Annotated in this window: 98 protein-coding genes, 6 tRNA genes and 1 pseudogene (2 of these 105 cut by a window edge); 35 read left to right on the plus strand and 70 right to left on the minus strand. The window is 73.4% G+C overall.

The annotated features are described in order from the left end of the window. A protein-coding gene (locus ACTFAP_RS01885) for an AbeC-like domain-containing protein (RefSeq protein WP_495683231.1) crosses the window boundary here: on the plus strand, positions 1-1,343 show its 3' portion. It extends 334 nt beyond the left edge of the window; 1,343 of the gene's 1,677 nt are visible here — the last part of the coding sequence; the start codon falls outside the window, past its left edge; its stop codon occupies positions 1,341-1,343. Between the two features lie 28 nt (positions 1,344-1,371). Here the strand turns inward: ACTFAP_RS01885 and ACTFAP_RS01890 are convergent, their stop codons facing one another. The 3 genes from ACTFAP_RS01890 to ACTFAP_RS01900 form a co-directional block, all read right to left on the minus strand. Next, the gene (locus ACTFAP_RS01890) at positions 1,372-1,920 is read right to left on the minus strand and encodes an HIT family protein (protein WP_453853942.1); all 549 of its coding nucleotides are present in this window, start codon (positions 1,918-1,920) and stop codon (positions 1,372-1,374) included. A 335-nt stretch (positions 1,921-2,255) separates the two neighbouring features. Continuing rightward, a complete protein-coding gene (gene thrS, locus ACTFAP_RS01895; protein ID WP_390125154.1) occupies positions 2,256-4,235 on the minus strand; it encodes a threonine--tRNA ligase in 1,980 nt (659 codons plus the stop codon). Between the two features lie 167 nt (positions 4,236-4,402). Next, a tRNA-Val gene (locus ACTFAP_RS01900) sits at positions 4,403-4,474 on the minus strand. A 335-nt stretch (positions 4,475-4,809) separates the two neighbouring features. Between ACTFAP_RS01900 and ACTFAP_RS01905 the strand changes: the two genes are divergently transcribed. Together ACTFAP_RS01905 and ACTFAP_RS01910 are read left to right on the plus strand one after the other, a co-directional pair. Next, positions 4,810-5,223: an SsgA family sporulation/cell division regulator gene (locus tag ACTFAP_RS01905; RefSeq protein ID WP_003959770.1), complete on the plus strand. Its 414-nt coding sequence runs from the start codon at positions 4,810-4,812 to the stop codon at positions 5,221-5,223. A 182-nt stretch (positions 5,224-5,405) separates the two neighbouring features. Further along, positions 5,406-5,981, plus strand: a complete 576-nt coding sequence (locus tag ACTFAP_RS01910) for a CGNR zinc finger domain-containing protein (RefSeq protein WP_390125157.1) — start codon at positions 5,406-5,408, stop codon at positions 5,979-5,981. 48 nt (positions 5,982-6,029) lie between these two features. Here the strand turns inward: ACTFAP_RS01910 and ACTFAP_RS01915 are convergent, their stop codons facing one another. Then, a complete protein-coding gene (locus tag ACTFAP_RS01915; protein WP_495685047.1) occupies positions 6,030-6,230 on the minus strand; it encodes a hypothetical protein in 201 nt (66 codons plus the stop codon). Between the two features lie 85 nt (positions 6,231-6,315). Continuing rightward, positions 6,316-6,717, minus strand: a complete 402-nt coding sequence (locus tag ACTFAP_RS01920; RefSeq protein ID WP_436981846.1) for a hypothetical protein — start codon at positions 6,715-6,717, stop codon at positions 6,316-6,318. Between the two features lie 109 nt (positions 6,718-6,826). Between ACTFAP_RS01920 and ACTFAP_RS01925 the strand changes: the two genes are divergently transcribed. Then, positions 6,827-7,336, plus strand: a complete 510-nt coding sequence (locus ACTFAP_RS01925) for a DsbA family protein (protein WP_390125163.1) — start codon at positions 6,827-6,829, stop codon at positions 7,334-7,336. A gap of 112 nt (positions 7,337-7,448) precedes the next feature. Here the strand turns inward: ACTFAP_RS01925 and ACTFAP_RS01930 are convergent, their stop codons facing one another. From ACTFAP_RS01930 to ACTFAP_RS01940, 3 genes are read right to left on the minus strand one after another with little or no spacing between them, the layout of a single operon-like run. Continuing rightward, complete coding sequence (locus ACTFAP_RS01930; protein ID WP_500468043.1) at positions 7,449-8,294, minus strand: GNAT family N-acetyltransferase; 846 nt, start codon at positions 8,292-8,294, stop codon at positions 7,449-7,451. Positions 8,295-8,302: 8 nt separating this feature from the next. Then, positions 8,303-9,130 (minus strand): aminotransferase class IV, encoded by an 828-nt coding sequence (locus ACTFAP_RS01935; RefSeq protein ID WP_500468044.1) that lies wholly within the window; start codon positions 9,128-9,130, stop codon positions 8,303-8,305. After that, positions 9,105-10,181: a chorismate-binding protein gene (locus tag ACTFAP_RS01940; protein ID WP_500468045.1), complete on the minus strand. Its 1,077-nt coding sequence runs from the start codon at positions 10,179-10,181 to the stop codon at positions 9,105-9,107. The genes ACTFAP_RS01935 and ACTFAP_RS01940 overlap by 26 nt, the downstream gene beginning before the upstream one ends. A gap of 114 nt (positions 10,182-10,295) precedes the next feature. Between ACTFAP_RS01940 and ACTFAP_RS01945 the strand changes: the two genes are divergently transcribed. The 5 genes from ACTFAP_RS01945 to ACTFAP_RS01965 all read left to right on the plus strand — a co-directional run bounded on the left by ACTFAP_RS01945 (position 10,296) and on the right by ACTFAP_RS01965 (position 10,723). Beyond that, a tRNA-Gly gene (locus tag ACTFAP_RS01945) sits at positions 10,296-10,368 on the plus strand. Positions 10,369-10,390: 22 nt separating this feature from the next. Next, positions 10,391-10,461 (plus strand) — tRNA-Cys (locus tag ACTFAP_RS01950). A gap of 1 nt (position 10,462) precedes the next feature. Continuing rightward, positions 10,463-10,534 (plus strand) — tRNA-Val (locus tag ACTFAP_RS01955). A 23-nt stretch (positions 10,535-10,557) separates the two neighbouring features. Next, a tRNA-Val gene (locus tag ACTFAP_RS01960) sits at positions 10,558-10,629 on the plus strand. 19 nt (positions 10,630-10,648) lie between these two features. Further along, positions 10,649-10,723 (plus strand) — tRNA-Val (locus ACTFAP_RS01965). 188 nt (positions 10,724-10,911) lie between these two features. Here the strand turns inward: ACTFAP_RS01965 and ACTFAP_RS01970 are convergent. Continuing rightward, positions 10,912-11,073 carry a hypothetical protein gene (locus tag ACTFAP_RS01970; protein ID WP_390125171.1) on the minus strand — a complete coding sequence of 54 codons (162 nt, stop codon included), beginning with the start codon at positions 11,071-11,073 and terminating at the stop codon, positions 10,912-10,914. 316 nt (positions 11,074-11,389) lie between these two features. Between ACTFAP_RS01970 and ACTFAP_RS01975 the strand changes: the two genes are divergently transcribed. Further along, entirely contained in the window at positions 11,390-12,487 is a 1,098-nt protein-coding gene (locus ACTFAP_RS01975; protein ID WP_390125173.1) for a serine/threonine-protein kinase, read from the plus strand. On the opposite strand, the gene ACTFAP_RS01980 is transcribed toward ACTFAP_RS01975, so the two are convergent. From ACTFAP_RS01980 to ACTFAP_RS02015, 8 genes are all read right to left on the minus strand, one after another. Continuing rightward, entirely contained in the window at positions 12,472-13,308 is an 837-nt protein-coding gene (locus ACTFAP_RS01980; RefSeq protein ID WP_495683237.1) for a TrmH family RNA methyltransferase, read from the minus strand. The two genes, ACTFAP_RS01975 and ACTFAP_RS01980, sit on opposite strands and share 16 nt — an antisense overlap. After that, the gene (cobA, locus tag ACTFAP_RS01985) at positions 13,305-14,543 is read right to left on the minus strand and encodes a uroporphyrinogen-III C-methyltransferase (protein ID WP_495683238.1); all 1,239 of its coding nucleotides are present in this window, start codon (positions 14,541-14,543) and stop codon (positions 13,305-13,307) included. The genes ACTFAP_RS01980 and cobA overlap by 4 nt, the downstream gene beginning before the upstream one ends. Before the next feature lie 117 nt (positions 14,544-14,660). After that, positions 14,661-18,032: a nicotinate-nucleotide--dimethylbenzimidazole phosphoribosyltransferase gene (cobT, locus tag ACTFAP_RS01990; RefSeq protein WP_500468046.1), complete on the minus strand. Its 3,372-nt coding sequence runs from the start codon at positions 18,030-18,032 to the stop codon at positions 14,661-14,663. 651 nt (positions 18,033-18,683) lie between these two features. After that, positions 18,684-19,889, minus strand: coding sequence for a precorrin-6y C5,15-methyltransferase (decarboxylating) subunit CbiE (cbiE, locus tag ACTFAP_RS01995; protein WP_495683240.1), 1,206 nt, complete (start codon positions 19,887-19,889; stop codon positions 18,684-18,686). Between the two features lie 68 nt (positions 19,890-19,957). Further along, positions 19,958-20,545, minus strand: coding sequence for a GNAT family N-acetyltransferase (locus tag ACTFAP_RS02000; protein ID WP_495683241.1), 588 nt, complete (start codon positions 20,543-20,545; stop codon positions 19,958-19,960). Positions 20,546-20,666: 121 nt separating this feature from the next. Next, a complete protein-coding gene (locus ACTFAP_RS02005; RefSeq protein WP_495683242.1) occupies positions 20,667-21,530 on the minus strand; it encodes a MetQ/NlpA family ABC transporter substrate-binding protein in 864 nt (287 codons plus the stop codon). A gap of 97 nt (positions 21,531-21,627) precedes the next feature. Beyond that, the gene (locus tag ACTFAP_RS02010) at positions 21,628-22,296 is read right to left on the minus strand and encodes a methionine ABC transporter permease (protein ID WP_390125515.1); all 669 of its coding nucleotides are present in this window, start codon (positions 22,294-22,296) and stop codon (positions 21,628-21,630) included. Next, the gene (locus tag ACTFAP_RS02015) at positions 22,296-23,336 is read right to left on the minus strand and encodes a methionine ABC transporter ATP-binding protein (protein WP_390125513.1); all 1,041 of its coding nucleotides are present in this window, start codon (positions 23,334-23,336) and stop codon (positions 22,296-22,298) included. Before ACTFAP_RS02015 ends, ACTFAP_RS02010 begins: the two co-directional genes overlap by 1 nt. 550 nt (positions 23,337-23,886) lie before the next feature. On the opposite strand from ACTFAP_RS02015, the gene ACTFAP_RS02020 reads away from it, so the two are divergent. Together ACTFAP_RS02020 and ACTFAP_RS02025 are read left to right on the plus strand one after the other, a co-directional pair. Beyond that, entirely contained in the window at positions 23,887-24,264 is a 378-nt protein-coding gene (locus ACTFAP_RS02020; RefSeq protein ID WP_390125511.1) for a hypothetical protein, read from the plus strand. Positions 24,265-24,358: 94 nt separating this feature from the next. Next, positions 24,359-24,745, plus strand: a complete 387-nt coding sequence (locus ACTFAP_RS02025; protein ID WP_500469376.1) for a hypothetical protein — start codon at positions 24,359-24,361, stop codon at positions 24,743-24,745. Between the two features lie 22 nt (positions 24,746-24,767). On the opposite strand, the gene ACTFAP_RS02030 is transcribed toward ACTFAP_RS02025, so the two are convergent. Together ACTFAP_RS02030 and ACTFAP_RS02035 are read right to left on the minus strand one after the other, a co-directional pair. Beyond that, the gene (locus tag ACTFAP_RS02030) at positions 24,768-25,283 is read right to left on the minus strand and encodes a GNAT family N-acetyltransferase (protein ID WP_495683243.1); all 516 of its coding nucleotides are present in this window, start codon (positions 25,281-25,283) and stop codon (positions 24,768-24,770) included. A 234-nt stretch (positions 25,284-25,517) separates the two neighbouring features. Next, positions 25,518-26,678, minus strand: coding sequence for a glycerophosphodiester phosphodiesterase family protein (locus tag ACTFAP_RS02035; protein WP_500468047.1), 1,161 nt, complete (start codon positions 26,676-26,678; stop codon positions 25,518-25,520). 203 nt (positions 26,679-26,881) lie between these two features. On the opposite strand from ACTFAP_RS02035, the gene ACTFAP_RS02040 reads away from it, so the two are divergent. Next, on the plus strand, positions 26,882-27,562 hold the full coding sequence (locus ACTFAP_RS02040) for a lysophospholipid acyltransferase family protein (RefSeq protein ID WP_500468048.1): 681 nt from the start codon (positions 26,882-26,884) through the stop codon (positions 27,560-27,562). Positions 27,563-27,574: 12 nt separating this feature from the next. Here the strand turns inward: ACTFAP_RS02040 and ACTFAP_RS02045 are convergent, their stop codons facing one another. The 6 genes from ACTFAP_RS02045 to ACTFAP_RS02070 all read right to left on the minus strand — a co-directional run bounded on the left by ACTFAP_RS02045 (position 27,575) and on the right by ACTFAP_RS02070 (position 41,455). Then, positions 27,575-28,546, minus strand: a complete 972-nt coding sequence (locus ACTFAP_RS02045) for an aldo/keto reductase (protein ID WP_500468049.1) — start codon at positions 28,544-28,546, stop codon at positions 27,575-27,577. Between the two features lie 5 nt (positions 28,547-28,551). Continuing rightward, positions 28,552-30,378 carry a hypothetical protein gene (locus tag ACTFAP_RS02050; RefSeq protein ID WP_500468050.1) on the minus strand — a complete coding sequence of 609 codons (1,827 nt, stop codon included), beginning with the start codon at positions 30,376-30,378 and terminating at the stop codon, positions 28,552-28,554. Positions 30,379-30,463: 85 nt separating this feature from the next. Beyond that, the gene (locus ACTFAP_RS02055) at positions 30,464-34,381 is read right to left on the minus strand and encodes a DUF5682 family protein (protein ID WP_500468051.1); all 3,918 of its coding nucleotides are present in this window, start codon (positions 34,379-34,381) and stop codon (positions 30,464-30,466) included. Positions 34,382-34,383: 2 nt separating this feature from the next. After that, positions 34,384-35,586 carry an ATP-binding protein gene (locus ACTFAP_RS02060; RefSeq protein ID WP_500468052.1) on the minus strand — a complete coding sequence of 401 codons (1,203 nt, stop codon included), beginning with the start codon at positions 35,584-35,586 and terminating at the stop codon, positions 34,384-34,386. Next, on the minus strand, positions 35,583-40,607 hold the full coding sequence (locus ACTFAP_RS02065) for a hypothetical protein (RefSeq protein ID WP_500468054.1): 5,025 nt from the start codon (positions 40,605-40,607) through the stop codon (positions 35,583-35,585). Before ACTFAP_RS02065 ends, ACTFAP_RS02060 begins: the two co-directional genes overlap by 4 nt. Beyond that, positions 40,604-41,455, minus strand: coding sequence for a DUF4132 domain-containing protein (locus ACTFAP_RS02070; RefSeq protein ID WP_500468055.1), 852 nt, complete (start codon positions 41,453-41,455; stop codon positions 40,604-40,606). Before ACTFAP_RS02070 ends, ACTFAP_RS02065 begins: the two co-directional genes overlap by 4 nt. 156 nt (positions 41,456-41,611) lie before the next feature. Between ACTFAP_RS02070 and ACTFAP_RS02075 the strand changes: the two genes are divergently transcribed. Continuing rightward, positions 41,612-42,613 (plus strand): Gfo/Idh/MocA family protein, encoded by a 1,002-nt coding sequence (locus ACTFAP_RS02075; protein WP_500468056.1) that lies wholly within the window; start codon positions 41,612-41,614, stop codon positions 42,611-42,613. Between the two features lie 62 nt (positions 42,614-42,675). Here the strand turns inward: ACTFAP_RS02075 and argH are convergent, their stop codons facing one another. Next, a complete protein-coding gene (argH, locus tag ACTFAP_RS02080) occupies positions 42,676-44,109 on the minus strand; it encodes an argininosuccinate lyase (protein ID WP_500468058.1) in 1,434 nt (477 codons plus the stop codon). After that, positions 44,106-44,267: pseudogene (locus ACTFAP_RS02085) on the minus strand (argininosuccinate synthase); the annotation flags it as partial. The pseudogene ACTFAP_RS02085 and the gene argH, both read right to left, overlap by 4 nt. 120 nt (positions 44,268-44,387) lie before the next feature. Here ACTFAP_RS02085 and ACTFAP_RS02090 point away from each other — a divergent pair. From ACTFAP_RS02090 to ACTFAP_RS02100, 3 genes are all read left to right on the plus strand, one after another. Next, a complete protein-coding gene (locus ACTFAP_RS02090; RefSeq protein WP_495683250.1) occupies positions 44,388-44,996 on the plus strand; it encodes a pyridoxamine 5'-phosphate oxidase family protein in 609 nt (202 codons plus the stop codon). Positions 44,997-45,351: 355 nt separating this feature from the next. After that, positions 45,352-46,395, plus strand: coding sequence for a polyprenyl synthetase family protein (locus tag ACTFAP_RS02095; protein ID WP_500468059.1), 1,044 nt, complete (start codon positions 45,352-45,354; stop codon positions 46,393-46,395). A 236-nt stretch (positions 46,396-46,631) separates the two neighbouring features. Continuing rightward, a complete protein-coding gene (locus tag ACTFAP_RS02100) occupies positions 46,632-47,615 on the plus strand; it encodes an aldo/keto reductase (protein WP_500469378.1) in 984 nt (327 codons plus the stop codon). A 70-nt stretch (positions 47,616-47,685) separates the two neighbouring features. Here the strand turns inward: ACTFAP_RS02100 and ACTFAP_RS02105 are convergent, their stop codons facing one another. The 6 genes from ACTFAP_RS02105 to ACTFAP_RS02130 all read right to left on the minus strand — a co-directional run bounded on the left by ACTFAP_RS02105 (position 47,686) and on the right by ACTFAP_RS02130 (position 53,605). Beyond that, entirely contained in the window at positions 47,686-48,219 is a 534-nt protein-coding gene (locus ACTFAP_RS02105) for an arginine repressor (RefSeq protein WP_200368357.1), read from the minus strand. A 29-nt stretch (positions 48,220-48,248) separates the two neighbouring features. Further along, a complete protein-coding gene (locus ACTFAP_RS02110; RefSeq protein ID WP_500468060.1) occupies positions 48,249-49,454 on the minus strand; it encodes an acetylornithine transaminase in 1,206 nt (401 codons plus the stop codon). Then, on the minus strand, positions 49,451-50,377 hold the full coding sequence (gene argB, locus ACTFAP_RS02115) for an acetylglutamate kinase (protein WP_453853969.1): 927 nt from the start codon (positions 50,375-50,377) through the stop codon (positions 49,451-49,453). Before argB ends, ACTFAP_RS02110 begins: the two co-directional genes overlap by 4 nt. Then, complete coding sequence (argJ, locus tag ACTFAP_RS02120) at positions 50,374-51,531, minus strand: bifunctional glutamate N-acetyltransferase/amino-acid acetyltransferase ArgJ (RefSeq protein ID WP_500468061.1); 1,158 nt, start codon at positions 51,529-51,531, stop codon at positions 50,374-50,376. The genes argB and argJ overlap by 4 nt, the downstream gene beginning before the upstream one ends. Next, positions 51,528-52,556 (minus strand): N-acetyl-gamma-glutamyl-phosphate reductase, encoded by a 1,029-nt coding sequence (gene argC / locus ACTFAP_RS02125; RefSeq protein ID WP_500469379.1) that lies wholly within the window; start codon positions 52,554-52,556, stop codon positions 51,528-51,530. The genes argJ and argC overlap by 4 nt, the downstream gene beginning before the upstream one ends. 104 nt (positions 52,557-52,660) lie before the next feature. Continuing rightward, complete coding sequence (locus tag ACTFAP_RS02130; RefSeq protein WP_500468062.1) at positions 52,661-53,605, minus strand: SDR family oxidoreductase; 945 nt, start codon at positions 53,603-53,605, stop codon at positions 52,661-52,663. A 272-nt stretch (positions 53,606-53,877) separates the two neighbouring features. Between ACTFAP_RS02130 and ACTFAP_RS02135 the strand changes: the two genes are divergently transcribed. Beyond that, positions 53,878-54,720 carry a helix-turn-helix transcriptional regulator gene (locus tag ACTFAP_RS02135; protein WP_500468063.1) on the plus strand — a complete coding sequence of 281 codons (843 nt, stop codon included), beginning with the start codon at positions 53,878-53,880 and terminating at the stop codon, positions 54,718-54,720. Positions 54,721-54,835: 115 nt separating this feature from the next. On the opposite strand, the gene ACTFAP_RS02140 is transcribed toward ACTFAP_RS02135, so the two are convergent. Next, positions 54,836-55,396, minus strand: a complete 561-nt coding sequence (locus tag ACTFAP_RS02140; RefSeq protein ID WP_390125471.1) for a histidine phosphatase family protein — start codon at positions 55,394-55,396, stop codon at positions 54,836-54,838. A gap of 62 nt (positions 55,397-55,458) precedes the next feature. Next, complete coding sequence (locus tag ACTFAP_RS02145; protein WP_500468064.1) at positions 55,459-56,898, minus strand: aminotransferase-like domain-containing protein; 1,440 nt, start codon at positions 56,896-56,898, stop codon at positions 55,459-55,461. On the opposite strand from ACTFAP_RS02145, the gene ACTFAP_RS02150 reads away from it, so the two are divergent. Both ACTFAP_RS02150 and ACTFAP_RS02155 read left to right on the plus strand, forming a co-directional pair. Then, a complete protein-coding gene (locus ACTFAP_RS02150) occupies positions 56,897-57,859 on the plus strand; it encodes a DMT family transporter (protein WP_500468065.1) in 963 nt (320 codons plus the stop codon). The genes ACTFAP_RS02145 and ACTFAP_RS02150 overlap by 2 nt on opposite strands. A 74-nt stretch (positions 57,860-57,933) precedes the next feature. Continuing rightward, positions 57,934-58,179 carry a DUF1918 domain-containing protein gene (locus ACTFAP_RS02155; protein ID WP_495683257.1) on the plus strand — a complete coding sequence of 82 codons (246 nt, stop codon included), beginning with the start codon at positions 57,934-57,936 and terminating at the stop codon, positions 58,177-58,179. A gap of 24 nt (positions 58,180-58,203) precedes the next feature. Here the strand turns inward: ACTFAP_RS02155 and ACTFAP_RS02160 are convergent, their stop codons facing one another. Next, positions 58,204-59,460, minus strand: a complete 1,257-nt coding sequence (locus tag ACTFAP_RS02160; RefSeq protein WP_500468066.1) for a glycoside hydrolase family 10-like protein — start codon at positions 59,458-59,460, stop codon at positions 58,204-58,206. Positions 59,461-59,730: 270 nt separating this feature from the next. Between ACTFAP_RS02160 and ACTFAP_RS02165 the strand changes: the two genes are divergently transcribed. Both ACTFAP_RS02165 and ACTFAP_RS02170 read left to right on the plus strand, forming a co-directional pair. After that, positions 59,731-61,974 carry a WD40/YVTN/BNR-like repeat-containing protein gene (locus ACTFAP_RS02165; protein ID WP_500469381.1) on the plus strand — a complete coding sequence of 748 codons (2,244 nt, stop codon included), beginning with the start codon at positions 59,731-59,733 and terminating at the stop codon, positions 61,972-61,974. A 155-nt stretch (positions 61,975-62,129) separates the two neighbouring features. Then, a complete protein-coding gene (locus ACTFAP_RS02170) occupies positions 62,130-62,990 on the plus strand; it encodes a 3-hydroxybutyryl-CoA dehydrogenase (protein WP_390125461.1) in 861 nt (286 codons plus the stop codon). A 21-nt stretch (positions 62,991-63,011) separates the two neighbouring features. Here the strand turns inward: ACTFAP_RS02170 and ku are convergent, their stop codons facing one another. Further along, positions 63,012-63,983, minus strand: coding sequence for a non-homologous end joining protein Ku (gene ku / locus ACTFAP_RS02175; RefSeq protein ID WP_495683259.1), 972 nt, complete (start codon positions 63,981-63,983; stop codon positions 63,012-63,014). Positions 63,984-64,023: 40 nt separating this feature from the next. Between ku and ligD the strand changes: the two genes are divergently transcribed. The 3 genes from ligD to ACTFAP_RS02190 all read left to right on the plus strand — a co-directional run bounded on the left by ligD (position 64,024) and on the right by ACTFAP_RS02190 (position 66,381). Then, the gene (ligD, locus tag ACTFAP_RS02180; RefSeq protein WP_500468067.1) at positions 64,024-64,902 is read left to right on the plus strand and encodes a non-homologous end-joining DNA ligase; all 879 of its coding nucleotides are present in this window, start codon (positions 64,024-64,026) and stop codon (positions 64,900-64,902) included. 26 nt (positions 64,903-64,928) lie between these two features. Then, entirely contained in the window at positions 64,929-65,813 is an 885-nt protein-coding gene (locus ACTFAP_RS02185; protein ID WP_495683261.1) for an ABC transporter substrate-binding protein, read from the plus strand. 88 nt (positions 65,814-65,901) lie between these two features. Then, entirely contained in the window at positions 65,902-66,381 is a 480-nt protein-coding gene (locus ACTFAP_RS02190) for a nitroreductase family deazaflavin-dependent oxidoreductase (RefSeq protein WP_390125452.1), read from the plus strand. 71 nt (positions 66,382-66,452) lie between these two features. Here ACTFAP_RS02190 and pheT read toward each other — a convergent pair whose 3' ends face one another. From pheT to infC, 7 genes are all read right to left on the minus strand, one after another. Beyond that, positions 66,453-68,984 carry a phenylalanine--tRNA ligase subunit beta gene (gene pheT, locus ACTFAP_RS02195; RefSeq protein WP_400013462.1) on the minus strand — a complete coding sequence of 844 codons (2,532 nt, stop codon included), beginning with the start codon at positions 68,982-68,984 and terminating at the stop codon, positions 66,453-66,455. Further along, positions 68,984-70,120 carry a phenylalanine--tRNA ligase subunit alpha gene (pheS, locus tag ACTFAP_RS02200; RefSeq protein WP_030727342.1) on the minus strand — a complete coding sequence of 379 codons (1,137 nt, stop codon included), beginning with the start codon at positions 70,118-70,120 and terminating at the stop codon, positions 68,984-68,986. The genes pheT and pheS overlap by 1 nt, the downstream gene beginning before the upstream one ends. Positions 70,121-70,312: 192 nt before the next feature. Then, positions 70,313-71,392: a sensor histidine kinase gene (locus ACTFAP_RS02205; RefSeq protein WP_390125448.1), complete on the minus strand. Its 1,080-nt coding sequence runs from the start codon at positions 71,390-71,392 to the stop codon at positions 70,313-70,315. A gap of 122 nt (positions 71,393-71,514) precedes the next feature. Continuing rightward, positions 71,515-72,363 (minus strand): TrmH family RNA methyltransferase, encoded by an 849-nt coding sequence (locus ACTFAP_RS02210; protein ID WP_495683263.1) that lies wholly within the window; start codon positions 72,361-72,363, stop codon positions 71,515-71,517. Positions 72,364-72,579: 216 nt separating this feature from the next. Further along, the gene (gene rplT, locus ACTFAP_RS02215) at positions 72,580-72,963 is read right to left on the minus strand and encodes a 50S ribosomal protein L20 (protein ID WP_019435019.1); all 384 of its coding nucleotides are present in this window, start codon (positions 72,961-72,963) and stop codon (positions 72,580-72,582) included. Between the two features lie 111 nt (positions 72,964-73,074). Further along, a complete protein-coding gene (gene rpmI / locus ACTFAP_RS02220; RefSeq protein ID WP_019435018.1) occupies positions 73,075-73,269 on the minus strand; it encodes a 50S ribosomal protein L35 in 195 nt (64 codons plus the stop codon). Between the two features lie 114 nt (positions 73,270-73,383). Then, positions 73,384-74,022, minus strand: a complete 639-nt coding sequence (gene infC / locus ACTFAP_RS02225; protein ID WP_078635206.1) for a translation initiation factor IF-3 — start codon at positions 74,020-74,022, stop codon at positions 73,384-73,386. Positions 74,023-74,308: 286 nt separating this feature from the next. On the opposite strand from infC, the gene ACTFAP_RS02230 reads away from it, so the two are divergent. After that, the gene (locus tag ACTFAP_RS02230; RefSeq protein WP_030727351.1) at positions 74,309-74,683 is read left to right on the plus strand and encodes a DUF1844 domain-containing protein; all 375 of its coding nucleotides are present in this window, start codon (positions 74,309-74,311) and stop codon (positions 74,681-74,683) included. Between the two features lie 159 nt (positions 74,684-74,842). On the opposite strand, the gene ACTFAP_RS02235 is transcribed toward ACTFAP_RS02230, so the two are convergent. Then, positions 74,843-75,694: an MIP/aquaporin family protein gene (locus tag ACTFAP_RS02235; protein WP_500468068.1), complete on the minus strand. Its 852-nt coding sequence runs from the start codon at positions 75,692-75,694 to the stop codon at positions 74,843-74,845. 84 nt (positions 75,695-75,778) lie between these two features. Then, complete coding sequence (locus tag ACTFAP_RS02240) at positions 75,779-76,519, minus strand: SseB family protein (RefSeq protein WP_500468069.1); 741 nt, start codon at positions 76,517-76,519, stop codon at positions 75,779-75,781. Positions 76,520-76,818: 299 nt separating this feature from the next. Between ACTFAP_RS02240 and ACTFAP_RS02245 the strand changes: the two genes are divergently transcribed. Beyond that, the gene (locus ACTFAP_RS02245) at positions 76,819-77,685 is read left to right on the plus strand and encodes a serine hydrolase (RefSeq protein WP_500468070.1); all 867 of its coding nucleotides are present in this window, start codon (positions 76,819-76,821) and stop codon (positions 77,683-77,685) included. Here the strand turns inward: ACTFAP_RS02245 and mycP are convergent. The 6 genes from mycP to ACTFAP_RS02275 all read right to left on the minus strand — a co-directional run bounded on the left by mycP (position 77,654) and on the right by ACTFAP_RS02275 (position 86,107). Continuing rightward, positions 77,654-78,832, minus strand: a complete 1,179-nt coding sequence (gene mycP / locus ACTFAP_RS02250; protein WP_500468071.1) for a type VII secretion-associated serine protease mycosin — start codon at positions 78,830-78,832, stop codon at positions 77,654-77,656. The two genes, ACTFAP_RS02245 and mycP, sit on opposite strands and share 32 nt — an antisense overlap. Continuing rightward, on the minus strand, positions 78,829-79,626 hold the full coding sequence (locus ACTFAP_RS02255) for a hypothetical protein (protein WP_500468072.1): 798 nt from the start codon (positions 79,624-79,626) through the stop codon (positions 78,829-78,831). The genes mycP and ACTFAP_RS02255 overlap by 4 nt, the downstream gene beginning before the upstream one ends. Positions 79,627-81,586: 1,960 nt before the next feature. Then, positions 81,587-82,513, minus strand: a complete 927-nt coding sequence (locus ACTFAP_RS02260) for a DUF2510 domain-containing protein (RefSeq protein ID WP_495683268.1) — start codon at positions 82,511-82,513, stop codon at positions 81,587-81,589. A 47-nt stretch (positions 82,514-82,560) separates the two neighbouring features. Then, complete coding sequence (locus tag ACTFAP_RS02265; RefSeq protein WP_390125428.1) at positions 82,561-83,346, minus strand: 3-oxoacyl-ACP reductase; 786 nt, start codon at positions 83,344-83,346, stop codon at positions 82,561-82,563. Between the two features lie 2 nt (positions 83,347-83,348). Continuing rightward, entirely contained in the window at positions 83,349-84,719 is a 1,371-nt protein-coding gene (locus ACTFAP_RS02270; protein ID WP_500468073.1) for an aldehyde dehydrogenase family protein, read from the minus strand. A 20-nt stretch (positions 84,720-84,739) separates the two neighbouring features. After that, on the minus strand, positions 84,740-86,107 hold the full coding sequence (locus ACTFAP_RS02275; protein ID WP_500468074.1) for a glutamine synthetase family protein: 1,368 nt from the start codon (positions 86,105-86,107) through the stop codon (positions 84,740-84,742). Positions 86,108-86,179: 72 nt separating this feature from the next. Here ACTFAP_RS02275 and ACTFAP_RS02280 point away from each other — a divergent pair, with 72 nt between their 5' ends. The 4 genes from ACTFAP_RS02280 to ACTFAP_RS02295 all read left to right on the plus strand — a co-directional run bounded on the left by ACTFAP_RS02280 (position 86,180) and on the right by ACTFAP_RS02295 (position 90,305). Continuing rightward, positions 86,180-86,935 carry a FadR/GntR family transcriptional regulator gene (locus ACTFAP_RS02280; protein ID WP_500468075.1) on the plus strand — a complete coding sequence of 252 codons (756 nt, stop codon included), beginning with the start codon at positions 86,180-86,182 and terminating at the stop codon, positions 86,933-86,935. 167 nt (positions 86,936-87,102) lie between these two features. Then, on the plus strand, positions 87,103-88,584 hold the full coding sequence (gene eat / locus ACTFAP_RS02285) for an ethanolamine permease (protein WP_432747606.1): 1,482 nt from the start codon (positions 87,103-87,105) through the stop codon (positions 88,582-88,584). A 31-nt stretch (positions 88,585-88,615) separates the two neighbouring features. Further along, positions 88,616-89,311, plus strand: a complete 696-nt coding sequence (locus ACTFAP_RS02290; RefSeq protein ID WP_500468076.1) for a gamma-glutamyl-gamma-aminobutyrate hydrolase family protein — start codon at positions 88,616-88,618, stop codon at positions 89,309-89,311. Positions 89,312-89,372: 61 nt separating this feature from the next. After that, on the plus strand, positions 89,373-90,305 hold the full coding sequence (locus ACTFAP_RS02295) for a 5'-3' exonuclease (RefSeq protein WP_500468077.1): 933 nt from the start codon (positions 89,373-89,375) through the stop codon (positions 90,303-90,305). A 249-nt stretch (positions 90,306-90,554) separates the two neighbouring features. On the opposite strand, the gene ACTFAP_RS02300 is transcribed toward ACTFAP_RS02295, so the two are convergent. The 10 genes from ACTFAP_RS02300 to ACTFAP_RS02345 form a co-directional block, all read right to left on the minus strand. Continuing rightward, on the minus strand, positions 90,555-93,365 hold the full coding sequence (locus ACTFAP_RS02300) for a DEAD/DEAH box helicase (RefSeq protein WP_495683276.1): 2,811 nt from the start codon (positions 93,363-93,365) through the stop codon (positions 90,555-90,557). A 118-nt stretch (positions 93,366-93,483) separates the two neighbouring features. Continuing rightward, the gene (gene tatC, locus ACTFAP_RS02305) at positions 93,484-94,383 is read right to left on the minus strand and encodes a twin-arginine translocase subunit TatC (RefSeq protein ID WP_390125405.1); all 900 of its coding nucleotides are present in this window, start codon (positions 94,381-94,383) and stop codon (positions 93,484-93,486) included. A 74-nt stretch (positions 94,384-94,457) separates the two neighbouring features. Beyond that, positions 94,458-94,763: a Sec-independent protein translocase subunit TatA gene (tatA, locus tag ACTFAP_RS02310; RefSeq protein ID WP_495683277.1), complete on the minus strand. Its 306-nt coding sequence runs from the start codon at positions 94,761-94,763 to the stop codon at positions 94,458-94,460. Between the two features lie 137 nt (positions 94,764-94,900). Continuing rightward, positions 94,901-95,095, minus strand: a complete 195-nt coding sequence (locus ACTFAP_RS02315; RefSeq protein WP_030727402.1) for a hypothetical protein — start codon at positions 95,093-95,095, stop codon at positions 94,901-94,903. A gap of 79 nt (positions 95,096-95,174) precedes the next feature. Further along, entirely contained in the window at positions 95,175-96,143 is a 969-nt protein-coding gene (locus ACTFAP_RS02320; protein ID WP_390125397.1) for a helix-turn-helix transcriptional regulator, read from the minus strand. 14 nt (positions 96,144-96,157) lie between these two features. After that, positions 96,158-97,111 carry a helix-turn-helix transcriptional regulator gene (locus tag ACTFAP_RS02325; protein WP_390125394.1) on the minus strand — a complete coding sequence of 318 codons (954 nt, stop codon included), beginning with the start codon at positions 97,109-97,111 and terminating at the stop codon, positions 96,158-96,160. Positions 97,112-97,202: 91 nt separating this feature from the next. Next, the gene (locus ACTFAP_RS02330) at positions 97,203-97,577 is read right to left on the minus strand and encodes an FKBP-type peptidyl-prolyl cis-trans isomerase (RefSeq protein ID WP_030727411.1); all 375 of its coding nucleotides are present in this window, start codon (positions 97,575-97,577) and stop codon (positions 97,203-97,205) included. Positions 97,578-97,630: 53 nt separating this feature from the next. Beyond that, entirely contained in the window at positions 97,631-98,584 is a 954-nt protein-coding gene (locus tag ACTFAP_RS02335) for an FKBP-type peptidyl-prolyl cis-trans isomerase (protein ID WP_500468079.1), read from the minus strand. Positions 98,585-98,694: 110 nt separating this feature from the next. Further along, positions 98,695-100,056, minus strand: a complete 1,362-nt coding sequence (gene pafA / locus ACTFAP_RS02340; protein ID WP_030727417.1) for a Pup--protein ligase — start codon at positions 100,054-100,056, stop codon at positions 98,695-98,697. A gap of 9 nt (positions 100,057-100,065) precedes the next feature. Further along, positions 100,066-101,331, minus strand: a complete 1,266-nt coding sequence (locus tag ACTFAP_RS02345) for an MFS transporter (protein WP_400013477.1) — start codon at positions 101,329-101,331, stop codon at positions 100,066-100,068. Between the two features lie 63 nt (positions 101,332-101,394). Between ACTFAP_RS02345 and ACTFAP_RS02350 the strand changes: the two genes are divergently transcribed. Then, complete coding sequence (locus ACTFAP_RS02350) at positions 101,395-102,429, plus strand: LacI family DNA-binding transcriptional regulator (RefSeq protein ID WP_500468080.1); 1,035 nt, start codon at positions 101,395-101,397, stop codon at positions 102,427-102,429. A 144-nt stretch (positions 102,430-102,573) separates the two neighbouring features. On the opposite strand, the gene prcA is transcribed toward ACTFAP_RS02350, so the two are convergent. The 5 genes from prcA to arc form a co-directional block, all read right to left on the minus strand. Further along, a complete protein-coding gene (prcA, locus tag ACTFAP_RS02355) occupies positions 102,574-103,326 on the minus strand; it encodes a proteasome subunit alpha (RefSeq protein ID WP_500468081.1) in 753 nt (250 codons plus the stop codon). Positions 103,327-103,359: 33 nt separating this feature from the next. Next, positions 103,360-104,205 (minus strand): proteasome subunit beta, encoded by an 846-nt coding sequence (gene prcB, locus ACTFAP_RS02360; protein ID WP_030727428.1) that lies wholly within the window; start codon positions 104,203-104,205, stop codon positions 103,360-103,362. Between the two features lie 145 nt (positions 104,206-104,350). Continuing rightward, positions 104,351-104,563: a ubiquitin-like protein Pup gene (locus ACTFAP_RS02365; RefSeq protein WP_019434989.1), complete on the minus strand. Its 213-nt coding sequence runs from the start codon at positions 104,561-104,563 to the stop codon at positions 104,351-104,353. Between the two features lie 123 nt (positions 104,564-104,686). Next, the gene (dop, locus tag ACTFAP_RS02370) at positions 104,687-106,198 is read right to left on the minus strand and encodes a depupylase/deamidase Dop (protein ID WP_495683282.1); all 1,512 of its coding nucleotides are present in this window, start codon (positions 106,196-106,198) and stop codon (positions 104,687-104,689) included. A gap of 72 nt (positions 106,199-106,270) precedes the next feature. Continuing rightward, positions 106,271-108,043, minus strand: coding sequence for a proteasome ATPase (gene arc, locus ACTFAP_RS02375; RefSeq protein ID WP_495683283.1), 1,773 nt, complete (start codon positions 108,041-108,043; stop codon positions 106,271-106,273). Positions 108,044-108,285: 242 nt separating this feature from the next. Here arc and ACTFAP_RS02380 point away from each other — a divergent pair, with 242 nt between their 5' ends. Further along, a complete protein-coding gene (locus tag ACTFAP_RS02380; RefSeq protein ID WP_390119734.1) occupies positions 108,286-108,615 on the plus strand; it encodes a ferredoxin in 330 nt (109 codons plus the stop codon). 73 nt (positions 108,616-108,688) lie between these two features. Here ACTFAP_RS02380 and ACTFAP_RS02385 read toward each other — a convergent pair whose 3' ends face one another. The 3 genes from ACTFAP_RS02385 to ACTFAP_RS02395 form a co-directional block, all read right to left on the minus strand. Beyond that, the gene (locus ACTFAP_RS02385) at positions 108,689-109,198 is read right to left on the minus strand and encodes a hypothetical protein (RefSeq protein WP_495683284.1); all 510 of its coding nucleotides are present in this window, start codon (positions 109,196-109,198) and stop codon (positions 108,689-108,691) included. A 158-nt stretch (positions 109,199-109,356) separates the two neighbouring features. After that, positions 109,357-110,313: a tRNA (adenine-N1)-methyltransferase gene (locus ACTFAP_RS02390; protein ID WP_386540764.1), complete on the minus strand. Its 957-nt coding sequence runs from the start codon at positions 110,311-110,313 to the stop codon at positions 109,357-109,359. Positions 110,314-110,373: 60 nt separating this feature from the next. Beyond that, complete coding sequence (locus tag ACTFAP_RS02395) at positions 110,374-111,618, minus strand: site-2 protease family protein (RefSeq protein WP_500468082.1); 1,245 nt, start codon at positions 111,616-111,618, stop codon at positions 110,374-110,376. A gap of 100 nt (positions 111,619-111,718) precedes the next feature. On the opposite strand from ACTFAP_RS02395, the gene ACTFAP_RS02400 reads away from it, so the two are divergent. Next, positions 111,719-112,633 carry a RecB family exonuclease gene (locus tag ACTFAP_RS02400; protein ID WP_390119744.1) on the plus strand — a complete coding sequence of 305 codons (915 nt, stop codon included), beginning with the start codon at positions 111,719-111,721 and terminating at the stop codon, positions 112,631-112,633. 57 nt (positions 112,634-112,690) lie between these two features. After that, positions 112,691-112,868: the 5' portion of a response regulator gene (locus ACTFAP_RS02405; RefSeq protein WP_390119746.1), read on the plus strand. It continues 491 nt past the right edge of the window; only the first 178 of its 669 coding nucleotides appear in the window; its start codon is at positions 112,691-112,693; the stop codon falls past the right edge of the window.

The raw sequence follows: 112,868 nt of genomic DNA on the forward strand, positions 1-112,868 counted from the left end.
AGCGGATCCGCAAGCAGCGGGACCGCCGGCTGACCCTCATCATGGGCATCTTCGGGGTGCTGTTCCTGCCGGGCGTGCTGATATGGCTCGGGCTGTTCCAGCTGCGCCGCACGTTCGCCGGCTCCCAGGGCCGGCAGGCGGGCTTCCTGGGCACCCTCACCCTGGTGGCGATCGCCGCGCTGATCGCGCTGCTGGTGATCAGGGTGCCGCTGGGCGGGCCGATCCGGCTGTACGTGTGGAGCATGCTGCCGGCGCCCATCATCGGCTGGTACTGGGCGAAGCAGATCTCCGAGCGCACCGCGCAGAATCTGCGCGCGCACTGGGCGGACCTGGCGGGCGGCGGCGGCTCGGGCGCGATGATCCCCGAGGCCGTTCCGCAGAACCCCAACGACAAGGAGGCGGAGCGGCTGCGGGTGGGCCTGGCCAAGCTGGCCGCCGAGCAGAACAGCAACATCGTCCACTACGCGGGCCCGCAGGGCATTCTGGGCATGGGGGTGCGCTGGGGCAGCTGGCAGCTGGCCGAGGAGCTGGTGCCCAAGGACCCGGGGCGCGAGATCGACCCGTTCCGGGCCTGGGACGTCGCCCGTGCCATCCACGACCAGTTGCGGATGCTGGAGCGCGGCCCGCTGCACACCGGTGGCTTCCCCACCCCGTCGATCAAGCACTGGGTGGTCCGTCACATAGGGGAGGGCGCCGGCGCGATCAGCCGGCCCATGGGGGACACCGCCGACTCGTTCGGCATCGACAACATCGAGGTCCAGCGGATCTGCAACGAGCAGCAGTTCGACAGCGGGGACCGGCACTATCTGGGTGTGCAGTTCGTGCTGTGGGACGGCGAGCTGGTGCTCACCATGATGATCACCGTCACGGTGCTGCACCACACCCTGCGGATCGAGGTCACCGGGCACGCGCTGGGGCCGATCCACGGGTTCTTCCGCAAGGGCCCGGACGGCAAGTCCAAGGAGATCCGCGACCCGGTCAAGTTCTGGAAGAAGAAGAAGGTGCCGCTGCCGCTGGTGGACGCCAAGGAAGTGGTCCGGCTGGCCGCCCGCGCCCCGCTGACCTGGTTCCCGGCCAAGCTGGACGCCTACGGCGGCACCATCTCGCTGCCGGAGCCGTTCGGGCTGCGGCACACCTGGGCGGGCAAGCCGTGGCGGCACCGCTTCATGGCGGACGACGCGCTGCGCGCGGCCACCCCGGTGCTGCGGGTGGCTCACGCGGCGGCCTTCCGGGTGCTGGAGGAGAACGGCGTGGACATCAGCCGCTTCGAGGGCCGTTCGCAGGCGCTGGGCGGCGCGGTGCAGGCCGCCGAGCCCCGTAAGGCCGACGAGTACAACATGTGAGGCGCGGCCCGTGGCGGGCCGCGCCGGGTCAGCCGGCGGGCCAGGCGGCGGCGAGCAGCCGCCTGGTGTCGGCGAGCAGTTGAGGCAGCACCTTGGTGTGCCCGACCACCGGCATGAAGTTGGCGTCGCCGCCCCAGCGGGGTACGACGTGCTGGTGCAGATGCGGGGCGATGCCGGCGCCGGCCGCGCTGCCCTGGTTCATCCCGATGTTGAAGCCGTGCGCGCCGGAGGCGGTACGGATCGCGGTCATCGCGCGCTTGGTCAGCAGCGCGAGTTCGGCGGTCTCGTCCTCGGTCAGCTCGGTGTAGTCGGCGACGTGCCGGTAGGGCACCACCAGCAGATGACCGCCGTTGTACGGATAGAGGTTGAGCACGGCGTACACCTGCTCGCCGCGGGCGATGACGAGCCCGTCCTCGTCGCTCTTGGTAGGGATGACGCAGAAGGGGCAGCCGTCACCGGCGCCGTCCCCGTGCGGCTTGCCCTCGCCCTGGATGTAGGCCATCCGGTGGGGGGTCCACAGTCGCTGGAACGCGTCCGGCGTCCCCACCCCGATCTGCTGCTCCGGCTCGCTGTTCATCTGAGTTCCTTCGTGGGCTCCCCCGCTTTCGGGCGAGAGAAGAAGCGGACACGCGGCTTGTATACTCAAAGAGCTTGGCCGACCACGAAGCGTGTCAGCCGAGCTTACCGCCGGGCTGGTGGGAAGTCAGGTCTGTGGAGCTTGTGTAAGACCGTGGGCGGTACACCGTCCCTTCGCTGGTAACCCCAGGCGGCAACGGGCTGTGAAGCAGAAAGGTCCGGTCCGCGAGGGCTGGGATTCCCTTCGTTCTTTCACGAGGGGGAGGAGGTCAAGGCGGTCAGCATAGGCTCCGCCGGGCGGTCCGGGGTAATCCCGGACCGCCGGCCGGCGGGCGATCAGACCTGCACGCGGGCCTCGACGGCCTCGGCGATCTCGCGCAGTGCCTCGTCGCGCGGGATGCCGTTCTTCTGGGAGCCGTCGCGGTAGCGGAAGCTGACCGCGCCGTTGGCCACGTCGTCGTCACCGGCGATCACCATGAAGGGGATCTTGGCCTTCTGGGCGTTGCGGATCTTCTTCTGCATCCGGTCCGAGGAGGAGTCGACCTCGAACCGGAGCCCGGCGGCCTTGGCCTCGGCGGCGAACTCCTCCAGGTAGGGCACGTGGGAGTCGCCGACCGGGATGCCGACCGCCTGGACGGGGGCCAGCCACGGCGGGAAGACGCCCGCGTAGTGCTCCAGCAGGACCGCGAAGAACCGCTCGATGGAGCCGAACAGGGCCCGGTGGATCATGACGGGCCGCTGCCGGGAGCCGTCGGCGGCGGTGTATTCGAGGTTGAAGCGCTTGGGCTGCTGGAAGTCGACCTGGATGGTGGACATCTGCCAGGTACGGCCGATGGCGTCCTTGGCCTGGACGGAGATCTTCGGGCCGTAGTAGGCGGCGCCGCCCGGGTCCATGACGAGTTCCAGGCCCTGCTTGCCGGCGGCCTGGCGCAGCGTCTCGGTGGCCTCCTCCCACTCCTCGGGCTCTCCGATGAACTTGTCGGAGTCGTCCCGGGTGGAGAGTTCGAGGTAGAAGTCGTTGAGGCCGTAGTCGCGCAGCAGATTCAGGACGAAGGTCAGCAGGCTGTCGAGTTCGTCCGGCATCTGCTCGGTGGTGCAGTAGATGTGGGAATCGTCCTGGGTGAATCCCCGGGCCCGGGTGAGGCCGTGGACGACTCCGGACTTCTCGAAGCGGTAGACGGTGCCGAACTCGAACAGCCGCATCGGCAATTCCCGGTAGGACCGCCCGCGCGCCCGGAAGATGAGATTGTGCATCGGGCAGTTCATGGCCTTGAGGAAATAGTCCTGCCCCTCGAACTCCATGGGCGGGAACATCGACTCGGCGTAGTTCGGCAGATGCCCGGAGGTCTCGAACAGCTTGGCCTTGGAGATATGGGGGGTATTGACGAATTCGTACCCCGACTCCTCGTGCCTGCGGCGCGAGTAGTCCTCCATCACCTTGCGGATGACTCCGCCCTTGGGGTGGAAGACCGCGAGGCCGGAGCCGAGCTCCTCGGGGATGGAGAAGAGGTCGAGTTCGGAGCCGAGCCGGCGGTGGTCGCGCTTCTCGGCCTCGGCCAGGAACTCCAGGTGCGCCTTGAGTTCGTCCTTGGTGGGCCAGGCGGTGCCGTAGATGCGCTGGAGCTGCGGGTTGCGCTCGCTGCCGCGCCAGTAGGCGGCGGCGGACCGCATGAGCTTGAAGGCCGGGATCAGCCGGGTGCTGGGCAGGTGCGGACCGCGGCACAGGTCCTTCCAGCACAGTTCGCCGGTCTTGGCGTCGACGTTGTCGTAGATGGTGAGTTCGCCCGCGCCGACCTCGGCGGAGGCGCCCTCGGCCGCGTCGGCGGCGGAGCCCTTGAGGCCGATCAGCTCGATCTTGTAGGGCTCGGCGGCGAGTTCGGCGCGCGCCTCGTCGTCGGTGACCACCCGGCGGGCGAAGCGCTGACCCTGCTTCTGGATCTGCTGCATGCGCTTCTCGATACGGCCCAGGTCCTCGGGGTGGAAGGGCTGCTCGACGTCGAAGTCGTAGTAGAAGCCGTCCTTGATGGGCGGGCCGATGCCCAGCTTGGCCTCGGGGAAGAGGTCCTGCACGGCCTGGGCCAGCACGTGGGCGGTGGAGTGCCGCAGGATGTTCAGGCCGTCGTTCGAGCTCAGCTCGACCGGCTCGACCTCGTCGCCGTCGGCGAGCGGGTGGGTGAGGTCGCGCAGCTCGCCGCCGACGCGGGCGGCGACGACGGAGCGCTGCCCCTCGAAGAGGGCGGCGGCCGTGGTGCCCGTGGTCACCACGCGCTCTTCCCGCTCGGAATCGCGTTGGATGATCACACGGACGTCTGACACCGGTCTCTCCTGACGTTGGCGGCTGCTCGATGCGCAGCGCTCGCTGCGGTTTCGCATGGTACCGAGCGGGCTGGCCCGGCCGCGAAACGGTTGCGGGGGCCGGAGCGCGAAGTCCGGCCAACCAACGCAAGAAGGCCGGTCCTTGACGGACCGGCCTTCCCAGGGCGTGGGCGATACTGGGATCGAACCAGTGACCTCTTCGGTGTGAACGAAGCGCTCTCCCGCTGAGCTAATCGCCCTGGGCTGGTGCTTTCGGGCTGTTCCCCTCGGCACGAGAAGAACCATACACAGCTCAGCGCCCCAGAACCAAATGAACTCCCGGCGGGCGACCGGGCCCTCGCCGCCGGCCGGGGCGCGGGGCGGAGCGCGGCGGGCGTCACCGGATGGCGCATCACTCGTTGACAAGGGCGGTGCTCTCTGTAGCCGACTGGGCACAAAATGGCACTCGCCCATTCGAATGATGTCAAGCATCGCAAATAGGACAGAGGGGTTTACAACCGGCGCGTACGTGGCATGTCGAATTCGCCGACGTGCGAATCCCCGAGCGCACACTGAGCGAAAGGCCCTGGCGCTTATGAACACCACGGTCAGCTGCGAGCTGCACCTGCGCCTCGTTGTATCGAGCGAGTCTTCACTGCCTGTACCCGCGGGGCTGCGGTATGACACGGCGGACCCCTACGCCGTACACGCCACATTTCACACCGGAGCCGAAGAAACCGTCGAGTGGGTTTTCGCCCGCGACCTCCTGGCCGAGGGGCTGCACCGGCCCACCGGGACAGGAGACGTCAGGGTGTGGCCCTCCCGCAGTCATGGCCAGGGGGTCGTGTGCATCGCACTCAGCTCCCCGGAGGGCGAAGCACTGCTTGAGGCCCCCGCCCGGGCCCTGGAATCCTTCCTCAAGCGCACCGACGCCGCCGTCCCGCCGGGCACCGAGCACCGGCACTTCGACCTCGACACCGAGCTCTCGCACATTCTCGCGGAGAGCTAGAGACCCGCCGGTTCTCCGCGCCGTCCGACTCGGGGCGACGGCGCGGGGCCGGCGTCGCACACAGCGCACAGCGCCGTCGCGGACCACGCGGCGGCGCTGTCGTGTCACCGAGCGGCTAAAGTCCGGGGGCAGGAACGCCAGGGAGGGCGGATCCCCGCCCCTGACCCCACCGGGAGACGGCCTTGCTGATCAACCACGACACCCGGTGTGCGCTCACCCATACCGTGGATCTGCTGAACACCGCCCTCGGCGACGGCTCGCCGGACGCGCTGAGCACCGTGGAGCAGCTGCGCTCCTACGTCGAGTCCCACGATCTGAGCGGCGTCCAGGTGGGTGCCCTGAGCGAGGCGGACCTGGCGGGGGTGCGCCGGGTGCGGGAGCTGTTCGCGGCGGTGTTCGCGGCGGGAACGGACCGGGAGGCCGCCGAGCTGATCAACGCGATGGTCGCGAAGGCCGGCACCACCCCCCAGCTCACCGACCACGACGACCACGACTGGCACGTGCACTACTTCGCGCCGGGTGCCTCGGTCGCCGACCATCTCTCCGCGGACTGCGGGATGGCGCTGGGGTTCTTCCTGGTCGCCGGGGAACGGGAGCGGCTGCGGCGCTGTGACGCGCCGGACTGCCGCCGGGCCTTCGTGGACCTGTCCCGCAACCGTTCGCGCCGTTACTGCGACAGCAGGACCTGCGGGAACCGGCTGCACGTGGCCGCCTACCGGGCCCGGCAGCGGCGCTCGGCCTCGCACAGCGGCGGCTGACCCTCCCCCGGCCGGAGGGCGGGCCGCCGCGCGGCCGGCGCCCCGTCGTCACAACCAGAACCGGTCATGGACCCCCGAGATGAGCAGCAGCACACCGATGACCGTGAGGAAGAGGATCAGCGGCGGCTGCGAGAGCGCGAACAGGCAGCCCCTGGCCTCCGGATCACCGGGGTCAGGGGCGGGACGGTCGGCCGTGTCGGGCCGGATCGGGGGATCGGGAGCGTGCTGCTCCCCGGTGAAGTGCGCCATGTCGCGGTGATCATGACGCAGCGGCCGGCCCCTCCGCGATCAACACACCTCATATGAGCGGGGATTCGCTCTTTCGAGGGTCTGGTCATATGCCGTGCTTCTTCAGGATGGCCTCGATGTCCGAGAAGTCGTCGGCGGGCGCCGCCGCGGGGGCGGCGGCACGGCCACGCTTGGCGGGCAGCGCGGGGGCCTGCGCGGCCGGCTCGGCCGCGGCCTGGCCCGTACCACCGGCCCCGCGGCGGTCCGCGAACCCGGCCACGAAGAAGATCAGCACGGCGAGACCGATGACCCCCAGGCCCGCCCAGGCGACCGGGTTGAAGGTCATGTTGAGCACGAACCGCACCACACCCGTCATGGCGAGCCCCACGGGCAGCAGCGAGAAGGCCGCCACCCGCAGCGCGGTGGCGTAGCGGCGGCGCTTGGCCACCAGAAAGGCCACACCGAGGCCGGCGGCGGTCAGCAGGGTGCAGAATGTTCCGATCAGCATCCTTCCATCCTGCCTGGCGCCGCTCCCGGAGGCCATGGCCGCAGCGGGGGGATCAGGGACAATTCGGGGTAGCGGCGGGCCGCCGCGGTCCGGCTGGAAGACTGGGGGCATGAGCGAAGCAACCGGCCGCACCGTCGTTCTCGACGTGTGGTGCGACCTCCAGTGCCCCGACTGCCACCGCGCCGAGAGCGATCTGCGGGCCCTGCGCGAGCGGTTCGGCGACCGGCTGGAGATCAGGCGGCGGCACTTCCCGCTGCCGGGCCACCGGCACGCGCAGGCCGCCGCCCAGGCCGCCGAGGAGGCATACGCGCAGGGCCGGGGCGACGCGTACTGGACGGCGCTGCTGGAGCGCACGGCGGAGCTGGGCGAGCGCGGGGAGCCGGTGCTGAGCGAGGTGGCGCGGGCCACCGGGGTGGACGCCGAGGAGATCGAGACGGCGCTGATCGACGGCCGTCATCTGCTGGCCGTGGACGCCGACCAGGCCGAGGGCCAGGCGCTGGGGGTGCGTGGCACCCCCAGCTACGTGATCGCCGGGCAGCGGCTGGACGGTGGCGCGAGCCAGGACGGTCTGCTGGAGCGGATCGGCGAGATCGCCCAGGAGGAACTCGACCGGGCCTGAGCGGCCGGGACGGCCCCGCCTGGCTCGGAGCCGGGCGGAGCGACCGGGAAGGCCCGGCGCGGCCCCGACCGCGCTCTCGCGTCCGGGGCGGGGCGTGCGGTGCCCGAGCCGGTCAGAGCAGCGGCTTGTGCAGCCGCAGGGCCACCGGGCGGTAGCCGAGGGAGTCGTAGAGCCGGCGGGCGGGGGTGTTGGCGGTGAGGACGCTCAGGCCCAGCAGTTCGCCGCCGGCGGCGGCGGTGAGCCGCTCGGCCTCCCGCAGCAGCGCACGGCCGTGTCCCTGCCCCCGGTGCGCCTCGGCGACCTCCACCGCGTACACGTAGCCGTCCGCCCCGTACGGCAGCGGCCCCGGGCCCGTCGACAGCCACAGGGTGCCCACGTCGGTGCCGTGCCGGCTGAGCACGCGCAGCACGGTGCCCTCGGTGCGGTGGCCCTGAGGCAGTTGTGCCGCGAGCAGGGTGTCGGCGTGCGCGTCGGCGTCCTCGGGCCCGGCGCCCTGCGCGCGCCGCGCGGCGGCGAGCCGCTCCCGTTCCGCCGCGTGCCAGGCCGCGTACTCCCGCTCCCCCATCGGCCGGATCTCGCCGCCCGCCGGGAGCGGCGGCGGCTGCCCGGCCGGGCTCTTGACCAGCCAGCGGTTGCGCTCGGTGTAGCCCAGCGCCGTGAACAGCCCGATCGCCGGGGCGGCTTCGGCCGGGATGTCCACCTCGGCCCGTACGCATCCCCAGCCGCGCAGGATCTCCTCCGCGGCCAGGGCGGCCACCGTGGCCCGCCCCCGGCGGCGGTCCTGCGGCGCCGCGATGCCCAGCTCCTCGATACGGCCCGCGGCCGGCCCGTACCCGGGGACACGGGTCAGCCGCAGGCCGCCCACCGGGCGGGAGTTGACGCGTATGTCGTAGCCACGGGTCCGGCCGCCGTGGGCGGAGCGCTCCTCGGGCCCGTTGGGCCGCACGGTGGTGGTCATCTCGCCTTTCAGGGGTCGATGTCGGCCGCGGAGCGGGCCTGGAAGACGCGCAGCGCCTCGGCGGTCACGGGGCCCGGGGCGCCGGGCAGTTCGCGGTCGTCGACGCGGCGCACGGCCTGCACGTCGCGGGTGGAGGAGGTGAGGAAGATCTCGTCGGCCCGCTGGAGCACGTCCATCGGCAGCTCGGTCTCCTTGGCGCCGGCCCATTCGACCACCAGGGCCCGGGTGATGCCGGCCAGGCAGCCGGAGGCCAGCGGCGGGGTGTGCAGTTCGCCGTCGAGGACGACGAAGACATTGGTGCCGGTTCCCTCGCACAGGGCGCCGGTGGTGTTGGCGAACAGCGCCTCGGAGGCGGCCTGCTGGTGGGCGCGGGCCAGGGCGATGACGTTCTCGGCGTAGGAGGTGGACTTGAGCCCGGCCAGCGCGCCGCGCTCGTTGCGGGTCCAGGGCACGGTGATGACGGCGGTGGTGGCGGGCCGGCGGGCCGTCTCGGCGTGCGCGATCAGCAGGGTGGGCGGTGCGTCGCCGCGGTCGGAGCCCAGCGGGGAGGTGCCACCGGTGTAGGTGATGCGCAGCCGGCCGAAGGGCACCGGCTCGCTGTTGTCCAGCACCGCCTGGCAGGCGCGGCGTACCTCGTCGCGGTCGGGCTCGGGCAGGCCGAGTCCGGCGGCGGAGGCCGCGAGCCGGTCGAGGTGGCGGCTCATCGCGAAAGGGCGGCCGTGCTCGGTCTTCAGCGTCTCGAAGACTCCGTCGCCGACCGTGAGTCCGTGGTCGAAGACGGAGACCTTCGCTACGGCGGCGTCCCGCAGCTCACCGTCCAGCCAGATCAGCGCCATGGTGTCGTTCTCCTGTCTCGTGCGTGGTGCCCGACGCTACCGTGAGCAGCCGTTCGGCCTTGAGTTCGGTCTCCGCCCATTCCCGCTCGGGGTCCGACCCCCAGGTGATACCCGCGCCGGTGCCGAAGCGCAGCACCGGAGGGCCGCCGGTGCGGTCGGTCCAGAAGGTGCGGATGCCCACCGCCAGCTCGCCCGTGCCGCGATCGGCGTCGACCCAGCCGATGCCGCCGCAGTACGGGCCGCGGGGAGCACGTTCCAGTGTCTCGATGATCTTCAGGGCGCTGGGCTTGGGCGCGCCGGTGACCGAACCGGGCGGGAAGGTGGCGGCGAGCAGGTGCGCCCAGCCGGTGCCGGGGGCGAGTTCGCCACGGACGGTGGAGACGAGGTGGACGAGCCCGGGATGGGGCTCGGTGACACACAGTTCGGGAACGGTGACGCTGCCGGTGGCGCAGACCCGGCCCAGGTCGTTGCGGACGAGGTCCACGATCATGACGTTCTCGGCGTGGTCCTTGGGCAGCAGGTCGGCGGCCGTGCGGCCGGTGCCCTTGATGGGGCCGGATTCCACGGTGTGGCCGCGGCGGCGCAGATACAGCTCCGGGGAGGCGGTGGCGATCTCCACGCCGTGCCCTGGCAGCCGTACGGTGCCGGCGTACGGGGCGGGGTTGCCGCGGGCCAGCAGCGCGGTGAGGGCGTCGATGTCGGCGGCGGACGGGTCGGGCAGCGGGGCGGTCAGGACCCGGCAGAGATTGGCCTGATAGACCTCGCCGGCCGCGATGTGCTCGCGGATGCGGCGGACGGCGGCGGTGTAGGCGGCGCGGTCCAGGGAGCTGTGCCAGCTCGTGGGGTCCGGGCCGCGCCAGCGGCCGGTCCTGACCGGGAGGGCGGGGGCGCGGCGCACCTGTCCGAAACGGGCGCACAGCGGGCCGCCCTCGTAGTCGGCCACCACCGCCCACCAGCCGGTGGAGTCCAGCGCGGCGGGGTCGCGGGTGACGTCCCGCAGGTCGGTGGCCAGATACCCGCCGAGGCGGGCAAGCGGAGCAAAGTCGTGCACATGTGCGAGTCTAGGCCGCGGATACGGGCCCTACCGAGTTTGAGCTGGCCCGCGGATCCGCTAGAGTTCATGACGTCACCAGGGAGCGCAAGCCTCCCGGGGGGCATACACACTGCGGACGTAGCTCAGTTGGTAGAGCACCACCTTGCCAAGGTGGATGTCGCGAGTTCGAGTCTCGTCGTCCGCTCGAAGGGGGCCTGGCCCCCTCCGGTGGAGTGGCCGAGAGGCGAGGCAACGGCCTGCAAAGCCGTCTACACGGGTTCAAATCCCGTCTCCACCTCGGACGATTAGCTCAGCGGGAGAGCGCTTCCCTGACACGGAAGAGGTCACTGGTTCAATCCCAGTATCGTCCACTGGGTCCTTCACGGACCTTCCCGCGCGATTAGCTCAGCGGGAGAGCGCTTCCCTGACACGGAAGAGGTCACTGGTTCAATCCCAGTATCGCGCACGCGAGATCAGCGTCACACGGACGATTAGCTCAGCGGGAGAGCGCTTCCCTGACACGGAAGAGGTCACTGGTTCAATCCCAGTATCGTCCACCACCGGCAAGGGCCGGGAGGCCACACGGCTTCCCGGCCCTTCCCCTTTGCCCCATGGGCTGTGTACGTACGCGGTGCCCGGGCAGCTCCCCAGCTGCCCGGGCACACATGCCGTCCGCCTGACCCCCGTCCCCACGGGGTGTTGGCCGGTGTCCCCGACCCGGGCCGCTCTCCCGGGTCCGGAGCGCTCTTCAGCGCCCCAGAAGTCCGGCCACGGACGACGCCTGTGTCACGACGGCTTCGACGCCGCCGATCACGACCGCGAGTGTGATGGCGAGCGGCAGCACCATGGCCACCGCGACCAGCGGATGACGCCGGGCCGCCCTGGGCGAGCCGCCGGTCAGCTGCGTCATCTGTCCACTCCCGTCGAGTTGTTGGCAAGCGGCGGGCGGGTGACCTCGGGGGACGAGTGCTGCGCCCGCCGCTTGACCTCAACATTAGGCGGCGGCCCCCGTCCCGGCGTCAGCCCGGCGTATTGAACCCGGGGCCTCCCAGGGGATGACGCGGGGCCCCGGGGGCTACTCCCCAGGGTGGACGAGAGGTGGGATTCACCAGGGGTTTCCCCCAGGGGACCCGCGCGCCGCACGCCCTTCTCGGCGTTGTGGCCGCCCAGTCCGTAAGCTGTGCGACGGCTGTTGAACAGCACAAGGACCGGGCTGCGAGGTAGAGATGGCGATGATGCGGCTCCGGCGCGAGGACCCGCGGGTCATGGGGGCGTTCCGGCTCCACCGCCGGCTGGGCGCCGGGGGCATGGGGGTGGTGTACCTCGGCTCGGACCGGCGCGGGCAGCGGGTGGCGCTCAAGGTGATCCGGCCCGATCTCGCCGAGGACCACGAGTTCCGGGCCCGGTTCGCCCGCGAGGTGTCGGCGGTGCGCCGCATCAGAGGGGGGTGTACGGCCCGTCTGGTGGCCGCCGATCTGGACGCCTCGCGTCCCTGGTTCGCGACCCAGTACGTGCCGGGGCCCTCGTTGCACGACAAGGTCGCCGAACAGGGCCCGCTGTCGGCCGCCGAGACGGCCGCGATCGGTGCCTCGCTCGCCGAGGGTCTGGTCGCCGTGCACGAGGCGGGGGTGGTGCACCGGGACCTGAAGCCGTCCAACATCCTGCTGTCGCCCAAGGGTCCGCGCATCATCGACTTCGGCATCGCCTGGGCCACCGGCGCCTCCACCCTCACCCATGTGGGCACCGCCGTGGGCTCGCCGGGTTTCCTGGCGCCCGAGCAGGTACGCGGGGCGGCCGTCACCCCGGGGACCGACGTGTTCTCGCTGGGCGCCACCCTGGCGTACGCCACGCTGGGCGACTCGCCGTTCGGGCAGGGCAGTTCGGAGGTGATGCTCTACCGGGTGGTGCACGAGGAGCCGATCCTGCGCGGCACCCCCTCGGCGCTGGCCCCGCTGCTGCGCGCGTGCCTGGCCAAGGCCCCGCAGGAACGGCCCAGCACGCTCCAGCTCGCGAGCCGGCTGAAGGAGATCGCCGCCCGCGAGGCTCGCGGCACGGCCCTGGCCCCGCGCCCCAGGCCCCGCCCCACGGTGCCCGCGCCCGCCGCGGCGCCGCAGCAGGCCCGTACCGCCCGTCCGGAGCCCGCCGCCCCGGGGCCGCGCCCCTCCCCCGCCCCGAGGCCCGCCGCCCGGCGGCCCGCACCGGGACCGGTACGGCGCGGGGTGGACCGCGGGCTGCTGCGGCAGCGGCTGATCGTGTTCGTGGTGGTGACGCTGCTGGTGGCGCTGGGCATCGCGGCGGCCCAGGGGTGTCAGGGCCCGGTCTGAGGAGGCCGCGCGGTGGCGACGGCGTAGAAGGCCACGGCGGCGGCAGCGGCCACGTTCAGCGAGTCCACGCCGTGCGCCATCGGGATGCGGACCCAGGTGTCGGCCGCGGCCAGGGCGCGCGGGGTGAGCCCGTCGCCCTCCGCGCCGAGCAGGAGCGCGATCCGCTCCGCCGTCCCGTCCCCGCCCAGGGCGTCGGCCAGGTCCACCGCGCGCGCGTCGGGGGTGAGCGCCAGCAGCCGGAACCCGGCCTCGCGCACCCCGGTCAGGCTGTGCGGCCACTGGGCGAGCCGCGCGTACGGCAGGGAGAACACCGCACCCATCGACACCTTGACCGAACGCCGGTAGAGCGGGTCGGCGCTGTCCGGTGACAGCAGGACGGCGTCCATGCCCAGGGCCGCCGCGCCCCGGAAGATCGCGCCGATGTTGGTGTGATCGTTGACGGCCTCCACCACCGCGACCCGGCGGGAGCGGGCCAGCAGGTCCGCCGGGTCCGGCAGCGGCAGCCGGTGCATGGAGGCCAGGGCGCCGCGGTGGACGTGGTAGCCGGTGACCTGCTCGGCCAGTTCGGGCGTGACGACGTACACGGGGGCGCCGCAGGAGGTGATGACATCGCCGAGCGCCTCGGCCCACTTGTCGGTGAGCAGCATCGAGCGCATCGGGTAGCCGGCCGCCAGGGCGCGGCGGATGACCTTCTCGCCCTCCGCCATGAACAGCCCCTCGGCGGGCTCCCGGCGGCGGCGCAGGGCGACGTCGGTCAGTGCCGTGTAGTCGGTGAGCCGGGGGTCGGCGGGGTCGGTGACGGGGATCAGCGGCACGGTCACGGGGTCTCCTCCGGGTGGTCCGCGACGGTCACCACAGCGCCGACGACGATCACGGCGGGCGGCCGGACGCCGGTGGCGGCGATGCGCTCGGCTGCCGTCTCCAGAGTGGCGTCGACGCGCCGCTGGGCGGTGGTGGTGCCGTCCTGGATCACCGCCACCGGCGTACGCGGGTCCCGGCCGTGCCCGATCAGGGTGGCGGCGATCGCGGGCATCCGTTCGACCGCCATCAGCAGCACGAGGGTGCCGCGCAGCCGGGCGAGACCCGCCCAGTCCACCAGCGACGTGGGGTGGTCCGGCGCCACGTGGCCACTGACCACCGTGAACTCGTGTGCGACACCGCGGTGGGTGACGGGGATGCCGGCCGCGCCGGGCACGCTGATGGCGCTGGTGACCCCGGGGACGACGGTGACCGGGATGCCGGCCTCCGCCAGTGCCTTGGCCTCCTCCATGCCCCGGCCGAAGACGTACGGGTCTCCGCCCTTGAGCCGCACCACGGACTTCCCGGCCCTGGCGTGCTCGATGAGCGTCCCGTTGATGGCGTCCTGGGCCATGGCCCGGCCGTAGGGGATCTTGGCGGCGTCGATGACCTCGACGTGGGCGGGCAGTTCGTCCAGCAGGTCGCGCGGCCCGAGCCGGTCGGCGACCACCACATCGGCCTCGGCCAGCAGTCGGCGGCCCCGCACGGTGATCAGGTCGGGGTCTCCCGGGCCGCCGCCGACCAGTGCCACCCCGGGCGTGCGGGTCCGGTGCCTGGGCGCGGCCAGGGTGCCCTCGCGCAGCCCTTCGACGACGGCGTCCCGTACGGCGGCGGAGCGCCGCGGGTCACGGCCGGTGAGCACGGCGACGGTGACCCCCTCACTGCGGCCGGTGGCCGGGGTCCAGGCGGTGGCGGCGCCGGCGTCGTCGCTGCGGACGCACCACACGCGGGAGCGCTCGGCCTCGGCGGAGGCGGCGGCGTTCACCTCGGGGTCGTCGGTGGCGACCAGCGCGTACCAGGCGTCGGCCAGGTCACCGGGCCGGTATCCGCGCCGTTCCCAGCGCAGTTCGCCGGCCTCGGCCATGGCCTGGACGGAGGGGGTGACGGCGGGGGCGACCAGCAGGATGTCGGCTCCGGCGGCCAGCAGGGCGGGCAGGCGGCGCTGGGCGACGGTGCCGCCGCCGAGCACCAGGACCCGGCGACCGGTCAGCCGCAGTCCGACGGGGTACGCGGGGTGGTCGGGGTGTGGCTGTGGCATGGGTGACGCGGCTCCTGGTGAGCGAGCGGGATCGCCGCTGCGACGCTGGAGCGGCTGTGATGAGCTGGGTGGCGGCCGGGGCGCAACGCCCCGGCCGCCACCCACACAGTACGGTCCTCAGTTCTTGTCGCTGACGCCTGCCGCGTCGAAGGTGGCGACCTCCCGCATGGCGCGGGCCGCGCTCTGCACCACCGGCAGCGCCAGCAGCGCCCCGGTGCCCTCGCCCAGCCGCAGGTCGAGATCGACCAGCGGGCGCAGTCCGAGCGCGGTGAGCGCGGCCATGTGGCCGGGCTCGGCGCTGCGGTGCCCGGCCACGCACACGGACACCGCCTCGGGGGCGATGGCGCGGGCGGTGAGCGCGGCGGCCCCGGCGCTGACCCCGTCCAGGATCACCGGGACGCGCAGCGAGGCGCCGCCGAGGATGAACCCGGTGAGGGCGGCGTGTTCGAGGCCGCCGACCGCCGCGAGCACGCCGATGGGGTCGGCGGCGTCGGGCCGGTGCAGGTGCAGGGCGCGGCGCACGACGTCGATCTTGCGGGCGTGGGTCTCGTCGTCGACGCCGGTGCCCCGGCCGGTGACCTCGGAGGGCTCGCTGCCGGTGAACACGGCGATCAGCGCGGCGGCGACGGTGGTGTTGGCGATGCCCATCTCACCGGTGAGCAGCGCGCGGTTGCCGGCCGCCACCAGATCGCGGGCCGTTTCGATCCCGACCTCGATGGCGCGCTGCGCCTCTTCGCGGCTCATGGCGGGGCCCGCGGTGATGTCGGCGGTGCCCGGCCGTACCTTGCGGGGCATCAGCCCCGGCTGGCCCGGCAGTTCGCCCCGCACGCCGACGTCGATCACGCACACCTCGGCGCCGACCTGCTGGGCGAAGGCGTTGCACACCGCTCCCCCGCCGAGGAAGTTGGCGACCATCTGGCCGGTGACCTCCTGCGGCCAGGGCGTGACGCCCTGGGCGTGCACCCCGTGGTCGCCGGCGAAGATCGCGACGGCGGCCGGCTCGGGCAGCGGCGGCGGGCAGCGGCGGGACAGGCCGCACAGCTGGGCGGAGATGACCTCCAGGGCGCCGAGCGCGCCGGAGGGCTTGGTCATCCGCTTCTGCCGCTCCCACGCCTCGGCCAGGGCCTGGGCGTCCAGGGGGCGGATGTCCTCCAGCGTCTCGCTGAGCAGATCGTGCGGCTCGGCCCCGGGCAGCGCGCGGCGGCCGTAGGACTCGTCGTGCACGACCCAGGACAGCGGGCGCTGCCGGGCGGGCCCGGTGGGCGCGGTCTCGGTCTCGTCGGCGAACGCGTCGACGTAGCCGATGCAGAGGTAGGCCACGATCTCCAGGTGCTCGGGGAGTTCGAGGGTACGCACCAGCTCGCGGTCGTCGTAGAAGCTGACCCATCCGACGCCGAGGCCCTCGGCGCGGGCGGCGAGCCAGAGGTTCTCGACGGCGAGCGCGGAGGAGTACGGGGCGAGCTGGGGCTGCTGGTGCGGCAGCGGGGTGTGCCGGCCGCCCCGGGTGGGGTCGGCGGTCACCACGATGTTGACGGGGGTCTGGACGATCGCGTCGGTCTTGAGCTCTTTGAACTGCTTGGCGCGGCCCTTGGGGAGTGACTTGGCGTACGCCTCGTGCTGGCGGACGGCCAGTTCGTGCACCTGGGTGCGGGTCTCGGCGGACCGGATGATGACGAAGTCCCAGGGCTGGGCGTGCCCGGAGGTGGGCGCGGTGTGCGCGGACTCCAGGACGCGCAGCAGGACTTCGTGCGGGATGGGGTCGGGCAGGAAGCCGTGCCGGACGTCGCGCGGCTCGCGCATGAGCCGGTGCAGGGCGGCGGGGTCCGCCGCCGGGGGGGCGGCGGAGGTGGCCGGGCGACCGGACGGCGCGGCGACGTGTTGCGTTATGGAGACGGCGCCGGGGGCCGCGGCGGGGGTGGCGGGCGGAGCGCCGGCCGGGGGTGCGGCCGGGCCGTTGGCCGGGGCGGCCGGGGCGGTGGCTTCCGGCGCGGGGGCGGCCGGGGGGCCGGCCGGTACGGGAGCCTCCGGCGTCCCGTCGGGGAGAACGGGCCCGGCCTCGGTGGGTCCGCCCGGCTCGGGCGCCACGGCATCGGCGGCGGGAGGTGCTCCGGCGGCGTCGGCCGCCGGCGCGGGCGCGGCGACGGTGCCCGTGGCCGGTGTTCCGCCGGGGGCGACGGGGTCCGCCGCAGCGGGAGCCGGGAGGGCTCCCCCGGCTTGGGCCGCCGTGGTGGCCGGTGCGGGCACGGTGACGGCACCGGGCGGGGCCTCGGCAGCGGCGGCCGGCGGCGGCGTAACCGCAGCGGCGGCCGAGGGCTCGGCCGGGGATTCGGTCGGAGTGGCGGGCATGGGGTGCGCCGCGCCCTGGGCCTCGGCCGATGTGCCGGGGGCGGACGCCTCCGGCTCGGCAGGCGACGCGCCCTGCGGGGCCACCACGGCCTCGGCGGGGGCGGCTGCGGCGGCCGGGGGTTCCGCGACGGCGTCGCTACCCGCCGGGTCGGCGGCGGGCGCGGGAGCCTCGGTTCCGTCAGGCGCGCCCGGAGTAGCGGCTTCGGGTGCCGACCCTTCGGTCACAGGGCCGTCGTGGGTGCCGGGGACGGCGGGCGCCGGGGCGTTGCCGTCGGCCGGGGGCGCGGGCACCCCCGCAGCTCCTGCGGCGGGGGCCTGGGGCGCACCCGGCGCGGCGGCGGTCATCGTTGCCGGGCCGGCCCCGGGCGTGGCAGCCGGGGTGCTGCCGTCCGCCGGAGGGCCGACCGGCTCCGCCGGGACGGCGGCGGGCGCCGGGGCGGCGTCGGTCTCACCCGGGACGGGCGCGCCGGGGGCCCCTCCTGCGGCGACCGGGCTGCCCGCAGCGGCGGCGACGGCACCGTCCGGGGAAGGCACCGCCGAACCGGCGGCGGGGGACGGCGCGGGAGCAGTCGGAGCCCCGGCGGGGACGGGTGCCGGCCCGTCCGGGGCGGCAGCCGCCCCGGACGGTGCGGCGGGAGAGCCTTCGGGGGCCGTCACGGTTCCGTCCGTCGTTTCGGGAGTGGTGGCGACCACCTCGCCGGGCTCACCGGTCGCGGCCGGCTTCTCAGCGGGTGGCTTCTCCTGGCCGACCGCGTCGGCTGCGGCTTCGGGCGTGCCGGGAGCGGTGGGCGCTTCACCGGGCACGGCCGGTCCGGCGGCGGCATCGGCCGGCGGGGGCGCTTGCCCGCTGCCGGTAACGGGAGGTGCGACGGCCCCGGGGGCGCCATCGGCCGGTGTCGCGGTCTGCGGGGCACCCGGAACGGCCGCCCCGCCGGAGGCGGAGGCCTCGGCCTCGGGCCCGGCGGACACGGCGCCGTCACCGACCACGGGTGCGGCGTCGGCTGCCGGGCCGGGAACGTGCGCGCCCTGTCCGGGAACGGCGGCGGGCGCCGCGTCGGGGACCGGAGCCCCCGGAGCCGCGCCGCTGTCATCGGCCGCGGGGGCCGTCGCGCCGGCCTCGGCCGGGTCCGCCACGGGGGCCACCGGGCCGCCGCCTGTGTCGGCGCCGGGGGCCGGAACGGGGCCGGCGGCGGGCGTCGCCGGGGCAACACCCGGCGTCGGCGCGCCGGATGCCACCGCCGTGGCCACGCCGCCGCCAACAGAGGCGGCCCCGGCCGGAGGTGTGTCCGGACGCGGGTTCGGGTTCGGTTGCGCGGCAGCGGTCACGGGCGCCTGCGCGGCGCCCGGTGCCGGCACCGGCGCCGCCGGCTGCGGCCACGCAGCCGGCGCACCCCCGGGACGGGGGGCGGGGAACAGCGGAGCCAGTTGGGCCGGTCTCGGGGCCGCCGGAGTGATCGGCTGCGGGGTGGGCGCCGCGTCGCCCCAGGCGACATGCGCCCCCGGCATCAGCAGATCTTCCTCTTCGCCCTCGACGACATCGTCCGCCTGGACCGGGAAAGGAAAGCCCTGTTCCGGCTCTCCCCCCTCCGGGATCCGGCCGGTGTCCGTCATGCGTACCCCTCGCCCATCGGTAGTGCTCTGCCGGGTTGCGCCGGGCTCATCCGGACATTGGCGGATGAATCATCAAGTCCGGCCGTCGGCACAACGATCCACCAGCCTACCGCTGCCCGTACCCGCCCGGGGTCGTGGGTCGTACGAGTGGCCCGGGATGCTCCCGGTTTGTCTTCGCGCTGGTCACAGACGGCTTCCGGCCAACAGGAACACCACGGAACGGCCCCGTTCGGACCACTCCTGGGTCTCCAGTTCCACCGATTGCAGGAGCGTGCAGCGCACGGTGTAGCCGGCGCCGCTGAGCACCCGCCCCGCCGCCTCCGCCTGATCACGGGTCATGGCGTGGGTGACGATCCGCTGCGGCCTGCGGTCCGCGCAGGCGACGAGGGTGCGGTGACCGCCACCCCCGACGCGTACCACGTCGGGCTCCGGCAGCGACTGGAGCACCTGGGGGGCGACCCCGTGCACCACGTGCAGTTGCACGCCGAACCGCCGGGCGGTGGCGCCGGCCAGGGCGCAGGCGTCGGCGTCCCGGTCGACGGCGATGACGGCGGCGCCGAGCCGCGCGGCCTCCAGGGCGGCCAGGCCGCTGCCGGCGCCGATGTCCCACACCAGGTCGCCCGTGCGCGGGCCGAGCACGGCCAGTTCCAGCGCCCGCAGTTGCGGGGTGCGGCCGGGGGCGGGCAGGGCGGTCTGCTGATAGTCGGCCGGTTCGAGGCCCCAGCCGCGCGGTTCGACGACCGCGGCCGGGTCCTGGCCGGCCAGCCAGCTCTCCCCCGTGCCGCTGGTCCCGCCGACGACGATGACCAGGTTGGGGTCGGTCCAGCGGTGCCGCGCGACCTTGTCGGAGGTGAGCACGGACACCCGTTCCCGGTCGGTGCCCAGCGACTCGCAGATGACGAAGGTACGGTGCACGTCACCCAGCAGCAGGGCGATCTCGGCGGGCCCGGCGCCGGGTGAGGTGAGGACGGCGACCTTCGGGTGGGCCCGGCACACGTTGACGGCGCGGCGCAGGGTGCGCTGCTGCGCCGTGACGACGCGGGCGTCGTCCCAGGGCATGCCGACGCGGGCGAACCCCGCCGCGACCGCCGAGACGGCCGGCATCACCTCGACCTCCAGGCCGTGTTCGAGGTCACGCAGGGTGCGGACGACGCCGAAGAAGCCGGGGTCACCGTCGGCGAGGACGACCGCCGTGCCGCGGTGCGCGGCGATCCGGCCGGCGGCCAGGCTGAGGCTGCCGAGCTGGACGCGTTCGGCCCGGGCGGGAACCTCGGGCAGCACCAGGTGCCGGGGGGCGCCCGCGACCAGCGTGGCGGCGCTCAGGGCGGCCTGTGCGCCCGGGGTGAGCGGGCTGCCGTCCCATCCGATCACGGTGACGCGGTCGGCCATGTACGGGGAGCTCCTGGACTCGTCACGGGTGGGATGTCCCGCTGAGCCTACCCCGCGTGATCAGGGGCTCAGCGGTCCTCGAGGTCCTCGGGGAGCAGGCTCCACACGATGGTGTCGGTGCGGATGTCGGTCCAGCCGCCGTCCTCGGTGCGCGAGCGTACTATCCGGGCGTTGCGCAGGACGCCCTCGCTGACGCAGCCGGCCTTCTGGGCGACCCGCTGGGCGGCGGTGTTGCCGGCGGCGGTGCGCAGTTCGAGGCGTTCGAAGTGCTGGTCGTGAAAGAGCCACTGGGCGACGGCGAGCACGGTCTCCACGGCGTACCCCTCGCCGCGGCCCCAGGGACCGATGACGTAGCCGATCTCGGTTCTGCGGTTGCGCCAGTCGGTGTTCATCAGGTGGGCGCTGCCGACCAGCCGCTGGGTGAGGTGGTCAGTGACGGCGAAGACGATGCCGCGCCCGGAACGGCGTTCGGCCGGGGCGCGTCTGACGACCCACTCGTGGGCGTCGCGACGGGTGTACGGGGTGGGGGCGCTGGTCCAGGCGGCGGTCAGCTCGTCGTTCATCATGTCGGCGAGCGGAGGGATGTCGGCTTCCTCGAAGGGGCGCAGCACCAGGCGTTCGGTGCTGATGGAGATGTCGGGGAAGAGGGAAGTCATGCGCCGCTCCATACCTGGGGTCCGAGGGGACAGCATGCAGTATCCAGCCCTTTTGCGCAGCGCCGGGCCCCGGCAGGGGTGCCGGGGCCCGGTGCTGGAGGGGCTGGTGACCGCGTGCCGGTCAGGAGCCGGGGGTGCCGAACGCCGGGATGACGGAGCCCGGGTAGGTGTCCTCGATGAACTGCGCGACCTCGTCGGAGTTCAGCAGCTCGGCGAGGGTCTGGACGGCGGGGTCGTTCTCGTGGCCGGCCTTGACGGCGAGGAAGTTGACGTAGGGGTTGCCCTCGGCCTCTTCCAGCGCGATGGCGTCGTCGGCCGGGGAGAGGTCGACCTCCAGGGCGTAGTTGCCGTTGACGATGGCGGCGTCGAAGTCGTCTAGGGCGCGCGGGAGGCTGGCGGCCTCCAGCTCGGTGAACGTGATGCCCTTGTCGTCGGTGACGTCGCCGAGGACGGCGTTGGCGCCGACGCCGTCCTTGAGTTCGATGACGCCGTTCTGGGCGAGCAGCTGGAGGGCGCGGCCGCCGTTGCTGGCGTCGTCCGGGATGGCGATGGTGGAGCCCTCGGTGAGGCCCTCGACGCTGTCCAGGGACTTGGAGTACAGGCCGAGCGGCTCCAGGTGCACGTTGACGACCGGGACGATGTCGGTGCCGTGGTTGGCGTTGAAGTCGTCCAGGTAGGGCTGGTGCTGGAAGTAGTTGGCGTCCGCCTCGCCGCTGTCGACGGCGGTGTTGGGCAGCACGTAGTCGCTGAACTCCTGGACGGTCAGGTCGAGTCCGGCGTCCTCGGCGAGGTTGTCCCGGACGAAGTCGAGGATCTGCGCGTGCGGGTTGGGGCTGGCGGCGACGGTGATCTTCTGGGTGTCCCCGGCGGAGGACCCGGCGTCGTCGTTCGACGAGGGGTCGGAGTCGGTGCCGCAGGCGGCGAGGCCCAGGGTGAGAGCGGCTGCGGAGGCCACGACGGCGGCGGTACGGAGGTGAGTACGCACGAAAAGTGCCTTTCGGTTACGCGGGTGCGGTGTTTCCTGTGGTCCCGGGGGTGCCGGGGGTCTGTGGGGTGCGGGGCGGCCGGGGCCGCTCAGCCGGTCATCCGGTGCGCCCGCGGCGGGTGAGGAGGCGTACGACCCCGTCGCCCAGGAGCTGCACGATGGTCACGATGACGACGATGACCGCGAGGATGACGTACATGAAGTCGGTCTCGAAGCGCTGGTGGCCGTAGGTGAGGGCCAGGGTGCCCAGGCCGCCGCCGCCGACGGCGCCCGCCATCGCGGAGTAGCCGATGAGGGCGATCACGGTGGTGGTGAGTCCGGCGACCAGGGAGGCCAGGGACTGCGGCAGCAGCACCTTGAGGACGACGGTCCAGGTGCCGCCGCCCATCGCCTGGGCGGCCTCGACCAGTCCGTGGTCGACCTCGCGCACGGAGGTCTCCACCAGCCGGGCGAAGAACGGGATGGCGCCGATGGCCAGCGGCACGATGGCGGCGGTGGGGCCGAAGGCGGTGCCGACCACCCAGCGGGTGAAGGGGATCAGGGCGACCATCATGATGATGAACGGCAGCGAGCGGCCGACGTTGACGATGGCGCCGAGGACCTTGTTGACCACGGTGTTGGCGAGCATGCCGCCGCGGTCGGTGAGCACCAGCAGGACGCCGATGGGCAGTCCGCCGAGGGCGGCGATCAGGGTGGACCAGCCGACCATGTAGAGGGTGTCGATGGTGCCCTGCTCCAGCAGGGGCCGCATCTGATCCCAGCCCATCAGGCACCTTCCTTGCTGAGCGCGACGGCGGCCGGGGCGGCCGTGCCGGGTATCTCGACGGTCAGGCCCTGGGCGCGCAGGAAGGCCAGGGCACGGTCGTTGTCGCCGGGGCCGCCGGGCAGCTCGATGCGCATCCGGCCGACCTGGGCGTCGCCGACGGTGTCCATGGCGGCGCCGAGGATCGACACGTCGATGGCGTGGTCGCGGGCGAGCTGGGAGATGACGGGCCGCCCGGCGCTGCCGCCGTGGAAGGTGATGTCGACCAGGGTGCGGCCCTCGCCCGCCGCGCCGGTGAGCGGGAACAGCTCGTGGGCGAGGGTGGAGCCGGGGGTGGCCAGCAGGTCGGAGACGACGCCGGACTCCACGACGCGGCCGTCCCGCATCAGGGCGGCGGAGTCGCAGACGGCCTTGACGACGTCCATCTCGTGGGTGATGAGCAGGACGGTGAGGCCGAGCTGCTGGTTGAGGTCGCGCAGCAGCTGGAGTACGGAGCGGGTGGTCTCGGGGTCGAGCGCGGAGGTCGCCTCGTCCGAGAGCAGCACCTTGGGGTCGCCGGCCAGCGCGCGGGCGATGCCGACACGCTGCTTCTGGCCGCCGGAGAGCTGGGTGGGGTAGGCGCGGGCCTTGTCGGCGAGGCCGACGAGGTCGAGCAGGTCCAGGGCCTTGCGGGCGCGTTCGCGGCGGGTGAGGCCGAGAATCTCCAGCGGCAGCTCGATGTTGCCCTGCACGGTGCGGGCCGAGAGCAGGTTGAAGTGCTGGAAGATCATGCCGATGCGGGTGCGGGCCTCGCGCAGCGGGCGGCCGGCGCGCTTGCCGCGGCCGGCCAGGGCGGTGAGGTCGACGCCGTCGACGGTGACCGTGCCGGAGGTGGGGCGCTCCAGCAGGTTGACGCAGCGGATCAGGGTGGATTTCCCGGCGCCGCTCTGTCCGATGACGCCGAAGACCTCTCCGGGCCGGACGTGGAGGTTCACGCCGTCCAGCGCGGTGACCTCCCGGCCGCGTGAGTGGTAGACCTTCGTGAGGTCCGTGGTGGTGATCACTGGGTTCCCGTCACAGTCGAGATGTCCGGGCGCGCGGCTCGGCGCGCCGGGCACGGGGCATGTCCGCGCGCGGGGTCCGCGGGGACAACGAGAGAGGATGAGCGCGGGGCCGGAGGGCCGGGCAGGTGGTGCCGGCCGGCGGCTGTCAGGTGTCGCTTCGGGGCGCGAGACGGCTCGTGCGGGGGCCCTCAGCGGTCACACATTCGGCCCCGACAACGAGCACCGGGCAGGGGGGCTGCCTCGGTCGTCACGGCACGCATGCTCGTCGCGGTCATGCCGACCAGTAAAACAGAACGGCTGTGGCGCGTTCCTTTCCCCGGACAGCCCTGTCCGCATGCTGGACAGGACGTCCGGCTGGCGGGCACCCTTCCCGAGGGCGCCCGAACCCCACTTGACCTGCGCGAATACCGAGCCCGGCCGGGTACGTACCGGGTGCGGGGCGGGACGTGCGCAAGGGACCACTGTGGCCAACGCCACGGCGTGCGGACCCGGGCCCGGGAGGGTCAGGGGTGGGTCGGGGCGGGTCGGGACCGCGCAGTAGAGTCGGCCCATGCTCACCCCCCTGACGGTCGCGGTCGCCGTGGCCGCGCTGCTGCTGGCCGCCTGGTGCGGGTACGCCGCGCTGCGGGACCAGCCCGTCAAGGACTGGCACTACCTGGGCATGGGCGTCGTGCTGCTGCTCACGATCGTGCAACTGGCGATAGGGGTCGTCCAGCTCTCCGGCGGCGAACGCCCCTCGGGCGACAGCACCGTGGTCTTCGCCTCGTACCTGGTCGCGGTGCCCCTGTGCCTGCCGGTGGTGGCCATGGTCTCGCTGGGCGAACGGACCCGGTGGGGCTCGGCGACGGTGGCGGCGGGCGCCCTGGTGCTGGCCGTGCTCCAGCTGCGCCTGGACGACGTGTGGGCGGGCGGTGTGAGCGTTGGCTGAGCGCGAGATCCCCACCGCCCCCGTACCGCCGCGGGCCCCGGAGCCGGACGGGCCGCAGGACGCCGGAGCGGCACCGGAGGCCGCCCCGCGCGGTCTGCGGCACGGGCCGGGCCGGCTGCTGGTCACGCTGTACGGGATCTTCACCGTGGGCGCGGCCTCGCGCTCCGTCTACCAGCTCTCCACCCGCTTCGACGAGGCCCCGCTGGCGTACACACTGTCCGCCGTCGCCGCGCTCGTCTACGCCTTCATCACGGTGGCGCTGGTGCGCGGCGGGGAAGGGGCCCGGCGCCTCGCCCTGGTGTGCTGCGCCGCCGAGCTGGCCGGGGTCCTCGTGGTGGGCACCTGGACGCTGGTGGACCCCTCCGCCTTCCCGGACGCGACCGTGTGGTCGGACTACGGCCGGGGCTATCTCTTCCTGCCGCTCGTGCTGCCGGTGACCGGGCTGCTGTGGCTGCGCCGGTCCCGGCAGCACGAGCGCTGACGGCCACTGAGGGCCGCCGGGATCAGGCGCTGGCGGCCAGGGTCTGCGGCAGCGGCTGCTGCGCCCGGATCTTCTCCAGGGTGATCACGTTCAGCTGCCGGGAGACGTGCTCGGTGGCCACCGGCGCGTAGCCGAGCCGGCGGTACAGGCGCAGGTTGCCCTCGCCGCGCTGGCCCGAGTGCAGCCGGTAGCGGGCGGCGTCGGCCTCGGCGGCCAGCCGGTGTTCGATCCGGTCGAGCAGCCGGCCGCCGAGCCCGTGGCGCTGCATCCGGGGGTGCACGATCAGCCGGCCGATGGAGGCGGTGCCGTCCGCGTCGACGGTGCCGCGTACCGAGCCGACGACCTCGGTGCCCAGCCGGGCCACCAGGACCAGGCCGGCCCGCATCTCGGCGCGCAGTTCGCCCGCCGTCTGGGTCAGCGCGTCGATCTGGTAGTCCCCGGCCAGCTCGGCTTCCGCCTGATAGCACAGGTACTGGAGTTTGAGGATCTGTTCGGCGTCCTGCTCGGCCGCCTTGTCGATCGTGACGCTCATGCCCATGTGCTCACGTCTCCCCAACGAGGTGATGGGCCGGGGCACGTGAAGGAGGGTGTGCGCCGCCGGCCGGTGAATGCCCTGACGGCACCCGCCGGTTGACCGGACCGGGCGCCCCCTGCATTGTGCGGGCAACCGGCGCGCCTGGGGAGGGTGCACGCGACAACCGACTTGTGAGATGTACGACTGGACCCCGGCGCATGAGCCGGCGCCCGGGAGGAGAAGGGGACGCGCCGGGGGTCAGCGCCGGTCGGCGGCGACCAGCAGCATGGTGTCGGGGTGGTCGGTGTGGATGCCGTCGATGCCCTGGTCGAGGTAGGCGCGGGTAGCGCCGAAGACATCGCCGTAGCGGTTCTCGCGCTCCCCGGTGCGGAATTCGGCGGGCAGGAAGACGTTCTCGTTGCGCAGGGTGTAGCCGTGCACGCTCAGGCCCCGGTCGTGGGCGTCGCCGATCAGGGTGCTGGGGGCGCCCAGGGTGTCGTCGTCACGGCGCGGGATGACCAGGTCGAGGGTGGGGCCGATGACCTGGGCGTAGCCGGCGATCTCCCGCAGCCCGTCCGGGGTGATCAGGTCGGCGACGGTGCGCGGGTCGCCGGCCCGCCGGAGGTCGTAGGGGCGCTGGTTGGGTCCGGCGAGCAGCAGGGTGCGGCGGGTCTCGGTCCGTTCGGCCATCCGGCGCAGGCTGTCGGCCTCGAAGCTCTGGAGCAGGACGGGTGATCCGGCGTGGTGCAGTCCGTGGCGGTGCAGCAGCCGGGTGAGCGGCTCCTCGAGGTCGAGACCGAGGGAGCGGAAGTGGGTGGGGTGTTTCAGCTCCAGGCACAGCCAGACGGGCCGGCCGCGCTCCCGGCCCCGTTCCGCGGCCCACTCCAGGACCTCCTGGAGGGTGGGGACGCTCCAGCGGCCGTTGTAGAGGGTGTTGTTCGGGCGGCGGGCGGGGAGCCGTTCGACCGCGCCGAGGGTGGCGAGTTCGGCGGCGGTGAAGTCCTCGGTGAACCAGCCCGTCAACGGTTCGCCGTCCACCGTTCTCGTGGTTCTCCGGTCGGCGAATTCGGGCCGGTCCGCGACGTCGGTGGTGCCGGAGATCTCGTTCTCGTGACGGCACACCAGCTGGTGGTCGCGGGTGGGCACCAGATCGATCTCGATGGCGTCGGCGCCGAGGTCGAGGGCCAGCTGGTAGGAGCCGAGGGTGTGTTCCGGCCGGTAGCCGCTGGCGCCGCGGTGGGCGATGACGGTGGGTGTGGGCGGGTCGCCGCCACCCGCCGCGGGCGACCGGGCGGCGCGGGCGCCGACGGCGCCCAGCAGGGCGGTGGCGCCCGCACCGGCCACCGTGGCGCCCAGCAGGGTGCGCCGGGTCAGCCGCCTGCCGTCGTGCCCGGGCCCGGCTTCCTGGTCTGCCGCCATGCTGCCTCCGTGATCCACGCGTCGCGGCGATGGTAGGGAGCGGGAAGCACCCGGACGGGGATCTTCGGGTGCAGACATGACAAAGGCACATCAAAAATGCGTGTCCGCTGCGTGAACCCCGTGCGCCGCGAGCCCGCACACGCGAGTATCGTCCTTGAGCTGTGTGCTTCCCGCGCGCTGGCAACCACCGACCGGAGGGAACCTTGTCCCGTTTCACTCTGCTGAGGGCGCTGTTCGGCCCCCTGCTGAAGCTCTTCTTCCGACCCAGGGTCGAGGGCCTGGAGAACATCCCCGGCGAGGGCCCGGTCGTGCTCGCGGGCAATCATCTGACCTTCATCGACTCGGTGATCCTGCCGCTCATCTCCAAGCGGCAGGTGCACTTCATCGGCAAGGACGAGTACGTCACCGGCCGTTCCCTCAAGGGGCGGATCATGGCCTGGTTCTTCACCGGGGTCGGCATGATCCCGGTGGCCAGGGACGGCGGCCACGGCGGGGTCGCGGCCCTGATGACCGGCCTGCGGGTGCTGGAGCAGGGCAAGGTCTTCGGGATCTACCCCGAGGGCACCCGCTCCCCCGACGGCCGGCTGTACCGGGGGCGCACCGGCATCGCCCGGCTGACGCTGATGTCCGGCGCGCCGGTGGTGCCGTTCGCGATGATCGGCACCGACCGGGTGCAGCCGGGCGGCAAGGGGCTGCCGCGCGTCGGGCGCGGACGCCGGATCACCGTACGGTTCGGTGAGGCGCTGGACTTCTCGCGGTACGAGGGCATGGACCGCGACCGTTACGTGCTGCGGGCCGTCACCGACGAGGTGATGACCGAGGTCATGCGGCTGTCCGGGCAGGAGTACGTGGACATGTACGCCACCAAGGCGCGGGCCGCCTGACCTCCGGCGCCGTCAGCTCCAGGGCAGCGCCGAGCGCTTCGCCCAGTACCGCGCGGCGGGCTCGGCCAGTTCCGTGAGCCGGGCCAGCTCCCGCGGGTCCAGCCGCAGCCGCGCGGCGGCCAGATTCCCCGTCAGCTGGGGCACGGTGGCCGCCCCGGAGAGCACGATCCCCACCCACGGCCGGTGCAGTACGGCGGCGATCGCCACCGCGTCCGGCCCGGTGCCGTGCTCCCGGGCGATCTCCCGCAGCGCGGGCGGAGCCGCCTCACCGGCGAGCCGGCCGTTGGCCATGGCTTCCTTGACGATGACGGTCAGCCCGGCCGCGTGCGCCTCGGCCAGCGCCTCGCCCGCCGAGGGCTCCAGCACATTGAACGTGGACTGCACCGTGCGGAACAGCGGCCCGTCCTCGTACCGCAGTTCCAGCGCCGCGCGGATCGCCTCCGCCTGGGCCGGGCCGCTGGTGGACAGGCCGACATCGGTCCCGGCGGCGCGCAGTGCGGCCAGCCGCTCCAGGACGGCCGGGTCGCGCAGCGCCGGGCTGTCCGGGGTCACGGAGTGGATCTGGTACAGGTCCAGCCGGTCGCCGAGCAGCGCCGTGCTCTCCGCGTACTGCCGGTCGAAGGTGGCGGCGCTGTGGTCCTTCACCTCGTGGGTGGCGGCGTCGGCGCGCCATTCGGCCGTATACGTGTAGCCCCATTTGCTGCCCACGACGACATCGCGCACGCCGGGGCGGTCGGCCAGCCAGCCGGCGAGGAACTCCTCGGCCCGGCCGTAGGAGCGTGCCGCGTCCAGGTAACGCACCCCGGCGGCGTGGGCGGCGTCGAGCAGCTGATGGCTGCGCTCGCGCAGCGCGCCGACGGTGCGTTCGGCGGGCAGATCACCGGCCCGCCCCAGGTTGATGTAGCCGGGGCGGCCGACGGCGGCCAGGCCCAGGCCGATCCGGGCGGCCGGGGTCGCGTCGGGGCTGAAACGGGAGAACGCCATGGGTCTCACGCTACCGGTGCGGCCCGCGGGGCGGCCCAGGCGGCGGCGCACAGCGCGTGCGCGGCGCGGTCCCCGTAGTGGGCGGCGGCCAGCCAGGCGAGGGCGAACCGTTCGGCGTCGGCGGGCCGCAGCCGGCCGAAAACGTCACGGGTACGGTCGGCGGCCGCCCGGTGCAGTGCGGCCAGGAGATCGGCGGCGGTGGACAGGCCCGCGTGCCGCAGCCGCTGACGGTCCGTCTCGGTGCTGCCGGGCAGGGCGACGGCGGGCCGGCCGGCGGCGAGCGCGGCCTGGACGCGCCGGTGCAGCAGATGCAGGGGCGCGGGAGCCGCCTCCCCCAGGTCGGCGGGCGGGGCGGGGGTGGCGCCCGCGCCGGGCAGGTCGGCGCGGCGCAGCCGGTCGTAGCCGAGATCGACCGGTTGGCGCGGGCCCCCGCCCGCGGTGGCCCCGGGGACGGGGCCGGCCGCCAGCAGCCGCAGCCTGGGGTGGTCGGCGGGCACCAGCCGGGCGATGACGCGCAGGCGCAGCCCGGGGGCGGCCGCCAGCAGCCGCAGGTTGTCCCGGTGGGCGAGTCCGGGGTGTTCGTCCCCGGGGGCGATGCGAACGGTCAGCCCGGCGCAGTCGGCCGCCAGGACGTCGGGGGCACCCGTTTCGCGCACCGGGCCGAGCACGGTGAGGTCGGTGAAGACCAGACCGGCGGCGGAGGTGGGGTCGGGGTCATCGAGGGCGCGGGCGATCTGGTCGGGGAGCGGCACCTCCCACAGGGCGGCGACCGGTTCCGCGTGCCAGGGCGCGCCCTCGGCCCGTACGGCGCGTACGCCCCGGCCGGCGCCCAGTCTGCCGTCCGGGGAGACGGTGGCACCGGAGACGACGAGTCCGCCCCGGGCCAGCTCGCGGTGGGTGCAGGAGGCGTCACCGAGCCGCACGGTGTAGCCGGCCGCGTCCGCCGCGCGGCCGGCGCCGCCGGGCGCCACGTCGGTGAGGGCGAACAACTGCCCGTCCGTTCCCAGGACCCAGGTGACCACCCCGGCGTGGCCGCTGCGGGCGAGCACCGGCTCGCAGCACAGGCCGTACAGCCGCAGGGAACCGCCGGGCGTGTAGGGGCGGCGGGTGGTGCCGCGCAGGGCGGCGAGGGAAGGGCCGGAGGGCGCGGCGGGGCGGCGCAGGGCATGACAGACCATCAGCAGCTCGCGGACGGTGGCGGTCAGCTCGGCGAGCCGGTGGCCGGGGTCGGCGGAGCGGGCGGCGCGCAGGCCGTTCACGGTGGCGATCGCGAGGGTGGCGGGACGGTGCAGGCCGGTGAGGCGGGCGGTGTGCGCGGCGTGCAGCAGTTCGGCCTGGACGAGCGCCCCGGCTCCCTCGATGCCGGCCTCCAGTACGGCGGCCCCGGCCCGCCACAGGGCGGTGGCGGCGGCGCGCTGGTCCGGGTCGGGGGCGGCCGGCTCCCCGTCACCGGGGAGCGGACCGGCCGGGACGGGCTGGGCGGCGGTGGCGTCCGGCGTGTCCGCGGCGTCTCCCGGCGGGGCCGGCTCGGCCACCGGAGCGGCGGCGGCGACGGCGGCCCGGTGCACACAGTCGGGGGCCAGCAGACAGCCGCAGCGGATGGCGTCGGTGGCGTCGACCGAGCCGGTGGGGGCGTGGAGTTCGAGCGTGGTGTCGTCGTCGACGGCGATGCGCACGGTGTCCCCCTCCCGTGTTCTGGGGCGGGCGGCGAGCTTCGCGGCGGCGGCGTCGAGCCGCTTGCGCAACCGTGGGCTGAGGGTGCGCGCCAGCTGGGCGGTGACCTCGGGGGCGACGGGCGGCAGCGCGATGTCGTCGGGGGCGGGATCGGTCATCACGTGTCTCCGGCGAGGACGGGAAGGGAGCGGGGGAAGAGGGCGGTGGCGGGGTGGCCGGGGGCCGGGCGGGCGGTGGTGCGGGTCACCGGATCTTCTCCCCCACCCAGCGGGCGAGTTCCAGCGGACTGACGGCGGCGATGGGCATCCCGGCCGCCACCAGCTGCCCCGCGGTGCCCGTGCTGTAGCGGGGGCGCCCGGTGTCGTCCAGGCTGGCGCAGCCCAGCAGATGACAGCCGGAGTCCACCAGCGCGCGCACCTCGGCGAGCAGCCCGCCCAGGGGGTAGCCCTCCTCGAAGTCGCTGACCACCACGACCAGGGTGCGGGAGGGCACGGTGACCAGACTCCTGGCGTGCCGCAGTCCCGCGGCGATGTGGGTGCCGCCGCCGATCTGTACTTCGAGGAGCAGGCCGAGCGGGTCGTGCACCTGGTCGGTGAAGTCGATGACCTCGGTGGAGAACGCCAGGAAGTGGGTGCTCAGCGCGGGCACCCCGGCCAGGATGGACGCGGTGAGCGCGGACCAGACGGTGGACGCCTCCATGGAGCCGGAGACATCGGTGACCAGGATCAGCCGCCAGTCGGCGGAGCGCCGGGCGCGGCTGCGGAAGACCGGGCGCTCCGGCACGAGCTGGACCCGGCCGCCGGGGCCGCGGTGCGCGGTGCCGAGGTTGGCGCGTACGGTCCTGGCCAGGTCGAGCCCGCCGCCGGGGCGCCGGCTCGGCCGGGGCAGGGCGGTTCCGGTGAGGGCCGGGCGCAGCCGGGTGGCGAGCTGCCGGGTCAGCTCGTCGACCAGCTTCCGGACCAGGGGCCGCAGGGCGGCCAGCCGGGCCTCGGGGAGGCCGCCCGCGTGCCGCAGGACGGTGCGCAGCAGGTCCACGGAGGGCCGGGCCCGGTCGGGGTCGAGCGCGAACACGGCGTCCGTACGCCCGGCCGCGACGGCGGCGGCCAGGACCTCTTCGCGGACGCCGGGGCCGAACAGGGCGGCGAGTTCACCGGCCCACTCGCGCACTCCCGGGTAGGCGGCCTCGCGCCCGCCGCCGTTGCCGTGACCGCCGACCAGATCGCCGCCCGCGCCTTCGCCGCGGCCCGCCCCGTACAGCTCGTCCAGTGCGGTGGCCGCCGCCCGCGCCCGCGCGGGCAGTCGTTCGGCGCCCCGCCCGAGCACGAGGCGCCAGCGGTCGTGCGGAAGGATCGTCGGCTCGCCCGCAGGGCTGCCGGCGCCCCTCGTGCCGGGGGCAGCCGGTGTCCGGTCCGTGTCCGCGCCGGGTTCGGATGCTCCGCTTCCGGCGGCGACCGCCGTCCGGACCCCACCGGAGCCAGGGGCGTCACGGGGGGCCGGGTCGCCGTTCCCCGTGCGCGGGGACGGTCCTGTGGACGCCTCGGGGTGGTCGCCCGTGGTGGTCGCGGAGCCGGCCACGGCCCGGCCCCCGTCGCGCCCGAGGGGCCCGCCCGGCGCACCGGCTTCCGCGCCGGCCGGCGGCGCGACGGTCGCGCCGTGGCCGCCGGGGCGATCCGTGCCGGTGCCCCGCTGCCCCGCTCCCGCCGGCGAACCGGTGCCGGTCATGGTCGCCGTCGCCGTGCCGCCCTGGGCACCGGCCGTGGCGGCCCGCTGCCCGGCCGCTCGCGGGGCGGGGACCGCGGTCGGCGTGGCGCCGCTCGCGGGGGGCAGCAGGTCCAGGGCGGCCAGCGCCGCACGGGCGGCCAGGTCGGCGGCCGTCCAGCGGGCCAGGGTGCGGGGGTCGGTGTCGGGCAGCGTGGCGAGCGGGGCACCGAGTTCGTCCTCCACGGCCGCCAGCAGGCGGTCCCGGGCGGCCGGGCTGAGGGTGTCGAAGCCGCCGCGCAGGGCCGGGAGACGCTCCAGGAAGGGCTGGTCGGGCAGTTCGACCACTCGCTCCAGCAGCGGCGCGAGCGCCTGCGGCGCGGTCTCCAGCAGCGGGCCCGCCGCCGTGAGCAGGCCCGTCAGCCGTGCGGTGAGGGCCGCCCGGCCCTCCGGGGTCGTGGCGGTGTCCACCCAGGACGCCACCCGCTCCCCCAGCTCACCCGGCCGCTGCTGCCCCAGCAGCACCCGTACCGCGTGCGCCGCCCCGGACATCAGCGGTGAGCCGTCCCGGGCCAGCCGGGCGAGCGCGTCGGTGAGCCGCAGTCCGCCGGACGCGTCCGCGCGGTGGGCCAGCTCCAGCAGGGCGCGCGCGTCGGCCGGGTCCTCGGAGCCGGTCAGGCCGTCCAGCTGCCGTACCGCCGCCCCGGTCAGCAGTTCCACGGTCGGTCCGGTGGCCACGGCCGCGTCGTCCGGACCGGCCAGCCGGTCCAGCAGGGTGAGCGCCGCCAGCAGTTCGGGCAGCGTGCCGGAGGCGGGGACAATCGCGGCGGTCTCGGCGAGCCGTTCCGCCGTCAGGGCGGTCAGCTCGCACGCGGCGGCCTCCTCGAGACCGGCGATCACCTGGGCGGCGGTCGGGCCGCCCGCCGCCCGCTCGGTACGGTGCCGGGCCCGCAGCGTGCCCTCGGCCGCCTGGGCGGGGGTGACCCCGCGGATCCCGGCGGCGACCAGCATCGCCGCAGTGGCCGGGGTCCAGGCCACGTGCCAGCGGGTGGTGACGGCCTCGGCGCCGCCCGCCCCGCTGACCCGGCGCTCGGTCGCGTACGGGATGCCGCACACGGTGAGCCGGCGCAGCAGCAGCTCGCGGCGCCGGTCGCGCGGCGAGCGGCGCGGATCCAGGCGCAGTTCGCGCTCGGCCCGGCCGGCGGCACCGTCGGGCCCCGGCAGTCCGAGGTCGGCGAGCTCGCGTTCCACGGCCGGGCCGAGGCCACCGCGGGGGGCGTCCGGCGCGGGCCGTCCCGTGCGGTCACCGACCAGGACGTGTTCCAGTGCGCGGGAGACCGCCCGGCCACGCCCCAAGGGCTCGCCCTGGGCGAGGGTGCTCTGGACGGCCTCGACGAGTTCGCCGCGCCCCGCCGCGGGCAGTCCGCGCAGCCGGGCGAGGTCGGTGGCCAGCCGGATGATCTCCGTGGCGTCCGCCGGCCCGCTGGGATGGTCCTGGGCGCGCAGCTGGGCGCAGATCCGCACGGCGGTGCGGGTGAGGGCCTCGGCCAGTTCCTGCGGGTCGCCGCCCGCCGCCAGCACCTGATGCTGCCATTCGGGGTCGCGGATGCCCGCGGGGTAGCCGGAGCGTTCGTCCAGCAGGGCGTAGGTGTACGGGATGAGGGAGACGGTCCACGGCGGCGCGGCGGCAGCCGTCGGCGACGGGCCCGGGTCCGGATCGGGGTCCGGGGCCCGTACGGCGGTGGCGGTGAGGGCGGGCGCGTGGAAGGCGCCGATCACGGCCGCCGCCCGGTGTCCCCGGTCCGCGGCCCCGGCCAGCCCGGACCGCATCCACCGTTCCCTGCGCAGGTCGAGCGGGTCGATCCCGGCGCCGTCCTCGGCGTCCCGGCGCAGCGCCCAGCCGGCCAGCAGCGCCGCGCGGCGCACCGCCTCGGGGCTCGATCCGGGGGCGCCGACCTCGACCAGCCGGTCCCACAGGTCATCGCTGTCGCGCCCGGTGAGCCGCGCCCGCATGGCGTGTTCGAGTCCGGGGCGCCCGGTGCCGGTGCGGCGCGGGTGCCGCCAGGCCGGGTCGCTCAGCGGCAGGTCGGCGGCGACGGCGGGGACGCCCCGGCGGGCGGCCCAGCGCAGGGCCACCAGCTCGGGGGAGAAATCCGCGAAGGGGTAGAACCCGGGGCCGGTGATGCCGGTGCCGTCCGTGGGGTGCGGGGGAACGGCGGCCAGGGCCACCGGCGCGCGGGTCTGCGGGTCGGCGAGCCAGGGCAGCCAGTCCTGGAGGTCGGCCGGGAGTTCGACGTGCAGCACGTCGGGTTCGGCCGCGTCCAGCAGGGCGGGCAGCGCCGTCGCCAGCGACGGCGCGTGGTGCCGTACGCCGATCAGCAGGGCACCGGCCGGGTCGGTCAGCTCGGCGAGGACGTCCCGGGCCCGGGCGGCGTCCGGGCCGGCGTCCGTCGTGCGGGTCATGCTCAGTCCTCCAGTACGGCGCGCAGGTCCCACAGGGTGCGCCAGGTGGTGGCGCCCGCCTCGGCGCGCCGCCGCACCGCGCCGTCCCAGTAGCCGAGCAGCCGGGCGGCGTCGGCGGGGTCGTCCTTGCGGACGACGCCCAGCAGATGGCCGGGGAGCAGCCGCAGCGGGTCGCGGTCGGTGGGGAAGTAGGCGGCGGCCAGGCCCAGGGCGGTGGCCACGGACACGGCTTCGGCGGTGCTCATTACGGTGGACGGGCGTTCCACCTCCCAGCCCTCGGCCGTGCGGCCGCCGCGCAGTTCGCGGAAGGCGGTTACCAGGACTTCGAGGACCGCGTCGTCGACGCCGTAGCGGGCGCCGGTGCGTTCGACAGCGGCCCGGGACTGGCGGCGGACCAGCTCGGTCTCGGTGTCGAGGTCGGCGATGGGGCCGATGGTCTCGAAGTTGAAGCGGCGTTTGAGGGCGGCGGACATCTCCGAGACGCCCTTGTCGCGCAGGTTGGCGGTGGCGATGAGGGTGAAGCCGGGGGCGGCGTGGAGTTGGGCGTCCGGTCCGCCGGCGAGTTCGGGTACGGCGACGCGCCGTTCGGACAGCAGGGAGACCAGGGCGTCCTGCACCTCCGGCAGGCAGCGGGTGATCTCCTCGACGCGGGCCACCGCGCCGGTGGTCATGGCGCTGAGGACCGGGGAGGGCACCAGGGCGGAGCGGCTGGGGCCCTGGGCCAGCAGCAGGGCGTAGTTCCAGCCGAACTTGAGCTGGTCCTCGGTGGTGCCCGCCGTGCCCTGGACGGTCAGCGCGCTGGTGCCGCAGACGGCCGCGGCCAGCAGCTCGGAGAGCAGGGACTTGGCGGTGCCCGGTTCGCCGACCAGCAGCAGCCCGCGTTCGCCCGCGAGGGTGATGACGCAGCGTTCGACGAGGGCGCGTTCGCCGACGAACTTCTGCTCGATGACCAGTCGGCGCGGCAGCCCCTCCGGGACATCCGCGGCGCGGGCCTCCCCGGGGGCCGGCAGGGTGAGCGGCTCCCCGGCGCTGCCCATCACGAAGGTGACCGCGGCGTGCGGGGTGAGCCGCCAGCCGGGCGGGCGCGGGCCGGTGTCGTGCGCGGCCAGGAAGGCGAGTTCGGTGGCGTACCGGTCCTCCGGCGGGACGATCTGCCGCTGTTCGGCGGCGGGACCCGTGGGGGTGGCGGTGGTGGCGCTGGTCATCGGCGGCCCTTCCTGGTGGCGCGGGTGGTGAGTTCCTCGAAGGCGGGCGCGTCGCCCCCGGTGGCACGGGCCCAGGCGCTCCGGAACAGCTCGGGCACCGGGCCCATCGGCAGCGGCAGGTTCCGGCCGGAGCCCGTGTACAGGGACTGCTTCCAGGTCTCCATGGGCAGTTGGGGAGCGTCGTGCGGCTGCCAGCCGCCGGGCAGGAACAGGGTGCGTCCGGCGCGCGGTCGCTTGGCCTCGACCACGAGTGCGGTGGCGGCCAGTTCGGCGCGGGCCCGCTTGTTCCGCGCGGGCTTCCAGCCGCTCCAGCGGGTGAGGTGACGGTCGGTGGGGTCGGGCAGGGCCAGCAGCTGGAGGTAGAGCGCGGCGGCGTCCCGGCTCAGTGCGTGGGCGGCGGCCACCTCGGTGACCAGGTCGGGGACGCTGAACTCGGGGTCCTGGGCGTACCCGGGTGCCTGTCCCGCCCCGTGGCCTGCGGCGACGGCCGCGGCCACCCCGTCGCCCAGGATGGTCTGCACGGCCCACAGCGGGCTGTACGCGGCGGAACCGCTGAGCCCGGTCAGCAGGCCGAGGGCCGGATCCTCCGCTCCCTTGAGCGCGGCCGGGCGCACCAGCACGGTCTCGGTGGAGCCGTAGGAGGGGGCGAGGACGAAGACCTCGCCGACCGGGGTGAGCCCGTCGGCCCCGGCGCCGCCCTCCTTGGGCAGCCCGTACGCCTGGCGCAGCGCCGCGGACAGCTGCTTGCCGTCCGGCAGCCAGCTGTATCCGGCCGAGAGCAGCAGTTCCGGATCGCTGAGGCGCTGCCGCAGTGCGGTCAGGGCGATGGGCAGCGCGGCGCGCAGCGGGTCGCCGTAGGGCAGGGCGTACGCGAGGTGCAGCAGCGTCCGGGCGGCGCGGGCGAGATCGGCCATGGTGGGGACGGCGGCGGGGTCCTCGGCCGTCAGCTCGGCGTACGTGCTGTGGTGCCGTTGGTGGGTGACCAGGCGCTGGGTGGTCGTCCTGCTGATCCAGGGGGTGTTCCGGGGATTGAGCACGGCCAGGGCGGAGTGCGCCTCGCCGGGGCCGAGCCGGGTCATGGCGTCCTCGGAGGGCAGCAGCAGGGTGCCGAGGGCGCTGTGCCAGCGCCGTGCGGCGGCCGCCGTGTCGGGGCCGGTCTTCCACAGCTCCGTGAGCTGCTCGGGGAGCAGCGCGCCGACCACCGCGGGGAGATCGCCGTGGGTGCCGAGAGCGGTCAGCAGCTCGCCGGCGATCTTGGCGGTGCCCGCCTTGAGGCCGATGGACGCGGCGGTGGCGGCGTCCGGCTCGTCCGGCAGGGCGGCCAGCAGCAGCGCGGCCCGGGTCGGGCCGGTCCCGGTGTCGGCGGCGAACGCGGTGACGGCCTCCGGCTGCCACGGCGCGGGGCCGTGCTCGCGCACCAGCCGGACGAGTTCGGCGGCCCGGTCCGAGGTGAGCCCCGGGTTCAGCGGCCGTTCCTCGCTGTGAACGAAGCCGGGGAGGGCCTCGAAGGTGCCCCCGGGGTCGTGGTCCAGAGCGCTCCAGCAGGCGTGGTCCCGCTCGTGGCAGCCCGGCCGGCGGCCGAGGACGACGACGGTGCGCCCGCCGTGGCGCAGCACCTGTCCGCCTCGCTGCTGGTCACGCTCATCCGCCCGCAGCACGACGGTGCGCACGGTGCCCGTCCCGCCGGTGAGTGGGCCCTCGGCGAGAGCGGACAACAGCAGCAGCAGTGCTTCGCGTTCGGCGTCCCCGGTGGCCGCCGCGGTGGCGCGGTAGCCGAGGGTGGGCAGAGCGGGCAGCAACTGGGGCCAGTTGCCCGCTCCGACGGGGACGATGCACGCGTCGGTGGTCCAGCCGCCGGTCAGGGTCTCCTCGCGGTGCCGCTTGGGCAGCGGTTTGCCGTCGGCGGGGCGGCCGGCGATGACCTGCTGGACGGCGCGGGCCTGCTGGAGCGTCAGCCAGGATCCCTGCGGGTGGTAGCCGCCGCCGAGGCCAGGGACGAGTCCGGCGACGGCCCGCACGAGGACGTGCTCCTCCCCGTGCTGCGGCCGGTAGTCCTCGAACATGGCCAGATCGCGGCGGGTCTCGGCGGGCTGCGGGGGCTGGATGAAGCGCTCCACCGTCCGTCCCAGGCGTACGGCGCAGGCCACGAGCCCGGCTATGCCGCGACGCAGCGCGGGATCGGTGACCGGGGGCAGTGCCCGGGCGACCACGGAGCTGAGGGCGTGGGTCCGCTCCCGGCGCAGTTCTTCCTGCTGGGCGGGGGTGAGTGTGGTGCCGGCGCGAGCGGCGCGTTCGGCCAGGTCCCGCTCCTCCAGCGTCGCGGTGAGGTCGGTGACCAGGCGTGCCGCGAGGTCGTCGGTCAGCTTCCGCAGTCCGTGCGAGCCGTGCTCGTCGCGGGCCCGCAGCGCGTGCCAGTGGGCGAGGGGCGGCAGCAGCGGGGTGCCGCCGGCGAAGTCGTCGTTGCGGCGGCCCTTCTGCGCCTTGCCGAGCGCGCCGGTGTTCCGGTCGGCGCCTTCGTCGTACACGGCGATGGTGTCGCCCTGGGCGGCGATGACCGGCCGGGCGCCGCCGGGCAGCAGCAGCGATCCGACGGGCAGTGCCCCGGAGCCGTCGGTGACGCCGGTCAGGGAGGCGGTGCGGCCGTCGGTGCCGCCGGCCTGGGCCCGGCCGGTGGCGGCGTCGTACCGGCTCCACCAGCCGAGCAGCGTGCCGTCGGTGCCCAGCGGGGTGTTCTCCAGGCCCGGCGCCATGGGCAGCAGGGTGGAGTGCTGCTGGTCCAGCTCACCAGGACCCTCGGCGGCGTCCGCCAGGAAGGCGGGCAGGGAGTTGCGGCCGCCCTCACCGCTGACCGGGTCGTACTCGGTCCACACGGCACGGCTGCGGAAGGAGAGGCGCCAGTGACCGGTGCCGTCGCTCATCACGAAGCGTTCGGCCGGCAGCCGGGTGTCGCCGGCCCGCAGGGTGCCGGTGCCGGTGGCGGTGCCGCCGCCGGGCAGCGGCAGCGAAGTGGGGGACGGGGTGCTCCGCCAGCTGCCGCCCGGGGTGCCGGTGGGGGTGAAGATCTCGGCGGGGCGGGCGGACCAGTAGGCGCGGGGCCTGCCGTCGTGCCGCCACTGGACGAGCAGTTCGCCGTCGACGTACCGGAATTGCGGCTTGTACCAGCTGTCGAGGCGGTCGGGGATGCGCAGTGCGTGGTCGAGCAGGATCTCGTCGGGGCCCACCACCAGGGCCCGCTCGGGGTTGGCCAGGATCAGCGCCGGCCAGGAGGACTCGTCCATCACGAACCAGCCGTGCTTGCCGGTGGAGCGGCCGGTGGCCTCCAGGCGGCTCATCGCTTCTTCCAGGGCGGGCCAGCCGAGTTCGTCGATGATGCCGGCGCGCAGGGTGTGGGCGAGTACGGGCGGCAGGGGGTGGGCGGCGACCCGGGCCACCGCCCGCGGGTTCACCTCGGCGGCGACGGGGCGGAAGGGGAGCAGCGCGCTCAGCACGGACTCGGCGGCGGGCAGTCCCGGCGCGCGGGTGAAGTCCTCGGCGCGGGAGGCCAGCCAGTCGTGGAGCACCACGCGCAGGACGGGATGGGCGGCGATGGTGGCCAGCCGCTGGGCCGCCCCGCGGCCGTGGCCGACGCCGCCGACCGCCTGTGACAGCAGCGGGGCGAAGCGCGCGTCGGCGGCGACGGCGGCCAGGTCGCGGCGGATGTCGGCGGGGAGTCCGAGCCACTGCTCCAGGTCGCGGCCCCAGCCGGAGCCGGCGTCGGGGCCGGCGACCGGGATGCCGCATTCCAGGGCGGTGTCCAGCAGTTCCAGGTCGGTGCGCCCGTAGCGGCCGGCCCCGGCGATCGTCACCGGCTGGCCGGCCGAGCGCAGCCGCCCCGCCATCCGGGGGACCAGCGCGTAGGTGGCGGCCGACCGGCCGGTGCGCTGCCAGCCGGCGTGCAGGTGGGTGGCCCAGCGCGAGAGCCAGTCGGCGGCGTCCACGCCGGGCCCGGCGCCGTCCTCGTCGACCGTGGTCAGCAGGTCCTGGGCGCCGGCCTCGGCGAGCAGGCTCAGCCACAGGGTGTCGGCGGCCTCGTCGTTCGCCGTGGCGGGGATGAACTCCAGCAGCCGGCGCCGGATCGCCGGCTCGTCCCGGGCGAGCGAGGCGATCGCCTCCCGGTAGGACTGCCAGAAGGACAGCGGGGCGCGTACCACGGCCGGGGAGGCCAGCAGTTCGGTGAGCAGGGCTCGTTCCTCCTGCCGCGCGTCGAGTCCGGCGGTGCGGACGAGGGAGCGGGCGTCCTGCGGGAGCGAGGCGTACGGGGGCAGTCCTGCGGCGCAGCGTTCGACCGTGAGCTGCCGGAACTGGGCCCATGCGGCTTCGGGGGACAGCCGGGCGGTGAGGTCCTTCAGGTGTTCCTTGAGGGCCTTGACGGTGAGGGCGCCCGCGAAGGCGAACTCCAGGAAGACGGCGCGCTGCCGGGCTTCGTCGACGTCCAGGGAGTGCACTCGCTCGGCGGCGCGGGCCTTGCCGAAGAAGGCGGCGGCGTACTGGGTGTTGTCCTGGGCGAGGAAGACCCGGGCGGCCTGCTCGTAGAAGGTGGGCAGGAAGTGGGGCGCGGAGCGGTCCAGCCGGGTGCCGAGTTCGTCGAAGCCCTCCTTGGCGGCGCCGGCGCGGGTGGCCGCCATGGCGGCGAGCCGTTCGATGTCCTGGACCAGGGCCAGTGCGTGGTGGCCGTTGGCGGGGTCGTTGACCAGCGCCCAGGCGGGGAAGCCCAGCGTCTCGCGGCGCACCTGGCCGATGGTGCGGGGCTCCCCCTCGCGGGTGAGGCCGAGGAAGTCGAGCGCCAGGTCCTCGGCCTCACCGAGGGTGCCGGGGACGAGCCGGACGACGGTACGGCCGGCCAGCAGCGGGTGCCGGTAGTGGCGGGCGGTCAGGGTGTCGGTGTCGTCGCCGGTCAGGCTGCCGGGGGGCAGGATGGCGCCGGCCTCCAGCAGGGCCGCGGGCCGTGGCCCGTTCGTGGTGGTCGTGCCGGTGCCGCTCATGCCCGCTCCTCGCTGCTCTTGATGTCCCGGCCGGCGTAGAGATCGGCGGCCATGCGCATGCCTTCGGACCAGGCGACCGGTCCGACCTCGCCCAGGGGCAGCGCGGACCCCTCGGCGGTGGTCCAGCTCAGCGGACCGGTCTCCGCCTCGTCGTAGCCGGCGTCGCCCAGCCACACCCGGGCCTCGACGGTGCGCCCGTCCTCGAAGACGGGGCAGACCGCCTGGCCGCCGCGCACCCGGTAGCCGTGCGAGACGGCGCGGCCCGCCAGGAAGCGGAAGCGCTGGTAGACGCCGCCGGCGTAGGTGTCCACGGAGTGTGCCTTCGGGTCCTCGACGGTCCGCCGGAACACTTCGCGGTGCAGCTGTCCCACGCCCTGCCGCAGGTCGAGTTCGGTGGCGAAGTCCCGCAGTTCGCCGAGGTCCTCCAGGAGTACGGGGTGCGGGACACGGATCTGTTCGGGGGTGATGCGGACGCTGTCGCCGTCCAGGTCGACCAGGCCCAGGCCGCGTACGGGGTTGGCGTCCCGGAGGTAACCGGCCACCGCGCCGCCGCTGTCGGTGATGACGAGGTCGCGCAGCGCCGCCTGCCAGGCCGCGTCCGGCCACAGCTCCACGAGGGCGGCGGTGGGCACGGGCAGGGAGCGGATCATCCAGCGCTCGACCGTGGCCACGCACTCGCGCTGGTGGCGTTCCAGCCACTCCGTGAGCTGCCGCAGCCCGATCACCGCCGGATCGTCCGCGATCTTCGCGGGGACGGTCTTCAGCTGCCGTCCCTTCGCGTTGCGGCAGATGACCTTGCCGCCGTCGTCGAGCGCCACCTCATAGGCGCCCGCGCTGATCCACCCCATCACCATCTCCCCTGTGGTTGCCCGAGGGCAGCGTCCGGCCGCCCGGATCGGGCCCGGATCTCCCGGCACGGCCGCGCCGTGCCTACGATGATCGAACTGTAGGGGGAGCCACTGACAACGCCGGCCGAGCCGGCCGGCAGCACGGAGGAGGGCCAGATGAACGAGGCCACGCAGGGTCCGAAGTCCCCCATCCGGTGGGGAATTGTGGCGACCGGCTCGATCGCCGCCGCGGTCACGGCGGACATCATGGCGATGCCGGACGCCGAGGTGGTGGCGGTCGGTTCGCGCACCGAGGAGTCGGCGCGAAGATTCGCGGAGCGTTTCTCCCTGCCGCGCGCGTACGGCAGTTGGCAGGAACTGGCGGAGGACCCGCAGGTGGATGTCGTGTACGTGGCGACTCCGCACAGCGCGCACCACGCGGCGGTGCGTACCGCCCTGCTGGCCGGGAAGCCGGTGCTGTGCGAGAAGCCGTTCACGCTGAACGCGGCCGAGGCGGGCGCGTTGGTGGCGCTGGCCAGGGAGCGCGGGGTCTTCCTGATGGAAGCCATGTGGATGTACTGCAATCCGGCGATTCGCCGGATCACCGAGCTGGTGCGGGACGGGGCGATCGGTGAGATCCGCTCCGTGAACGCCGAGTTCGGGCTGGCCGGGCCGATACCGCCGGAGCACCGGCTGCGCGACCCGGCGCTCGGCGGCGGGGCGCTGCTGGATCTGGGGGTGTATCCGGTGTCCTTCGCCCAGCTGTTGCTGGGTGAGCCGGAGCATGTCACGGCGTGGGCGCACATGAGCGGCGGAGTGGACGAGAACACCGGGCTGCTGCTCGGCTATGACAGCGGAGCGGTGGCGGCGCTGACCTGTTCACTGGTCGCGGGCACCGCGAACCGGGCCTCGGTCACCGGCTCGGCCGGTCGCATCGACCTGCCCGGCGGGTTCTTCTTCCCGGACCGGTTCACGCTGCACCGCGAGGGTGCGGAGCCGCAGGAGTTCACGGACCTGGGCCCGCACCAGACGTACGCGCACCAGGCGGCCGAGGTGATGCGGGCGCTGCGGGCGGGCGAGACCGAGTCCCCGCTGGTACCGCTGGAAGGCACCCTGGCGGTGATGCGGACCCTGGACGCGGCGCGGGAGCGCATCGGGCTGCGCTTCCCCGGCGAGTAACCGGACACGGCGGGCCCGGGCGGGCTTTGGTCCGCCCCGGCCCGCCGTCTCCCGGCGGAGCATCAGACGACGGCGGGGCTGCTCCATTCCCGCTGCACCGTCAGATCCGCCTTAGCCTCGGCCAGTTGTACGGCGACGGCGGACGGTGCCGTGCCACCCCTCGCGTCGCGCGCGGCGAGCGCGCCCGGCACGTTGAGAACGCTCCGCACCTGCGGCGTCAGCCGCGGCGAGATCTTCGCGAACTGTTCGTCGGTCAGCTCGTCGAGCTCGATGCCGGCCGCCTCGCAGACCTTGACGCACTCGCCCGCGCTCTCGTGCGCCTCCCGGAACGGCACCCCCTGCTTGACCAGCCACTCGGCGATGTCGGTGGCCAGGGAGAACCCGGCGGGGGCCAGTTCCTCCATCCGCTCGCGGTGGACGGTGAGGGTGGCCAGCATGCCGGTGAAGGCCGGCAGCAGGATTTCCAGCTGGTCGCAGGAGTCGAAGACCGGCTCCTTGTCCTCCTGGAGGTCCCGGTTGTACGCGAGCGGCAGCGCCTTGAGGGTCGCCAGCAGCCCGGTGAGATTGCCGATCAGCCGGCCCGACTTGCCGCGCGCGAGCTCGGCGATGTCCGGGTTCTTCTTCTGCGGCATGATCGAGGAGCCGGTGGAGAACGCGTCGTGGAGGGTGACGAAGGAGAACTCCTTCGTGTTCCAGATGATGATCTCCTCGGCGATCCGCGACAGGTCGACGCCGATCATCGCGGTGATGAAGGCGAACTCGGCGACGAAGTCCCGGGAGGCGGTGCCGTCGATCGAGTTGGCGACGGAGCCGCCCTCGAAGCCGAGGTCGGCGGCCACCGCCTGCGGGTCGAGCCCCAGCGAGGAACCGGCCAGCGCGCCCGAGCCGTACGGCGAGACCGCGGTGCGCTCGTCCCACTGGCGCAGCCGCTGCGCGTCCCGCGACAGGGCCTGGAAGTGGGCGAGCACATGGTGCGCGAAGAGCACCGGCTGGGCGTGCTGGAGGTGGGTCCGCCCGGGCATGGCGACCTCGGGGTGGGCCTCGGCGAGGCCGACCAGGGCCTCCTGGAGGTCGGCGATCAGGGCGCCGATGATCCGGGCGTGGTCGCGCAGGTACATCCGGAAGAGGGTGGCGACCTGGTCGTTGCGGGACCGGCCGGCCCGCAGCTTGCCCCCGAGGTCGGGGCCGAGCCGCTCCAGCAGGCCGCGCTCCAGGGCGGTGTGCACGTCCTCATCCGCGATGGTCCCGGTGAACGAGCCGTCCGCGACATCGGCGGCCAGCCGGTCGAGCCCGGCCAGCATGCGCTCCAGCTCGTCGTCGGTGAGCAGCCCGGCACGGTGCAGGACCCGGGCGTGGGCGCGGGATCCGGCGATGTCGTAGGGCGCGAGCCGCCAGTCGAAGTGCACGGAGGCGCTGAGCTTCTCCAGGGCGGCGGCGGGGCCGTCGGCGAACCGGCCGCCCCAGAGCTTGACGTCGTTCGGTGCGGTGTGGGTCACGGTGTCAGGTCCCGTCGTGCGGCGATCATTCCGGACGTGCCGAAGATCTCGGTGAATCCCTGGGACATCGACGGGTGGGGCGTGTCGCCGGTGTCGCAGGTGGCCAGGTCGAAGTCGTCCAGCGATGGGGGGGACCTGCGGCCGGTGACCACGACGCGCTCGGTCACGGGTCCCTCCTCAGGATGCATACGCTGTTCCGAATAAGTATGCATCCTGCCGCATGGCCCGTCAAAAAAACTCCCCGCCTGCTTCCCGGGGCGGTGGAGCAGACTAAGCCCATGGGAAAGACTTATGACCGGATAGCCGGACGGCTGCGGATCTTCATCGAGGAACAGCCGATCTTTTTCACCGCCACCGCCCCGCTCTCCGGCACCGGAACCGTCAACCTCTCGCCCAAGGGCCTGCGCGGTTCCCTCGTCGTGATCGACGAGCACACCCTCGCCTATCTCGACTTCGCCGGCAGCAACGCGGAGACCGTCGCCCACCTCCGCGAGAACGGCCGCATCACCCTGATGTGGTGCGCCTTCCAGGGGCCGCCCACCATCGTCCGCGTGCACGGCCACGGGGAGCCGGTCTTCCGGGACGACCCGCGCTGGCCGGAGCTGATGACGCACTTCACCACCATCGACCCCGCCGCGCACGGCCACCGGGCGATCATCGTGGTCACCGCAGAACTCATCCGCGACTCCTGCGGCTACGCGGTGCCGTTCATGAGCTACGACGGCGAGCGGCCGCTGCACGCCTCCCGCTTCGCCCGGGAGACGGACGAGAGCCTGGACGCCTATTTCCACCAGAAGGACCACATCGCCCGGAGCATCGACGGGCTCCCCGGCCTGCCGCTCCCCCTGCCGCCCACTCCGCCGCGGGGCGAACGCCCGGCGGGCTGAATCCGCACCCGCCGGGCGGGGCGGCGAGGCACGCGAGGCCGGGAACCCGCACGGGGGAACCATGCGCAGCGCGTTCGAAATGAGGGGCGCGCGACAGAATCCGGAGATCAGGGCGCCATCGGCAGGGGTACGGCGGGGCCGCGGACACGGAGCACCCTGGTCAGCGGCGCGACGCTGGTTCAAGCCGGCGCACTGGAGCGCGCCCGGCGTGAACGTGATCCGGAACGCGCCGTTCCGCGCTGTCCGAAAAGCGGTCAAGCTGACAACGCCACGCGTCATCGCCGTACGGCTGCCCGCCGACCGGCGGCGCCCCGTCCCCGGTCATCCGTCAGCCGAGGAAATGGAGACTCCGTCCATGACCCCCGTCCCCGATCTGGCGTCAGGGCAGCACACCGCCAAGGACACCCTCATCCGTACCCGTGAACTCCTGGACCCCGCGCTGCGGTCCTGGACGCAGCGGCTGCCCGCGCCCGTGGCCCGGGTCGCGTCCTATCACTTCGGCTGGGTGGACAGCGCCGGTCGGCCCGAGAACGCCCCCCAGGGCAAGGCACTGCGCCCGGCCCTGGTACTGACCTGCGCCGAAGCGGTCGGCGGCACCGCCGACTCCGCCCTGCTGCCCGCCGTCGCGGTGGAGCTGGTGCACAACTTCTCCCTGCTCCACGACGACATCCTCGACGGGGACACCACGCGCAGGCACCGGGCCACCGCCTGGACGGTGTTCGGCTCCTCCGCCGCGCTGCTGGCCGGCGACGCCCTGCTGATCCACGCCGGCCGGGTGCTGTGCGACGGGCCGCCGCAGCCGCACACGGTGACCGGCATCCGCTGGCTGAGCGAGGCCACCACCCGGCTGATCGAGGGCGAGCAGACCGACATCGGGTTCGAGGAACGCTCGCACGTGTCCCTCGCCGAGTGCCTGGACATGACCGAGCAGAAGACCGCGGCGCTGCTGGCCGTCTCCTGTGCGCTGGGCGCGCTGTGGGGCGGTGGCAGCCTGGAACAGGCGGACCTGCTGCACCGGTTCGGCACCCATCTGGGAATGGCCTTCCAGCTGACGGACGATCTGCTGGGTATCTGGGGCGACCCGGCCGTCACCGGCAAGCCGGCCGGCGCCGATCTGATCAGCCGCAAGAAGTCGCTGCCGGTGGTCGCCGCACTCGATTCCGGCACCCCGGCGGGGCAGCGGCTGGCCGCCCTGTACACCGATCCGGAGGCCGAGCCGAGCGAGGTCGCCGAGCTGAGCCGCCTGGTGGAGGAGGCGGGGGGCCGGGCCTGGGCGGAGCGCACCGCACGCGAGGAGCTGGCCAGGGCCCTGGCGGCGCTGCGCTCGGCGCGTCCGGCGCCAGAGGCGGCCGAACGCCTCACCGCGCTCGCCGAACTCGCCACCCAACGCGACCGCTGACGGCGGCCCCCGGTGCACGCGGCCGGTCCGTCCCCGGGGACGGACCGGCCGCGACTGCGGTCGTGGTCTCCGTTCACCTGCGAGCCCGCCCGGCCCGGCGTACGAAGGGTCAGGCTTGGACGCTGTGGCCGCCGATGTGCTGGAGTGTGCCGAGGGGTACTCGATCCCGGAGGGGTTCCGGGCGACATCGAGGGCCCGGCCAGGTGACCGAAGCGGTGGAGTGGGAGTTGAAGCAGGTGGAGCAGCGAGTCCTCGGCAGAAGCGAACAGCGGGTGTCGGCTGTCGGGCTGGGCACCTGGCAACTGGGAGCCGACTGGGGGCAGGTGGAAGAGAAGGCCGCTCTCTCGGTGCTGGAGGCAGCGGTGGAGGCCGGGGTGACGTTCTTCGACACGGCGGATGTGTACGGGGACGGGCGCAGCGAGCGGGTGATCGGACGGTTCCTGCGCGAACGCCCCGACACCGCGGTGACGGTCGCCACGAAGATGGGACGCAGGGTCGCGCTGGACCCTGATCTCTACACCCTCAGCAACTTCCGGGCTTGGACCGACCGCTCACGCCGGAATCTGGGAGTGGAACGGCTGGATCTGATCCAGCTCCACTGCCCGCCCACCCCCGTCTACTCCTCGGACGCGGTCTTCGACGCGCTGGACACCCTGGTCGAGGAGGGGCGGATCTCGGCGTACGGGGTGAGTGTCGAGACCTGCGCGGAGGCGCTGACGGCCATCGCCCGGCCGGGTACGGCGAGTGTGCAGATCATCTTCAACCCGCTGCGGCTCAAGCCGCTCGAGGCCGTGCTGCCCGCCGCCACCGCGGCGGGCGTGGGCATCATCGCGCGCGTGCCGCTGGCCAGCGGTCTGCTGTCCGGGAAGTACACCCGGGACACGGTCTTCTCCGACGACGACCACCGCACGTTCAACCGCCACGGTGAGGCGTTCGACCAGGGCGAGACGTTCTCGGGGATCGAGTACGCCAAGGGAGTCGAGGCCGCGGCGGAGTTCTCGGCGCTGGCCGCCGAAGGAGCGACACCGGCCCAGACGGCACTGCGATGGATCATCCAGCAGCCGGGCGTGACCTCCGTCATCCCGGGTGCGCGCAGCCCTCAGCAGGCGCGCCTGAACGCACAGGCCGCCTCACTCGCTCCCCTGCCGGACGAGACGCTCAAAGCGGTCGGGGAGCTCTACGACCGCTGGGCCCGTGCGGACGTCCACCACCGCTGGTAAGCCCTCCCGAACCCGACGACGAGGGACGCCCGCCGGGTTCGCGGTCCGGGCGAGAGCCGTCGGACAGGCCCTACTCCTGCTGCTTCTGCGCCACCCGCAGCAGATGCTCCGCCAGGGACTGGCCGCCGGTCGGGTCGCGGCTGATGAGCAGCAGGGTGTCGTCCCCTGCGATGGTGCCCAGGATGTCGTGCACCTCCGCCTGGTCGATGGCGGAGGCGAGGAACTGCGCCGCACCCGGCGGGGTTCGGAGCACCACGAGGTTGGCCGACGCCTCGGCGGAGATCAGCAGTTCCCCGGCCAGCCGGGCCATGCGCTCTTCCTTGGCCGACTCCCCCAGCGGGGCCCGTGGCGTGCGGAAACCGCCCTCGCTGGGCACGGCGTAGATCAGCTCACCCCCGGTGTTGCGGATCTTCACCGCGCCCAGCTCGTCCAGGTCCCGGCTGAGGGTCGCCTGGGTGACGCTCAGTCCGTCGTCGGCGAGGAGCTTCGCCAGCTGGCTCTGTGAGCGCACCGGCTGCCGGTTGAGGATGTCGACGATCCGGCGGTGCCGGGCCGTACGGGTCTGCGGTACGGACGGGCCGTTGCCCAGCCGGTCATCGGTCATGCTCCCTCTCCGGTTCGGTCGGTCACGGTTCAGCGGCGGGCGGGTGCCGCCTTCGCCCGGGCGTCCGCCACATCCAGCACCCCGGGCAGGGCGCTGACGAACGCCGACACCTCCGCCTCATCGATGATCAGCGGTGGCGCCAGCCGCACGACATCGGCCGCCACGGCGTTCACCAGAATGCCCGCCGCCTGGGCTGCCTGCTGTACCTGCGCCGCGAGCGGCTCGGTGAGCACGATACCCAGCAGCAGCCCCGCTCCCCTGACCCGGTCGACCAGCGGGTGGCCCAACTGCCAGATTCCTTCCCGCAGTCGCTCACCCATCCGCCGGACGTGCGCGAGGAGTCCCTCGGACTCGATGGTGTCCAGAACGGCGAGGGCGGCGGCGCAGGAGACCGGGTTTCCGCCGAAGGTGGAGCCGTGCTGGCCGGGGGCGAACAGTTCAGCGGCCGGGCCGAAGGCGAGGGTGGCGCCGATGGGCAGCCCGCCGCCCAGACCCTTGGCGAGGGTGACGATGTCGGCCTCCACCCCTTGGGCCAGCCCCTCGAACCACTGGCCGGTGCGGCCGATTCCGGTCTGCACCTCGTCCAGCACCAGCAGGGTGCCGGTGGCCCGGGTGATCTCCCTGGCGGCCGCCAGATAGCCGGCCGGCGGCACGATCACCCCGTTCTCGCCCTGCACGGGTTCGAGGATGACCAGCGCGGTGTCCCGGGTGACGGCGGCCCGCAGCGCCTCCGTGTCCCCGTACGGCACATGGGTGACATCGCCCGGCACGGGCTGGAAACCGCGCTGCTTCGCCGGCTGACCGGTCAGCGCCAGGGCGCCCATCGTCCGGCCGTGGAAGCCGCCGGTGGTGGCCACCATGTGGGTGCGGCCGGTGAGCCGGCCGAGTTTGAAGGCGGCTTCGACGGCCTCGGCGCCGGAGTTGGAGAAGTAGACGCGGCCGGGGCGCCCTGCCAGGGCCAGCAGCCGCTCGGCGAGGGCGACGGGCGGCTCGGCGATGAAGAGGTTGGAGACATGGCCCAGCAGTGCGATCTGGTCGGAGACCGCGCGCACCACGGCCGGGTGCCCGGTGCCCAGGGAGTTCACTGCGATGCCGCCGACGAAGTCCAGGTACTCCTTGCCGTCGGCGTCGAACAACCGGGCGCCCTCACCGTGGGTGAGCGGGATGCGCGGGGTGCCGTAGTTGTCCATCAGGGCGCCCTGCCACCGGCCGATCAGGTCCTGGTTGCTGCTCATGTCGGCTCTCCTTGGTCCGGCACGACCATCGTGCCGATGCCCTCGTCGGTGAAGATCTCCAGCAGGATGGAGTGCTGGACGCGCCCGTCGATGACGCGGGCGGTACGCACCCCGCTGCGTACGGCGTGCAGGCACCCCTCCATCTTGGGCACCATGCCGCTGGCCAGGTCGGGCAGCAGCCGTTCCAGTTCGCTGACGGTCAGCCGGCTGATGACCTCGTCGCTGGCGGGCCAGTCCGCGTACAGGCCCTCGACGTCGGTGAGGACCATGAGCGTCTCGGCGCCCAGGGCGGCGGCCAGGGCCGCGGCGGCCGTGTCGGCGTTGACGTTGTAGATGTGGTCGTCGTCGGCGCTGCGGGCGATGGAGGAGACGACGGGGATCCGGCCGTCCGCCAGCAGCGCCTCGATCGCGCCGGTGTCCACGGCGGCGATCTCGCCGACCCGGCCTATGTCCACCCGCTCGCCGTCGATGTCGGCGTAGCGCTTGGTGGCGGTCATGGTGTGGGCGTCCTCGCCGGTGAGCCCGACGGCGAGCGGCCCGTGCCGGTTGAGCAGCCCCACGAGTTCGCGCTGCACTTGCCCGGCGAGCACCATCCGGACCACGTCCATGGCCTCGGGGGTGGTGACCCGCAGCCCGGCCTTGAACTCGGATTCCAGGCCGAGGCGGTCGAGCTGGGCGGTGATCTGCGGGCCGCCGCCGTGCACCACGACGGGGCGCAGTCCGGCGTGCCGCAGGAAGACGACGTCCTGGGCGAAGGCCGCCTTCAGCTCCTCGTCGATCATGGCGTTGCCGCCGAACTTGATGACGACGATCTTGCCGTGATGGCGGGTCAGCCAGGGCAGCGCCTCGATGAGCGTGCGGGCCTTGGGCTGGGCGGTGTGCTTGCGTGCGGTACCGATGGGGGTCTCCGGCTGCTGGGTCACGACGAGTACGCGCTGTTCTCGTGGACGTAGTCGGCGGTGAGGTCGTTGGTCCAGATGACGGCGGAGGCGTCCCCGGCGGCCAGGTCGGCGGTGATGCGCACCTCGCGGAAGCGCATGTCCACCAGGTCGCGGTCCTCGCCGACGGAGCCGTCCTTGCAGACCCAGACGTCGTTGATGGCGACGTTGAGCCGGTCGGGCTCGAAGACGGCGGAGGTGGTCCCGATCGCGGACAGCACCCGCCCCCAGTTGGGGTCCTCGCCGTGGATGGCGCATTTGAGCAGGTTGTTGCGGGCGATGGAGCGGCCGACCTCGACGGCGTCGTCCTCGCTCGCGGCGCCGACGACCTCGATCCTGATGTCCTTCGAGGCGCCTTCGGCGTCCCCGATGAGCTGCCGGGCCAGATCGGCGCAGACCTCGCGGACGGCCTCGGCGAACGCCCCGGGCTCCGGGGTGACGCCGGAGGCACCGGAGGCCAGCAGCAGCACGGTGTCGTTGGTGGACATGCAGCCGTCCGAGTCCACCCGGTCGAAGGTGGTGCGGGTGGCCGCGCGCAGTGCCCGGTCCAGATCCTGCGCGTCCACGTCGGCGTCGGTGGTGAGCACCACGAGCATGGTGGCAAGACCGGGGGCGAGCATGCCCGCGCCCTTGGCCATGCCGCCCACGGTGAAGCCCTCGCCCTCGGCGACGGCGGTCTTGTGCACGCTGTCAGTGGTCTTGATGGCGATGGCGGCCTTCTCCCCGCCGTGCCGGGACAGCGCCGTGACGGCGGTGTCGATGCCGGGCAGCAGGGCGTCCATGGGCAGCCGGGTGCCGATCAGCCCGGTGGAGGCGACGGCGATCTCCCCGGCGCTGTGCCCCTCGCCCAGGGCCTCGGCGGTCCTCTCGGCGGTGGCGTGGGTGTCCTGGAAGCCCAGGGGCCCGGTGCAGGCGTTGGCACCGCCGGAGTTGAGGATGACGGCCGAGACCCGGCCGCCCTTGAGGACCTGCTCGGACCACAGCACGGGGGCGGCCTTGACACGGTTGGAGGTGAAGACACCGGCCGCCGCACGGCGTGGGCCCTGGTTGACGACGAGCGCCAGGTCCGGGTTGCCGTTCTCCTTGATCCCGGCGGCGATACCCGCCGCCTGGAATCCCTGCGCTGCCGTCACACTCATGGCGCGACTCCGATCGTCGAAAGTCCCAGCTCCTCGGGCAGGCCGAGGGCGATGTTCATGCTCTGCACCGCGCCGCCGGCGGTGCCCTTGGTGAGATTGTCGATGGCGCTGATGGCGATGACGCGGCCGGCGTCCTCGTCGAGGGCGACCTGGAGGAGGGCGCTGTTGGCGCCGTACACGGCGGAGGTGGCGGGCCACTGGCCCTCCGGGAGCAGCCGCAGGAAGGGCTCACCCGCCACGGCCTTCTCGTAGGCCTCGCGCAGCGCGGTGGCGGTCACCCCGGGTTTGGCCTTCGCGGAGCAGGTGGCGAGGATGCCGCGCGACATGGGGGCCAGGGTGGGGGTGAAGGAGACGGATATCCGGGTGCCGGCCACGGCCGACAGGTTCTGGATCATCTCGGGGGTGTGGCGGTGCACGCCGCCCACGCCGTAGGGGCTCATGGAGCCCATGACCTCGCTGCCCAGCAGGTGCGGCTTGGCCGCCTTGCCCGCGCCCGAGGTGCCCGTGGCGGCCACGATCACGGCCTCCGGCTCGGCGATCCCGGCCGCGTACGCGGGGAAGAGCGCCAGGGACACGGCGGTGGGGTAGCACCCGGGCACCGCGATCCGCCGCGCGCCGCGCAGCGCCTGCCGGGCGCCGGGCAGCTCGGGCAGCCCGTACGGCCAGGTCCCGGCGTGCGGGCTGCCGTAGTACCGCTCCCAGTCGGCGGCGTCCGAGAGCCGGAAGTCGGCCCCGCAGTCGACGATGAGGGTGCTCTCCCCCAGTTCCTCGGCGACCGCGGCGGACTGGCCGTGCGGCAGCGCGAGAAAGACGACGTCGTGCCCGGCCAGCACCTCGGCGGAGGTCGGCTCCAGCACCCGGTCCGCCAGCGGGTACAGCTGGGGCTGGAGCGCCCCCAGCCGCTGACCGGCGTTGGAGTGGCCGGTCAGGGCCCCTATCTCGATCTCCGGATGCCCCAGCAGCAGCCGCAGGATCTCCCCGCCGGCATACCCACTCGCCCCTGCCACCGCAGCACGCATCGCCACCATCGCCTCCTCATCAGCTATGGCATGACTATACGTAGAGCAGCAGTTTTATGCAATCACACGGATGGGGGATCTCCGCCTCCACCGAAGGGGCGCGCGCCGCCTCAGCCGGGCGGGAACACCGCCCCCGTCAGCTCCTCGGAGACGCGCCAGATCCGCTGGGCGTCCTCGGTGCCGCGCAGCCTGGAGTAGAGCTTCTGTTCCGCCGGGCCGCCGCCCAGGTGCCCGAGACCGCTCGGGCCGTAGAACGGGGCCCCCTCGCCGTCGGCCACCGTCGCGGCGCGGAGAGCCGGGAGCCCGGCGCTCTCGACGGTCCCGACGAGAAGTCCGCGGGCCGCCATGGCACCGATGAGCCTGCGACCCCCGGTCTCCCGGTCCCGGCCGACCTCGGGGCGGGCGTCGAGCAGGCTCGTCGGCGCGACCCCCGGATGGGAGAGGTTGCTCGTGATGCCCCAGCCGTGGGCCCGAGCGCGCCGGCCGAGTTCGAGCCCGAAGAGTCCGAACGCGATCTTCGACTGGCTGTAGGCGCGCATGCCGTCGTAGGAGCGTTCCCAGTTGAGGTCCTCCCAGTTGATGGCGCCCCGGTTGGCCGCGACGCTGATCTGCGAGGTCACCCGGCCCCGTCCGGCGCGCAGCAACGGCAGCAGGTGCGCCACCAGGGCGAAGTGGCCGAGGTGGTTGGTGCCGAACTGCAGCTCGAAGCCGTCGGCCGTCGTCTGCCGGCCGGGCGGTGTCATGACACCGGCGTTGTTGATGAGGAGGTGGAGAGGGCGCCCCTCCTCCCCCAGGGTCCGGCCGAGGGCCGCGACGGAGTCGAGTGAGGACAGGTCGAGGCTGCGCAGGGACACCTTCGCGTGGGGGACCCGCTGCCCGATGGCGGTGATGGCAGCCTCCCCCTTGCGCGGGTTGCGGACGGGCAGCAGCACCTCGGCCCCGGCCGCCGCGAGCCGCGTGGCGATGCCGAGACCGATGCCGTCACTGGCGCCGGTCACCACGGCGCGTTTCCCGGCGAGACCGGGGAGGGGGACGTCGATGGGCTTGCGTGGCATGGGTGCGCTCCTCGTGGTGGGGTCGTCGCTCCCACGATGGGCAACGATCGCACCGCTATCCAGGACCGCTCGATCCACTGATACGCGGGGCGGGGCCGGGCCGGCCGGCGGCCCCGGTGGCCCGGGTGGGGTGCGCGAGCGGCTCCCCACCCGCCGGACGCGCAGGTCGGCGCGCCGCGCGCGACCCCGGCGTCCGGAAGGGGGGATCGGCGGGCCGTGGCTACCCGCGCCCGCGGGCGGTAGGAATGACCCCGTACCGAGAAGGGAAGCCCATGGTGATCGACCGGACCGGACTGGCGGAGTTCCTGCGGCGCCGCCGGGCGGCGCTGCAACCCGAGGACGTCGGTCTGCCGCGCGGGCGGCGCCGCCGTACCGAAGGACTGCGGCGGGAGGAGGCGGCGGCGCTCTGCCACATGTCGACCGACTACTACGCGCGCCTGGAGCGGGCCCGCGGACCCCAGCCGTCCGAGCAGATGATCGCCTCCATCGCCCAGGGACTCCATCTCTCGCTCGACGAACGCGACCACCTGTTCCGGCTGGCCGGGCACAACCCGCCCGCCCGGGGCGCCATCAATGAACACATCAGCCCCGGCCTGCTGCGCATCCTCGACCGGCTCGACGACACCCCCGCGGAGATCGTCACCGAACTCGGCGAGACCCTGCGGCAGTCCCCGCTCGGCGTGGCGCTCACCGGCGACACCACCCGCTTCAGCGGCCCGGCCCGCAGCATCGGCTACCGCTGGTTCACCGATCCCGGCACGCGGACGCTCTACGACCCGCGGGAGCACCCGTTCCTCACCCGGATGTTCGCCTCGGGCCTGCGCGAGCTGGCCACCCTGCGCGGCCCCGGCTCGCGCGCGGCGCACTTCGCCGACCTGCTGCTCGCCCGCAGCGAGGAGTTCCGGACGGTGTGGGACACGCACGAGGTCGGCATCCGTCCGCACGAGGTCAAGCACTTCGTCCACCCCGAACTCGGCGCCCTCGAACTGACCTGTCAGCGGCTGGTCGACCCGGACCAGGGCCACTCACTGCTCGTCTACACCGCGATCCCCGGCAGCGAGAGCCACGAGAAGCTCCAACTGCTGTCCGTCCTCGGGGCGCAGGCCCGGCCCTGACGTGCGCCGTACGGCCCAACCCGGCGCCGATTCCGTCCCACCATCGGTGGATGAACCATGAGGACGGTGCCCGCGTCACGCCGGGGGCCAGCCGTTCGTCCGTCCCGCGACCCGGTCAGCCGAGCCGCAGATTCCACTGCCCGCGGGCGCCGTGCAGGCTGACCACCGACAGGGGGTAGATCTCGGTGCGCCAGTAGGCGTGCGGCGGGGCCTTCAGCGCGTACAGCATCGCCGCCCGGATCACCGAGGCCTCGGTCACCGCCACGATCCGGCCGTCGTCCGCCAGCGGGCGGGTGTCCAGCCAGCCGCCGACCCGGGAGATGAACGACAGCAGGGCCTCCCCGCCGTGCGGTGCCGCACGCGGGTCGGTCAGCCACGCGTCGACCGCCGCCGGTTCACGGGCGGTCACCTCGGCGAGGGTCAGCCCGCTCCACCGGCCCATGTCGCACTCCCGCAGCGCCGGCTGGGCCAGCGGCGCGTACCCGAGAACCTCGCCGGTCTGCCGGCTGCCCGGGGTCGGCGAGCAGTACCGCAGTTCGGCGGCGGCCAGCGGTGCCAGTGCCGGCACGGCCCGTTCCAGCGCCTGCCACCCGGCGGCGTCCAGCGGGCGGTCGTCGCCGAAGCGGCTTTCCAGGAGCGGGGAGGTGCGGGCAGCGGCGATCAGCGTGACCAGCATGGCGCGATGGTACGAGCCACCTGTGTACCGCACCACTACGGCGACGTAAATCTCCTGAGGTGTTACGCGGGCCAGGCGGTGCGCAGCCTCCGGACGCCCTCGCCGATCTCTCCCACCCCCGCCGCCGGCGCGAAACTCAGCCGCAGGTACGGGGACGGCGGCTCGGCCGCGAAGTACGGGCCGCCCGGGGCCAGTGCCACCCCGGCGCGCAGCGCGGCCTCCGCCACCGCCGCCGGGTCGGAGCCCTCCGGCAGCCGCAGCCACAGGTGGTAGCCGCCGTGCGGGATGTGCGGCAGCGGGACGTCCGGCAGTTCGGCCGCGAGCGCGGTGGCCATCGCCGCCCGCCGCAGCCGCAACTCCGCGGCGACCGTGCGCAGATGGCGTGTCCAGGCCGGCGAGCTGATGAGTTCCAGCGCGGTCTCCTGGAGCGGGCGCGGTACGAAGAAGCTGTCGACCACCTGGATCGCCCGCAGGCGTTCGAAGGCCGGGCCCCGGGCGGCCAGGGCGCCGACCCGCAGGCTGGGCGAGGTGATCTTGGTGAGGGAACGGACGTGCACCACCACCCCGTCCGGGTCGTCGGCGGCCAGGGCGGGCGGCAGGGCGCCGGCGTCGTCGTGGGCCAGCCAGCGGGCGAAGTCGTCCTCGATGACGAAGGCCCCGGCCGCCCGGGCCGCCGCCAGCACCCGGGCCCGGCGCGCGGGGTGGAGCACGGCGCCGGTGGGATTCTGGAACAGCGGCTGGCACACCAGCACCCTGGCCCCGCTGGCCGCGAAGGCGCGCTCCAGCAGTTCGGGCCGCACCCCGTCGCGGTCCACCGGCACCGGGACGGGGCGCAGCCCAGAGGCGCGGGCGGCGGCCAGCAGCCCGGGGTAGGTGGGGGATTCCAGGAGGACGGCGGAGCCCTGCGGGGCGAGCGCCCGCAGCGCGGTGGTGAGCGCGCTCTGTCCGCCCGCGGTGATCAGCACGCCGGAGGGGGAGAGCCCGCCGCCGGGGCCGCCGATCTCCCGCGCGAACCAGGCCCGCAGTTCCTCGATCCCCTCCATCGGCGGCCGGTCCCAGGCCCCGGGCCGCCGCCCGGCGCGGGCCAGCGCCGCCGACAGCGCGCGCTCGGGGCGCAGTCCGGGCGGCAGATAGCCGCCGTTGAACTCGATGACGCCGGGCGGCGGCACCGCCAGGGTGGCCAGGACGCCGCTCGCGTCGGCGCCGCGCGGCCCGCCGCCGTCCGCCAGCGCGTCCGCGCTGAGCGCCACCTCCTGCCAGGAGGTGTCCCCCGGGGCGGGAACGGCGGCCCGGGGGGCGGCCCGGAAGGCTCCGGCCCCGGGGCGGGTGACGACCAGGCCTTCGGCGGCGAGCGCGGCCAGTGCCCGGGAGACGGTGACCGGGCTGACCCGGTGCCGTTCGACCAGGGCCCGACTGGACGGCAGCTTCTCACCGGGTGAGTAGCGGTTCAGTTCTTCACGCAGGACGCGGGCCAGTTCACTCTCGCTGCTACCGTGGTGCATGAGAGCAGACAGTAGCGCTATCGCACCGGCGCCGGTAGCGGTTGCCGGCCGGACCCCCGCACCGATACCGGCCACCGACCGGGGCGGCATCGCGCTCGCCGCCGCAGGCGTCCTCGCGTTCTCCTTCACCCTGCCGGGCACCGCCTGGGCCATGGACGGCCTCGGCCCGTGGACCACCACCTCGCTGCGCATCGTGCTCGCCGCCCTGATCGCCGCCGTCGCCCTGCGCCTCACCCGCACCCCGCGCCCCGAGCGCCGCCACTGGGCGGGCCTGGCCGTGGTCGCCTGCGGCACCGTCATCGGCTTTCCACTGCTCACCGCGCTCGCCCTGCAGACCTCCTCCACCTCCCACTCCGCCGTGGTCATCGGCCTCCTCCCGCTGACCACCGCCGTCTACGGAACCCTGCGCACCGGCAGCCGCCCCTCCCCCGCCTTCTGGGCGGCGGCCCTGGCCGGCGCCGCCGCCGTGGTCACCTTCACCCTCGGCACCGGGGGCGGCGCCCTCACCCGCGGCGACCTCTATCTCGCCGCGGCGCTGCTGATCACCGCTGCCGCCTACGGCGAGGGCGGCCGGCTGGCCCGCGAACTGCCCGGCTGGCAGGTGATCTCCTGGGCGCTGCTGCTCTCCCTGCCGTTCGCCGTGCCCGCCGCCGCGCTGGCCCTGGCCGCCGAACCGTTCGAGCCGACCGCCCGCTCCCTCGTCGGACTGCTGTGGGTGGCGCTGGTGTCCCAGTTCTTCGGCCTGGTCCTGTGGTACCGGGGTCTGGCGCGCGCCGGGGTGGCCCGGGCCAGTCAGCTTCAGCTGGCCCAGCCGCTGCTCACGCTCGCGTGGGCGGTGCTGCTCCTGGACGAGCACATGACCTGGGCCGCCCCCGTCACCGCACTGGCCGTCCTGGCGTGCATCGCGGTCACCCAGCTGGCCCCGTCCCGCCCCGAACACGCCAGGACAGATCCCCGGTAATAGACTGAAAAGAGGCGAAAGCATCACACCTGAGAAGCACACCCGAGACGCGATCAGCGACGGGAGGGAAGGCGATGCAGGCGAGAGCGGGCGACCGGATGGTGACCCACGGCAGAACCGTGGGCCAGGAGGACCGGATCAGCGAGGTCGTGGAGGTACTGGGCGCCGACGGCGCGCCGCCCTACCGGGTCCGCTCCGGGGACGGCCACGAGACCGTGCTGTCGCCGGGGCCGGACACCGTGGTGGAGCACACGGCGCACGGCCGCACCGGCGGCCGGGGCAAGGGCGGCCGGCGCCACTGGTGGCCGGGCCGGACCTGAGAGCCGCCGCCCACCGGCGGCGCCTCAGGCCCGGTAGTGGTCCTCGAAGACGCGGGTCATCGCACCGATCGGATCGCGCACCACGTGCGCGGCCGAGTAGAAGGCGTTGCCCCCGACCGCCGGGAAGTCCTCGCACAGCGTGATGTGGCGGGAGAGTTCGGCGGGGTCCTGCCAGGCGTCGGGCTGCGCCGTGTCACCGCACTTGTACAGGGCCTCGCCGATGTACAGCGCGACCCCGGTGCCCTCGGCGACATCGGCCCACCAGCGCACCAGCGTCTCGTAGTCCGCCGCGTCGTAGCCGATGTTCCAGTAGAGCTGCGGCAGCACGTAGTCGACGCGGCCTTCCTTGACCCATGTCCGTACGTCCGCGTACAGATCGTCATAGGTCTGCACACCGCCGCGGGTGTCGGAGCCGAGCGGGTCGGTGGACTTGTTGCGCCACACCCCGAACGGGCTGACACCGAACGGCACTCCCGGCTTGAGGTCCGCGACCCGCTCGCGCATCTCCCGCACCAGCAGATCGATGTTGTGCCGCCGCCAGTCGCCCAGGTCCGTGAAGTCCCCGCCGTGCTCGGCGAAGGCCGCCGCGTCGTCGAAGGTCTCGCCCGCCACCGGGTACGGGTAGAAGTAGTCGTCCCAGTGCACGCCGTCGATGGCGTAGTGCTCCACCGCGTGGCACATCGCGTCCTGCACGAAGGTCCGCACCTCGGGCAGACCGGGGTTGTAGTACATCCGCCCGCCGTACGTCACCACCCACTCCGGGTGGGTACGGGCCGGGTGGTCCTTGGCCAGCGCGGAGGGGTCGGCGTGCATGGCCACCCGGTACGGGTTGAACCACGCGTGCAGTTCGAGACCGCGCGCGTGCGCCTCCTCGACCGCGAACTCCAGCGGGTCCCATCCGGGGTCCTTGCCCTGGGTGCCGGTCAGCCAGTGCGACCACGGCTCGTACGGCGAGGGCCACAGCGCGTCGGCGGTGGGCCGCACCTGGAAGAAGACGGTGTTCAGATTCCACCGCTGCGCCGCGTCCAGCAGGTCGGTGAGCTGCTCCTTGGCGTCGGCGGCCGGCGCGCCCTGCCGGGGCCAGTCGATGTTGGCGACGGTCGCGATCCACATGCCGCGCAGTCCGCCGGCCGCGTTGCCCGGTCCGGCGGTGCCCGCCGCGCCGTCCTCGCGGCGGGCACCGCGCGGCCCGCCGCTCGCCGATGCCTGGGAGAACGTCAGCACCGAGGCCAGTACCCCGACCGTCGCGGTGCCGAAGACCCTGCGGCTGACTCGTCCCACTGGACTCCCCCTGGGGTGTCGTTCCTGCGTACTGGGCTGCCCGCCGTATGCGTATCACCGCGGGACCCGCCTCGTCCAAAAGCCTTGCCGTGATCCGCCCGTGACACACCCCTTATGCGAACAACATTCGACGGTTAACATCTGCGACACGCACATCTGGGAGCGCTCCCATCGCTTGATCACGTCTCTCCACCCCCCATACCGCCCGCCCGGCGGTCTTGTCACACAAGGAGCGCTCACGTGCGCAGATGGAAACCGGTGACCGCGATCATGGCCGGCCTGGCCCTGGCCGCGGGACTCCTCACCACGGCCGCCCCCGCGGCCTCCGCCGAGGATGTCAGCGCCCAGGCGTACACCTGGAAGAACGTCCGGATCGGCGGCGGCGGCTTCGTCCCCAGCTTCGTCTTCAACCGCTCCGAGCCCGACCTGATCTACGCCCGCACCGACATCGGCGGCGCCTACCGCTGGAACGAGCAGGGCCAGGAGTGGATCCCGCTGCTGGACTCCATCGGCTGGGACGACTGGGGCTACACCGGTGTCGCCTCCCTCGCCACCGACCCCGTCGACCCCGACCGCGTCTACGCGGCCGTGGGCACGTACACCAACGACTGGGACCCCAATAACGGCGCCATCCTGCGCTCCTCCGACCGTGGACAGACCTGGCAGCGCACCGAACTGCCCTTCAAGCTCGGCGGCAACATGCCCGGGCGCGGCATGGGCGAGCGGCTCGTCGTGGACCCGCACAACAACAACGTCCTCTACCTGGGCGCCCCCAGCGGCCAGGGCCTGTGGCGCAGCACGAACGCCGGTGTGACCTGGCAGAAGGTCACCGCCTTCCCCAACCCCGGTGACTACGTCCTCAATCCGGATGATCCCTGGGGCTACGAGAACGACGTCATCGGCGTCGTGTGGGTGACCTTCGACCCCTCCACCGGCTCCCCCGGCTCCACCACCCAGACGCTGTACGCGGGCGTCGCCGACCTCGACGAGAGCGTCTACCGCTCCACCGACGGCGGCCAGACCTGGTCCCCGGTGCCCGGCCAGCCCACCGGCTATCTCCCGCACAAGGGGGTGCTCGACGAGGAGACCGGCGACCTCTACGTCGCCACCGCCGACAACCCGGGCCCGTACGCCGCCGAGGACGGCGAGGTGTGGCGGTACGACACCGGCACCGGCCAGTGGACGGACATCTCTCCGGTTCCGGCCGGCGGCGACCGGTGGTTCGGCTTCTCGGGTCTGACCGTGGACCGCCAGAACCCGGGCACCGTGATGGTCACCGGCTACAGCTCCTGGTGGCCGGACACCCAGATCTTCCGCTCCACCAATGGCGGTGACAGCTGGACGGCGGCCTGGCAGTGGGGCAACTATCCGCAGCGCGACAAGCGGTACACGATGGACGTGTCCTCGGTGCCGTGGCTCACCTTCGGCGAGAACCCGCAGCCCCCGGAGGAGACCCCGAAGCTGGGGTGGATGACCGAGGGCATGGAGATCGACCCGTTCGACCCGGACCGGCTGCTGTACGGCACCGGCGCCACCGTGTACGGCACCACCCAGCTCACGAACTGGGACCGGAACCAGAACTTCACCGTCCGCCCGTTCGTCAAGGGTCTGGAGGAGACCTCGGTCCGTGACCTGATCTCCCCGCCCTCCGGCGCCCCGCTGCTCAGCGGTCTGGGGGACATCGGCGGCTTCCGGCACACCGATGTGGACCAGGTGCCGGCGATGATGTTCCGCCAGCCCAGCTTCGGCACCACCAGCAGCCTGGACTACGCCGAGCTGGCGCCGAACATCGTGGTGCGGGTCGGCACCCACGTCGGCGACGGCACCGATCCGCTGATCGGCTTCTCCACGGACAACGGCGCCCACTGGTGGTCGGGATCGGCCCCGGGCGGTGCGGGCGGCGGTACGGTGGCGGCCGCCGCCGACGGCAGCCGCTTCGTGTGGAGCCCGGAGAACACGGGCGTGCACCACTCGGTGGGCTTCGGCAACTCCTGGAGCGCGTCCCAGGGCATTCCGCAGGGCGCGCGGGTGGAGGCGGACCGGGTGGACCCGAACCGCTTCTACGGCTTCCACCAGGGCACCTTCTACATCTCCACGAACGGCGGGGCGACCTTCACCGCCTCCGCCGCGCAGGGCCTGCCCGCCACAGGCGAGGTACGGTTCGGCGCCGTGCCCGGGCGCACCGGGGACATCTGGCTGGCCGGCGGCGGGCTGTGGCGCTCCACCGACGGGGGTGTCACCTTCACCCGGAACACCGGCATAGACGCCGACAACATCGGCTTCGGGGCGGCGGCCCCGGGCCAGTCGTACCAGGCGCTGTACAGCAGCGGCGTGGTGGGCGGTGTGCGCGGCGTCTACCGCTCCACCGACACCGGGGCCAGCTGGACCCGGATCAACGACGACGATCACCAGTGGGCGTGGACCGGTGACGCCATCACCGGCGATCCGCGGATCTACGGCCGCGTCTACCTCTCGACCAACGGCCGCGGGGTGATCTACGGCGACACCGCGTGACGGACGGGTGGCGCTGCGCGTCACAGCGCACCGTCACCCCACCGGGACCGGCCGTACCCTTCACCGGCCGGTCCCGCTGCGCCCCCGTGCGCCCGGTAACGTCGGGGCCGACCGACCGAACCGTGGACAGGACCGGACCAGCGAAGGGGCACGGTGTGAAGGACATCGAACGCGTCGGAGTGGTGGGCTGCGGCCAGATGGGCGCGGGCATCGCGGAGGTGTGCGCGCGGGCAGGGCTTTCGGTGCGGGTCGCCGAGACCACCGGGGAGGCGCTGGAGCTGGGCCGCACCCGGCTGGTGAACTCCCTGGACAAGGCGGCCGAGCGCGGCAAGATCAGCGCGGAGGAGCACGAGGCGACCCTGGAGCGGCTGACCTTCACCACCGACCTCGGCGAGTTCGCCGACCGTGACCTGGTGATCGAGGCGGTGGTGGAGAGCGAGCCGGTCAAGACGGAGATCTTCCAGGTGCTCGACCAGGTGGTGACCCGCCCCGACGCCATCCTGGCCTCGAACACCTCCTCCATCCCGCTGGTGAAGCTGGCGGTGGCCACCGGCCGCCCGCAGCAGGTGATCGGCATCCACTTCTTCAATCCGCCGCAGGTGCAGACGCTGGTGGAGCTGATTCCGGCGCTCACCACCGGGGAGGAGACGGTGCGCCGCGCCGAGGCGCTGGTGGGCGAGGTGCTGGGCAAACACGCGATCCGGGCCCAGGACCGTTCCGGTTTCGTGGTGAACGCGCTGCTGGTGCCGTATCTGCTGGCCGCCATCCGGATGTTCGAGTCGGGCGCGGCGACCCGCGAGGACATCGACACCGGCATGGAGCAGGGCTGCGCCCATCCGATGGGCCCGCTGCGGCTGACCGATCTGATCGGCCTGGACACGGTGGCGGCGATCGCGGACAGCATGTACGAGGAGTTCAAGGAGCAGTTGTACGCCCCGCCGCCGCTGCTGCGGCGGATGGTGTCGGCCGGGCAGCTGGGCCGCAAGAGCGGCGCGGGCTTCTACTCGTACGGGTGAGGGAGGGGCCGCCGCCGGGCGTCAGGAGGCCCGCTTGCGGGTCGTGGTCTTCTTGGCGGCGGTCTTCTTCGAGGTGCTTTTCTTCGCGGTGCTCTTCTTGGCGGCGTTCTTGCCGGCGGTGGCCTTCTTCTTCGCCGGGGACTTCTTGGCGGCGGCCTTCTTCTTGATCGGCGTGACGGTCGCCTCCCCCTCGGTTTCCCCCTCGCCGCGGGCCTGGCGGGCGCTGCGCACGCTGTCCTCCAGGGCGGACATCAAGTCGATCACCCGGCCGCCGGTGGCCGGCCGTTCGGTGATCTCCTCCGGCACCCGGCCCTCCAGCTTGGCGGTGACCAGCGCCTCGACGGCCGCGCGGTACTCGTCGTGGAGTTCGGCCATGTCCACCGAGCCCAGGGTGTCCATCAGGGTGTCGGCGAGGTCCAGTTCGGCGTCCCGGACGGTGACCCGTTCGCCGGGCACCACCCCGGTGGCCGGGCGGATCTCGTCGGGCCACAGCAGGGTGTGCATCCCCAGGACCGCCTCGCCGTCGCCCTCCAGGGCGCGCAGCAGGGCCAGCGTCTCGCGCCCGCGCATGGCGAGCTTGGCGATGGCGCCCTTCTCGCTGCGCCGCAGGGCCTCCCGCAGCAGCGCGTACGGCTTGATCGCGCCGGTGTCGGGGGCGAGGTAGTAGGAGCGGTCCAGCTGGTAGGGGTCGATGCTGCTCACCGGGACGAAGCCGAGGATGTCGACGGTCCTGGCGGTGGGCAGCGGCAGTGCGGCCAGGTCGTCGTCGGTGAGCTGGACGACGGAGCCGTCGGCCGTCTCGTACGCCTTGCCGATCTCGTCGCCGCCCACCTCCTCGCCGTCCAGCTCGCACACCTTGCGGTAGCGGATCCGGCCGTCATCGGCGGTGTGGATCTGCCGGAAGGACACCGAGTGGTTCTCGGTGGCGCTGACGACCTTCACCGGGATGCTGACCAGGCCGAAGGAGATGGTGCCCTTCCACAGCGATCGCATCGTTCACCCCTTTTGCCCGCTTTCATGCCATCCTCAGGCTATGCCTGTCGTCGCGGTGGAGGGTCGTCGTCTGTCGCTGTCCCGGCTGGAAAAGGTGATCTATCCGGACGGGACGACCAAGGGTGAGGTGCTGCACTACTACGCCGCCCACGGCAGCGCGATCCTGCCCCATCTGCGGGATCGGCCGCTGAGCCTGCTGCGCTATCCGGACGGCCCGGACGGCGAGCGCTTCTTCACCAAACACGTTCCCCAGGGCACCCCCGAGTGGGTGAAGATCTGCGAGGTGCCGCGCTCGGGGGGCGGGACCATGCGGCAGGTCGTCCTCCAGGATCTGGCGAGCGTGGTGTGGGCGGCGAACCTGGTGGTGGAGTTCCACACCCCGCAGTGGCGGTACGAGGAGCCGGGCGTCGCCGACCGGCTGGTCTTCGATCTGGATCCGGGCGAGCCGGCCACCGTCGCCGAGTGCTGCGAGGTCGCGCTGTGGCTGCGCGACCGCCTCGCCCGGGACGGCCTGGCCGCGTACCCGAAGACCTCGGGCTCCAAGGGGCTGCATCTGCTGAGCCCGCTGCGCCCGGTGGACTCGCGGCATGCCTCGGAGTACGCGAAGGCGGTCGCCGGTGAGGCCGCCGCCGCGCTGCCGGATCTCGCGATCGCCACCATGGCCAAGCGGCTGCGGCCGGGCAAGGTCTTCATCGACCACAGCCAGAACGCGGCCCGCAAGACGACGGCCGCCCCCTACACGCTGCGCGCCCGGCCCATCCCGGCCGTCTCCACCCCGGTCACCTGGGAGGAGGTCGCCGGGTGCGCGGAGCCGGAGCAACTCGTCTTCACCCTGCGCGATCTCCCGCACCGGCTGGCCGCACACGGCGACCTGATGACCCCGCTGCTCAACCCCCGTGCCGCCCGCCCCCTTCCCTGAGCCCGCGCAGGCTCTACGGTGGGGTCGTGCGGATCGTCTCCCTTCTCCCGTCGGCGACGGAAATCCTCTTCGCGCTCGGTGCCGGCGACGGCGTCGTCGGCGTGACCTTCGAGTGCGACCACCCGCCGCAGGCCCGCGAACGCCGGATCGTGTCCACCAGCGCGCTGCCCGAGGGGCTGCCGCCCGCCGAGATCGACCGGGTGGTCAGCGCACGGATGGCCGCCGGGGAGGACCTGTACCACCTGGACCGCGGGGCGCTGGCCACCCTGGCTGCCGATCTGGTGGTCACCCAGGATCTGTGCGCGGTCTGCGCGGTCGACGTCTCCACGGTGCACGACGCCCTCGACTACCTCTCCTGCCGGGCCGAGGTGCTGACCGTCGACCCGCACACCCTGCGGCAGGTCCTGGACTCGGTGCGCACGATCGGCGAGGCCACCGGCACCCGGGAGGCCGCCGACGAGCTGGTCGCCGCGCTGGAGCGGCGGCTGGCGGCGGTACGGGCGCGGGTGGCGGCCCGCCGTCCGGTGCCGGCGCTGGTACTGGAGTGGACCGAGCCGCCGTTCGCCCCCGGCCACTGGGTGCCCGACATGGTGGCGGCGGCCGGCGGGCACTGCGTCCTGGGCCGCTCGGGGGAACGCTCCTTCCGTACCGACTGGCAGACGGTGCGGGCCGCCGGTGCCGAGGTCGTCGTGTGCGCCCCGTGCGGCTTCGGCCTGAGCGAGTCGGCGCGGCTCGCCGAACAAGTCGCGGACCGGCTCCCGCCGGGTGTGCCGCTGTGGGCGGTGGACGCCAACGCCTCCTTCGCCCGCCCGGGGCCACGGCTGGTGGACGGCGTCGAGGCGCTGGCCGGGATCTTCCACCCGGAGGCGGCCGACGCCCCCGATCCCACCCTGGCCGTCCGGCTGGCCTGAGCGCCGCGCGCCCCTGCGGAATGACGGTGCCCGCCGCGTACGTTGTGCCGCACGGACACTCTTCAACCGCGTGTAGGGAAGGGGCACCATGCCACTCACCGGCGAGTACGAGCCGAGCACCTCGAAGCTGGTTCGGGACCAGGTGGAGCTGTACGAGAGTTCGGGAGGCACCCGGGGAACGACCCTGGCGGAGCTGGTCGGTTCCGACGACGCGCAGCGCCGGGACCTGCCGGTCATCATCCTGACCACCCGCGGCGCGAAAAGCGGCAGGATCCGCAAATCCCCGCTCATGCGGGTGGAGCACGACGGGCGCTACGCCGTGGTCGCCTCGCTGGGCGGCGCCCCCAAGCACCCGGTCTGGTACCACAACGTGGTGGCCGAACCCCGGGTGGAGCTCCAGGACGGCCCGGTGCGCCAGGACATGGTGGCCCGGGAGGTGACCGGTGAGGAGAAGGCCGTGTGGTGGGCCCGGGCCGTCGAGGCGTATCCGGACTACGCCGACTACCAGCGGAAGACGGACCGGGAGATCCCGGTCTTCGTCCTGGAGCCGGTGCCGCAGGGGCACTGACCCCGCACAGAACGGCGGGCCCGGCCGTCACGGAGACGGCCGGGCCCGCCGCGGGCCGGTGCGGCGGAGCGTCACGCCCCGCGCAGCACCGCCCCGGTGCGCTCGACGGCGCTCGCGACCGCCGCCTCGCGGGCGGCCGTCGCCTCCTCCGCCGTCAGCGTGCGGTCCGGGGCACGGAACCGCAGCGCGTACGCCAGGGACTTGCGGCCCGCGCCCAGCTGCTCACCGGTGAAGACGTCGAACAGCCGCAGCGACTCCAGCAGTTCTCCGGCACCCGCGCGCAGCGCGGCCTCCACCTCACCGGCCGGCACCGAGTCGTCGACCACGAGGGCGACATCCTGGGTGGCCACCGGGAACGTGGAGATGCGCGGCGCGCTCAGCGTCTCGGCCCCCGCCCGCTGCAGCAGATCCAGATCGACCTCGGCCGCGCTGGTGCGCTCCGGCAGGCCCAGCGCCTTGATCACCCGGGGGTGCAGTTCGCCGGCGTGCCCGGCGAGCACCCGCTCACCGTCGACGCTCACGTACAGCGCCGCGCAGCGCCCGGGGTGCCAGGGCGCGTACTGCGCGCTCTCCACCTCCGGTTCGGCACCGGCCTCGCGGGCCACCGTGCGGGCCGCCTCGATCGCGTCGGCCCACCCCGCCGGGCGTCCGCCGCCCCACCAGCCGGACTGCTCGCGGGCCCCGGCCAGCACCACGGCGGCGTGCCGGGGCTGCTCGGGCAGCGCCGCGTCCAGCTGCGCGATCTCCTCGTCCGAGGGACGACGGGTCACCGGCAGCCGCACCGGCGTGGTCTCCGCGCCCGTGGGCAGGAACACCAGGCCCGTCTCGAACAGCGCCAGATCATGACTGCCGCGCCCGTCGTTGCGGCGCAGCGCCGTCAGCAGGCCCGGCAGCAGCGTGGTGCGCAGCGCCGGCTCCTCCTCGGAGAGCGGGTTGACGAGGGTGACGGTGCGGCGCCGGGCGTCGTCCGCCGGGATGCCGAGCCCGTCGAGCACCGGGGTGCCGGTGAAGGGGTAGTTGAGCGCCTCCACGTAACCGGCGCCGGCCAGCGCCCGGCCCACCCGGCGGTGCAGCCGCTGCCGCGGGGTCAGGCCCCGGCCGGCCGGCGGCCGCGGCAGGGTGGCGGGGAGGTTCTCGTACCCCTCCAGGCGGATGACCTCTTCGGCGAGGTCGTTGGGGTCGGTGAGGTCGGGCCGCCAGCTGGGGACGGTGACGGTCAGCTCGTCGGAGCCGTAGACGTCGCAGCCGACCTGCTGGAGCCGCCGTACGACGGTCTCGCGCCCGTAGGCCACGCCCGCCACCTTGTCGGCGTGGTCGGCGGCGACCTTGATGGTGCGCGGGGTGTGCGGCACCGAGACGTGGGTGACGCCGGGGTCGGCGGTGCCGCCGGCCAGCAGGACCAGCAGATCGACGGCGCGCTGCGCGGCGGCGGCCGCGGCCTGCGGGTCCACGCCGCGCTCGAAGCGCCGGGACGCCTCGGAGGACAGCTTGTGGCGCCGGGAGGTACGGGCCACGGTGACCGGGTCGAAGTGCGCGGCCTCGACCACGATCTCCGAGGTTCCGCTGTCCCCGAGCAGCGGGTCGGTGCCGGCTTCCGGCGCGTCCGCGATCTCGGTGTGGGCACCGCCCATCACCCCGGCCAGGCCGATGGGGCCCTGCTCGTCGGTGATGACCAGGTCCTCGGCGTCCAGGGTGCGCTCGGCGCCGTCCAGGGTGGCCAGCTTCTCCCCGGCCGCGGCCCGCCGTACGCCGATCGCACCGTGCAGCCGGGAGCGGTCGTACGCGTGCAGCGGCTGGCCGATCTCGAGCATCACGTAGTTGGTGATGTCCACGGCGAGCGAGATCGGGCGCATGCCGGCCTTCTGGAGCCGGCGCTGCATCCAGATCGGGCTGACCGCGTGCGGCTGGACGCCGGACACGGTGCGGGCCACGAAGTGGTCGCAGGCGCCGCGGTCGGCGACCGCCACGGGATAGCCCTCGCCGTTGGGCGCGGGCACGTCCAGCAGCGCCGGGTCGCGCAGCGGCAGTCCGTACGCGGTGGCGGTCTCGCGGGCGATGCCGCGCAGCGACAGGCAGTAGCCGCGGTCGGTGGTGACGGCGATGTCCAGCACCTCGTCGACCAGCTCCAGCAGCTCGATCGCGTCGGTGCCCGGCTCGTGGCCCGGCGGCAGCACGATGATGCCGGAGTGGTCCTCGCCCATGCCGAGTTCGGCGGCGGAGCAGATCATGCCCTCGGAGAGCCGGCCGTACGTCTTGCGCGAGGAGATCTTGAACCCGCCGGGCAGGACGGCGCCGGGCAGGACGACCACGACCTTGTCGCCGACGGCGAAGTTCCGCGCGCCGCACACGATGTTCTGCGGCTCGCCGGTGCCGTTCGCGTCGCCGACATCCACCTGGCAGTAGCGGATGGGCTTCTTGAACTCGGTCAGCTCCTCGATGGCCAGCACCTGGCCCACGACCAGCGGCCCGGTGAGGTCGGCGCCGAGCCGTTCGACGGTCTCGACCTCCAGACCCGCCGAGATCAGCTTCGTCGCGAGGTCACGCCCGGTGACCTCGGCCGGCAGGTCGACGTATTCCCGCAACCAGGAAAGCGGGGCCCGCATCAGATCTCCATCCCGAACGCCCGGGTGAACCGCACGTCACCCTCGATCATGTCGCGCATGTCCTCGACGTTGTGCCGGAACATCAGCAGCCGCTCGATGCCGAAGCCGAACGCGAAGCCGCTGTACTTCTCCGGGTCGATGCCGGCGGCCACCAGCACCCGGGGGTTGACCACGCCGCAGCCGCCCAGTTCGATCCAGCCCTCGCTGGAGCAGGTGCGGCACGGCCGGTCCGGGTTGCCCACGGACTCGCCGCGGCACACGTAGCAGACCATGTCCATCTCGGCGGACGGCTCGGTGAAGGGGAAGTAGTTGGGCCGCAGCCGGGTGTGCATCCCCTCCCCGAACAGCGAGGACACCATGTGGTCGAGGGTGCCCTTGAGGTCCGCCATGGTCAGGCCCTCGTCGATGGCCAGCAGCTCGACCTGGGTGAAGACGGGGGTGTGGGTGGCGTCCAGCTCGTCGGTGCGGTAGACCCGCCCGGGGCAGATCACATAGATGGGGGGCTCGCGGTCCAGCATCGAGCGGATCTGCACCGGGGAGGTGTGGGTCCGCAGTACGACGCCCGAGTCCGCGCCGGCGTTCTTGCCGGTCCCGGCCGGGTCCGCCACGAAGAAGGTGTCGTGGGTGGTACGCGCCGGGTGGTCGGGGGCGATGTTGAGGGCGTCGAAGTTGAGCCACTCCGCCTCGACCTCGGGCCCCTCGGCCACCTCGTAGCCCATGGCCGTGAAGATGTCCTCGATGCGCTCGGAGAGCGTGGTCAGCGGGTGACGCGCCCCGGCCGGTACCCGGTCGTGGGGCAGGGTGACGTCCACCGCCTCCTCCACCAGGACCCGCTCGTCGCGCTCGGCCTCCAGTTCCTCCTGCCGGGCCTTGAGCGCCTTGTTCACGGCGCCCCTGGCCTGGCCGACCCGCTTGCCCGCCTCGGCCTTGGCCTGCGGGGGCAGGGCACCGATCTCGCGGTTGGCCAGCGCCAGCGGCGAGCGGTCCCCGGCGTGGGCGGTCCTGACCTCGCGCAGCGCGTCGAGGTCGCCCGCGGCGGCGATCGCCCCGAGCGCGGCCTCGCGCGCCCGGTCGATCTCTTCCGGTTTCAGTGCCTCGACCTCGACAGGGTCGTAGGACTTATTGGGTGCCGACATCTCTTCCCATGTTTTCCGTATGGCTGTGCGCTTCACTGCGCTGCGCGCCGGGCCCGGGCCGGCGCGGACCGGATCGGTCCGCCGGTACCTGCTGCGATGCCCCACGGCGTAGTGCGTGCCAGGGGTCGAGTCTAAGGGTGTGCGTGCGGCGAGCGAGAAACGCCTGGACGTGTGAGGGGCCCGCGGGGGCCGTCAGACCATGAAGGCCGGGGTGCCCGCGGGCAGGGTAAATCGGAACCGGGCGCCGCCCCGGTCGCCGCGGCCCACCGTGACGGTGCCGCCGTGGGCCTCCACGATGCCCTTGACGATGTACAGGCCAAGGCCGGTGCCGCTGCGGTCGCTGCCCCGCCAGAAGCGCGTGAAGACCCGGTGCATCGCCTCTTCGGGGATGCCGGGCCCTTCGTCGCTCACGGTCACAGCCGTGCCTTCCTGGTGGTGGTCACTCGGCGGTACGCGGTGCAGTTCAATGGTGATGGTTCCGGCGCCGTGGCGCACCGCGTTTTCCAGCAGGTTGCCCAGCACCTGGTCGATCTTGTCGGGGTCGGCCCACAGCCCGGGCAGATCGTCGGCGGCCCGCACCGTGAAGCGCTCGGCCGGGTGGCCGCCGTTGACCAGGGTCTCCACGTGGCGGCGGGCGGCCTCGGCGAGCTGGACGGGCAGGCGGCGGATCTCCAGGCGGCCCGAGTCGATGCGGGAGACGTCGAGCAGTTCGGTGATCAGCCGGGTGACCCGGTCGGCGTCGCTGTCGACGGTCTGCAGCATCAGCCGTTTCTGGTCGTCGGTGAACCGTTCCCACTTGTCGAGCATGGTGGCGGTGAAGCCCTTGACCGAGGTCAGCGGTGAGCGCAGTTCGTGGGCGACGGTGGCGATCAGCTCGGCGTCCGAGCGCTCGTCGCGGTGCCGGGCCCCGGCGTCCCGCAGGCTCAGCACCAGGCGGTGCAGCGGCCCGCCGGGGGCGGTGCGCAGATAGCGGGTGGTCACCAGCACCTCGCGGCCGCCGGGCAGCAGCAGATGGTGCTCGGGCTCCCCGGAGCGGGTGGCGGGCCCGTCGTACGGGTCGGTCAGCCGCCACCAGCGGCGGCCGTCGGTGTGCTCCAGGGGCAGCGCGTCCTGGATGGGCAGGCCCAGCATCCGGGTGGGTACGGCGCCGGTCAGCCGTCCGGCCTCGGCGTTGAAGCTGCTGATGAGACCACGCCGGTCGGCGACCACCAGGCCATCGGGAAGATCGTCGGGCCGCACGTCCTCTTCCCCGGCCCCGGCTGCGCTGTCCATCCCCGAATCGCCCCTCTCCCACCTGCGCGTCACCTTACTAGGACCGGCGTCAATAATCGCCTCCCGCGACGGACGCCGGCCAGGGCGCCGGGGCGGCGTACCACGCGGTCGCCGGGGCCCGGTCAGCCGGCGACGCAGCCGCCGGGCGCGCGCTGCGCCCGCGCCGAGGCGTACAGGCACACGGCGGCGGCGGTGGCGAGGTTGAGGCTCTCGGCGCGGCCGTGGATGGGCACCCGGACGGCGGCGTGCGCCAGCGCCCTGGTCTGCGGCGGCAGCCCCCACGCCTCGTTGCCGAAGATCCAGGCGGTGGGGCCGCCCATCCTCCCGGCGTCCAGCTCGGCGTCCAGGTCGTGCTCGCCCGCGCCGTCGGCGGCCAGCACCCGCACCCCGGCCTCGTCGAGCGCGCCCACCGCCTCTTCCACCGACACCCCGACCACCACCGGCAGGTGGAAGAGGGAGCCGACCGAGGCGCGGACCGCCTTGGGGTTGTACACGTCCACCGAGGCGTCGGTGAGGACGACGGCGTCCGCCCCGGCGGCGTCGGCGCAGCGCAGCACGGTGCCGGCGTTGCCGGGGTCGCGGACGTTGGCGAGCACGGCGACCAGGCGGGGGCGGGCGGCCAGCACGGTGTGCAGCGGCCGGTCCAGGAAGCGGCAGACCCCGACCAGGCCCTGGGGGGTGACGGTGTCGGAGATCGCGGCGACCACGTCCTCCTCGGCCTGGTGCACGCGTACCCCGGCGGCGCGGGCGGCGTGCACCACCTCCGCGTGCCGCTCGGCGGCCTCGGCCGTGGTGAAGAGCTCGATCAGGGTGTTCTCGCCGTCCGCGCGGTGGGCGATGGCCTCGCGTACCGCCTGCGGGCCCTCGGCCAGGAAGCGGCGCTCCTTGCCCCGGAAGCTGCGGCGGGCCAGCCGGCGGGCGGCGGTGACGCGGGGGGATCGCGGGGAGATCGGCTCGGCGGCGGGTGCCATGGGCGGCGGCTCACTTCTGGTGGTGCGGATGCGGACGGGGCCGGCCGCCCGGGCCGTGGCGCGGGACGGCGCGGGACGCGGGAGGGCACGGTGCGCGGGACGGCGCGGGTGGCCGGAAAACACCGGACCCGCAGGCGGTGCCGCCTGCGGGTCCATCAACTGTCGCCCTCATCGGGGACGGCCGGCCTTCGTACGCCGCGGTACGTCAGGGGTGCTTCAGGCGGCCTTGGGGGCGTTCACGTCGCTGGGGAGCGCCTTCTGCGCGGTCTCCACCAGAACGGCGAACGCGTTGGGGTCGTTCACCGCGAGGTCCGCGAGGATCTTGCGGTCCACCTCGATCTCAGCGGCCTTCAGGCCCTGGATGAAGCGGTTGTAGGTGATGCCGTTGGCGCGGGCGGCGGCGTTGATCCGCTGGATCCACAGCTGCCGGAAGTCGCCCTTGCGCTTCTTGCGGTCGTTGTAGTTGTAGACGAGGGAGTGGGTGACCTGCTCCTTCGCCTTGCGGTACAGGCGGGAACGCTGACCGCGGTAGCCGCTGGCCTGCTCGAGGATCGCCCGGCGCTTCTTGTGGGCGTTGACTGCCCGCTTGACGCGTGCCACGTATGAACTCCTTGTCGGGGGGCCGCGGTGCTGTTCTCACGCGACCCGGAAACGGATGGGTCCCGGTCGTCGAGCCGTGTCGCCGCCGCCACGGGGGCGGGCGGCGCCGGCTCACTTGCCGAGAAGCTTCTTGATCCTCTTGGCGTCGGCCGGAGCGGTCTCCGTCGTGCCGGCGAGGCGACGGGTCAGCGTCGAGGGCTTGTGCTCCAGGTAGTGACGGCGACCGGCGCGCTGGCGCATCACCTTGCCGGAGCCAGTGAGCTTGAATCGCTTGCTGACACCGCTGTGCGTCTTGTTCTTCGGCATGTCGCCGCTCTTTCCTCGTCGGTGACGCCCCCGGGAGCCCGGTGTGGGCCCGGCCGGGGCGTCAGTTGCTTCCGTTCCTCGCACCGCGCGAGCACCGCGCGGTGGGCGGGGAACCTAGGACGCGGTGCGTCCCTGCTGTTCCAGGCGCTCGGCCTTGCGGGCGGCCTGTGCCTCCCGGGCCTCGGCCATGGCCTCGGTCTTCTTCTTGTGCGGGCCCAGGACCATGATCATGTTCCGGCCGTCCTGCTTGGGGCTGGACTCCACGAAGCCCAGGTCCTGAACGTCCTCCGCGAGCCGCGTCAGCAGCCGGTAGCCCAGTTCCGGGCGGGACTGCTCACGACCGCGGAACATGATCGTGATCTTGACCTTGTCCCCCTGCTTGAGGAACCGGACGACATGACCCTTCTTGGTGTCATAGTCGTGCGGGTCGATCTTCGGCCGGAGCTTCATCTCCTTGATCACCGTGTGCGCCTGGTTCTTGCGCGCCTCACGGGCCTTCATGGCCGACTCGTACTTGAACTTCCCGTAGTCCATGAGCTTGCAGACCGGGGGTCGGGCGTTCGCCGCGACCTCTACCAGGTCCAGGTCGTACTCCTGGGCAAGCTCCAGTGCCTTGGCAAGCGGCACGATGCCGACCTGCTCGCCACTGGGACCGACGAGTCGCACCTCGGGGACGCGAATCCGGTCGTTGATGCGGGGCTCGGCGCTGATGGGGCCTCCTCGGGTTGCGCCGCACGGTTGTCTGGCGGACAGCCGTGCACGGATATGCGGGTGACCACCGCCCCACGGGGACGCAAAAAACGCCCCGGACGGCACACAGGCGGGGCTCCTTGACAGACCGGAGCACCGCCGCGATCACCGCGGGGCGCAGCCTGACCGGTGACCTGCCGATCCGGAGATCGGTCAGGTGGGAGTTCGGAGCCTCCACTTGCGGGCCGGGCACACAGGTGTCCGGCCGGTCACTGTCCATGGTACACAACCCGGGACCGGGGGCATCCCGGGGGCGGCGGCCCGGACGGCGCCGCCTACGCTGGTGGGCATGAGCGACGCCGTCCAGACCCCCGCCTCCGCCGACCCCTCCCCCGAGCTGGAGGGCGCCACCCGCGACATCGCCGATGTCCCGGCGGTCGAGGTGATCACCACCGTGGCCGTCCACCTGATGAGTTCCGCGGCCGTCAACCTGGGCCTGGCCGAGGGCGGCGAGGACCACAAGGACCTGGACGAGGCGCGCAAGCTGATCACCGCGCTGGCCGGCCTGGTGACCGCCGGTGCCACCGAGATCGGCTCCTACCACGCGGGGCCGCTGCGGGACGGGCTGAAGTCGCTCCAGCTGGCCTTCCGCGAGGCCTCCAGTGTGCCGGACGAGCCGGGCCAGGGGCCGGGCGAGAAGTACACCGGGCCGGTCTTCGGCTAGGGCTTGTCTGACGGATCCCGCCTGGCCCGCGCCCCCTGGCACGGCACCTCGCTGCGTTGCGAAGACGCCCGAGTAGCCCACTACGAGGGCGCCCCCGCGCCTTGCGATCCACCGCACCAGACGACGCGGGCCTGACCGGCGCTATCCGTCAGACAAGCCCTAGGAGCCGCCGGAGTCCCGGCCACTGTCGTCGCCCGCTGCGGAGCCCCGGCCCTGGTCGCCCTCTCCCTTCGCCCGCGCGGTGCGCGAGCCGGAGAGGGCGGCGAGCCCCGGGAACAGCCGCTCGCCGTGCGGGTGGATGAGATACCGCACCAGAACGGCCAGCAGCGCGCCCACGATCGGCGCCACGAAGAACAGCCACATCTGCGCCCAGGGCTGGCCGCCCGCGAAGATCGCCGGGGCGAAGCTGCGCGCCGGGTTGACCGAGGTGCCGGTGAGCGGGATGCCGACCAGGTGCACGGCCGCCAGCGTCAGCCCCACCGGAACGGCGGCCAGCGGCGACAGGGCGATCCGGTGGGTCACCGAGAGGTAGACGAAGACCACCAGGAACGTGAGGATCACCTCGGCCACCAGCGCGCCGAAGGTGGACACACCGACCGCCGAGCGGTAGCCGTAGCCGTTGGTGCCGAACGCCTGGCTGGTGCGCAGCCCCGGCACCTGCCGCGCCACCAGGAACAGCAGCGCCGCGCCCGCGATCGCCCCGATGAACTGGGCGAGCCAGTAGACGGCGGTCCTTCTGAGGGTCATCCGGCCCGACAGGAACATCGCGAGCGAGACCACCGGGTTCAGATGGCTGCCGGACACCGGCCCGATGATGAACGCCAGCAGCACCAGCGTGAAGCCGAAGGCCAGCGCGATGCCGAAGGAGCCGATGAACTCGCCGGCCAGCACCGCCGAGCCCACGCCGAAAAAGACCAGGATCAGGGTCCCTATCAGCTCCGCCGAGAACAGCTGTGCCTCGTCCTCCGTCCCGGCCTGCTCGGATTCGGTCTCCACGGTCTCCGCGGACATGGCGCCTCCAGTGCCTGGGTGAATCTTTGTGCGAGTCTGAACGAGGGGCCGGGCGCGTCGCACATCGATTGCGCCGTCCGGGTGTCAGCGGCGCAGCAGGGGTTCCCCGGGCAGCGCGGTACCGGCCGGCAGGACCGCCAGCTGGAGCCCGCGCACCAGGTGGGCACGGAGCATCTGGTCGGCGGCGAGCGCGCGGGCGACACGTCCCACCACCTGGGCCGGGTCGGCCGCCTCGTCGAGCAGCAGGGCCAGGGTGCCGTCGTTGTCGGCGGTGGCGTTCGCTGCGGGCACCAACTGCGCGGATCGTACGGCCGGTTCCGCGGTGAGTACGACGCGCACCGCCTCGCGTACGGCGGGGGTACGGGCCACCTCGCCGCCTCCGGCCGCCAGCGCGCGCAGCGCGGGTCCGGCCAGTTCGTACACCACGGGGCCACCCAGATCGAGCACCAGCGTGCCGGCCCCCTCCTGGACCGCGGCGCTCAGCGCCTGCGGCACGGTGACCGCCACCGGGCGGGCGTCGGGGCGCCATCGGGTGAGGGCCTGGGTGGAGGTGAAGACGGGGAGGGCGCGGCGGCCGTCGGGCACGGTGAGGGTGAGCACGGCCATGTCGCTGCTCTTCTCGCGGCGCAGCCCGTCGGGGCCCGTCTCGGCCTCGCCGAGGACGGCCACCACCGGCACCAGCAGCCGGGCGCCGGCCAGGACCTCCAGCAGCCGGGGTTCGGTGGTCCGGTCACGCGCCCAGTCGGCCAGGGCCCGGCCCAGCTCGGGGTCCTGAGCACCGTCGTCGCCGGAGAACGCCGGTTGCGGAATGTTCTTGAGCGCCACCCGCCGAGGGTATCGGGGGCGGGCGTACGGCCGGATGGGCGGGGGCCGTACGGGGGGTGTCCCGGCGGGCGGTGCGCGCCGGTTCCGGGGCTTTTGTCATCGCCTGTTACCGCGATTTCTCCAGGAGACGGGTGACTCGGGCAGGTGTGCGGGTTAACGTGCCCAGCATGGACGAACCGATATCCCCGAGCCGGCCCCTGCCGGGCCGCGTCCGGCGGTGGGCGGTTCCGGCGGTCGCGGCGACCGCCGTACTGGCGATGGGGGTGGCCGGTGACGTGCCCCGCGGAGGGGGACCCGAGGTGAGTACGCAGCCCGCGGCGGTGGAACCGGCGCCCGGCAGTGACAACGGCGGCGGGCTCGGGACGGGGGACGGCGGCGCGGCCGACCTCCAGGCGCTCGGCCGGCTGCCGGCGACCCCCGCCGACGCGGCCCTGGCCCGTTCACTGGAGCCGCTCCTCGCCCAGCAGCCGCAGCTGCGGATATCGGTGTGCGTCCTCGGCCTGCACAGCGGCGCGAGCGCGGCGTACGGGACCGGGACGTTCGACACCGCCAGCATCGTGAAGGTGGATGTGCTGGCGGCGCTGCTGCTCCAGACCCAGGACGCGGGGCGCTCGCTCACCGAGCGGGAGCGGACGCTGGCGGCGGCGATGATCCAGCAGAGCGACAACGACGCCACGGATGTGCTGTGGCGGGTGATCGGCCGCCAGGCGGGCCTGGACGCCGCCAACGCGCGGCTCGGACTCACCGCGACCACCGGTGGCGCCGACAACCACTGGGGGCTGACCCAGACCACCGGCGCGGATCAGCTGACGCTGCTGCGGCAGGTCTTCAGCCCGGGCCCGGACCCCGTGCTGAACGCGGCCTCCCGCGGCTATCTGCGGGAGCTGATGGGCTCGGTGGTGCCCGACCAGCAGTGGGGCATATCGGCGGCGGACACCACCGGGGCGGGGGCCACCGAGCTGAAGAACGGCTGGCTGCCGCGCAGCTCGACGGGGCTGTGGGACGTCAACAGCATCGGCCGGGTGACGGTGGGCGGGCAGTCCTATCTGATCGCGGTGGTCTCGGACGGCCACGCCGACCACGAGAGCGGGATCGCGGCCGTGGAGAGCGCGGCCCGCGACGCGGTGAGCGCGCTCAGCGCCGGCCCGGGCGGCCAGGGCGCCTGATCTCCCGGAACTGCCACCAGGACACCCCCAGCAGGGCGACCCCGAGCACCCCGGAGGCGGGCGCCAGCCAGCTCGTGCCGCCGCTTCCGCTCTCCTCGGGACGCGGCCCCGGCCCGAAGTAGGCGTCGGCGTACGCCTCGGCGGCCGGGGAGGGGCTGTCCGGCGGCAGTTCCGCGGCGGCCGCGATGGCTGCCGCGGGATCGACGAGGCCGGCCCCCAACGCGTCGCTGCGGCCCCCGTCGGGCGGGTCCTGGGCGGTGCCGGTGAGCAGCGTACGGACCTGGGAGGGGGTCAGATCGGGCCGTGCCGCCAGCAGCAGGGCGGCGGAGCCGGAGACGAAGGCGGCGGCGGCCGAGGTGCCCCAGCCCGCGTAGTAGAGGCCGTCGGGGTCGGCGACGATGACGTCCTTGCCGGGGGCGCTGAGGGTGGCGTACCAGCGGCGGGTGGAGAACTCGGCGCGGCTGCCGGTGCGGTCCACGGCGGCCACGGCGATCACGCCCGGGTAGCCGGCGGGGTAGGAGACCGGGTCGCCCTTCTCGCCGCCGTTGCCGGCCGAGGCGACGACGACGGCGCCCATGCTGAGCGCGTAGCGCACCGCCGCGTCCTCCTCCGGGTCGGGGTGCGCGGATTCGCTGTCGTCGCCGAGCGAGAGATTGATGACGTCGGCGCCCTGGTCGGCGGCCCACCTGATGCCCTCGGCCAGTGCGCCGCGCCGCGCGTCGCGGGCGGCGTCGCGCTCCGGGTCGTCGTCCTCCAGCAGCACCCGCACCGGCAGGATCTCGGCCTCGGGAGCGACGCCGATGACGCCGCTGTCCCGCCCGGGGCCGTGACCGCGGCCGGCGATGATCCCGGCCATGGCGGTGCCGTGGGAGGCCCAGGTCTCGTCCCCCGGCTCGGCGCCCATGCCGATGAGGTCCTTGCCCTCGCGCACGGCTCCGGCGAGATCGGGGTGGCCGGCGTCCACACCGGTGTCCAGGACCGCGACGGTGATGCCGGCCCCGCGGGTGGTCTCCCAGGCGCTCGACACATTGATGGCGTCCAGAGCCCACCGCTGCTGATCCCGTATCGAGTCGGCGACGGCCCCGGGCGTGCCGGCGGCGAGCAGCGCGCAGAGCAGCAGGACGACGGTGAGGGGGCGGCGGGTCATCCGTGGTCCTCGGTGAGTCGGGCGGCTGCCTGGCGGATGCTCCGCTCGACCTGGTCGGCGAGGCCCATGGCCTCGTGCCCGAGGCCGGCCAGCGCGACGGCGGTGTCCTGGCCCTCCGCGACGGCCTCGGCGGCGGGCTGCGGGCTGTCGACCACCCGGGCGTCGGCGAAACCGCTGACGGAGTACACGATGACGGGCGCGTCGGTCAGGACACGCACGGTCCAGGTGGCGCGCTGTTCCGCGCCGAAGCCCTCGGCTGCGGTGCCGGGGGCGGCGAGGGTGAGGGGCAGCGGGGCGCCCTCCCCGGTGCCGAAGGAGGCGCGCAGGGCTTCCATGGCCTCCGCGTCGGCCTCGGTGAACACCATACCGACGGTGGTCACACTGCTCACGGTGTCGTCCACGTAGCTGGCGCGCACGGCCCGCTCACAGCCGGCCGTGGGCAGCAGGGCCTCGGCGAGGGCGGGGCCGATGGCGGTGACGCAGTCGTCGTCGGGGGCGACCGCGACCCGCAGCCAGCGGCGCTCGGCCCCGCCGGGGCCGGCCCCCTCGCTGGTCAGCTCCGGCGGGAACAGCTCGTCGACGGGAAGGTCCCGCCACAGCGAGCGGCTGTCGTCGAAGGCCGCCCGGGCGGCGGAGGCGGCGCTGTCCCCGGTGAGCCAGGCTCCGGCGGCGGCGCCGCCGAGCAGCCCCGTGCCCAGCACGAGCGCGGTCACCACGGCGGCCACCCGCAAGGGGTGCGGACGGGAGGCGACCACGCGCAGCAGCAGGGTCGGGTGCGAGTCCTCCTCGGGCACGGCCGGCTCGCCGGCGGGCCGGGGCGGCGCCGTGCCCGCGCCGGGGACGGGCGGGAAGCCGGCGGAGGTACCGGGCCCCGCTCCGGTCCGGTCCCCGGGCGGGGCGGGACGGGACCCGGCCGGAACGCCGCCGGTTCCCCGCTCACGTGCCGGGCCCGGGGAAGCGGCGGGCGCCGCACGTCCTGCCCCGGTGGGCGGCGTGGAGTCGGCGGGCCCGCGTACCGAGGTCCGGCCGGCGGACGACGCCGGGCCGGGGACGGGCGGAACGGGGGGCCGCCGGGACGGCGCGAAGCCGCCCGCGGAGGAGGTCGAACGGCCGGTCGTGGCGGGGCCGCCCGGGGCGGGCGCACGGGGCACCGGCGGGACGGAGGGGCGGCGGCCGGGAGCGGACGCGCCCGAGGGGGAAGGGCCGGCGGACGTGCCCGGGGCACCGGACGGCGCACGACCGGGCACCGGCGGCACGGACGGCCGCCGAGGCGGCACGCCACCGGCCGCAGCGCCGCCCGAGGGCGACCGGTCCTGCACGGGCGGGCCCGGGGGACGACCGGCCGACACGGAACCACGCGCGGCGGAGGCACCCGGCACGGGCGGCACGGTGGGACGGTGCCCCGGAGCAGAACCGCCCGCAGCCGAGGGACCAGCGGAGGCACCCGCAGACGCACCCGACGGCGACCGACCGGACGACCGCGCCGCGGAACGCCCGGCCGACGCCGAACCTGCGGACGCACCCGGCACGGGCGGGACCGTGGAACGGCGGCCCGCAGCGGAACCAACCGAGCCGGAGGAACCCGCAGGGGCACCCGACGGTGACCCTGGCGACGGGACCGCAGAGCGGTCGGCGGACGCCGCTCGTCCCGCCCCGGTGGGCGGCGTGGAGGCGGCGGGCTCGCGCTCCGAGGTCCCGGCACCGGACGACGCCGGGCCGGGGACGGGCGGAACCGTGGGGCGGTGTCCCGGAGCGGGACCGGCCGGACGGGCAGGGTTGACGGACGTGCCGGACGGCGCGCCGTCGGGCGAGTGGGGAGCGGACGCCCGCCGGGGCGACGCCGAGCCGCCCGCCGCGTCTGCCGGACCGGCGGGCGCTGTCGTCGCGCCGCCCGACCCGGCACCAGCGCCCGCAGCGCGGGGCGCGCCCGCGGATGGGGCAACCGCAGACGGCTCCGCCCTGCCCGTCGCCGCCGGGCCGACGGACGATCTGATGCCCGGGCCACCCCGCGCCGGCCCCCCGGACGGGGCCGAGCCGGTGGACGGCCGGCGCTCCGGCGCTGCGGCGGAGTTCGGCCCACCGGGGTGCGGTGACCCGGCGTCCGGCCGCCCGGACGCCCCGCCCCCGGCCGGGCCGGCCGGCGCGCCGGTGCCGCCCGGCCTGACGTCCGGCGGCCCAGGCCTGCGCATCGCTCCTCCGGCCGGCGCCGGTGCCGGCTTCGCCGGTGCGGCGCCGCGCGGCAGGAGCCCCGGCGGGGACGCCGCTCCGGAGACCGGACGCCCGGCGGCGGACGCGGGCCCTCCGGGCCGTACGGGGGCTGTTCCTTCGTGCGGGCCGGCAGCCGGGCGACCCGGCGCAGGCGGGATGTTCTGGGGCGGCGTGGGCGGGCCCGGCCGTTCCGGGGGTACGGGGCGGGCGGCCGCCGTCGGCTGCCGCGTCGTACCGGTTCCGGTGGCCGGGACGGGTATCCGGTGTCCGGTCGGGTCCTGCCCGCCGCTGCCCCCGCCGTCGGCGCCCGCGCCGTCGTCCTCACCGCTGTCGCCCGGGGACGTCGCCGCGGGCGGGTGCGGTGGGCGCGGGGGTGTCAGGGGCATGGCGGGCCGTGGTTGTCCCGGCTGGGTGTCCATCCGTTCCCGCCCCTCCCGCCAGACCTGTCCCGTCGCTGCTCACGACGGTGTTGGTCACTCTACGTGCACCGGTTCATCCAGTGGTACCGGGCGCCGGATGAGGGAGCGTACCAACTGCCGCGCCCCGTCAGGCCGGTGATCCGTCCCCGGCCGGACGCTGGACGCCCGCGGCGATCCGGTCCATGTCGTCAGCCGGCGGGGCGTCCGCTCCCACGTCGAAACCCAGCCGCAGCACCAGCAGTTCACCCGACCCGTCCGGCGCCGGGAAGACCACGGTCTCGGCGTACGCCGAGATGCCCGCGCCGGTGGTCAACAACTCCCGGATCCGGTAGCCGCTCTCGCCCGCGACGGTTGTCCGGGCGGCGAGCACGCGTTCGCGGCCGGTGACCCCCGCGTACGTGGCGTCGCCGAAGGACTCCTCGATGTGGGCCGTGATGTCCGCCTCCGCCACCCGCATCGGGTCCGTACCGGCGGCGGGGTCGGCCGTACCGAGGAAGGCGCCGGCCGTCACGCAGGGGCGGGCGGGGTCGGCGGGGCAGGGGTAGTCGCCCGTGGTGACCAGCAGGCCGCCGCCCCCGGGTTTCTCCTCCCAGCCGGGCAGCACCGGCAGCGCCAGCCCGCCGGGGCCCGGCCCGCTCAGCGGCAGGGGCGAGGAGGAGGACGGCGCGGAGTCGTCCGGCTCGTCCCGGTCATCCGCCTCGCCCTCCGGGCCCGGACCGGTGACGGACGCGGTCGGACTGGGCCCGGCGCTCCCCCCGTCCCCCCGGTCGCCGAGCACCAGCACCCCGCCGGTCACCAGGGCGACCAGCATCAGCGCGCTGCCCACCGCCATGAACAGCACGGGCCGCCGCCCCTGTTGCCGCTCCCCCGCCGGGGTGCGCCGCGGCTCCGGGCGCCGCCCGCCGTCCGCCGGATCCGGGGCGGTGGGCCCCGCATCCGCCGGGGCGCGGGTGCGGCCGGTCCAGGCGGCGCCGTCCCACCAGCGCTCGGGCGCCGGTCCGTTGCCGGCGTGCCCCGGGTCGGGGTACCAGCCGGGAGAAGAGTTCGCACTCACGCCCGGAAACCTCTCACAGCATGCCGTCTCCCACCACCGCCGCCGTCCTACAGCGGGGTGACGTACGCACCCGCGATGCCGCCGTCCACCAGGAATTCGGCGGCGTTGACGAACGACGCGTCGTCGCTGGCGAGAAAGGCCACCGCCGCCGCGATCTCCTCGGCCTCCGCGAACCGGCCCACCGGGATGTGCACCAGCCGCCGCGCCGCCCGCTCCGGGTCCTTGGCGAACAGTTCCTTCAGCAGCGGGGTGTTGACCGGCCCCGGGCACAGCGCGTTGACGCGGATACCCTCCCGGGCGAACTGGACGCCCAGTTCCCTGGACATGGCCAGCACGCCGCCCTTGGAGGCGGTGTAGCTGATCTGCGAGGTCGCGGCGCCCATCACCGCCACGAACGAGGCGGTGTTGATGATGGAGCCCTTGCCCTGCCGCCGCATGTACGGGAGCGCGGCCTTGCAGCACAGGTACACGGAGGTGAGGTTGACGTCCTGCACCCGGCGCCACGCGTCCAGTTCGGTGGTGAGGATCGAGTCGTCGTCGGGCGGTGAGATGCCGGCGTTGTTGAAGGCGATGTCCACGGAGCCGTACGTCGCGTCGGCCGTCCGGAAAAGCGCCTCGACCTGGTCGGGATCCGTCACATCGGTGGCCACGTACAGTCCGCCGGTCTCCCGCGCGGCGGCCTCGCCCCGGGCGGCGTCCACGTCGGCGCACACCACGTGGGCGCCCTCGGAGGCGAGGCGGCGCGCGGTGGCCAGGCCGATGCCGGAGCCCGCTCCGGTGACGACGGCGGTGCGGCCGACCAGGCGGCGGCACACGGCGGTCTCGTCGGACATGGTCAGTTCTCCTCCGTGCTGATGAAGACGTTCTTGGTCTCGGTGAAGGCCGCCAGCGCGTCGGGGCCCAGCTCGCGCCCCAGACCCGACTGCTTGTAGCCGCCGAAGGGGGTGGAGTACCGGACGCTGCTGTGGGAGTTGACGGACAGGTTGCCGGCCGCGACGGCGCGGGCCATCCGGATGGCGCGCCCCGTGTCGCGGGTCCACAGCGATCCCGAGAGCCCGTACGGCGTCGCGTTGGCCAGCCGTACCGCCTCCGCCTCGTCCTCGAAGGGGGTGATGACGGCGACCGGGCCGAAGACCTCCTCGGTGGCGGCGCGTTCGTCCGCGGTGCGGGATTCCAGGACGGTGGCGGGGTACCAGTAGCCCTTGCCGTCGGGGACGGTGCCGCGGATGGCGGCGGGGGCGGACTCGGGCACGTAGGACCGTACGCGTTCGCGCTGGGCTGCCGAGATCAGCGGGCCCATCGCGGTGTCGGGGTCGGCCGGGTCGCCCACGGTGACGGCGCGCACCGCGGGCTCCAGCAGTTCCAGGAACCGGTCGTACACCTGGCGCTGCACCAGGATGCGGCTGCGGGCGCAGCAGTCCTGCCCCGTGTTGTCGAGGAAGGAGCCGGGGGCGGCGGCCGCGGCGCGTTCCAGGTCGGCGTCGGCGAAGACGATGTTGGGGCTCTTGCCGCCGAGTTCGAGGGTGACGGGCTTCACCTGGGCCGCGCAGCGGGCCATGATCTGTTTGCCGACGGCCGTCGACCCGGTGAAGACGATCTTGGCGACGCCGGGGTGGTCCACCAGGGCGCCGCCGGTGGTGGGGCCGTCCCCGGGCAGGACCTGGAAGAGGTCCTCGGGCAGCCCGGCCTCGGTGGCGAGACCGGCCAGCCGCAGGGCGGTGAGCGGGGTGGTCTCGGCCGGCTTGAGCAGGACGGCGTTGCCGGCGGCGAGTGCGGGCGCGGCGCCCCATCCGGCGACGGGCAGCGGGAAGTTCCACGGGGCGATGACGCCGACGACGCCGAGCGGTTCGTGGAAGGTGAGGTCGATGCCGCCGGCCACCGGGATCTGCCGGCCAAAGAGCCGTTCCACTCCCCCGGCGGCGTACTCCAGGACGTCGCGGACGTTGCCCGCCTCCCAGCGGGCGTTGTTGACGGGGTGGCCGGCCTCGCGGACCTCGATGTCGGCCAGTTCCCCGACGGCGCCGTCCACGGCGTCGGCGAAGCGGCGCAGCAGCCGGGCGCGGTCGGCGGGGGCGAGCGCGGCCCAGCGCTGCTGGGCCCGCGCGGCGCGGGCGACGGCGGCGTCCACCGCGCGCGGCCCGGTGGCGGGGACCGTGGCGATGGTTTCCTCGGTCGCCGGGTTGATCACCTCGTGCTCGTCCTGCACGTGCGGTGTGCTCCCTTCCCTCACAGGCGTTCGAAGGAGCGGAACCGCTCCCAGTCGGTGACGGCCGTGTCGTAGGCGTTCTGTTCGACGCGGGCCATGTGCAGGTAGTGCTCGACGACGTCGTCGCCGAAGGCGTGCCGGGCGAGCGCGCTGTTCTCCCACAGGTCGGCGGCCTCGCGCAGGGTGGCGGGCACGGTCTCGGCGCCGGCGGTGTAGGCGTTGCCGGTGCAGGCGTCGGGGAGTTCCAGCTCGTGCTCCACCCCGTACAGGCCGGCGGCGATCATGCCGGCGACGGCCAGGTAGGGGTTGACGTCGCCGCCGGGCAGCCGGTTCTCCAGCCGGTGGGAGGGGCCGTGGCCGATGACGCGCAGCGCGCAGGTGCGGTTGTCGGGGCCCCAGGCGACGGCGGTGGGGGCGAAGGAGCCGGGCCGGAACCGTTTGTAGGAGTTGATGTTCGGCGCGTACAGCAGGGTGAGTTCGCGCAGGGCGGCGAGCTGTCCGGCCAGGAAGTGCCGCATGGTGGCGGACATGCCGTACGGGCCGTCCGGGTCGGCGAGGACCGGCCGCCCCTCGCCGTCGCGCAGCGAGAAGTGGATGTGGCAGGAGTTGCCCTCGCGTTCGTCGTACTTGGCCATGAAGGTGAGCGCGCTGCCCTGCTGGGCGGCGATCTCCTTGGCGCCGGTCTTGTAGACGGTGTGCTGATCGCAGGTGGTGAGGGCGTCGGCGTAGCGGAAGGCGATCTCGTGCTGGCCGAGGTTGCACTCGCCCTTGGCGGATTCGACGGTGAGGCCGGCGGCGCCCATCTCGTTGCGGATGCGGCGCAGCAGGGGTTCGACGCGGCCGGTGCCGAGGACCGAGTAGTCGACGTTGTACTGGTTGGCGGGGGTGAGGCCGCGGTAGCCGGCCTCCCAGGCCTGTTCGTAGGTGTTGTTGAAGACCATGAACTCCAGCTCGGTGCCGGCGTATCCGTGCCAGTCCCGCTCGGCGAGCCGGTCCAGTTGGCGGCGCAGTATCTGCCGGGGCGAGGCGGTGACGGGGCTGCCGTCGTGCCAGGCGAGGTCGGCGATCATCAGGGCGCTGCCGGGGTGCCAGGGCAGCCGGCGCAACGTGGCGTGGTCGCCGTGCAGGGCGAAGTCGCCGTAGCCGCGTTCCCAGGAGGACATGGCGTAGCCGTCGACGGTGTTCATGTCGGTGTCCACGGCCAGCAGGTAGTTGCAGCCCTCGGTACCGTGGTGGAGCACTTCGTCGAGGAAGAACCGGGCGGCGAACCGCTTGCCCTGGAGTCTGCCCTGCATGTCGGTGAAGGCGAGGACCACGGTGTCGAGCTCTCCGAGGTCGACCAGGCCGCGCAGTTCCTCGAGCGTCAGCGGGGGTGGGGGTGCTGCCACGGGACGGCCTCCTGTCGCTACAGCCGGAGGCCATAAGGTAGCCGCGCAGACCATTGATTGGGAAGTAGGTCGATGGACGACTTCAGCAGCGCGGCCGGGTCCGCGGCGCCCGGCGACCTGCCGCCGGGCGCACTGCGCCCCGTACGGGCCGGCAACGGCTTCGAGGAGGCGCTCGAACAGATACTGCGGGTGCTGCGGCTGGGCCTGGTGCCGCGCGGCGGCCGGCTGCCGGCCGAACGTGAGCTGGCCGAGCGGCTCGGCGTCAGCCGGGTCACGCTGCGCGAGGTGCTGAAGGTCCTTCAGGACGAGGGCCTGGTGGAGAGCCGGCGCGGCCGGTACGGCGGGACCTTCGTACGGGAGCGGCCCGAGCCCGCCAGGGACGCCGCGCGCGGCGAACTGCGCCGCCGGCTGGCCGGGGTGGATGTCGAGGACGTGCTGCGGCTGCGCGAGGTCCTGGAGTCGGGGGCCGCCGGGCTGTGCGCGGCCGATGCGCCCGACGCGGCCCGCACCGGGCGGCTGCGCGCCGCGCTGACCGCCACCCAGGAGGCGCCGCTCGCCGACTACCGGCGCGCCGACACCGCGCTCCACCTGGCGCTGGCCGAACTCTCCGGCTCACCGACGCTCGCCGTCCAGTACGCGGCGGTACGGGCCGAACTCAACGCGCTGCTGGACTGCATCCCGCTGCTGGTGCGCAATCTGGCGCACTCCCAGGAGCAGCACGCCGCGCTGGTGGCGGCGGTGCTGGCGGGGGACGCGGACGCGGCCCGGGAGATCGCCCGCGAGCACTGCGCGGGCACCGCCGCGCTGCTGCGCGGCTTTCTCACCTGACCCGCGGACCGCCACCGGCAACCGGCCGTCACCACTGCCACCGCTGCCACCGGCGTCACCGCCGCCGCGCTTGTTTACCGCTGTTTTACGCACGGGGCTTGCGCCGCTCACCCCCCGGGGGCAAAGGTATGCCGCCATACCATTGTGTGCGAGGCAGGAGCGGCCCCATGTCGGACGAAGCCCAGGCACCCCCCACCGCACCGCCGGCCGCGCCACCCGGCTCCGGGACGGGCGAGGCATATCTGCGCAAGCGCGCCCTGCGCGGCGGCAGCGCGGGCCCGCTGCTGCTGACCGGTCTCGGCGTGGCGTACGTCGTCTCCGGCGACTACGCGGGCTGGAACTTCGGCCTCGCCGAGGGCGGCTTCGGCGGCCTGGCCATCGCCGCGCTGCTGATGGGCCTGATGTACGGCTGTCTGGTCTTCGCCACCGCCGAGCTGGCCGCCATCCTGCCGACCGCGGGCGGCGGTTACGGGTTCGCCCGCCGGGCGCTGGGCCCCTGGGGCGGTTTTCTGACCGGCACCGCGATCCTCATCGAGTTCGTGCTGGCCCCGGCCGCCATCTCCATCTTCATCGGCGACTACGTCGAATCCCTGAATCTCTTCGGCCTCACCTCCTCCTGGCCCGTCTACCTGGGCTGCTTCGTCGTGTTCATCGGCATCCACCTGTGGGGCGTGGGCGAGGCGCTGCGGTTCTCCCTGGTGGTCACCGCCGTCGCGGTCGCCGCCCTGCTGATCTTCGTCCTGGGCGCGCTCAGCGACTTCCAGGTGGGCTCCCTCAACGACATCCCCGTCGACCCTGACGCCTTCGGCGCCAACTCCTGGCTGCCGTTCGGACTGCTCGGGATCTGGGCGGCCTTCCCGTTCGGCATGTGGTTCTTCCTGGGCGTGGAGGGGGTGCCGCTGGCCGCCGAGGAGGCCCGCGACCCGGCCCGTACGCTGCCGCGCGCCATGGCCTGGGCGATCGGCATCCTCGCGGTGCTCGCCCTGCTCACCTTCCTGGCCGCCGCCGGGGCCGGCGGCTCGGCCGCCCTGACGGACGCCGGCAACCCGCTGGTGACGGCCGCTCAGGACAACGGCGAGCCGACGGCCCTGAGCCGGTTCATCAACTACGCGGGGCTCGCCGGCCTGGTGGCGTCCTTCTTCTCCCTGGTGTACGCGGGCTCCCGGCAGCTCTTCGCCCTCTCCCGGGCCGGTTACCTGCCCCGCTTCCTGTCCCTGACCAGCCGCCGCAAGGCCCCGTACCTGGGGCTGCTGATACCCGGCGCGATCGGCTTCGCGCTGGCCGCCGCCACCGGCAACGGCGACACGATGCTGAACGTCGCGGTCTTCGGCGCGGCCCTCTCGTACGCGCTGATGAGCCTGTCGCACATCGTGCTGCGCCGCCGGGAGCCGGAACTCCCCCGCCCCTACCGCACCCCGGGCGGCACGCTCACCTCCGGCACCGCGTTCGTCCTGGCGCTGGCCGCGCTGGTGGCCACCTTCCTGGTGGACCGGGACGCGGCGCTGATCGCGCTGGGCGTGTACGGAGTGGCGATCGGCTACTTCGCCTTCTACTCTCGGCACCGGCTGGTCGCGGCGGCCCCGGAGGAGGAGTTCGCGGCCCTCGCCGCGGCCGAGGCGGAACTGCGCCGCGACCCCGACCGCGACTGACCCCTTCTACCTCTACGGCACGGAGCACCCCTTGAGCACACCCCCGCTGATCGGCATCAGCAGCTATCTGGAGGCCGACACCCGCTACCGGGAGTGGGGGCAGCCCGCGGCGCTGGCCCCGGCCGGCTACCACCAGCAGGTGCAACGGTCCGGCGGGCTGGCCGTCCTGCTGCCCCCCGACCCCGCGCCGGGGGCGGCAGCGGCGGCGGTGGCCCGGCTGGACGGCCTGGTGATCTCCGGCGGCCCCGATGTGGCCCCGGAGCGGTACGGGGCGGCGCGCGATCCGCGCACCGGTCCGCCGGCCACCGAACGGGACGCGTGGGAGCTGGCCCTGATCGGGGCGGCCGGCGCCCGCCGGGTGCCGCTGCTCGGCATCTGCCGGGGCATGCAGTTGCTGAACGTCGCCAGGGGCGGCACCCTGCTCCAGCATCTGGACGAGCACGGCGGCCCGGTGCCCGGCACGTTCGGCGAACACAAGGTCACCCCCGTCCCCGGCACCCTGCTGGCCGGGATCCTCCCCGGGCCCGTCGCCGTGCCCACGTACCACCACCAGGCGGTCCAGCGGCTCGGCTCCGGGCTGATCGCGGGCGCCCACGCCGCCGACGGCACCGTGGAGGCCGTCGAGGACCCCGCCGCGCCCGCCTTCACGCTGGCCGTGCAGTGGCACCCGGAGGCGGCCGACGACACCCGGCTGATGACCGCGCTGGTCCGCGCGGCCACCGGCTGACCCCGTACCCGACCGGCGGGTGGCGGTCCGCCCTGTCAGTGCCATCGGGGATGATCCGAGCATGACCCGCTCTCTCATGCTGCTGGACACCGCCTCGCTCTACTTCCGCGCCTACTACGGGGTGCCCGACTCCGTCCGGGCCCCCGACGGGACACCGGTCAACGCGGTGCGCGGGCTGCTGGACTTCATCGGCCGGCTGGTCCGCGACCACCGGCCGAACTCCCTGGTGGCCTGCATGGACGCCGACTGGCGGCCGCACTGGCGGGTGGAGCTGATCCCCAGCTACAAGGCGCACCGGGTCGCCGAGACCACCCCGGGCGGCGACCCGGACGTGGAGGAGGTGCCGGACACCCTCACCCCCCAGGTTCCCGTCATCGAGCAGGTTCTGGACGCCATCGGCATCACCCGGCTCGGCGCCCCGGGCTTCGAGGCGGACGACGTCATCGGCACCCTCGCCACCCGGGCCACCGTCCCGGTGGACATCGTCACCGGCGACCGGGACCTCTTCCAGCTCGTCGACGACCGGCGCCCGGTCCGGGTGCTGTACCCGGTCAAGGGCATGGGCGACCTCGCCGCCTTCGACGAGAGCGCGCTGCGTGAGAAGTACGGCGTGGACGGTCCCGGTTACGCCGAGATGGCGGTGCTGCGCGGTGACCCGAGCGACGGGCTGCCCGGGGTGCCCGGCATCGGCGAGAAGACCGCCGCGACCCTCCTGGAGCGCTTCGGCGACCTCACCGGCATCCTCGCCGCGCTGGACAACCCGATGGCCAAGCTCACCCGCTCCCAGCGCGCCAAGCTGGAGGGGGCCCTGCCGTATCTGGCCGTCGCCCCCACGGTGGTACGGGTCGCCACCGACATCCGGCTGCCGGCCCACGACGCGACGCTGCCCCGTACCCCCCGCGACCCCGGCGCCCTCGACGCGCTCGCCGAACGCTGGGGCCTGGGCAGCGCCCTGGACCGGCTCCTCACCACCCTGGCCAACCGGCCGCAGTAGCCGGGCCGGCTCCGGGCCGTCCCTCGCGGATCACTGCGGGCCCGCGCCCTCGGCGAGGGTGCCCCGGGCCCCGGCGCCTCGCCACCGTGCCGGAACACCAGGGGCCACCCCGAGACACCGCGCCGACCCGGGCGAGGCGAACGGGGCGCACCTCCCGGCGCGCAGACGCGGGGCACCGCGTCCCGGTCGCGCCTCCCGGCCCGAGGGCCGCGAAGGCGGGGCCCGATCCACGAAGGTCCGGGAGCGGGCCTACCCGACCGAGCTGTACGCGACGACCCCGCGCAGTATCTTGTCCACCGCCTGGTGGGCGGTCCTGGTCACCGTGCCGCCGGGCGGCGCGGCCTGCGCGATCTGGCCCAGCACATCGATGATCTGCTTGCACCAGCGCACGAAGTCACCGGCCGTCATGTCGGCGTCGCCCAGCACCTCGTCCAGCGCGTGCCCCTGCGCCCAGCGGTAGGCCGGCCAGGCGAAGCCCAGATCCGGCTCCCGCTGGCCGACCCCGGTGGCCTGGTTGATGCGGTGCTGCTCCTCCAGAGCGTCCAGCCGCCCCCAGATCCGCACCATCTCGCCCAGCGCGGCCTTGGCACGCCCGCCCGGCAGCTCCGGCGCGGGCGCGTCGTCGGCCGAGCGGGTCTCGAAGACCAGCGCGGAGACGCAGGCCGCCAGCTCGGCCGGGTCCAGGCCCTCCCACACCCCGTCCCGCAGGCACTCGCTCGCCAGCAGGTCCAGCTCGCCGTACAGCCGGGCCAGCCGCCGCCCGTCGTCGGTGACCTGGTCCCCGTCCAGGTACTCCAGCTCCGACAGCAGCGCGTACACCTGGTCGAAGGTCCTGGCGATGGTGTTGGTGCGGCCCTCGATGCGCCGCTCCAGCTGGCGGTTGTCCCGCTTGAGCCGGTGATAGCGCTCCGCCCAGCGGGCGTGGTCCTCGCGCTCGTCGCAGCCGTGGCACGGATGCGCCCGGATCGCCTGCCGCAGCCGCGCCAGCTGCGCGTCGTCGGCCGCTGCCGCCCGCTGCTTGCGGCTGCGCCCCGGCTCGTGGTGGCCCGCCTTCGTGCGCAACGCCGACGCCAGATCGCGCCGAGACTGCGGGCTGCGGGCGTTGAAGGACTTCGGGATCCGCATCCGGTCCAGCGGCTCCACCGGCACCGGGAAGTCGATCGAGGCCAGCCGCTTGACCTGGCGCTGCACGGTCAGCACCAGGGGCCGCGGCCCCTCGTACGCGTCCATGCCCCGGTGCCGGGACGGGCCCCGCCCGCTGCCGGGCACCCCGGGGTCGAGCACCAGCGCCAGACCGGCGAACTTGCCGGTCGGCACGTGGATGATGTCGCCCGGCCGCAGCTTCTCCAGGGCCGCGGCGGCTGCCGCCCGCCGCTGCGTCACACCCTCGCGCGCCAGCTCCGTCTCCCGGTCCTTCAGCTCCCTGCGCAGCCGCGAGTACTCCTCGAAGTCCCCCAGGTGGCAGGTCATCGCCTCTTTGTACCCGGCCAGACCCGTCTCGTTCTTGTGCACCTGCCGCGAGATGCCGACCACCGAACGGTCCGCCTGGAACTGGGCGAACGAGGTCTCCAGCAGCTCCCGCGAACGGTGCCGGCCGAACTGGCCCACCAGGTTGACGGCCATGTTGTACGAGGGCTTGAACGAGGAGCGCAGCGGATACGTCCGCGCCCCGGCAAGCCCCGCCAGCGCGGTCGGGTCCATGCCGCGCTGCCACAGCACCACCGCGTGGCCCTCGACGTCAATCCCGCGCCGCCCGGCCCGGCCGGTCAGCTGGGTGTACTCGCCGGGCGTGATGTCGGCGTGCTGCTCCCCGTTCCACTTGACGAGCTTCTCCAGCACCACCGACCTGGCCGGCATGTTGATGCCCAGCGCCAGCGTCTCGGTGGCGAAGACGGCCTTCACCAGGCCGCGCACGAACAGCTCCTCGACGATCTCCTTGAAGGCCGGCAGCATCCCGGCGTGGTGGGCCGCGATGCCGCGCTCCAGGCCCTCCAGCCACTCGAAGTAGCCCAGGACCCGCAGATCCTCGTCCGGGATGGCGGCGGTGCGCCGCTCCACGATCTCCCGCACCCGCAGCCGCGCCGCCGCGTCGTTCAGCCGCAGCCCGGCGTACAGGCACTGCTGCACAGCGGCCTCGCAGCCGGCCCGGCTGAAGATGAAGGTGATGGCCGGCAGCAGACCCTCGGCGTCGAGCCGGTCGATGACCTCGGCGCGGCTCGGTGTCCACACCCGGTTGCGGGCCCGGCGCTCACGCTCGCGGTCGGCGGCCCGCCGCCGGTCCCGGCCCCCGCCGCGCTCCCGGTTCCAGCTCCTGGCGCTCTCGGTGCGCGCCATCCGCAGCAGATCGGGGTTGACCTCCCGCTTGGCGCCGGACTCTTCGAACAGGTCGTACATCCGCCGACCGGCCAGCACGTGCTGCCACAGCGGGACGGGGCGGTGCTCGGCGACGATCACCCGGGTGTCGCCGCGCACGGTGTCCAGCCAGTCGCCGAACTCCTCCGCGTTGGAGACGGTCGCCGACAGGGAGACCAGGGTCACCGACTCCGGGAGATGGATGATGACCTCCTCCCACACCGCGCCGCGGAAGCGGTCGGAGAGGTAGTGCACCTCGTCCATCACCACGTAGCCGAGGCCGTCCAGCGCCTGGGATCCGGCGTACAGCATGTTCCGCAGCACCTCGGTGGTCATCACGACCACAGGCGCGTCGGCATTCACACTGTTGTCACCCGTCAGCAGGCCCACCCGGTCCGCGCCGTACCGCTTCGCCAGATCGGTGAATTTCTGGTTCGAGAGGGCTTTGATGGGCGTGGTGTAAAAGCATTTACGGCCCTGGGTGAGGGCCAGATGAACGGCGAATTCTCCGACGATCGTCTTCCCCGAGCCGGTCGGCGCGGCGACCAGGACGCCGCTGCCGCCCTCCAGGGCACGGCATGCCTCGATCTGGAAGTCGTCGAGATCGAAGTCGTACATCTGACGGAACGGGGCGAACGCGGTGGCCTGCTCGACGGCGCGCCTGCGGGCGGCGGAGTAGCGCTGCGCGGGGGACATGTCCTCGGTCATTGTGCTGTCGAGCCTACCGGCCACCGCCGACAGCGGGGTGATCTTTATCGTGCCGCTGCCCCCGGCACCGTGTGGGTACCGGGGGCAGCGGTGGAAGATCGTCGCGCGCTCGGCGGGATCAGGTCGCGTCGTCGTAGCCGGTGCGGCCGGGCGGCGGAATGTCGTCGGGGCGGTCGATGCTGGACGGTGTCAGGTCCAGGTCGGATGCCTCGTCGTCGCTCAGCTCCGCCTCGGGGTCCTTGCGGCGCCGGCGCCAGTCGTTGAGCAGCGAGATGCCGGTGGCCAGGAAGTACAGGCCGGTGACCGGTACCTGGAGGGCGATCATCGACATCAGGTCGGTGGGGGTGATGGCGGCCGCGAAGATCGCGATGCCCACCACCATGCCGCGCCACCAGCCGAGCATCCGCTTGCCGCTGACCACCCCGCCGAGGTTGAGCATCACCAGCAGCAGCGGCAGCTCGAAGGCGAAGCCGAAGGCCACCGCCATCCGTACCGTGATGTCGAGGATGTCGTCCACCGAGACGAGGTTCTCCGCGCCGTCGGCGGAGAAGCTCAGCAGCACGGGGATGGCGCGGGGCAGCAGCCAGTAGGCGAAGTAGGCGCCGAACAGGAACAGCGGCACGCCCACCGCCACCACGGCGCGGGTGTACTTCTTCTCGTTCCGGTGCAGCCCCGGGGCCATGAAGCCCCACGCCTGGTAGAGCCAGACCGGGGAGGCCAGCACGAAGCCCACCATCAGCGAGATCTTGATGTAGGTGGCGAACGGCGAGGTGAGGCCGCTCTGCATCAAGGTGGCGCAGCGGCTGCCGGTGGCGTCCGGGGTGTCGGCCTCCAGGCACTTCGGCAGGGGCTCGGTGATGAAGTTCATGATGCTCTTCGCGAAGAAGAGCGCCACGATCGTGATCACCACGATGGCCAGCACGGAGATCGCGAGCCGGTTGCGCAGCTCACGCAGATGCTCCGTGAGGGGCATCCGCCCCTCCGGGTCCTTCACCTTCTTCTGGGCGGCCTTGGGCACCCCTGCGTCCTCATCCGTCGAGGCAGCCGGAACCGCTCCGGCCACCGGCTGTCAGTGCTGGTGCGGCGCGATGGTCAGCCCTGGCTGTTGTTTCGGGGCTCATCCACCGGGCGGGCGCTGCTGACGTCGCCGGGAGCGGCCTGGATGGTGCGGGGCGCCGGCTGCGGCTGCGGCTCGGCGGTGTTGTGGGCGGTGTTGTCACCGGCGGAGCCGTTCTGCGCGGTCTCGTTGCCGTCGCTGCGCAGCGCGGCGGTCTCGCTCTTGAGGATCCGCAGCGACTTGCCGAGCGAGCGGGCGGTGTCCGGCAGCCGCTTCGACCCGAAAACAAGTACGACGATGGCCGCGACGAGAAGGATCTGCCACAGACTGATCTGGCCCATAATTTTCGTCCAGTCTCTCATCCGGGAAGGCGGGTGATTTTGCCAGCCGTGCCGGACGGGGCTTCGGTGAACGTCCCGCACGAGCTGAGTAATAGTAACGCTGAAGAGTGAACACAAAGCAATGCCCGGGCATAGGCCTAACGGCGGGGCACTTCCTGGGCGAGCCGTACGGCCGAACGCTCCAGTTCCTCGGAGGCCCGGCCGATCCGCTCCGTGCTCTCCCCCACCGCCCGCCCGAATCGCGCGGCCTCGATACCGACCCGCACGGCCAGTACGCCAAGCACCAGGACTCCGGTGGCGGCCAGGGTGAGATGGAGCATCGCCCAGAACATGGTGCGGAGCCTACGCCACCGCACCGGGCACCCCGCGCGGGCGGGTCCGCCCGCCGCCGGGAGCGCGCCGGCTGCGGCCTCAGACCAGCGTGTCGTACGCGGCCAGCGCGGCGCGGGCGGCCTCCCGGGCGCTGTCCGCCAGCTCCACCGGGGCCACGATCCGCCCGTCGCCGCCCAGGCGCAGCGCGAGGCGGCGCAGCGTGGCCGGGTCGGGGGTGCGCAGGGTGATCCGCAGCCCGCCGTCCGCCAGCTCCTCGGCGGTGTCGTGCGGGTAGTACTCGGCGACCCAGCGCCCGCCGGGCCCCACCTCGATGATCACCTCGGGGTCGGAGGCGGCCGGCTGCACCAGGCCCTCGCTCAGGTCCCGGGGCTCCACCGGCGGCGGGTCGGCCGGGGTGTCCAGGAGTTCGACGCTGGCCACCCGGTCCAGCCGGAAGGTGCGCCGGGCCTCGCTGCGCCGGCACCACGCCTCCAGGTAGGTGTGGCCCACGGCGAACAGCCGCACCGGATCGATCTCCCGGTCGGTCAGCTCGTCACGGCCCGGCGAGTAGTAACGGATCCGCAGCCGGCGGCGCTCGGTGAGCGCCCGGTCGGCCACGGCGAAGACCTCGCCCTCGGATTCGAAGGTCACCGACAGCCGCGAGGAGGCGCCCGCGCTCTCCCCGGCCGCCGCCTCCAGCTTGGCGGTGGCCCGCAGCAGCGCCTCGCGGTCCCCGTCCCGCAGACCCGGCAGGGTGGCCACGGCCCGGGCGGCGACCAGCAGCGCGGTGGCCTCGTCGGCGGCCAGCCGCAGCGGCTCGCCGGCCGAGGAGCCGGTGGCCTCCGCGTTGTACCACCAGATGTGCTCGCCGTCGGTGTCGATGTCCAGCAGATCGCCGCCCCGGAAGCTGGTGCCGCACATCGGCAGCACGCTCAGGTCCGAGATCAGCTCGTCCTGCGAGATGCCGAAGGCCCGGGCCACCTCGTCCACCCGGGCGCCGGGGCGCTCCCGCAGATAGGTGACCAGGGACAGCATCCGCCGGGTCCGGTCGATGGCATTGGTCGCCATGGTGTGCGCGTCCCTCATCCCTTGGCGACGGCGCGCAGCCGGTCCACCACGTCGGCCCGCAGTTCGGCGGGTTCCAGCACGATCACATCGGGGCCGAATTCCACCAGCCAGGCGCCCAGGCCGTGGCCGTAGGGGATCTCCAGCTCGTCCCAGCCGTCCGTGTGCTCCCCGGTCCAGGTCGCGCGGGCCCGCAGCGGGTAGCCGGCCCCGGCCCGCAGCCGGATCCTGGCCTGCCCGGTGGCGCTCTCCCCCGCCCATTCGGCGACCGACTCCCGCACCGCGACCACGCCGGGCACCTCGGCGGTGAACGCGCCGTTGCGCGACCGCACCCGGCCGCTGATCCGGGACAGCCGGAAGACGCGCTCGGCGCCGCGGTCCCGATCGAAACCGGCCAGGTACCAGTGGCCGCGCCAGCACTCCAGCGCCCAGGGCTCCACCTGCCGCTGCTCGGGGTGGGCCGCGTTGGACTTGCGGTAGCCGAAGGTGACCGGGCGCCGGTCGCGGCAGGCGATCATCAGGGGTTCGAAAGCGGCCTCGCCCGCGGGGATGCGGGGCTCCAGCGCGCTGAAGGTCTCCTGCTCGGCGCCGGCCAGCGGCATCCCGGCCGCACGCAGCTTCTGGAGCGCCCCACTGGCGGCACCGGCCAGCCTGGCCTGCTGCCACACCTTGGCGGCCAGGCCGAGGGCGGCGGCCTCCTCGGCGTCCAGGGTCAGCGGTGGCAGCCGGTTGCGGTCCCGGCGGGCGAGATAGCCGATCTCGCCGTCCAGGGACTCCACGGTGTCGATGACCATGCCCAGCTCGCGCAGATCGTCCTTGTCCCGCTCGAACATGCGGGAGAACGCGTCCTCCGTACCGGCCTCGATATAGGCCTCGATGGAGGTGCGCAGCTCCCGCTTGGTCAGCGGGCGGCCGGTGCCGAGCAGGCACAGCGCCAGGTTCATCAGCCGCTCGGCCTTGGCGATCGCCATCGACGGGCCGCCCCTTCCTCGTCCTTGTCCCACAGCACAGCAATGGGCCCATCCCCCCAGGGGGATGGGCCCACGGTACCGCTTGCCGGGATCAGACCGAGACCAGGTCGCAGACGAAGATCAGCGTCTCGCCCGGGGCGATCCGCCCGCCACCGGCGCCCTGGTCGCCGTACGCGAGGTGCGGCGGGATGGTCAGCTGCCGGCGGCCGCCGACCTTCATGCCCTGCACGCCGCGGTCCCAGCCGGGGATGACCTGGCCGGCGCCGAGCTGAAAGCTCAGCGGGGTGCCGCGGTTCCAGCTGGCGTCGAACTCCTCGCCGCTGCTGAAGGAGACGCCGACATAGTGCACGGCGACGGTGGCGCCGGCCTCGGCGACCGGTCCGTCACCCTCCCAGAGGTCCTTGATCTCCAGGTCGGCGGGCGGGTCGCCGATGGGGAAATCGACCTCGGGCTTGTCGATGCTCACGAATTCACTCCTAGGAACGATCATCTCGATGGTGCGTACGAAAGCCTACGGGCTCAGGCGACACCGATGATGTCCACGACGAACACCAGGGTCGAGTTGCCCGGGATGCTGGCGTTTCCCGCCTCGCCGTACGCCTTGTCCGGCGGCAGCACCATCAGCACACGGTCGCCGACGTGCTTGCCCACCAGGGTCTCGTCCCAGCCGGAGATCACCTGACCGCCACCGATCTGGAACGAGGCACCGCCGTCGCGGTCCCAGGACGAGTCGAACTTCTCACCGCCGTCCCAGTTCACCCCCGTGTACTGCACGAACAGCGTGTGACCGGCGAGCACCTCGGCGCCGTCGCCCTCGATGAGGGTCTGCTCGCGCAGCTCGGTCGGCGCGTCACCCTCGGGGATGGTGATGGTGGCGGGCTCCTGGCCCTCCGCCACGACCTCGGGCAGGCCCTCCTCGACCGGCGCCTGCTCGCCCTCGGCGGTGGTGGTCGGGTCGATGGCGACGTTGATGTCGAAGACCCACACCAGGCCCTGGCTCTGGTCCAGGCCGACCGCCTCCGCGGTGTCGCCGAGCAGGTCGCCCGCGGTGCCCTCGATCTTGACGCGGCTGCCGACCGGGGTGCCGATCAGCGGCTCGGTGATGGCCTCGGGGAGCGCGGACTCCACGCCCGCCTGGGTCACCAGCTGCGGCCGCGGCGGGGCGCCCGGGTCGTCCGAGGTGGTGGACTGGCCGTCCTGGGTCATCCAGGTGTTGACCAGGTCGCTGTCGCCACCCGGGGTCTTGCCGATCACGTCCATGCCGAGCATGTCGCCCTGCTTGACCTGCGCGCCGTCGCCCTCGCTGAGCACTTCCACCGAGGTTTCGGTCACCCCGGCGTCCTCGTCGAGTTCGATGGTGGGCTGCTCACCGGCCTTGCCCGAGACCGTGGCGAGCGGCCCCGAAGACGAGGAGTCTTCGGAGCCGCACGCGGCTGCGGTCAGCAAAATGGCCGGGACTGCCAGCGCCGTCACAACACGGCGCACTCGTTGCGTAGGGATCATCAGTCCAACTCAGCTAGGGACGGACGGGGGGGACCCGCTGGTCCCGCCCAGCCTACGACCTCCGTCCCGCTATTCCCGGTTTACATTCCGGCGATGAGCTTCTCCACCCGCTCGTCCACCGAGCGGAACGGGTCCTTGCACAGCACCGTGCGCTGCGCCTGGTCGTTCAGCTTCAGATGCACCCAGTCGACCGTGAAGTCCCGGCGCTGCTCCTGGGCCCGCCGGATGAAGTCGCCGCGCAGCCTGGCCCGGGTGGTCTGGGGCGGCACGGACTTGCCCTGGAAGATTTTCAGATCGTTGCAGATCCGCTGGGCCTGGCCCTTGCGCTCCAGCAGGTAGTACAGGCCGCGGCGACGGTGGATGTCGTGGTAGGCGAGGTCTATCTGGGCCACCCGAGGGTGGGACATGGTGAGGTTGTGCTTGGCCCGGTACCGCTCGATCAGCTGGTATTTCATGACCCAGTCGATCTCGGTGTTGATCTTGTCGAGCTCCTGGGCGCGGATCGCTTCCAGAGTGCGGCCCCACAGTTCCAGGACCTGCTCGGTGAGACCGGTGCGCATGCCGCGGCGCTCGCAGAAGTCCAGCGCCTTCTCGTAGTACTCCTGCTGCACCTCCAGCGCGGAGGCCTCCCGCCCGGTGGCCAGCCGCACCTTGCGCTGGCCCGTGGTGTCGTGGCTGACCTCGCGGATGGCACGGATCGGGTTCTCCAGGGTGAGATCCCGCATCACCGTCCCCGCCTCGATCATCCGCAGCACCAGATCGGTGGCACCGACCTTCAGCAGCATGGTGGTCTCGGACATGTTGGAGTCGCCGACGATGACGTGGAGCCTGCGGTAGCGCTCGGCGTCCGCGTGCGGTTCGTCCCGGGTGTTGATGATCGGCCGGGACCGGGTGGTCGCGGAGGAGACGCCTTCCCAGATGTGCTCGGCACGCTGGCTGACGCAGAACACCGCACCGCGCGGCGTCTGGAGCACCTTTCCCGCTCCGCAGATCAGCTGCCGGGTGACCAGGAACGGAATGAGGACATCGGCCAGCCGGGAGAACTCCCCGTGCCGGGCGACCAGATAGTTCTCGTGACAGCCGTAAGAATTTCCGGCGGAATCGGTGTTGTTCTTGAAGAGGTAGACATCGCCGGCGATCCCCTCTTCGTGCAGCCGGCGCTCGGCGTCGACGAGGAGCCCTTCCAGAATGCGCTCACCCGCCTTGTCGTGGGTGATGAGCTCGGTGACGTTGTCACACTCCGGCGTCGCGTATTCGGGGTGTGAACCGACATCCAGATACAGCCGGGCGCCGTTGCGCAGGAAAACATTGCTGCTGCGGCCCCAGGACACGACTCGGCGGAAGAGGTACCGCGCCACTTCGTCCGGAGACAGCCGCCGCTGTCCACGGAACGTGCAGGTGACGCCGTACTCGTTCTCCAGCCCGAAGATTCGGCGATCCATGTCTGAACATTACGCCCGATCCTCAGTTCTGAAACGGGGTTCGGGGGCGGCGTTTCGATCATTTTCCGACCCGGCCACCGCCACCGTCACCGGGTGCGGCGAGGTCAGCACACCGCGGGTAACCGTCAGTACGAGCAGGGCGAGCAGGCCGCCGATCCCGCTGAGCACGTATCCGGCCTGCTCCGAGCCCCACTCGATGACCGGACCCACCGCCCCGCTGCCCATGGCCGCGCCGACCCCGAAGGTGGTCACCAGCCAGGAGAACGCCTCGGTCACCGTACCGACCGGCGCGTGCCGGTCGATGACGACGAACGCACAGGCCAGGGCCGGTGCCAGGAAGATTCCGGCCACCACGGAGAGCACCGTCATCACCGCCACGTCCGAGGGTGCGAGCGCCAGCGGGAGGTACCCCACCGCCAGGGCCGCCACCAGCAGCCGCAGCCGCCGTTCCGGCTCTCCCGGCCACTGCCTGGCGCCGTACACCAGCCCGCCCAGCAGCGCGCCCACGCCGAGCCCCGAGTGCAGATAGGTGGCGATGAGTTCATCACCGTGCGTGTCCGCGTACGCCACCGCCGCGACGGCGATCGCCCCCAGCGCGGTGCCCACGAAGAAGAAGCCGCCCAGCAGCGCCAGCAGCCCCTTCGAGCGCAGCGCACCCAGCCAGTGCGCCTGCCGCGGCGCGCTGCGCCAGCGCCGGGAGGGCCCGGAGACCGCCACCGAGAGGGCGCCCAGCAGCCCGACCGCGTTGACGATCACCAGGGCGGCGCCCTCGGACCACTGGGCGACGCAGAGCATCACGATCAGTGGGCCGCCCGCGAAGATCACCTCCTGGGCCACCGCCTCCAGGGCGTACGCGCGGTGCACCCGCTCCGGGCGGTGGTCCAGCACGCTGGGCCACAGGGCCCGCAGCGACCCCTCCAGCGGCGGGGTCGTCACCCCGGCCAGCACCATGAGTGCGGTGGCCAGGGCGGGGCTGCCGATGCCGACGACGGCCAGCGAGCCCATCGCGGTCGTCGAACACAGCGCGGCGGGCAGCAGGATCCGGGGCTGGCCGTACAGATCCACCAGCCGCCCCAGCAGCGGCTGTCCGACGGCGGTGGCCACCCCGTACCCGGCCGCCAGCGCGCCGGCCAGGCCGTAGCCGCCGCCCTCGGCGCGGACGAAGAGCACGACGGCGAGGGCGGCGACGCCGTTCGGCAGCCGGCCGAGCAGCGTGCCGCCCAGCAGCCGCATCGCGTGCGGCGCGCGCATCAGATCCAGATATCCCGTTGCCATGCAGGCTCCCGCGGCTGAGGTGTTACGTATAACGTCGCTCGATTGTACGTACCATGGCCGACTGTGAACAGCAGCGCCCAACCCGGGGGTGTCCCCGCCCGCCCCACCAGCCGGGACGTGGCCGAACGCGCCGGGGTCTCCCAGGCCACCGTCTCCCTGGTGCTGCGGGAGCGCTGGCAGGGCCGGGTCTCCCCCGCCCGCGCGGAGACAGTGCGCGAGGCCGCCCGCGCGCTGGGCTACCGCCCCAATCTGGCCGCCCGCAGCCTGCGTCTCGGGCGCACCAGGACGGCCCTGGTGGTAGTGCCCGCGCTGTCGTCGGAGTTCTTCGCCAAGGTGTACGCGGGGGCGGCCCGGGTGGCGGCCGAGCACGGGTTCGGCGTGGTGCTGTATCCCTCCCCCGAGGGCATCGGCCCCGCCCCCGACCCGTTCGCGCACTCCAGCGCCACCCTGGACGGCGTGCTGGCCGCCTCGATGGCGGCCCCGGCGCTGCGGGCGCTGAGCGGGGGCGGGCTGCCGCTGGTGATGCTGGACAGCGAGCCGCAGGACCCGGGCGCGGCGGCCACCGTGAACCCGGACATCGCCGACGGCATGCGGCGCACGGCGGCCCACGTCCTGGGCCTGGGGCACCGGCGGCTGGCGCATCTGGCGGCCGACGTGGATTCGTGGACGTTCAGGGAACGCGCGGACGCGCTGGCCCGGGAGACGGCCCGGGTGCCGGGCGCCGCGATCGTGCGCACCGAACGGGCGCCGCTGTCGGTACGCGGCGGCCTGGCCGCGGCCGAACGCGCCCTGACGGCGGACCCCCGCCCCACGGCGCTGGTGTGCGACGACGACGTGCTGGCGGTGGGCGCCTGCAAGGCCGCCCGGCGCCTGGGACTGCGGGTGCCCGGGGACGTCTCGGTGACCGGTTTCGACGACACGGAACTGGCCACCGCGGTCGAACCGGAGCTGACCACCGTCCGCCTCCCCGCGACCGCGATGGGCGAGGAGGGCATGCGCGCCCTGCTGTCCGCGCTGCGCGGCGAGACCGCACCAGGAGCCGTCCTGCCGGTCGCCCTGGTCCCCCGGGCCTCCACGGGCCCGCCCCCGGCCGCGTAGGCGCAACCGCGTCACCTGCCGGCGCCCGGCCGGTGCGCCGCGTCACCAAGCCCCTGCCGGGCTGCCCGGGCGCTCCCGGTGAACGCCGGTGGGCCCTGTGCTCCCGGCCGGCGGCCGGGAGCACAGGGCCCACCGGGGCGTGGCTCAGTCGTTCTCCTCGCCGGAGCCCTCCGTCGTCTCCTGCTCCGCCGCGCCGCTCTCGCCGAGCAGGCGGGCCAGCTGGCGGCCCAGCACCCGCTTGAACTTGCGCTGCTGCGGACGCGTACGGTCCAGCACCGCGACCTCCAGCTGGTCGGCGGTCAGTTCGCGCACCTCGCCGCCGTTGCTGTCCCGGCCCAGCGCCGCGACGGCCAGCCGCAGCGCCTCGTCCAGGGGCATGTCATCCCGGTGGCGCTGCTTGAGGTAGCTGCCGATCTGCTCCGAGTTGCCGCCCACCGCGACCGAGCCGTGCTCGTCGATGATGGAGCCGTCGTGCGGCAGCCGGTAGATCTCGTCCTCCGCGCTGCTCTCCCCGACCTCGGCGACCAGCAGCTCCACCTCGTAGGGCTTCTCGCCCTGGCTGGAGAAGATCGTGCCCAGCGTCTGGGCGTAGAGATTGGCGAGGCCCTGCGCGGTCACGTCCTCGCGGTCATACGTGTAGCCGCGCAGATCGGCGTACCGGGTACCGCCGATGCGCAGGTTCTCGTACTCGTTGTACTTGCCCGTGGCGGCGAAGGCGATCCGGTCATAGATCTCGCTGACCTTGTGCAGCGCCCGCGAGGGGTTCTCCGCGACGAACACCATGCCGTCGGCGTACTGCAGCACGACCAGGGCGCGCCCGCGTGCCACGCCCTTGCGGGCGTACTCGGCGCGGTCCGCCATGACCTGCTGGGGTGAGACATAGAACGGCGTCGACACCGGCTATTCGTCCCTTCCTGATCCTTGGGAAATCTACAGAACCGGGGCCTGCGGCCCGTTGGGCAGCTGAAGACGGCCCTCGTGCACCGTCCGGGCGATCTCGGAGATCTCCGCCTCGGTGAGCCGGCGGAAACCCTCCTCGGTGATCACGGTGACGATGGGGTAGATCCGCCGGGTCAGGTCGGGACCGCCGGTGGCGGAGTCGTCGTCGGCCGCGTCGTAGAGCGACTGCACCACGGCGGTGACGGTCTGCTGCTCCGTCAGGCCCTCGCGGTGCAGCTTCTTCAGCGAACCCCGCGCGAAGACCGACCCGGAGCCGACGGCGGCGAAGCCCAGTTCCTCGGAGCGGCCACCGGTCACGTCGTAGGAGAAGATCCGGCCCTTCGCGCGCTCCAGGTCGTACCCGGCGAACAGCGGCACCACGGCCAGGCCCTGCATGGCCATGCCCAGATTGCCGCGGATCATGGCGGACAGCCGGTTGGCCTTGCCCTCCAGGGAGAGCACCTGGCCCTCGACCTTCTCGAAGTGCTCCAGCTCCAGCTGGAAGAGCTTCACCATCTCGATGGCGAAGCCCATGGTGCCGGCGATGCCCACGGCGGAGAACTCGTCGGCGGGGAAGACCTTCTCGACGTCCCGCTGGGCGATCTGGCTGCCCATGGTGGCGCGGCGGTCGCCGGCGAGGATCACCCCGCCGGTGAAGGTGGCGGCGACGATCGTCGTCCCGTGCGGGATCTGGACGGGGCCCTCCACCGGCGGCAGCACCCGGTTGCCCGGCAACTGCTCCGGCGCGATGTCGGCGAGGAAGTCGAAGAAGGAGGACGACCCGGGCCTCAGGAAGGCTGCCGGAAGTCGCCCCTGGTCATGGGAGTTGCCTACCACAGAAGTCCTTCCAGGTCATGGAAACGGTCCGGCGGTGCACGGCGCCGGCGCGGAGTACGCCAGGGACCCTACCCGGCACCTGGTGATGATCCACATCGGGTGACGCGCGAACAGCCGTGCCCGCCGCGCGTCACCCGGGGGTGGATTACTGGCCGCCCTTCTGGACGAAGGAGCGCACGAAGTCCTCGGCGTTGGACTCCAGGACCTCGTCGATCTCGTCCAGGACGGAGTCCACGTCGTCGGTCAGTTCCTCCTGGCGCTCCTTGAGCTCCTCGGAGACCTCCGCGGTCGTTTCCTCGGTTTCCTCGCTGGTGCGCGACGCCTTCTGCTGGCCGCCGCCGGTGTCTTTGGTCGCCATCTCCCTCACCCCTGCTCAGCTTCGACGTAACAAGATCAGACCCTACTAGCCGGTGCTGACATCGGCTCCTTCATTGCTACAACGTCCGGGGGTCCTCCGCATGATTCCCGGATCCGGAGGAAATCAGCCCCCGGACAGCGCCCGGAGCAGGTCCTGTGCGCTGGCACTGGCGTCCAGCAGGTCCTTCACATGCTCCCGGGTACCCCGCAACGGGTCCATGGTGGGCACGCGCTGCAAGGAATCCCGGCCCGGCAGATCGAAGATCACCGAGTCCCAGGAGGCGGCGGCCACGTCATCGGCGTACTGTTCAAGACAGCGGCCGCGGAAGTAGGCGCGGGTGTCCTCGGGCGGGCTGCCCTGGGCCCGCAGCACATCCTCCTCGTCCAGCAGCCGGGTGATCCGGCCACGGGCGGCCAGCCGGTTGTACAGGCCCTTGTCGGGACGCACGTCCGCGTACTGGAGATCCACCAGGTGCAGCCGGGCCGCGTCCCAACCCAGCGCGTCACGGCGCCGGTAGCCCTCCATCAGCTCCCGCTTGGCCACCCAGTCGAGCTGCCCGGCCAGGCTCATCGGATCGGTCTCCAGCTTGCCGAGCACGTCCTCCCAGCGGCTGAGCACATCCGTGGTCTGCGGATCGGCGTCCGCGCCCCAGCGTTCCTCCACGTATTTGCGGGCCAGCTCGTAGTACTCCATCTGGAGCTGTACGGCGGTGAGCTTGCGCCCGCTGCGCAGGGTGATCAGTTTGCGCAGCGAGGGGTCGTGGCTGACCCGGTGCAGGGTGCGCACCGGCTGGTCCACGGCGAGATCCACCGCGATGAAGCCGTCCTCGATCATGGAGAGCACCAGGGCGGTGGTGCCCAGCTTCAGATAGGTGGAGACCTCGGCCAGATTGGCGTCGCCGATGATCACGTGCAGCCGCCGGTACTTCTCGGCGTCCGCGTGCGGCTCGTCCCGGGTGTTGATGATGGGCCGCTTGAGGGTGGTCTCCAGACCCACCTCGACCTCGAAGTAGTCGGCGCGCTGGGAGAGCTGGAAGCCGTGCTCGCTGCCGTCCTGGCCGATCCCGACCCGGCCGGCGCCGCAGAACACCTGCCGGGAGACGAAGAACGGCGTCAGATGGCGCACGATGTCGGAGAACGGCGTCTCCCGCTTCATCAGGTAGTTCTCGTGGGTGCCGTAGGAGGCGCCCTTGTTGTCGGTGTTGTTCTTGTAGAGCTGGATGGGCTGGGACCCGGGCACCTCGGCGGCGCGGCGGGCGGCCTCGGCCATGATGCGTTCGCCCGCCTTGTCCCACAGCAGGGCGTCCATCGGGCTGGTGGTCTCGGGGGCGCTGTACTCCGGATGGGCGTGGTCGACGTAGAGCCGGGCGCCGTTGGTGAGGATGACATTGGCGAGGCCGATGTCCTCGTCCGTGAGCTGGCTGGCGTCGGCGTTGTCGCGTGCCAGATCGAACCCGCGGGCGTCGCGCAGCGGATTCTCCTCCTCGAAGTCCCAGCGTGCCCGCCGGGCCCGGTGCATGGCCGCCGCGTAGGCGTTCACGACCTGGGAGGAGGTGAGCATGGCGTTGGCGTTCGGGTGGCCGGGGACGGAGACGCCGTACTCCGTTTCGATGCCCATCACTCGCCGTACAGTCATGCGGCCCTCCTTGGGAGAAACGTCCGGCTGCGGGTCATGCCGTCGCATGTCCCGCAGCCGGACGTTTCGCTACTACAGGTATTGACCCGTGTTCGCCACCGTGTCGATGGAACGGCCGGTGTCGGCGCCCTTCTTTCCGGTGACCAGGGTGCGGATGAAGACGATCCGCTCGCCCTTCTTTCCGGAGATCCGGGCCCAGTCGTCGGGGTTGGTGGTGTTGGGCAGGTCCTCGTTCTCCTTGAACTCGTCCACGCAGGCGGCGAGGAGATGGGAGACGCGCAGGCCCTTCTGATTCTGGTCCAGGAATGCCTTGATGGCCATCTTCTTGGCCCGGTCCACGATGTTCTGGATCATGGCGCCGGAGTTGAAGTCCTTGAAGTACAGCACTTCCTTGTCACCATTGGCGTAGGTGACTTCCAGGAAGCGGTTCTCCTCGGTCTCCGCGTACATCTGCTCGACCACGGTCTGGATCATTCCGGCGACCGCGGCCTCGGCGTTGCCGTGGTGCTCCTCCAGGTCCTCGGAGTGCAGCGGCAGCCGCGGGGTGAGGTACTTGGAGAAGATGTCCTGGGCCGCCTCGGCGTCCGGACGCTCGATCTTGATCTTCACATCGAGCCGGCCGGGGCGCAGGATCGCCGGGTCGATCATGTCCTCGCGGTTGGAGGCGCCGATCACGATGACGTTCTCCAGGCCCTCCACTCCGTCGATCTCGGAGAGCAGCTGGGGGACGATGGTGTTCTCCACGTCCGAGCTGACCCCGGAGCCGCGGGTGCGGAAGAGGGAGTCCATCTCGTCGAAGAAGACGATGACCGGCGTCCCCTCGCTGGCCTTCTCGCGGGCCCGCTGGAAGACCAGCCGGATGTGCCGCTCGGTCTCGCCGACGTACTTGTTGAGCAGTTCGGGGCCCTTGATGTTGAGGAAGAAGCTCTTCCCCGCGGGCTGTCCGGTGACCTCGGCGACCTTCTTCGCCAGCGAGTTGGCCACCGCCTTGGCGATCAGCGTCTTGCCGCAGCCGGGCGGGCCGTACAGCAGGACGCCCTTGGGCGGCCGCAGCTCGTGCTCCCGGAACAGGTCCGGGTGCAGGTACGGCAGCTCCACCGCGTCCCTGATCAGCTCGATCTGGCCGCCCAGACCACCGATCTTGTTGTAGTCGATGTCGGGGACCTCTTCGAGGATGAGCTCCTCGACCTCGCTCTTGGGCACGACCTCGAACACGTAGCCGGAGCGGGGCTCCAGCAGCAGGGCGTCGCCGGAGCGCAGCACGATTCCGGAGGACAGCAGCGGCTCGGCCAGCCGTACGACGCGTTCCTCGTCGGTGTGCCCGACGACCAGGGCGCGCTCGCCGTCCTCCAGGACCTCCTTGAGGGTGACGATCTCGCCGACGCTCTCGAACTCCATGGCCTCGACCACGTTGAGCGCCTCGTTGAGCATGACCTCCTGGCCACGCCGCAGCTTGTCCAGTTCGATATTGGGGCTGACATTCACCCGGAGCTTGCGACCCCCGGTGAAGATGTCCGCGGTGTCGTCCTCGTTGGCGTGCAGGAAGACGCCGAAGCCGGCCGGGGGCTGCGCCAGGCGGTCGACCTCTTCCTTGAGGGCGACGATCTGGTCACGGGCCTCGCGGAGGGTAGTGGCGAGCCGCTCGTTCTGCGCGGACACGCCGGCCAGATTGGTCTGCAGCTCGACGATCCGCTCCTCGAGAACCCGAGTGTGCCGCGGAGAGTCGGCCAGCTTTCGGCGCAGGACGGTGATCTCCTGCTCAAGATCGGCAAGCTGCCGGGACGGGTCGTCGGATGCCCGACCGGGCCGGATGCCGCGGTTGCTGTCGTCATCGTGGGATGCCACGGTCCTCACCTCCTCCAAAGGGAGCTGGACGCTTCCAGACCCTACCTGGACCGGTGCGGTTCGAAACCCCTAGATCACAAAGACGGTCGAGGTGGATCCGATCTTCACCCTTGCGCACTCCCTCATGGCAGGGAATACCCACCCCGGGCGAGTGGAAAGCGGACGGTTGTATGGTCGTAAGCGGTCAACACCCGGCAGGGATGGCTCTCTTTGTTTCACACCCTCAAGGATTGGCAGGCCACATGACCGCGCGGAATGAATCCGGGGACCTGGAAGTCTGGATCGACCAGGATCTGTGCACGGGCGACGGCATCTGCGCGCAGTACGCCCCGGAGGTCTTCGAGCTGGACATCGACGGGCTCGCGTACGTGAAGCCGCCGGCGCCCGCCGGCCAGGAGGCCGATCTGCTCACCGCTCCCGGTGCCACCGCGCCGGTGCCGCTGCCGCTGCTGCGGGAAGTGATCGACTCGGCCAGGGAATGCCCGGGTGAGTGCATCCACGTGCGCAGGGCGTCGGACAAGACCGAGGTGTACGGCCCGGACGCCGTCGTGGACGCGGTGAACGCGCCGTAGGTCGCGTCGTCGGTGCCGGTCACGGCCGGGCGTACTCCCGCGCCCGGCCGGACGGCGGGGCCGCCGCGAACGTTCAGTAGCTGCCGGGCGGCGGGGCCGCGCGCAGCGCCAGGGTACCGTCCGTCCACTCCCACGCGACGTCGCGGCGCTGGTCGGGGGCGGAACGCGGGACATCCACCGAGGAGTAGCCGAGCAGCCGCACCGACACGGTGCCACCGCTGACCGTCAGGTTCTCCAGCATCATGCCCTCGGCCGGGTCCACCAGGGTCAGCGCGACCCGGGGCCCGCTCTCGCCGCGGGCGGGGTCGGTCAGGACGTACAGACCGTGCGGCGGGGTGCCGGCCCCCGCGTCGCAGTGCACGGCGGCGATGGTCTCCGGGACGCCGTCGCCGTCCAGGTCGCTCACGGCCTGGCCGGTGACGGTGATGCCGTACGGGCCGCAGTCCACCGGGTAGTCGGCGGCGGCGGGGTCCGGGCCTCCCCGGGCGTCCGCCGGCGCTTGTGCGGCGGCACCGCCGGGGCCGATCCAGGCGGCGGTCGCGGTGAGGGCGGCGACCGCGGCGGCGGTGGTGAGCCAGTGCACGGGTCGGCCACTGGGGGAAGGAAGTGCTGCGCCTGCCGGTGACTGCACGCGGAAGACTCCTGGGGCGGGGAGGTGGAGACAACTCGATGCCGGGACCTGCGCGTTGGCAGGTCCCGGCATCGTGCCACACCTCACATCACCGGGATACGGCGGGGGGTTTACGCGTCCGTTTCCTCCGCCGGACCGCCGGTGGCGGCTTCGGTGCCGGTGGCGGCGGTCCCGGCGGCACTCGCCGAACCGGGGCCGGTGTAGTCGGAGCCGTACGCGCCGGGGGCCGGGCGACGGCGGCGGCGCGGCGGCTCCACCCCGTCGGCCAGCCGGCGGGCGGTGACCAGGAAGCCGGTGTGCCCGATCATCCGGTGGTCCGGGCGTACCGCCAGGCCCTCCACGTGCCAGGTGCGCAGCATGGTCTCCCAGGCGGTCGGCTCGTTGAAGTTGCCGTGCTCGCGCAGGGTCTCCACGGTGCGTGCCAGCTGGGTGGTGGTGGCCACGTACGCGCACACGATCCCGCCGGGGACCAGTGCCTTGGCGACGGCGTCCACGCACTCCCAGGGGGCGAGCATGTCCAGGATGACCCGGTCGACCTCGGTGTCGGACAGGTTGTCCTGGAGGTCGCCGACCGTCAGCTGCCAGGCGGGGTGCGGGGAGCCGAAGTAGCGCTCCACGTTCTCCTGGGCGATCTTGGCGAAGTCGGCGCGGCGCTCGTAGGAGTGCAGCATGCCCTGGTCGCCGATCGCGCGCAGCAAGAAGGTGCTGAGCGAGCCGGAGCCCACGCCGGCCTCGACGACCCGGGCGCCCGGGAAGATGTCGGCCATGGCCAGGATCTGCCCCGCGTCCTTGGGGTAGACCACGGCGGCACCGCGGGGCATGGACAGGACATAGTCGGGGAGCAGGGGGCGCAGCGCGAGATAGGCGACGTTCCCCGTGGTGCGGACAACGGTTCCTTCGGGGGCGCCGATCAGCTCGTCGTGCGGGAAGGCACCCTTGTGGGTGTGGAAGCTCTTCCCGGCTTCGAGCGTGAAGGTGTAGTGGCGGCCCTTGGGATCGGTGAGCTGTACCTGGTCCCCGACCTGGAAGGGCCCGCGTCGGCGGGCGGCACCGGTCGGTTCGGACATGGGGGTCAGCCTAGTGCAGGGCGGGAGGGCCGCCGTGCGCGGGGAGGCGGACGGCGGTGGTCAGCGGCGGGCGGCGGGCCCCGTCATGGCGTCCATGAAGGCGCGTTCCACGTCGGTGGTGGACAGCACGCCGTAGATCTCGTCGTTCTCCTCGACCACCAGGTACTCGGTGGCCGGGGTGGCCCGCAGGTGGTCCAGGAGTGCCTCGCCGGTGAGGTCGGCGGGCACCCGCATGCCGTCCTCCAGGTCCTGGGCGAGGGTGGAGACCGCGACCCAGGGGCGGCGCCGTTCGGGGACGGAGGCGATGCCGGCCTCGCGGACCAGCGCGACGGGGGCGCCCTGGCCGTCGACCACCACCAGGGCGCGGGCGCCGGCGTCGTTGGCGCGGCGCAGCGCCTCGGACAGCGGGGTCTGGGCGCTGACCGGGACGGCCCGCCGGGTGAGGACGCGGGCGTTGAGGGCGGGCAGCCGCTCGCGCAGCCGGGCCATCTTGAGGCTGTTGCCGGCGCCGGTCCAGATGATGGCGGCGAGGATGGCGGCCAGCAGGGCGTCGGTGAGCGAGTCCAGGCCGGTGTAGGAGTCGCGGTCGGTGACGCCGGTGAGGTGGGTGGTCAGCGGGAAGCCGATCAGCACCACCACGGCGAGCACCCGGCCGGTCCAGGCGGCGACCACGGTGCCGGTCATGGGGCTGCCGCTGAGCCGCCACACCACGGCGCGCAGCATCCGGCCGCCGTCCAGCGGAAGGCCGGGCAGCAGGTTGAAGGCGGCGACGATGACGTTGGAGATCATCAGGCCGGCGAGCAGGACGCCGGGGACGGTGTCGCGTTCGACGGTGAGCATGCCGGCCCAGAAGACGCCGCCCAGCACGAGGGAGAGCAGCGGGCCGACGCCGGCCAGCACGAACTCGCGGCCGGGGGTCTGGGACTCCTTCTCGATCTCGGAGACGCCGCCGAAGAACTGGAGCTGGATGCGGCGCACGGGGAGGTCGAAGCGGATGGCGGCGTAGGTGTGGGCGAGTTCGTGCACCAGCACCGAGGCGTAGAAGGCGACCGCGAAGAACAGGGAGACAAGGTAGCGGCCGGCGCCGAGGTCGGGCAGTACCCGGTCCAGCTGGTTGCCGAAGAACCAGGTGATCAGGGCCGCGACGAGGAACCAGCTGGGCGCGACGTAGATCGGTACGCCGAAGACGCGCCCCATCAGCAGGCCGCCGCGCGCCTCCTTGGAACCGCCGGGCTTCTCGCCGGAGCCCTGCGGGCGGGCCGGGCTGTCGGGCCCCGATGTCCGGTCGCTGTCGGAGTCTGGCACCAATTCCCCTTGCTGGGTGTGACCTCGCGGGAGAGGCGGGTCGGCTGTGGAGTCGATGGTAAGCGCCCCGCTGTCAGTGACGCCCCGTAGGGTTCCGGACATGGAAGCGTCAGCCACCGCGCGTACTTCGTCCCTCTCGCCCTCCCGGGCCGCCGACTTCATGCAGTGCCCCCTGCTCTACCGCTTCCGGGTGATCGACAAACTGCCCGAGGCGCCGAGCGCGGCGGCCACCAGGGGAACGGTTGTCCATGCCGTGCTGGAGCGGGTGTTCGACGCGCCGGCCGGGCAGCGCAGTGTGCCCCGGGCCAAGGCGATGGTGATGCGGGAGTGGCAGCGGCTGCTGAAGAAGCGCCCGGAGCTGGCGCAGCTCTTCGCGGACGAGTCGCAGGACGCGGAGCCGGGGGCGCTGGACCAGGAGCGGCTGGCGGGCTGGCTGACGGAGGCCGAGGGTCTGGTGGAGCGCTGGTTCTCGCTGGAGGACCCCACCCGGTTGCAGCCGGCCGAGCGTGAGCTGTGGGTGGAGACGAAGCTGGAGTCGGGGCTGCGGCTGCGCGGGGTGATCGACCGGGTGGACATCGCCCCGACCGGCGAGGTGCGCATCGTCGACTACAAGACGGGCAAGGCGCCGCGCCCGGAGTACGCGGCGGACGCGCTGTTCCAGATGAAGTTCTACGCGCTGGTGCTGTGGCGGCTGCGCGGTGAGGTGCCCAAGCGGCTCCAGCTGGTGTATCTGGGCAGCGGTGATGTGCTGACCCTGGATCCGCAGGAGAGCGATCTGGCGGCGGTGGAGCGCAAGCTGCTGGCGCTGTGGGAGGCGATCCGGCGGGCCACCGAGAGCGGGGACTGGCGGCCGAAGCCGGGCCGGCTGTGCGGCTGGTGCGACCACCAGTCGCGCTGCCCGGAGTTCGGCGGCACTCCCCCGCCGTACCCGCTGGCCATCCAGCCGGCGCTGCCGCTGGAGGTGCCGGGCCCGCGGGCGGGCGAGGAGCGCGAGGGTGACCTCCCGGAGGGCTGAGTCAGGGGGGCGTGGGCGAGAATGGTGCCGCCTGCCGTCTGATCGAGGGGTTAGTCCATGCCCATCCGCGTTCTGCTGGTCGACGATCAGCCGCTGCTGCGTACCGGTTTCCGGATGATCCTGGAGGCCGAGGGGGACGTGGCCGTGGTCGGCGAGGCCGGCGACGGGCTCCAGGCCCTGGACCAGGTGCGGGCCCTGCAGCCCGATGTGGTGCTGATGGACATCCGGATGCCCC

The sequence above is a fragment of the Streptomyces sp. PH9007 genome, from assembly GCF_059813725.1.

What these genes read in the sequence shown, in the direction of transcription:
- ACTFAP_RS02060 (WP_500468052.1), bottom strand. Translation starts at nt 35,586, where the DNA reads ATGACCAGCGCCACCACCGCCACCCCCACGGGTCCCGCCGCCGAACAG.
- ACTFAP_RS01930 (WP_500468043.1), bottom strand. Translation starts at nt 8,294, where the DNA reads ATGACCACCACCGTGCGGCCCAACGGGCCCGAGGAGCGCTCCGCCCAC.
- ACTFAP_RS02135 (WP_500468063.1), top strand. Translation starts at nt 53,878, where the DNA reads ATGGTGATCGACCGGACCGGACTGGCGGAGTTCCTGCGGCGCCGCCGG.
- ACTFAP_RS02265 (WP_390125428.1), bottom strand. Translation starts at nt 83,346, where the DNA reads ATGTCCGACGAGACCGCCGTGTGCCGCCGCCTGGTCGGCCGCACCGCC.
- ACTFAP_RS02050 (WP_500468050.1), bottom strand. Translation starts at nt 30,378, where the DNA reads ATGACCGATCCCGCCCCCGACGACATCGCGCTGCCGCCCGTCGCCCCC.
- argJ (WP_500468061.1), bottom strand. Translation starts at nt 51,531, where the DNA reads ATGAGTGTGACGGCAGCGCAGGGATTCCAGGCGGCGGGTATCGCCGCC.
- ACTFAP_RS02030 (WP_495683243.1), bottom strand. Translation starts at nt 25,283, where the DNA reads ATGGGCATGAGCGTCACGATCGACAAGGCGGCCGAGCAGGACGCCGAA.
- ACTFAP_RS01915 (WP_495685047.1), bottom strand. Translation starts at nt 6,230, where the DNA reads ATGGCGCACTTCACCGGGGAGCAGCACGCTCCCGATCCCCCGATCCGG.
- ACTFAP_RS02150 (WP_500468065.1), top strand. Translation starts at nt 56,897, where the DNA reads ATGAGAGCAGACAGTAGCGCTATCGCACCGGCGCCGGTAGCGGTTGCC.
- dop (WP_495683282.1), bottom strand. Translation starts at nt 106,198, where the DNA reads ATGACTGTACGGCGAGTGATGGGCATCGAAACGGAGTACGGCGTCTCC.
- ACTFAP_RS02280 (WP_500468075.1), top strand. Translation starts at nt 86,180, where the DNA reads ATGGACGACTTCAGCAGCGCGGCCGGGTCCGCGGCGCCCGGCGACCTG.
- ACTFAP_RS02110 (WP_500468060.1), bottom strand. Translation starts at nt 49,454, where the DNA reads ATGAGCAGCAACCAGGACCTGATCGGCCGGTGGCAGGGCGCCCTGATG.
- ACTFAP_RS02390 (WP_386540764.1), bottom strand. Translation starts at nt 110,313, where the DNA reads ATGTCCGAACCGACCGGTGCCGCCCGCCGACGCGGGCCCTTCCAGGTC.
- ACTFAP_RS02315 (WP_030727402.1), bottom strand. Translation starts at nt 95,095, where the DNA reads ATGTTCTGGGCGATGCTCCATCTCACCCTGGCCGCCACCGGAGTCCTG.
- cobA (WP_495683238.1), bottom strand. Translation starts at nt 14,543, where the DNA reads ATGCCACAGCCACACCCCGACCACCCCGCGTACCCCGTCGGACTGCGG.
- ACTFAP_RS01935 (WP_500468044.1), bottom strand. Translation starts at nt 9,130, where the DNA reads ATGGCGCTGATCTGGCTGGACGGTGAGCTGCGGGACGCCGCCGTAGCG.
- ACTFAP_RS02325 (WP_390125394.1), bottom strand. Translation starts at nt 97,111, where the DNA reads ATGGCGATCGCCAAGGCCGAGCGGCTGATGAACCTGGCGCTGTGCCTG.
- ACTFAP_RS02205 (WP_390125448.1), bottom strand. Translation starts at nt 71,392, where the DNA reads ATGGACAGCGCAGCCGGGGCCGGGGAAGAGGACGTGCGGCCCGACGAT.
- ACTFAP_RS02230 (WP_030727351.1), top strand. Translation starts at nt 74,309, where the DNA reads ATGAGCGACGCCGTCCAGACCCCCGCCTCCGCCGACCCCTCCCCCGAG.
- ACTFAP_RS01970 (WP_390125171.1), bottom strand. Translation starts at nt 11,073, where the DNA reads ATGACGCAGCTGACCGGCGGCTCGCCCAGGGCGGCCCGGCGTCATCCG.
- ACTFAP_RS02295 (WP_500468077.1), top strand. Translation starts at nt 89,373, where the DNA reads ATGACCCGCTCTCTCATGCTGCTGGACACCGCCTCGCTCTACTTCCGC.
- ACTFAP_RS02155 (WP_495683257.1), top strand. Translation starts at nt 57,934, where the DNA reads ATGCAGGCGAGAGCGGGCGACCGGATGGTGACCCACGGCAGAACCGTG.
- ACTFAP_RS02365 (WP_019434989.1), bottom strand. Translation starts at nt 104,563, where the DNA reads ATGGCGACCAAAGACACCGGCGGCGGCCAGCAGAAGGCGTCGCGCACC.
- eat (WP_432747606.1), top strand. Translation starts at nt 87,103, where the DNA reads ATGTCGGACGAAGCCCAGGCACCCCCCACCGCACCGCCGGCCGCGCCA.
- pheT (WP_400013462.1), bottom strand. Translation starts at nt 68,984, where the DNA reads ATGCGGGCCCCGCTTTCCTGGTTGCGGGAATACGTCGACCTGCCGGCC.
- ACTFAP_RS02300 (WP_495683276.1), bottom strand. Translation starts at nt 93,365, where the DNA reads ATGACCGAGGACATGTCCCCCGCGCAGCGCTACTCCGCCGCCCGCAGG.
- ligD (WP_500468067.1), top strand. Translation starts at nt 64,024, where the DNA reads ATGCCTGTCGTCGCGGTGGAGGGTCGTCGTCTGTCGCTGTCCCGGCTG.
- ACTFAP_RS02000 (WP_495683241.1), bottom strand. Translation starts at nt 20,545, where the DNA reads ATGACTTCCCTCTTCCCCGACATCTCCATCAGCACCGAACGCCTGGTG.
- ACTFAP_RS02400 (WP_390119744.1), top strand. Translation starts at nt 111,719, where the DNA reads ATGGAAGCGTCAGCCACCGCGCGTACTTCGTCCCTCTCGCCCTCCCGG.
- ACTFAP_RS02075 (WP_500468056.1), top strand. Translation starts at nt 41,612, where the DNA reads ATGAACGAGGCCACGCAGGGTCCGAAGTCCCCCATCCGGTGGGGAATT.
- ACTFAP_RS02035 (WP_500468047.1), bottom strand. Translation starts at nt 26,678, where the DNA reads ATGGCGGCAGACCAGGAAGCCGGGCCCGGGCACGACGGCAGGCGGCTG.
- ACTFAP_RS02020 (WP_390125511.1), top strand. Translation starts at nt 23,887, where the DNA reads ATGCTCACCCCCCTGACGGTCGCGGTCGCCGTGGCCGCGCTGCTGCTG.
- pafA (WP_030727417.1), bottom strand. Translation starts at nt 100,056, where the DNA reads ATGGATCGCCGAATCTTCGGGCTGGAGAACGAGTACGGCGTCACCTGC.
- ACTFAP_RS02105 (WP_200368357.1), bottom strand. Translation starts at nt 48,219, where the DNA reads ATGACCGATGACCGGCTGGGCAACGGCCCGTCCGTACCGCAGACCCGT.
- ACTFAP_RS02070 (WP_500468055.1), bottom strand. Translation starts at nt 41,455, where the DNA reads ATGGGGTGGATCAGCGCGGGCGCCTATGAGGTGGCGCTCGACGACGGC.
- rpmI (WP_019435018.1), bottom strand. Translation starts at nt 73,269, where the DNA reads ATGCCGAAGAACAAGACGCACAGCGGTGTCAGCAAGCGATTCAAGCTC.
- pheS (WP_030727342.1), bottom strand. Translation starts at nt 70,120, where the DNA reads ATGTCGGCACCCAATAAGTCCTACGACCCTGTCGAGGTCGAGGCACTG.
- ACTFAP_RS02145 (WP_500468064.1), bottom strand. Translation starts at nt 56,898, where the DNA reads ATGCACCACGGTAGCAGCGAGAGTGAACTGGCCCGCGTCCTGCGTGAA.
- ACTFAP_RS02095 (WP_500468059.1), top strand. Translation starts at nt 45,352, where the DNA reads ATGACCCCCGTCCCCGATCTGGCGTCAGGGCAGCACACCGCCAAGGAC.
- ACTFAP_RS02010 (WP_390125515.1), bottom strand. Translation starts at nt 22,296, where the DNA reads ATGGGCTGGGATCAGATGCGGCCCCTGCTGGAGCAGGGCACCATCGAC.
- ACTFAP_RS02045 (WP_500468049.1), bottom strand. Translation starts at nt 28,546, where the DNA reads ATGGCGTTCTCCCGTTTCAGCCCCGACGCGACCCCGGCCGCCCGGATC.
- ACTFAP_RS02140 (WP_390125471.1), bottom strand. Translation starts at nt 55,396, where the DNA reads ATGCTGGTCACGCTGATCGCCGCTGCCCGCACCTCCCCGCTCCTGGAA.
- ACTFAP_RS02235 (WP_500468068.1), bottom strand. Translation starts at nt 75,694, where the DNA reads ATGTCCGCGGAGACCGTGGAGACCGAATCCGAGCAGGCCGGGACGGAG.
- ACTFAP_RS02165 (WP_500469381.1), top strand. Translation starts at nt 59,731, where the DNA reads ATGGCCGGCCTGGCCCTGGCCGCGGGACTCCTCACCACGGCCGCCCCC.
- ACTFAP_RS01975 (WP_390125173.1), top strand. Translation starts at nt 11,390, where the DNA reads ATGGCGATGATGCGGCTCCGGCGCGAGGACCCGCGGGTCATGGGGGCG.
- ACTFAP_RS02380 (WP_390119734.1), top strand. Translation starts at nt 108,286, where the DNA reads ATGACCGCGCGGAATGAATCCGGGGACCTGGAAGTCTGGATCGACCAG.
- ACTFAP_RS02130 (WP_500468062.1), bottom strand. Translation starts at nt 53,605, where the DNA reads ATGCCACGCAAGCCCATCGACGTCCCCCTCCCCGGTCTCGCCGGGAAA.
- ACTFAP_RS02210 (WP_495683263.1), bottom strand. Translation starts at nt 72,363, where the DNA reads ATGGCACCCGCCGCCGAGCCGATCTCCCCGCGATCCCCCCGCGTCACC.
- ACTFAP_RS01905 (WP_003959770.1), top strand. Translation starts at nt 4,810, where the DNA reads ATGAACACCACGGTCAGCTGCGAGCTGCACCTGCGCCTCGTTGTATCG.
- ACTFAP_RS02345 (WP_400013477.1), bottom strand. Translation starts at nt 101,331, where the DNA reads ATGGCAACGGGATATCTGGATCTGATGCGCGCGCCGCACGCGATGCGG.
- tatA (WP_495683277.1), bottom strand. Translation starts at nt 94,763, where the DNA reads ATGGGCCAGATCAGTCTGTGGCAGATCCTTCTCGTCGCGGCCATCGTC.
- mycP (WP_500468071.1), bottom strand. Translation starts at nt 78,832, where the DNA reads ATGACCCGCCGCCCCCTCACCGTCGTCCTGCTGCTCTGCGCGCTGCTC.
- ACTFAP_RS02320 (WP_390125397.1), bottom strand. Translation starts at nt 96,143, where the DNA reads ATGGCGACCAATGCCATCGACCGGACCCGGCGGATGCTGTCCCTGGTC.
- ACTFAP_RS01920 (WP_436981846.1), bottom strand. Translation starts at nt 6,717, where the DNA reads ATGCTGATCGGAACATTCTGCACCCTGCTGACCGCCGCCGGCCTCGGT.
- ACTFAP_RS02055 (WP_500468051.1), bottom strand. Translation starts at nt 34,381, where the DNA reads ATGACCCGCACGACGGACGCCGGCCCGGACGCCGCCCGGGCCCGGGAC.
- ACTFAP_RS01925 (WP_390125163.1), top strand. Translation starts at nt 6,827, where the DNA reads ATGAGCGAAGCAACCGGCCGCACCGTCGTTCTCGACGTGTGGTGCGAC.
- cbiE (WP_495683240.1), bottom strand. Translation starts at nt 19,889, where the DNA reads ATGGCCGACCGCGTCACCGTGATCGGATGGGACGGCAGCCCGCTCACC.
- ACTFAP_RS02065 (WP_500468054.1), bottom strand. Translation starts at nt 40,607, where the DNA reads ATGAGCGGCACCGGCACGACCACCACGAACGGGCCACGGCCCGCGGCC.
- ACTFAP_RS02190 (WP_390125452.1), top strand. Translation starts at nt 65,902, where the DNA reads ATGCCACTCACCGGCGAGTACGAGCCGAGCACCTCGAAGCTGGTTCGG.
- ku (WP_495683259.1), bottom strand. Translation starts at nt 63,983, where the DNA reads ATGCGATCGCTGTGGAAGGGCACCATCTCCTTCGGCCTGGTCAGCATC.
- ACTFAP_RS01890 (WP_453853942.1), bottom strand. Translation starts at nt 1,920, where the DNA reads ATGAACAGCGAGCCGGAGCAGCAGATCGGGGTGGGGACGCCGGACGCG.
- ACTFAP_RS02090 (WP_495683250.1), top strand. Translation starts at nt 44,388, where the DNA reads ATGGGAAAGACTTATGACCGGATAGCCGGACGGCTGCGGATCTTCATC.